General features: G+C 38.5%; 91 protein-coding genes, 1 other RNA gene, 1 pseudogene and 1 other annotated feature (1 of these 94 running past the window's edge). Of the genes and pseudogenes, 30 read left to right on the plus strand and 63 right to left on the minus strand.

The features are described 5' to 3' along the window. Positions 1-786: 786 nt before the first annotated feature. The 8 genes from BAU15_RS06645 to dnaE all read right to left on the minus strand — a co-directional run bounded on the left by BAU15_RS06645 (position 787) and on the right by dnaE (position 12150). Positions 787-2289, minus strand: a complete 1503-nt coding sequence (locus tag BAU15_RS06645; protein WP_161841957.1) for a HAMP domain-containing sensor histidine kinase — start codon at positions 2287-2289, stop codon at positions 787-789. Further along, a complete protein-coding gene (locus BAU15_RS06650) occupies positions 2286-2972 on the minus strand; it encodes a response regulator transcription factor (protein WP_161841958.1) in 687 nt (228 codons plus the stop codon). The genes BAU15_RS06645 and BAU15_RS06650 overlap by 4 nt, the downstream gene beginning before the upstream one ends. A gap of 179 nt (positions 2973-3151) precedes the next feature. Then, positions 3152-4570 (minus strand): NADP-dependent phosphogluconate dehydrogenase, encoded by a 1419-nt coding sequence (gene gndA, locus BAU15_RS06655; RefSeq protein ID WP_161841959.1) that lies wholly within the window; start codon positions 4568-4570, stop codon positions 3152-3154. Positions 4571-4749: 179 nt separating this feature from the next. Next, positions 4750-4929, minus strand: a complete 180-nt coding sequence (gene rpmF / locus BAU15_RS06660) for a 50S ribosomal protein L32 (protein ID WP_161841960.1) — start codon at positions 4927-4929, stop codon at positions 4750-4752. A gap of 60 nt (positions 4930-4989) precedes the next feature. After that, positions 4990-5544 (minus strand): YceD family protein, encoded by a 555-nt coding sequence (locus tag BAU15_RS06665; protein WP_161841961.1) that lies wholly within the window; start codon positions 5542-5544, stop codon positions 4990-4992. Between the two features lie 311 nt (positions 5545-5855). Continuing rightward, a complete protein-coding gene (gene pyk, locus BAU15_RS06670; RefSeq protein WP_161841962.1) occupies positions 5856-7622 on the minus strand; it encodes a pyruvate kinase in 1767 nt (588 codons plus the stop codon). Between the two features lie 74 nt (positions 7623-7696). Then, positions 7697-8659 (minus strand): 6-phosphofructokinase, encoded by a 963-nt coding sequence (gene pfkA / locus BAU15_RS06675; protein WP_161842123.1) that lies wholly within the window; start codon positions 8657-8659, stop codon positions 7697-7699. 170 nt (positions 8660-8829) lie between these two features. Beyond that, positions 8830-12150 (minus strand): DNA polymerase III subunit alpha, encoded by a 3321-nt coding sequence (dnaE, locus tag BAU15_RS06680; RefSeq protein WP_161841963.1) that lies wholly within the window; start codon positions 12148-12150, stop codon positions 8830-8832. 164 nt (positions 12151-12314) lie between these two features. Between dnaE and BAU15_RS06685 the strand changes: the two genes are divergently transcribed. Next, entirely contained in the window at positions 12315-12500 is a 186-nt protein-coding gene (locus BAU15_RS06685; protein ID WP_161841964.1) for a YjzD family protein, read from the plus strand. A gap of 65 nt (positions 12501-12565) precedes the next feature. Here BAU15_RS06685 and BAU15_RS06690 read toward each other — a convergent pair whose 3' ends face one another. Continuing rightward, the gene (locus tag BAU15_RS06690; protein WP_161841965.1) at positions 12566-13762 is read right to left on the minus strand and encodes a multidrug efflux MFS transporter; all 1197 of its coding nucleotides are present in this window, start codon (positions 13760-13762) and stop codon (positions 12566-12568) included. Positions 13763-14051: 289 nt separating this feature from the next. Beyond that, positions 14052-15488: an NCS2 family permease gene (locus tag BAU15_RS06695; protein WP_161841966.1), complete on the minus strand. Its 1437-nt coding sequence runs from the start codon at positions 15486-15488 to the stop codon at positions 14052-14054. A 321-nt stretch (positions 15489-15809) separates the two neighbouring features. On the opposite strand from BAU15_RS06695, the gene BAU15_RS06700 reads away from it, so the two are divergent. After that, the gene (locus BAU15_RS06700; protein ID WP_161841967.1) at positions 15810-16616 is read left to right on the plus strand and encodes a Cof-type HAD-IIB family hydrolase; all 807 of its coding nucleotides are present in this window, start codon (positions 15810-15812) and stop codon (positions 16614-16616) included. Positions 16617-17604: 988 nt separating this feature from the next. Here the strand turns inward: BAU15_RS06700 and asnB are convergent. Both asnB and BAU15_RS06710 read right to left on the minus strand, forming a co-directional pair. Continuing rightward, positions 17605-19500, minus strand: a complete 1896-nt coding sequence (gene asnB / locus BAU15_RS06705) for an asparagine synthase (glutamine-hydrolyzing) (protein WP_161841968.1) — start codon at positions 19498-19500, stop codon at positions 17605-17607. A 403-nt stretch (positions 19501-19903) separates the two neighbouring features. Beyond that, a complete protein-coding gene (locus BAU15_RS06710) occupies positions 19904-20464 on the minus strand; it encodes a TetR/AcrR family transcriptional regulator (RefSeq protein WP_161841969.1) in 561 nt (186 codons plus the stop codon). A gap of 194 nt (positions 20465-20658) precedes the next feature. Here BAU15_RS06710 and BAU15_RS06715 point away from each other — a divergent pair, with 194 nt between their 5' ends. Together BAU15_RS06715 and BAU15_RS06720 are read left to right on the plus strand one after the other, a co-directional pair. Then, entirely contained in the window at positions 20659-21414 is a 756-nt protein-coding gene (locus tag BAU15_RS06715) for a threonine/serine exporter family protein (protein ID WP_161841970.1), read from the plus strand. 11 nt (positions 21415-21425) lie between these two features. Further along, positions 21426-21875: a threonine/serine exporter family protein gene (locus tag BAU15_RS06720; protein ID WP_161841971.1), complete on the plus strand. Its 450-nt coding sequence runs from the start codon at positions 21426-21428 to the stop codon at positions 21873-21875. Positions 21876-22013: 138 nt separating this feature from the next. On the opposite strand, the gene BAU15_RS06725 is transcribed toward BAU15_RS06720, so the two are convergent. Continuing rightward, a complete protein-coding gene (locus BAU15_RS06725; RefSeq protein WP_161841972.1) occupies positions 22014-23366 on the minus strand; it encodes an Nramp family divalent metal transporter in 1353 nt (450 codons plus the stop codon). Positions 23367-23691: 325 nt separating this feature from the next. Here BAU15_RS06725 and BAU15_RS06730 point away from each other — a divergent pair, with 325 nt between their 5' ends. From BAU15_RS06730 to BAU15_RS15565, 3 genes are all read left to right on the plus strand, one after another. Then, a complete protein-coding gene (locus BAU15_RS06730) occupies positions 23692-24288 on the plus strand; it encodes a TVP38/TMEM64 family protein (RefSeq protein ID WP_161841973.1) in 597 nt (198 codons plus the stop codon). Between the two features lie 136 nt (positions 24289-24424). Next, positions 24425-26221 (plus strand): glycerophosphoryl diester phosphodiesterase membrane domain-containing protein, encoded by a 1797-nt coding sequence (locus BAU15_RS06735; RefSeq protein WP_161841974.1) that lies wholly within the window; start codon positions 24425-24427, stop codon positions 26219-26221. Positions 26222-26735: 514 nt separating this feature from the next. Further along, positions 26736-26885 (plus strand): hypothetical protein, encoded by a 150-nt coding sequence (locus BAU15_RS15565; RefSeq protein ID WP_202622718.1) that lies wholly within the window; start codon positions 26736-26738, stop codon positions 26883-26885. A 222-nt stretch (positions 26886-27107) separates the two neighbouring features. Here the strand turns inward: BAU15_RS15565 and fucO are convergent, their stop codons facing one another. The 10 genes from fucO to bglB form a co-directional block, all read right to left on the minus strand. Continuing rightward, positions 27108-28259 carry a lactaldehyde reductase gene (gene fucO / locus BAU15_RS06740; protein WP_161841975.1) on the minus strand — a complete coding sequence of 384 codons (1152 nt, stop codon included), beginning with the start codon at positions 28257-28259 and terminating at the stop codon, positions 27108-27110. 186 nt (positions 28260-28445) lie between these two features. Continuing rightward, positions 28446-28757: an L-rhamnose mutarotase gene (gene rhaM / locus BAU15_RS06745; protein ID WP_161841976.1), complete on the minus strand. Its 312-nt coding sequence runs from the start codon at positions 28755-28757 to the stop codon at positions 28446-28448. Positions 28758-28770: 13 nt separating this feature from the next. Beyond that, positions 28771-29598 (minus strand): rhamnulose-1-phosphate aldolase, encoded by an 828-nt coding sequence (rhaD, locus tag BAU15_RS06750; protein WP_161841977.1) that lies wholly within the window; start codon positions 29596-29598, stop codon positions 28771-28773. 49 nt (positions 29599-29647) lie between these two features. Next, a complete protein-coding gene (gene rhaA, locus BAU15_RS06755; RefSeq protein WP_161841978.1) occupies positions 29648-30931 on the minus strand; it encodes an L-rhamnose isomerase in 1284 nt (427 codons plus the stop codon). Further along, complete coding sequence (rhaB, locus tag BAU15_RS06760) at positions 30932-32398, minus strand: rhamnulokinase (RefSeq protein ID WP_161841979.1); 1467 nt, start codon at positions 32396-32398, stop codon at positions 30932-30934. Between the two features lie 337 nt (positions 32399-32735). Beyond that, positions 32736-33572 carry a sugar phosphate isomerase/epimerase family protein gene (locus tag BAU15_RS06765; RefSeq protein WP_161841980.1) on the minus strand — a complete coding sequence of 279 codons (837 nt, stop codon included), beginning with the start codon at positions 33570-33572 and terminating at the stop codon, positions 32736-32738. A gap of 215 nt (positions 33573-33787) precedes the next feature. Beyond that, a complete protein-coding gene (locus tag BAU15_RS06770) occupies positions 33788-35083 on the minus strand; it encodes a TRAP transporter large permease (RefSeq protein WP_161841981.1) in 1296 nt (431 codons plus the stop codon). A gap of 2 nt (positions 35084-35085) precedes the next feature. Further along, positions 35086-35571, minus strand: coding sequence for a TRAP transporter small permease (locus BAU15_RS06775; RefSeq protein WP_161841982.1), 486 nt, complete (start codon positions 35569-35571; stop codon positions 35086-35088). An 11-nt stretch (positions 35572-35582) separates the two neighbouring features. Beyond that, entirely contained in the window at positions 35583-36605 is a 1023-nt protein-coding gene (locus BAU15_RS06780; RefSeq protein WP_161841983.1) for a TRAP transporter substrate-binding protein, read from the minus strand. Between the two features lie 168 nt (positions 36606-36773). Next, entirely contained in the window at positions 36774-37880 is a 1107-nt protein-coding gene (gene bglB, locus BAU15_RS06785) for a beta-galactosidase BglB (RefSeq protein ID WP_161841984.1), read from the minus strand. Positions 37881-38093: 213 nt separating this feature from the next. Between bglB and BAU15_RS06790 the strand changes: the two genes are divergently transcribed. Then, positions 38094-38984 (plus strand): AraC family transcriptional regulator, encoded by an 891-nt coding sequence (locus BAU15_RS06790; RefSeq protein WP_420022122.1) that lies wholly within the window; start codon positions 38094-38096, stop codon positions 38982-38984. A 193-nt stretch (positions 38985-39177) separates the two neighbouring features. On the opposite strand, the gene BAU15_RS06795 is transcribed toward BAU15_RS06790, so the two are convergent. Continuing rightward, on the minus strand, positions 39178-40524 hold the full coding sequence (locus BAU15_RS06795) for a glucose-6-phosphate isomerase (RefSeq protein WP_161841985.1): 1347 nt from the start codon (positions 40522-40524) through the stop codon (positions 39178-39180). 127 nt (positions 40525-40651) lie between these two features. Next, entirely contained in the window at positions 40652-42001 is a 1350-nt protein-coding gene (gene gdhA / locus BAU15_RS06800) for an NADP-specific glutamate dehydrogenase (RefSeq protein WP_161841986.1), read from the minus strand. Positions 42002-42130: 129 nt separating this feature from the next. Between gdhA and BAU15_RS06805 the strand changes: the two genes are divergently transcribed. After that, positions 42131-43405, plus strand: a complete 1275-nt coding sequence (locus BAU15_RS06805; protein WP_161841987.1) for a BaiN/RdsA family NAD(P)/FAD-dependent oxidoreductase — start codon at positions 42131-42133, stop codon at positions 43403-43405. Between the two features lie 169 nt (positions 43406-43574). On the opposite strand, the gene ybaK is transcribed toward BAU15_RS06805, so the two are convergent. Beyond that, positions 43575-44066 (minus strand): Cys-tRNA(Pro) deacylase, encoded by a 492-nt coding sequence (gene ybaK, locus BAU15_RS06810; protein WP_161841988.1) that lies wholly within the window; start codon positions 44064-44066, stop codon positions 43575-43577. A 130-nt stretch (positions 44067-44196) separates the two neighbouring features. Here ybaK and BAU15_RS06815 point away from each other — a divergent pair, with 130 nt between their 5' ends. Beyond that, positions 44197-45237 carry a tagatose 1,6-diphosphate aldolase gene (locus BAU15_RS06815; RefSeq protein ID WP_161841989.1) on the plus strand — a complete coding sequence of 347 codons (1041 nt, stop codon included), beginning with the start codon at positions 44197-44199 and terminating at the stop codon, positions 45235-45237. Between the two features lie 159 nt (positions 45238-45396). On the opposite strand, the gene BAU15_RS06820 is transcribed toward BAU15_RS06815, so the two are convergent. Then, complete coding sequence (locus BAU15_RS06820; RefSeq protein WP_161841990.1) at positions 45397-46569, minus strand: class I SAM-dependent rRNA methyltransferase; 1173 nt, start codon at positions 46567-46569, stop codon at positions 45397-45399. 253 nt (positions 46570-46822) lie between these two features. Between BAU15_RS06820 and BAU15_RS06825 the strand changes: the two genes are divergently transcribed. The 4 genes from BAU15_RS06825 to BAU15_RS06840 all read left to right on the plus strand — a co-directional run bounded on the left by BAU15_RS06825 (position 46823) and on the right by BAU15_RS06840 (position 51678). Next, entirely contained in the window at positions 46823-48970 is a 2148-nt protein-coding gene (locus tag BAU15_RS06825; protein WP_161841991.1) for an LTA synthase family protein, read from the plus strand. A 188-nt stretch (positions 48971-49158) separates the two neighbouring features. Beyond that, positions 49159-49908, plus strand: a complete 750-nt coding sequence (locus BAU15_RS06830) for a hypothetical protein (protein ID WP_161841992.1) — start codon at positions 49159-49161, stop codon at positions 49906-49908. Continuing rightward, positions 49905-50432, plus strand: coding sequence for an ATP-binding cassette domain-containing protein (locus BAU15_RS06835; protein WP_161841993.1), 528 nt, complete (start codon positions 49905-49907; stop codon positions 50430-50432). The genes BAU15_RS06830 and BAU15_RS06835 overlap by 4 nt, the downstream gene beginning before the upstream one ends. 355 nt (positions 50433-50787) lie before the next feature. After that, positions 50788-51678 (plus strand): helix-turn-helix domain-containing protein, encoded by an 891-nt coding sequence (locus BAU15_RS06840; protein ID WP_161841994.1) that lies wholly within the window; start codon positions 50788-50790, stop codon positions 51676-51678. A 168-nt stretch (positions 51679-51846) separates the two neighbouring features. On the opposite strand, the gene BAU15_RS06845 is transcribed toward BAU15_RS06840, so the two are convergent. The 3 genes and pseudogenes from BAU15_RS06845 to BAU15_RS06855 all read right to left on the minus strand — a co-directional run bounded on the left by BAU15_RS06845 (position 51847) and on the right by BAU15_RS06855 (position 54328). Then, positions 51847-53268, minus strand: a complete 1422-nt coding sequence (locus BAU15_RS06845; RefSeq protein ID WP_161841995.1) for a sensor histidine kinase — start codon at positions 53266-53268, stop codon at positions 51847-51849. Beyond that, positions 53268-53990, minus strand: coding sequence for a response regulator transcription factor (locus BAU15_RS06850; protein WP_161841996.1), 723 nt, complete (start codon positions 53988-53990; stop codon positions 53268-53270). Before BAU15_RS06850 ends, BAU15_RS06845 begins: the two co-directional genes overlap by 1 nt. Next, positions 53971-54328: pseudogene (locus tag BAU15_RS06855) on the minus strand (SdpI family protein). Before BAU15_RS06855 ends, BAU15_RS06850 begins: the two are co-directional and overlap by 20 nt. Before the next feature lie 202 nt (positions 54329-54530). On the opposite strand from BAU15_RS06855, the gene BAU15_RS06860 reads away from it, so the two are divergent. Both BAU15_RS06860 and BAU15_RS06865 read left to right on the plus strand, forming a co-directional pair. Next, on the plus strand, positions 54531-55304 hold the full coding sequence (locus BAU15_RS06860) for a Cof-type HAD-IIB family hydrolase (protein ID WP_161841998.1): 774 nt from the start codon (positions 54531-54533) through the stop codon (positions 55302-55304). 296 nt (positions 55305-55600) lie between these two features. Beyond that, complete coding sequence (locus BAU15_RS06865; protein WP_161841999.1) at positions 55601-55768, plus strand: hypothetical protein; 168 nt, start codon at positions 55601-55603, stop codon at positions 55766-55768. Between the two features lie 153 nt (positions 55769-55921). Here the strand turns inward: BAU15_RS06865 and BAU15_RS06870 are convergent, their stop codons facing one another. Both BAU15_RS06870 and BAU15_RS06875 read right to left on the minus strand, forming a co-directional pair. Then, the gene (locus BAU15_RS06870) at positions 55922-56785 is read right to left on the minus strand and encodes an AraC family transcriptional regulator (RefSeq protein WP_161842000.1); all 864 of its coding nucleotides are present in this window, start codon (positions 56783-56785) and stop codon (positions 55922-55924) included. A 323-nt stretch (positions 56786-57108) separates the two neighbouring features. Next, positions 57109-58032, minus strand: a complete 924-nt coding sequence (locus BAU15_RS06875; RefSeq protein ID WP_161842001.1) for an NADP-dependent oxidoreductase — start codon at positions 58030-58032, stop codon at positions 57109-57111. Positions 58033-58180: 148 nt separating this feature from the next. On the opposite strand from BAU15_RS06875, the gene BAU15_RS06880 reads away from it, so the two are divergent. From BAU15_RS06880 to BAU15_RS06920, 9 genes are all read left to right on the plus strand, one after another. Then, a complete protein-coding gene (locus BAU15_RS06880; protein ID WP_161842002.1) occupies positions 58181-59011 on the plus strand; it encodes a helix-turn-helix domain-containing protein in 831 nt (276 codons plus the stop codon). Positions 59012-59081: 70 nt separating this feature from the next. Continuing rightward, positions 59082-59498, plus strand: a complete 417-nt coding sequence (locus tag BAU15_RS06885) for an SRPBCC family protein (protein ID WP_161842003.1) — start codon at positions 59082-59084, stop codon at positions 59496-59498. Between the two features lie 792 nt (positions 59499-60290). Beyond that, positions 60291-60657: a transfer-messenger RNA gene (gene ssrA, locus BAU15_RS06890) on the plus strand. Between the two features lie 540 nt (positions 60658-61197). Beyond that, complete coding sequence (locus BAU15_RS06895; RefSeq protein WP_161842004.1) at positions 61198-61536, plus strand: iron chaperone; 339 nt, start codon at positions 61198-61200, stop codon at positions 61534-61536. A 749-nt stretch (positions 61537-62285) separates the two neighbouring features. Beyond that, positions 62286-63671 carry a Y-family DNA polymerase gene (locus BAU15_RS06900; protein WP_161842005.1) on the plus strand — a complete coding sequence of 462 codons (1386 nt, stop codon included), beginning with the start codon at positions 62286-62288 and terminating at the stop codon, positions 63669-63671. Next, positions 63637-64098 (plus strand): hypothetical protein, encoded by a 462-nt coding sequence (locus tag BAU15_RS06905; RefSeq protein ID WP_161842006.1) that lies wholly within the window; start codon positions 63637-63639, stop codon positions 64096-64098. The genes BAU15_RS06900 and BAU15_RS06905 overlap by 35 nt, the downstream gene beginning before the upstream one ends. A 2-nt stretch (positions 64099-64100) precedes the next feature. Then, complete coding sequence (locus BAU15_RS06910; protein WP_161842007.1) at positions 64101-64388, plus strand: hypothetical protein; 288 nt, start codon at positions 64101-64103, stop codon at positions 64386-64388. A 220-nt stretch (positions 64389-64608) separates the two neighbouring features. Beyond that, positions 64609-64989: a PH domain-containing protein gene (locus tag BAU15_RS06915; protein WP_161842008.1), complete on the plus strand. Its 381-nt coding sequence runs from the start codon at positions 64609-64611 to the stop codon at positions 64987-64989. Between the two features lie 303 nt (positions 64990-65292). After that, entirely contained in the window at positions 65293-65577 is a 285-nt protein-coding gene (locus tag BAU15_RS06920) for a hypothetical protein (protein WP_161842009.1), read from the plus strand. A 162-nt stretch (positions 65578-65739) separates the two neighbouring features. Here BAU15_RS06920 and BAU15_RS06925 read toward each other — a convergent pair whose 3' ends face one another. From BAU15_RS06925 to BAU15_RS06935, 3 genes are all read right to left on the minus strand, one after another. After that, a complete protein-coding gene (locus BAU15_RS06925; protein WP_161842010.1) occupies positions 65740-66210 on the minus strand; it encodes a GAF domain-containing protein in 471 nt (156 codons plus the stop codon). Between the two features lie 65 nt (positions 66211-66275). Beyond that, the gene (locus BAU15_RS06930; protein WP_161842011.1) at positions 66276-66947 is read right to left on the minus strand and encodes a response regulator transcription factor; all 672 of its coding nucleotides are present in this window, start codon (positions 66945-66947) and stop codon (positions 66276-66278) included. A 252-nt stretch (positions 66948-67199) separates the two neighbouring features. Further along, complete coding sequence (locus tag BAU15_RS06935; protein ID WP_161842012.1) at positions 67200-67631, minus strand: helix-turn-helix domain-containing protein; 432 nt, start codon at positions 67629-67631, stop codon at positions 67200-67202. 168 nt (positions 67632-67799) lie between these two features. Between BAU15_RS06935 and BAU15_RS06940 the strand changes: the two genes are divergently transcribed. After that, entirely contained in the window at positions 67800-67985 is a 186-nt protein-coding gene (locus BAU15_RS06940) for a hypothetical protein (RefSeq protein WP_161842013.1), read from the plus strand. A 161-nt stretch (positions 67986-68146) separates the two neighbouring features. Here the strand turns inward: BAU15_RS06940 and budA are convergent, their stop codons facing one another. From budA to BAU15_RS06955, 3 genes are all read right to left on the minus strand, one after another. Further along, on the minus strand, positions 68147-68866 hold the full coding sequence (budA, locus tag BAU15_RS06945) for an acetolactate decarboxylase (RefSeq protein WP_161842014.1): 720 nt from the start codon (positions 68864-68866) through the stop codon (positions 68147-68149). A gap of 17 nt (positions 68867-68883) precedes the next feature. After that, positions 68884-70548, minus strand: coding sequence for an acetolactate synthase AlsS (gene alsS, locus BAU15_RS06950; protein WP_161842015.1), 1665 nt, complete (start codon positions 70546-70548; stop codon positions 68884-68886). Positions 70549-70899: 351 nt separating this feature from the next. Then, positions 70900-72399: a replication initiation protein gene (locus BAU15_RS06955; RefSeq protein ID WP_161842016.1), complete on the minus strand. Its 1500-nt coding sequence runs from the start codon at positions 72397-72399 to the stop codon at positions 70900-70902. Positions 72400-73814: 1415 nt separating this feature from the next. On the opposite strand from BAU15_RS06955, the gene BAU15_RS06960 reads away from it, so the two are divergent. Next, entirely contained in the window at positions 73815-74681 is an 867-nt protein-coding gene (locus tag BAU15_RS06960) for an aldo/keto reductase (protein WP_161842017.1), read from the plus strand. 93 nt (positions 74682-74774) lie between these two features. Here the strand turns inward: BAU15_RS06960 and BAU15_RS06965 are convergent, their stop codons facing one another. The 12 genes from BAU15_RS06965 to BAU15_RS07020 all read right to left on the minus strand — a co-directional run bounded on the left by BAU15_RS06965 (position 74775) and on the right by BAU15_RS07020 (position 90348). After that, positions 74775-75737, minus strand: coding sequence for a LacI family DNA-binding transcriptional regulator (locus BAU15_RS06965; protein WP_161842018.1), 963 nt, complete (start codon positions 75735-75737; stop codon positions 74775-74777). A 13-nt stretch (positions 75738-75750) separates the two neighbouring features. Then, positions 75751-79038 carry a GH36-type glycosyl hydrolase domain-containing protein gene (locus BAU15_RS06970; protein ID WP_161842019.1) on the minus strand — a complete coding sequence of 1096 codons (3288 nt, stop codon included), beginning with the start codon at positions 79036-79038 and terminating at the stop codon, positions 75751-75753. A gap of 12 nt (positions 79039-79050) precedes the next feature. Next, positions 79051-81198 (minus strand): glycoside hydrolase family 3 N-terminal domain-containing protein, encoded by a 2148-nt coding sequence (locus BAU15_RS06975; RefSeq protein ID WP_161842020.1) that lies wholly within the window; start codon positions 81196-81198, stop codon positions 79051-79053. Beyond that, a complete protein-coding gene (locus BAU15_RS06980) occupies positions 81195-81971 on the minus strand; it encodes an endonuclease/exonuclease/phosphatase family protein (protein WP_161842021.1) in 777 nt (258 codons plus the stop codon). The genes BAU15_RS06975 and BAU15_RS06980 overlap by 4 nt, the downstream gene beginning before the upstream one ends. Continuing rightward, positions 81952-82872 carry an acetylxylan esterase gene (locus tag BAU15_RS06985; RefSeq protein ID WP_161842022.1) on the minus strand — a complete coding sequence of 307 codons (921 nt, stop codon included), beginning with the start codon at positions 82870-82872 and terminating at the stop codon, positions 81952-81954. Before BAU15_RS06985 ends, BAU15_RS06980 begins: the two co-directional genes overlap by 20 nt. Beyond that, positions 82859-83458: a DUF624 domain-containing protein gene (locus BAU15_RS06990; RefSeq protein WP_161842023.1), complete on the minus strand. Its 600-nt coding sequence runs from the start codon at positions 83456-83458 to the stop codon at positions 82859-82861. Before BAU15_RS06990 ends, BAU15_RS06985 begins: the two co-directional genes overlap by 14 nt. A 60-nt stretch (positions 83459-83518) precedes the next feature. Next, positions 83519-85117, minus strand: a complete 1599-nt coding sequence (locus tag BAU15_RS06995) for a type 2 periplasmic-binding domain-containing protein (protein WP_161842024.1) — start codon at positions 85115-85117, stop codon at positions 83519-83521. A gap of 22 nt (positions 85118-85139) precedes the next feature. Further along, the gene (locus tag BAU15_RS07000) at positions 85140-86021 is read right to left on the minus strand and encodes a carbohydrate ABC transporter permease (RefSeq protein ID WP_161842025.1); all 882 of its coding nucleotides are present in this window, start codon (positions 86019-86021) and stop codon (positions 85140-85142) included. Positions 86022-86037: 16 nt separating this feature from the next. After that, positions 86038-86949, minus strand: coding sequence for an ABC transporter permease (locus BAU15_RS07005; RefSeq protein WP_161842026.1), 912 nt, complete (start codon positions 86947-86949; stop codon positions 86038-86040). 1147 nt (positions 86950-88096) lie between these two features. After that, positions 88097-88393, minus strand: a complete 297-nt coding sequence (locus BAU15_RS07010) for a rhodanese-like domain-containing protein (protein ID WP_161842027.1) — start codon at positions 88391-88393, stop codon at positions 88097-88099. Further along, a complete protein-coding gene (locus BAU15_RS07015) occupies positions 88386-90035 on the minus strand; it encodes an FAD-dependent oxidoreductase (protein ID WP_161842028.1) in 1650 nt (549 codons plus the stop codon). The genes BAU15_RS07010 and BAU15_RS07015 overlap by 8 nt, the downstream gene beginning before the upstream one ends. A gap of 1 nt (position 90036) precedes the next feature. Next, positions 90037-90348, minus strand: coding sequence for a rhodanese-like domain-containing protein (locus BAU15_RS07020; protein WP_161842029.1), 312 nt, complete (start codon positions 90346-90348; stop codon positions 90037-90039). A 276-nt stretch (positions 90349-90624) separates the two neighbouring features. Between BAU15_RS07020 and BAU15_RS07025 the strand changes: the two genes are divergently transcribed. Continuing rightward, a complete protein-coding gene (locus tag BAU15_RS07025) occupies positions 90625-90891 on the plus strand; it encodes a metal-sensitive transcriptional regulator (protein ID WP_161842030.1) in 267 nt (88 codons plus the stop codon). An 89-nt stretch (positions 90892-90980) separates the two neighbouring features. Here BAU15_RS07025 and BAU15_RS07030 read toward each other — a convergent pair whose 3' ends face one another. Genes BAU15_RS07030 through BAU15_RS07040 form a run of 3 tightly spaced genes read right to left on the minus strand, consistent with a single transcriptional unit; the run spans position 90981 to position 95604 of the window. Then, on the minus strand, positions 90981-91973 hold the full coding sequence (locus BAU15_RS07030; RefSeq protein WP_161842031.1) for a LacI family DNA-binding transcriptional regulator: 993 nt from the start codon (positions 91971-91973) through the stop codon (positions 90981-90983). Positions 91974-91985: 12 nt separating this feature from the next. Then, positions 91986-94280 (minus strand): glycoside hydrolase family 3 N-terminal domain-containing protein, encoded by a 2295-nt coding sequence (locus BAU15_RS07035; RefSeq protein ID WP_161842032.1) that lies wholly within the window; start codon positions 94278-94280, stop codon positions 91986-91988. Further along, on the minus strand, positions 94273-95604 hold the full coding sequence (locus BAU15_RS07040) for a PTS sugar transporter subunit IIC (protein ID WP_161842033.1): 1332 nt from the start codon (positions 95602-95604) through the stop codon (positions 94273-94275). The genes BAU15_RS07035 and BAU15_RS07040 overlap by 8 nt, the downstream gene beginning before the upstream one ends. A gap of 401 nt (positions 95605-96005) precedes the next feature. Between BAU15_RS07040 and BAU15_RS07045 the strand changes: the two genes are divergently transcribed. Further along, positions 96006-96422, plus strand: coding sequence for an Hsp20/alpha crystallin family protein (locus BAU15_RS07045; protein ID WP_161842034.1), 417 nt, complete (start codon positions 96006-96008; stop codon positions 96420-96422). Positions 96423-96517: 95 nt separating this feature from the next. Here BAU15_RS07045 and pcp read toward each other — a convergent pair whose 3' ends face one another. The 5 genes from pcp to tyrS all read right to left on the minus strand — a co-directional run bounded on the left by pcp (position 96518) and on the right by tyrS (position 103925). After that, positions 96518-97165 carry a pyroglutamyl-peptidase I gene (pcp, locus tag BAU15_RS07050; protein ID WP_161842125.1) on the minus strand — a complete coding sequence of 216 codons (648 nt, stop codon included), beginning with the start codon at positions 97163-97165 and terminating at the stop codon, positions 96518-96520. A 214-nt stretch (positions 97166-97379) separates the two neighbouring features. Further along, entirely contained in the window at positions 97380-98768 is a 1389-nt protein-coding gene (gene nhaC / locus BAU15_RS07055; RefSeq protein WP_161842035.1) for a Na+/H+ antiporter NhaC, read from the minus strand. Positions 98769-98877: 109 nt separating this feature from the next. Beyond that, positions 98878-100311 (minus strand): tyrosine-tyramine antiporter, encoded by a 1434-nt coding sequence (tyrP, locus tag BAU15_RS07060; RefSeq protein WP_161842036.1) that lies wholly within the window; start codon positions 100309-100311, stop codon positions 98878-98880. Between the two features lie 204 nt (positions 100312-100515). After that, complete coding sequence (gene tdc / locus BAU15_RS07065; protein ID WP_161842037.1) at positions 100516-102381, minus strand: tyrosine decarboxylase; 1866 nt, start codon at positions 102379-102381, stop codon at positions 100516-100518. A 287-nt stretch (positions 102382-102668) separates the two neighbouring features. Continuing rightward, a complete protein-coding gene (tyrS, locus tag BAU15_RS07070; protein WP_161842038.1) occupies positions 102669-103925 on the minus strand; it encodes a tyrosine--tRNA ligase in 1257 nt (418 codons plus the stop codon). Positions 103926-104033: 108 nt separating this feature from the next. After that, positions 104034-104249, minus strand: a binding site (T-box leader). An 842-nt stretch (positions 104250-105091) separates the two neighbouring features. Here tyrS and BAU15_RS07075 point away from each other — a divergent pair. Further along, complete coding sequence (locus tag BAU15_RS07075; protein WP_161842039.1) at positions 105092-105259, plus strand: hypothetical protein; 168 nt, start codon at positions 105092-105094, stop codon at positions 105257-105259. A gap of 273 nt (positions 105260-105532) precedes the next feature. On the opposite strand, the gene BAU15_RS07080 is transcribed toward BAU15_RS07075, so the two are convergent. From BAU15_RS07080 to BAU15_RS07100, 5 genes are all read right to left on the minus strand, one after another. Further along, on the minus strand, positions 105533-106504 hold the full coding sequence (locus tag BAU15_RS07080; RefSeq protein WP_161842040.1) for a diaminopimelate dehydrogenase: 972 nt from the start codon (positions 106502-106504) through the stop codon (positions 105533-105535). 318 nt (positions 106505-106822) lie between these two features. Next, complete coding sequence (locus tag BAU15_RS07085) at positions 106823-108250, minus strand: glycoside hydrolase family 1 protein (protein ID WP_161842041.1); 1428 nt, start codon at positions 108248-108250, stop codon at positions 106823-106825. A gap of 11 nt (positions 108251-108261) precedes the next feature. Next, positions 108262-110121 (minus strand): beta-glucoside-specific PTS transporter subunit IIABC, encoded by a 1860-nt coding sequence (locus tag BAU15_RS07090; RefSeq protein WP_161842042.1) that lies wholly within the window; start codon positions 110119-110121, stop codon positions 108262-108264. Then, entirely contained in the window at positions 110111-110962 is an 852-nt protein-coding gene (locus tag BAU15_RS07095) for a PRD domain-containing protein (RefSeq protein ID WP_161842043.1), read from the minus strand. Before BAU15_RS07095 ends, BAU15_RS07090 begins: the two co-directional genes overlap by 11 nt. Before the next feature lie 418 nt (positions 110963-111380). Further along, a protein-coding gene (locus BAU15_RS07100) for a Spy0128 family protein (RefSeq protein WP_161842044.1) crosses the window boundary here: on the minus strand, positions 111381-115343 show its final stretch. 6024 nt of this gene lie beyond the right edge of the window; the window shows 3963 of its 9987 coding nt (coding positions 6025-9987); the start codon falls outside the window, past its right edge; it ends in the stop codon at positions 111381-111383.

The following is a 115343-nucleotide window of genomic DNA, read 5'->3' on the forward strand; positions in this document are numbered from 1 at the left end:
TTTCTTTCGGTGGAGCAAGCTCCGGTGAAAGAAAAAGCGTTCGACTTGCATGTATTAGGCACGCCGCCAGCGTTCGTCCTGAGCCAGGATCAAACTCTCATAATAAAAGTTAGAACAATCTTGCGATTGTTAAGCTCAATTTGTTTGCTAGCATATTGCTTGCTTTGTTAAATGTTTGTGACTTGAACGAATCAAGTACACACTACACATTTGGTTTGTCTTACTTTGTTCAGTTTTCAAAGGTCTACCATTGCTGTTTCAGCAACTTTTATATCTTATCAGTTAATCAAGTGAATGTCAACATCTTTTTTATAAAAGTTTTTTTCAACTTCTTTTTCAGAAAGTTGTTTGCTTGTTTCAGCAACTTAATTAGAATAACAGTTTCGTTGTTATCTGTCAACAACTTTTTTCAATAAATTTTATTGATTTATCAACTGTTTTCTTGCCATCTCTCTCGAGCGACTTTGTTATTCTATCATTATATTTTAGACAAGTCAACAAAACATTTAAAAACTTTTTTTGTGACATTTAATAAAACAAATAACGACTCGAACAAATACTAATATAGCAATACCTGTAAAAAAAATCAACTAAAAATAATAAGTTTTTTAAACTTTTCTCAAACACGAATTTTATATAGAATTCCAATGATTTCGCTCGTTTTTTTCTGCATTTTCCTATCTATTCTTTTTATCTATCTATCGATTGTTCGTTGTCAATTCTATGCAAACGGCTCACCCAACCTTAAATGGTCAGATGAGCCGTTTATTTTTGACTATAGTCACCTTATTTTTTCTTAATTGGAATAAAAATCCGGAAAATTGTCCCTTGATTTACCGCACTCTCTGCAGCAACTGTTCCTTTATAACTTTCAATAAGCTGCTTCGCTATCGAAAGACCTAAACCATTTCCACCTTTGTTTCTAGCTCTCGCCTTATCCACTCGGTAGAATCGATTAAAGATTTTTTTCAAGTCATCCTCAGAGATTCCTTCGCCAAAGTCTTGAATGGCGATTTCGAATTCATTCCGCGATGTAGAAATAGAAATGTGCACTTCTTTTCTCAAAGTCGAGTATTTAATCGCATTATCTAAAATAATAATGATGATCTGTTCAAAATGATTTCTGAAAATCCCTAATTGGATTTCTTCTGGGATATCATCGTCTAGCGTTAAAACAAAATCAGGATGCAAAATTTTGAAGTTGTTATAGACCTGATAGACAACTTCTTTCGCATTCGTCACTTCGTTAGCATAATGTATATCGACTTGTTCTGCTCTAGATAGATCAAGCATTTCCTGAACTAAGCTTTTCATACGACTAATTTCTTGCATGCTGGCATTCAAAGATTCTTCCAACACTTCAGGATCATCTTTGCCCCATCGGTTAAGCAAGCTCAAATGACCTTCAATAATTGCTACTGGTGTTCTCAGTTCGTGAGACACATCTTCGACAAACTGCTCTTGTTGCTCAATATATAGCCGCATACGATCTAGCATTTCATTAAATATCTCTGATAAGTCAGCCAATTCGTCATTTGTTTTAATGTCCTTCATATGAATATCAGATTGCGGATCTTTTCTGATGGTATCCATTGTATCTCTTAATTCCTTTAACGGTTTTAAAAAGTACGAAGACAAGAAGAAGCCTAGCACACTGCTAAGAATTAGAGAAACCACCTCTAAGACGATTAAAGTTAGCAACAGTTTATTTTTTATCTCATAAAAAGAAGACAATTCATAGAAGGTTTGAGCATAGCCTATCTTTTCTCTCGTGCCTTTCGAATAAATGACTTCGATTGATAGAAAGCCAATTTTACTATCTAAAGTGATAATCGTTGGTGATTTACGTGTTTCTTGAAAAAGTTTTTGTTTTCGATTTTGTGTTTCAAATACTAGTTCTTTATCGAGATTGTATACATATAAACTCAAGCCTTCTTGGCCTAATTCGGAAATAAACGGATCTATTTGCATTAATGTACCTTCAATAGTCGTCGTTTTCTCAAATTGTTGTCCATCTGAAAATATTGAATTCGATAAATTTTTATAAGTATCAGTAATCGTCAATTCTTTCTCTGAATTAGCCAATCGTGAAACCACTTCTGCGGTCGTCTTCTCCAGATTCCCTCGTTCTTTGGCGACAATTAAGTTGACTGATGATTTATAAGTAATAACGGCAAAAATGGTAAAAACCACAAATATAAAGAAAGAACTAGCCAAGGCCCACTTGATAGTCAAGGAAGGCCCCTTTAGTTCTCTTTTTTCCGCTCTTTTTATTTTGCTTTGTTTCACGAGCGCATCACATAACCTGTTCCACGGACAGTTTGAATATAGCTCTCTTCTCCAGGAACATCGGTTTTATTACGCAAGTAACGAATGTACACATCAACAACGTTTGTTTCTACCTCTGTCTCATAACCCCAAACTTTGTTAAGTAGAACATCTCTAGCTAATACAACATTGACATTTTCCATCAACGTTAATAGTAGCTCATATTCACGTTTAGTTAACTCGATTACTTCACTATCTCTTCTCACGACACGATTTTCTTTTTCAATTGTTAAATCGCGGTACGTAATCGTTGTTTGTTTCGCAACATTTTTGTCGCCTTCAATATCAATTCGACGTAGTAACGCACGCAAACGAGCAAGTAATTCTTCAATCGCAAAAGGTTTCACGATATAGTCATCGGCTCCATGATCCAAACCAGACACCCGGTCAATAACAGAATCTCTAGCAGTCATCATAATAATCGGCGTATTTTTTACTTGGCGTATACGACGGCAAACCTCCAAGCCATTTAGCTCTGGCAACATTAAATCTAAAAGAATTGCATCCCATTCACTATTCAGCGCAGCTTCCAGCCCTGTACGTCCATTGTAATGAACTTCTGTATTGTACCCTTCATGCTTCAACTCTAATTCGACAAAACGGGCCAAGTTCTTTTCATCCTCAATGATTAGAATATTACTCATGTATGCTTTATCCTTTCTCTTCCTAAGCTTTTTCGAAACCACATCATTATAACGGTTATTCCAAAAAAAATCTACTGTGTTTGTATTCCATCGCTTTCATAAAATAAAGACTGGGATATAACTGAAAGAGTTTTGTCCCAGCCTTTCAATTTTACCTACTCAAAATCGTTATTGACTGATTATTCTTCGTTATACCAAGAATAATGGAAGATGCCTTCTTTGTCGACGCGTTCATACGTATGAGCACCGAAGTAATCACGTTGCGCTTGGATTAAGTTCGCTGGCAATCTTTCTGAACGGTAAGAGTCGAAGTACGCAATGGCAGATGAGAAAGTCGGTACAGGTACACCAGCTTGAACAGCTAACGCTACTACTTCACGTACTGCTTGTTGGTATTTTCTAGTAATCTCCATGAAATACTCATCTAATAATAGATTTTCAATATCTGGTTCTTTTTCATAGGCATCAGTAATTTTTTGTAAGAAGCCTGCACGGATAATACAGCCCGCACGCCAAATCTTAGCAATCTCGCCAAATGGTAAATCCCATTCGTACTCTTTAGAAGCCACACGTAATTGCGCAAAGCCTTGAGCATAGCTCATGATTTTACTGAAATAAAGAGCTTCACGGATTTTTTCGATGAATTCTTCTTTGTCACCGTTGAAAGTAAAAGTTGGTTTTGGTAAAACTTTACTTGCAGCGACACGTTCTTCTTTATAAGCTGAGATATAACGAGCAAAGACTGATTCTGTAATCAATGGTAATGGTACACCTAGATCAAGCGCACTTTGGCTTGTCCATTTACCTGTTCCTTTGTTACCTGCAGCATCTAAAATAACATCAACGATTGGTTTACCTGTTCCTTCGTCATCTTTACGTGTTAAAATGTCTGCTGTAATTTCGATTAGGTAGCTATCTAATTCGCCTTCGTTCCACTCTTTAAAGATGTCTGCCATCTCATCCACTGAAACACCTAATATGTTTTGCATTAAGTCATATGACTCAGCAATTAGCTGCATATCGCCATATTCGATTCCGTTGTGAACCATTTTTACATAGTGACCTGCCCCGTTAGGACCAATATATGTAACACATGGCTCACCATCTTCAGCTTTTGCAGAGATTTGCTCTAAAATAGGGGCCACAAGCTCATAGGCTTCCTTTTGACCACCAGGCATGATAGAAGGACCTTTTAAGGCGCCCTCTTCCCCACCTGAAACACCAGTACCAATAAAGTTAATACCAGAGTCAGCTAACATTTCATTTCTACGGATAGTATCTTGGAAGAAGGTATTTCCACCATCAATTAAGATATCACCTTTATCTAAATGAGGAAGCAATTCTTGAATCGTCGCATCTGTTGCCGCGCCTGCTTTAACCATTAATAAAATGCGGCGTGGTGTTTCGATAGAAGCTACAAACTCTTCAATTGTATAAGTTGCTTTAAAATTCTTCGTTGGGTGCTCATTAACGACTTCTTCTGTTTTTGAACCCGTACGATTAAATAGGGCTACTGAATACCCACGGCTTTCAATATTTAAAGCTAAGTTTTTTCCCATGACGGCCATACCGACAACGCCAATTTGTTGTTTTGTCATTTGATTTCCTCCTGCATCTTTAAAATTCCTTTATAATCTCTCTCATTATATCCTAATAGAAAGAGATTGAAAACAAAAGAGTCTATTTTTAAGCGCTTCAACGCGATTTTTTTACAAAATAAACCCCAAGGCTCCATGGTTAGCCTTGGGGTTTTACATTTTTCTATGCTAAAAATGTACTATGCTTCTTTAGACGCAACGTCTTTCCCATCATAGTAACCGCAGCTTGCGCATACGTGATGGCTTTTTTTCATTTCACCACAGTTTGGACATTCGTTCAAACCATTAATAGTTAATTTGTAGTGAGTACGACGTTTTGCTTTTTTTGCTTTTGATGTTTTTCTAGCTGGTACTGCCATATCGTTGTTACACCTCCTTGTAAAAGACTTGTATCACGAGGATACAATTATATTCCAATCTTACTCGTTATCATCTGCTGAAAATAGCTCAGATAATTTTGCAAGACGAGGATCTACTTCACTGCTGACTGCTTCTTTTCTCTGCACATACTCTTCTTCAGAAATCACTTCCCAACTCTCTCCCTTAGGAAAGTCTTCGGACTTCATCTCCTCTTCAGTTAATACGCGCATCGGAATCATCAACAACAGGTTGTCTTCGATGGACTGCTTGAGATCTAGCTGAGCTGTCTCCAACAAAAGAATTTCTTCTTCTGGAATCAGTTCATCGCGACTTTGATACTGCTCTTCGGTCATAAAGACTTCATCGACTTCAAAATTCATCGGCAAAGCAACTGGTTCAAGTGAACGAGTTGACGGAACAGTGATCGTTGTTTGGATGTTGTAATGAACAAGATAGTCTTTTTTCGTTACCGTAATCAGACCCTCTACCTGAACTGGAGCAACATCCAATATTAAATTATCTCTTTTAATTAGATCACTTTTCAAGTCAAGTGTCTCACTAAAATTCAGGGGCGCCTCTTGGTATTTTCTTAATTCCAATAAAGACCATTTCATGTTTTCATCACCTCTACACAACAAAAGCTATTATACAGGGCTAAGAAAAGTTTGTCAATGAAATTTTCTTGACACCTTTTCATAGGCTCCTAGCGCTTTATTCATGTTATTCGATTGATCGATATAAATTATATTCTTTTGAATCAACGACTCACCTATTCACACCTCGAGGGCGTCCATTTACGTCATCAATCAAAAGAAGAAAAAACGAGAGCGGAACCTACGTTCCGCTCTATAGTTATGATTCAAGCAAATAAATCTATTCACCATTCCTCAATATCGATTTAATTAAATCAGTCGTTCAACTTAGCTTAGATAGCTGTTGTTTGACCACGGTAGACAATCCCACGACGAGGATCTACTGTGATTAATTCGCCATCAGCGATAGTTGAAGTTGCTTCAGAAGCGCCAACGATTACAGGAATATCTTTAGCAATCCCAACAACAGCTGCGTGAGAAGTTAAACCACCTTCTTCAACGATAAGTGCTGAAGCTTTTTCGATTGCTGGCATATATTCTTTGTCAGTTGTAGGAACAACTAGAACCATACCGTCTTTTGCATTTTTCACAGCTTCTGCTGCTGATGATGCAACGACTGCATTAGCAACGACTGTTTCAGAACCCACACCTTGTGCTTCTAAAAGTTTTGAACCAATCATTTGAATTTTCATTACGTTAGTTGTACCACGTTCGCCAACTGGAACACCGGCAGTGATTAAGATTAAATCTCCTTCAGAAGCGAAGCCTAATTCAACTGCTTTGTTAGCTGCTAATTCGAACATTTCGTCAGTTGTTGTTGGTTTTTCAGTAACTGTTGGATAAACACCCCAGTTTAACATTAAACCACGACGAGTACGTTCATCAAAAGTAACTGCTAAGATGTCAGCTTCTGGACGGTATTTAGAAATCATTTTTGCAGTGTAACCAGATTCAGTTGCTGCAACGATTGTTTTCACGCCTAAGTTTTTAGCTGCACGAGCAACAGATAAACCGATTGTTTCTGTTACGTCAGTTTTATCAAATTGGTTAACTTGGAAAGTACCTAATTCTGATAAAGCTTGTTCTGATTCTTCATCAATACGAGCCATTGTTGCAACAGATTGAACTGGGTAAGCACCATTTGCAGACTCACCAGAAAGCATAGTAGCATCTGTTCCATCAAACACAGCATTGGCAACGTCAGAAGCTTCCGCACGTGTTGGACGAGGATTTTGTTGCATTGTTTCTAACATTTGAGTCGCTGTAATAACTGATTTACCAGCTAAGTTACATTTTTTGATGATACGTTTTTGAGCTAATGGTACTAACTCAGCAGCGATTTCAACACCCATGTCTCCACGAGCAACCATGATACCATCAGAAACTTTGATGATTTCATCAATGTTATCGATTCCTTCTTGTGATTCAATTTTAGAAATGATTTGAACGTGGTTCATATCTTTTTCTTCTAAAATTTCACGAATATCAAGAACGTCTTGTGCTTTACGAACAAAACTTGCAGCGATAAAGTCGATATCGTTGTCTAAACCGAAACGGATATCATCTGCATCTTTTTCTGTAATCCCTGGTAAGCTGATTGAAACGCCTGGTGCGTTAACCCCTTTACGAGAGCCTAAGATTCCAGCATTTTGAACTTCAGTAACTAATTCGTTCGTTGCTTCATCTTTTTCGATGATTCTCATATCGATTAAGCCATCATCAAACAGTACGTGTCCGCCCACGTGAACATCATTGAATAAACCTGGATAAGTGACAGCAATTTTCTCTTTAGAGCCTTCTAAAGTGTCGTCCATAGAAATACGAACTACATCGCCAATTGAAAATTCAATTTTACCAGTTTCAGTGCCTTGAACAGTCGTACGAATTTCTGCTCCTTTTGTATCTAACAGGATAGCTACGCCTTGTCCAACTTGTTTTTCAGCTTCACGAACCATTGTCATACGAGACAATTGTTCTTCATGGTCACCATGTGAGAAGTTAAAACGGAAAACATTTGCTCCAGCTTTGATTAATTCTGCAATCAGTTCAACGCTGTTACTGGCTGGTCCTAATGTACTTACGATTTTGGTTTTTTTCATTACTAAACGCTCCTACTGTTTTATTTGTTTATTAATAGCCGTTAAGCTTAATAATCATGTGCTAGTTTTGCCTTTTAAAATGAAAGATGTTGATTTAACTCATATAAAGATAAATCAGGTTTGTGACGATTTTTTTCTAATGTTTCAATAATATCTGCAGCGACGACTTTGTTCTCTTCCATACCGATACATAGTCCGCCTTTACCCTGCATTAATAATTCAACTGCATGTGAACCAAATTTGCTAGCTAATACACGATCGCGAGCGCTTGGTGATCCACCACGAACCACGTGTCCTAAGATTGACACACGTGTATGGAAATCGCCATATTCAGATAATTGATCAGCGAAGTCATTTCCGCCCATCACACCTTCAGCTAAAATAATTAGACAATGTTTCTTGCCACGGTCACGACCTTCTTGGATACGTTTGGCAACGACAGCCATATCAAAGTCATGTTCGGGAATAATAATCTCATCCGCGCCACCTGCTACACCTGACCACAAAGCGATATCGCCTGCGCCACGTCCCATTACTTCAATAACGAATGTACGGACGTGAGAAGTTGCTGTGTCACGAATACGGTCAATCGATTCCAATACTGTGTTAATCGCTGTATCAAAGCCGATTGTAAAATCTGTTCCAGGAATATCATTATCAATCGTTCCAGGAACGCCGACAGCTGGAAATCCTCGTTTTGTTAAAGCCATCGCACCATGGTAAGAACCATCTCCACCAATCACGACTAAGCCTTCAATACCGAATTTTTTCAATTGTTCGATGCCTTTAAGTTGGCCTTCTTCTGTTGCAAATTCTGGGTAACGAGCAGAGTACAAGAATGTTCCTCCACGTTGAATCTTATCGCCCACATCTGCTACATCAAGACGACGAATATCTCCGGCAACCAATCCTGCAAATCCATAATTGATTCCGTATACTTCTAAACCTTCATAAATACCTTTGCGAACCACTGCACGAATGGCTGCATTCATACCAGGTGCGTCTCCGCCACTAGTTAAAATACCGATGCGCTTCATCTCAATCATTCACCTCATTAATATACTTTTTTTCTAAGTTAAGCACTTAGATAAAACCTTATTTTAACACTAACCACGTCCTATATTTTACCATTAAAACGTCGATATGTCTTGGGAAATAAACAAAAAAATGAAAAATGTTGAAAACGTGTGGTAAAATTTACCGTAAATTATTTGAAAACCACATTTCCTTCACCTAATATATAGCTTAATTGATTTTTCACCTCTTGGCTATCTTCTAGCCAATTTTCGGCACTTAACCCAATTTTTTTCCCACTTTGTTCAAAGAAGATAATGATTGGGACACTTCCTCTATTTTTTCTGAAAACTTGCTTCAGTTGATTCATCACCTCCGGCTGATCTTTTTCAGCTACGACACGTAAGAAACAAGTGGCTTTACTGATTGCTTGTTCAGCTTCGTCTGCACGTTGAATCGTCTCTGCTAAGACCTGCAGCTCCTGATTATAATTGCTTTTTTCAACCTTTCCAGAAACCAAAATCACTTGATTCTCTTCTAAAAAAGTCCGACTGCTTCGGTAAGTTTTTGGAAAAACAGTTAATGAAACTTCGCCACTCACATCATTGCCATCTATAAAAGCCATCTGCTCACCTTTTTTTGTCCGAATCTCACGAATACTTCGTACGTAGACGAGTAAATTGACTGTTTGTCCTGGCAAAATATCAGAAATTGCCGTAACTTTTTTCGCTAGACGGATACGCTCATAGTTTTCGGTTGGATGACCAGAAAGATAGGTGCCTAAATATTTTTCTTCAAACTCTAGCTTCTCCTCAAGTGAATAGTCCGCTATTTCTTCTTCTTTTAGCGACAAAATATCTAGCAAGCTTTCACTCCCACTACTAAAGACGACATTTTGAATTTTCCCTTCTAATTCTTTCAAAAGTTGACGACGATTAGGTTTCAGCTGATCAAAGGCTCCAATCAAAATTAGGGGTTCTAAATAATCAACTTTTAACCATTTTTTATCCAATCTAAGCAAAAATTGATCAAAACTCTTATAGCTCCCCGCTGCTTTTCGCTCCTCGATAATGGCCTGAATGAAATCTCTGCGGACTCCTTTAATTCCACTAAAACCAAATGCTAACTGATTTTTCGAATGAACCGTAAAACTATAGTTACTTTGATTAATCGTTGGTGGAACGATGTCTAACTTGTGTTTTCTCGCTTCATTAAGGTACTCTTTCATTTTTGTCGAATGGTGTCTCACAGAATGCAGTAACGCTCCGTAAAATGGCGCTGGATAATGAACCTTCAAATAAGCCATTTGAAAACCAACAAACGAATAGGCAAACGCGTGAGATCGATTAAAGCCATAGTCGGCAAAACGTTCGATATAATCATAAATCTCATTGGCTTTTTCTTTCGAGTGACCTTGCGCAACAGAACCTGTAACGAAGTTTCGCCGTTGCTCATCTAGGACTTCTTTTTTCTTTTTACTAATTGCTCGTCTCAGAATATCGGCTTGTCCTAGACTAAAGCCGGCCATTTTTGAAGCAACTTGCATAATTTGCTCCTGATACACGATAATTCCATAAGTGTTTGACAGGATTTCTTTTAAGCTATCATCTGGAAAATTAATTGGTTCTTGGCCTTTTTTACGCCGCACAAAGGTATCGATATTTTGCATCGGTCCTGGTCTGTAGAGCGCATTGACCGCTGCAATATCTTCAATCGATGTCGGTCCCAGCTTGCGTAACACATTTCTAATCCCAGCTGATTCAAATTGAAAGACACCAGAAGTCTCGCCTCTTTGAAAGAGCGCCAATGTCTCAGGATCGTCTAAAGGAATTTTCTTTAACTCGACCTCTTCTTTATACACGCGCTTGATGGACTTCAGCGCGTGATCAATGATAGACAGGTTCCGTAGGCCTAAGAAATCCATCTTTAGTAAGCCGACTGTTTCCACATCCGTCATCGTATACTGCGTCAAAAAGATTCCTTCCGTTCCTTCTTGTAAGGGCACTAGCTCCAATAGATTTTGGTCGCTAATCACAACCCCTGCCGCATGGGTCGAAACGTGGCGCGGAAGTCCTTCTAGTTGCAGAGCAGTTTTGTAAAGTAACTGATTTTGCTGATTGGCATTCACTAGTTCAACAAAACGTTGAGATTCTTCGTAAGCTTTTGCTAAGGTCATCTTCAGCGCATTTGGCACCGCCTGTGACCAACGATTGGCTTCACTTTGTGACAGTCCAAAGACTCGAGAGACATCTCGTAAGACCATCTTAGCTGCCATCGTACCAAACGTCGCAATCTGTGCAACATGGTACTGACCGTATTTTTCTTTGACATAATGGAGCACTTCTTCGCGCCGATTATCAGGAATATCCAAATCAAAATCGGGCATTGTATAACGCTCAGGATTCAGAAATCGTTCGAACAATAAATTATATTGCAATGGATCAACGTCGGTAATCGACAAGACATAGGCCACAAGAGAACCCGCACCTGATCCACGCCCCGCACCAGTCACAATCTGACTTTTATGGGCAAAGTCCATGACATCCCAAACGATGAGGAAATAGTCATCAAAGCCCATTTGATGAATAATACCAAGCTCATAGTCTAACCGTTGGTAATAGTCATCTGTTAGAGATTCAATACGTTGTTCAATCCGCTCCAGACACAATTGTCTCAAGTACAGATGCGGTTCTTGGTCTTCTGGCACCGGATAATGGGGTAGCAATTTTTGATGCAACGGCAAGACGACTTCGCAGGCATCGGCCATTTTTTCCGCATTCCTAACAGCCACTTCCAGTCCATTTTCCACAAATAATTGTTTAATCTGCACTTCAGTCATTAAATAATCCGGTCCCTCGATGAGCGCACGCTTGGATTTGCCACTTTCTAATTGCGTACCGGCTTGAATATGCTGCATCACTTCAATGGCAAAAGCCTCCGAAGCTTCTAAATAGCGCACACTGTGCAGCGCCAGTGGTTTTAGCAAATACTCTGCTTGTAACAGCTCCCACTCTGGATTCTGCTCAATAGAACCTATCGTAACCGCGACATAGACACTCTCCTCTTGAAAGAGTGAGAGCACTGTTTGTACTCGCTCATCAGTCCCAGGATGCTGTTCTAATGCTAACTCCGCGAACTCATTTGCCTCTGGGAGGACTGCAAAAAGGTCTGAAAACAGGTCTTTGTGCTCTTCTAAATAAAGTGTCCCCTCAATCATTCTCTTACTAGATAAGTACATTAATTGTTGGTAGCCTGTGTAATTCTTTGCGTAAAGTATCACGGCATGCGTCCGTTGTGTGACTGATGATTCATACTCAAGCGATAAACCAAATACGGGTTTAATGCCGGCTTTCTGACAGGCTTGAAAAAATTCTACCGCACCATGCATCGTGTTCTTATCAGTCACCGCAAGGGTTTTATAGCCTCGTTCTTTTGCCACATCCACATATTGGGCAATTTTCACCGTACTTTGTAATAAGGAATATGAGGTCACTGTATATAATTGTGGAAACAAATCCTACCGCCTCCTTTCGCTTGTTTTATTCATTTACTCTTCTATTATTTCCTCTACTTATCGGTTCAGCTTACCCGTTCAGCTATCGTGAGAAAATCTCACTCACATTTCTTTACATTTTCAGAAAATGTGCTACACTCATAAGTAGAAAAGAGGTGTTCTTCATGCGTTATATCGTGACTTTAATCTGGGCTTTTATGTTAGGTCAAGTTGTTAGTTATATCGGTGGGGCTTTAACACATGGCACTTATAATTTTGTACTCACAACGGTCATTTCACTTATTGCTGGTCTATTCGTTATTCTTATTGGAATGATTTCTCAGCCAAAAAAAGAAGCTGTACACAAATAATAAAATTTTAAATAGGAAAACCAGTTACTTTTTATTGTAACTGGTTTTTTTTTCTTTTCAACTGTTTAAAATTTACTGCTCATCATTTTTCTAAAATTAAAGGATGATAGAATGATATTTGCTAACACAAAACAGCTCGTCACAAGGAAAACAGAGCTATAGCCCATTGAATGAGCGACTGTAGAGCCGACCATCGGCCCTAGAACTTGACCAAAGTTACTAAACATTTGATTATAACTATAAATCCGACTGACCCCATGCTCTGGTGTAATCTTTCCTATTAGCGTATTAATTGATGGCATCAAAGCACCAGTTGAAAAGCCTAGTATAAATCGTAGAATCCCTAGTTGTAATGGCGTTTTTACAAAAGCCATCGGGATAAAACAGAAAAATGACAAGACGAGTCCAGCTAGTAAAACTTTATGATTGCCGATTCGATCGCCTAGTTTCCCTAAAGTTGGTGAAGAAATCACGGCAGAAACCCCGGCTACTGAGACAATTAACCCACTAATAAAGAGAATATTACCCGAATCACCACTAAGAGAACGAATATATAAGGTTAAGATTGGACTAATACTGGTGACACCTAATTGAAGGATCAGTGTCGTAATAAATAGACCAATTAAGATAGAGACGTTGTTCATACTTGAAAAGAGCTCTTTGGTACTGACCATATTCTTTTTTTCCACCGGATGAAAATCTTCTTTTACCATAAAAATAGTCAGTAAAGTCGCAATCAATAACACAGCTCCGGTAATAATAAAGACATTTTCCATCCCAAACCATTGGGCTAACGCACCACCCATTGATGGGCCAATCAAGTTCCCAGCAATTGCCCCTGTCGAGAGCGTTCCTAGTGCCCAACCACTCTTTTCTTTGGGTGCCTGAGAAGCAATCATCGCAGTCGCATTCGGTATGTACCCAGATAAAACGCCATTAAAAAAACGCATAATTAACAACCAGTACACATTAGGAACAAAAGCCAATGAACCCATGGTAATTGTCATCCCTGCTGCTGCACGAATCATCATAATTTTGCGTCCTTTTCGATCAGCAAGGTTTCCCCAAATGGGTGCAACAATCGCAGCGGCAAAGGCCGTCACAGAAATAGCTAATCCTGAAAATAATTCCACTTGATCTGCGGGCGTACCTAACTGTTCAACATATACTGGAATAAAAGGCATGACTAAACTAATACTAGCTCCAGTAAAAAAACAACCCAACCACGCAACCATTAAATTCTTTTTCCATTCTATTTTCATAGTTTCATCCCTCTCACCTCTTAACTATACCCTATTTTTAAAAAGAGTTAAATTCAAAACGGTCAAAGATCAGAAAAATTTTGAAAAATAAAAAAAAAGTGCTTTTTGATTGATTTTTTCGTATATAAGCTGTTTTGGATAAGTAAAAATTGAGGCTTTAATCTTCCATTCATATTATAGAAAAATACCTGTGAAGAGCTCTCGTGACAATTCTTTCTTTAATGGTAAAAAAACACCTCCTCATTCATTAAAGAACAAGGAAGTGCACGTGTATGTGTCTTAATTTTTATTACAGTCTTGCTAAAATAATGAAGTTAATAATAAATAGAATATTAACAATCCAAATCACTGGTGAAACTTCTTTAATTTTACCTTTAGAAACTTTTACTACTGCGTAGAATAAGAAACCTGCGGCAATCCCGTAAGAAATGCTGTAGCAAAGACCCATGAAGATTGAAGCAAAGAAAGCTGGAACGGCTTCTTCTAAGTCAGTCCACTCGATATCTTTGAATGATGATAACATCATGACACCGACAAGAATCAAGGCAGGAGCTGTTGCTTGGGCAGGAACTACCGCGATAAGTGGAGAGAATAAACTACTTAAAGCAAACAATGCTGCTACGACAACAGAAGTCAAACCTGTACGTCCACCTGCACCGATACCGGCTGCAGATTCTACATAAGTAGTCGTGTTAGAAGTCCCAACAATCGCACCAACTGAAGTTGCAATGGCATCTGCGAATAACGCTTTATCCATTTTTGTTGTGAAACCTTTGCTGTCTTCTAAAGCAAGCTCATCTTCTTTAGAGAAGATTCCTGTCCGACGTCCTGTACCGATAAATGTTCCGATTGTATCGAAAGTATCTGATAAACTAAAGGCAATAATTGTCATAAGGACTTGTGGAATTTTAGACGAATCACTGAATAATGATTGCATGCCGTCTGGTCCAAAAGCAGCACCGAAAGTCGTGCCTAATTCTTTAATTGAGCTACCTAGAGAATTTTCTTGCCACTGAATCGCGCCCAAATCAACGACACCCATTAAGATACCGATAATTGTTGTAGCGACAATCCCGATTAAGATCGCGCCACGGACGTTCATCACGACTAAGACAGTCATTAATACTAAACCGATAACCGCTAGAATGATTGGTGCATTATCAAAGTTAGCTAAAGCTGGGACAATCCCACTGTTGGTTGTTACATTGACTGCTTTGTCACCATCAACGATTGAATTTGTAATAGATGCTTGATCAGCTGAGAATGAAAGTAAACCAGCATTTTTAATTCCGACATAAGCAACGAAAATCCCAATCCCGCCACCGATCGCATGTTGCAAGCTTTCTGGAATGGCTTTGATAATCATTTTACGTACTTTTGTGACCGTAATTAAAATATTAATTAGTCCACAAATGAATACCATTGCTAGGGCCTGTTGCCAAGTATAGCCAAGAACCGTCACTACCGTGAAAGTGAAGAAGGCGTTCAATCCCATACCTGGTGCTTGTGCATAAGGTACGTTGGCGAATAATCCCATTACTAAGGTACCGATAACAGAAGCAATAATTGTTGCTAAGAACACTGCTTGAAATGGCATTCCTGAAGCTGATAAAATAGACGGATTAACGAATAAGATATAACTCATCGCGAAGAAGGTTGTGACCCCCGCCATTACTTCGGTTGAAACTTTAGTGCCATTTTCTTTCAATTTGAAAAAATTTTCCATGAAAATTTTCCACTCCTCAATTTTTTTTGATGGAAGAACGAAGGGTAAAAATAAAATAAGTGCAAATTTCGTTATTCCATCGGACAAGTACAAATTATAGTAGGTATTTTTCATAAATTCAACGTTTTCTTAAACAAAAATAGATTATTTTCTTCTAATGTTCGTGTTTTAAGGGTATCCACTTTATTCATCCCTTCCATTTTTATGAAAACAAATGAAAGAAAGAGACCTTTTTGGGCACATAAACTTGCCAAATTAGCCAAATATGCTAGACTTAAACAACACTCTTTGATAGTAGTTATAAATTAAAGGAGGACAACTATGAATCAAAAATTAATCGCCATCGATTTGGATGGTACAACACTAAATAATGACTCACTAATTTCAACAAAAACAGCAGCCACCTTAAAAAAAGCGATGGACGCTGGACATTACGTCAGCATCGCCACTGGTAGACCCTATCGTATGAGTCACCATCTGTATAAAGAACTGAACTTAAAAACACCGATGGTTAACTTCAACGGCGCTCTCGTCCATTTGCCTGAAAAACAATGGGCTGGCGAACGTGAAACCCTGATTAAACGGGAAATTGCTTTCGATATCCTTTCTCAGAAAGAAGCGTTGAATTTAGACTTTATTGCCGCTGAAAATAAAGAAACATTCTTCATTGACAGCTTAGATTTTTATGACGAAAAATTATTCGCATCAATGGCAACAAATAGTAACCTACTCTCAGCAACAAATATGACCACTGATCCAGCATCTCTACTCGTGCGGACGCAAAAACAATATGCCCAACAAGTTTCTGATTCATTGATGAACCAATACGGCGAATTTGTCGATGTGCGGACTTGGGGTGGCCCGACAGCAATTTTAGAAATCGTTGCTAAAGGCATCCAAAAAGCCAAAGGTGTGCATGAGATTGCCAACTACCTGAATATTTCTCAAGAAAATGTTCTGGCTTTTGGGGATGAACACAACGATTTGGAGCTCCTTGACTACGCAGGTTGGGGTGTTGCCATGTCAAATGGGACAGATGAGTTAAAAAAAGTGGCTAATGATGTCACAGAAAAAAGTAATCAAGAAGATGGTTTAGCCGATTACTTAGAGAAATACCTGTCTTTATAATAAAGTGATTGACTCACTAATGTTTACGCAATGCTAGCAAGCCTCGACAATGTCGAGGCTTTTTTGTACCTATTAAATAGATGAGCTATTTAATGACTACAAACTAGCTTATTTCTTCCACTTGTGGTTAGACGACATCTTTTGAGCTAAAAAGTGACGCGAAAACGATAAATTTATCGAAAAAATCCACTAGACAATGAATTTGCCAGTTCCGTTCACCAAGTTTCACAGTAGCGGAATGTTATGCGTAGGCCGATAAAAAGAAAATGTCTGTTGATTCCCCTCTTTTCATATTATCCTCTATCTTTTATAGATTGCAATCCGAGCCTTTATTGGGTTGTAAATGTCTGAATTTCCCCACTAGTCTTCATTCGCACACTTTTGAAGGTGGCAAGCATGGGTATTTATGGGCAAAACTTACTAGGCAATGAGTTCTTGCCATTTTTCGCGTTTCAAAATACCCGAAATCTGTGCGAATAGACACTAGTGGGATTTCAAAAGATTACTTGAGAAATAGGACCGAATCTAGTCTCTACTTTAGACAGTTTTCATAAAAATAATCGATAGAACCCTTTATTGATAGGATTCTCTAACTCTGAAAAATTTCAATTCTGACCTTAAGTAAGCTGTAAATATCAGAATTCTCCTCACTAGTCTTCATTCGCACACTTTTTACAGTGAAAAGTGCTCGGAAAAAGATGTTTTTAAAAGAAAAACCCACTAAACAGTGGATTCTTGGCATTTGACGCGCTATAAAAAGACGCGAAATCTGTGCGAATAGGCACTAGTGGGAAAAATTACCAATGATTCGAATTAGCAAGTAAATCAGGGTGGTGAACAAGTAGGATTGCAATATGGAACACCTTTCCAGACAAATACAAAATACTAAAAAAGCTAGTCTAAGAGACTGCCAAGCACGTAAGATAGTTAGACTTTCTTTCAAAAACAAAAATGACTGCCGAATTTGGCAGTCATTTTTGTCTTTGAATTACACGATATCGTAAACAATTTCTTCAGTTGTTGGAATCTTTTCATCGATGAAAAAGACTTTGTACCAAGTTAGGAAGCTAAAGATTGTCCAAATTTTTCTTTGGACTTCTTTTTTCCCTTCTCGATGATCATTTAGTAATTGCATAATCTTCGCTTGATCAAAGAATTCTTTGGCGAAGTCTGCTTCAAATAAATCACGAACTTGTTGATAGCCATGGTCTTCTTTTAGCCAAACTTTGATTGGCACTGGGAAACCAAGCTTCACGCGGTTTGACCATTCTTCTGGCAAATGGCGATTCGCTGCTTGGCGGAAGATATCTTTTGTATTATTTTGATTTAATAAATATTTACTTGGAATTTGTTGTGCTAATTTCATCAATTCAATATCTAGCAGTGGCACGCGTAATTCTAAAGAGCTGGCCATTGATAATTTGTCTGCCTTCAGCAAGATATCTTTTGGCATCCATTGATGTACATCAACATACTGCATTTTATTGACTTCATCTTTAATGTTGTCTGTTTTGGCAAAATGTGGCGCCATAATCTCAGCGACAGACGGTCCTTTTGCATAGTCAGGTTGTAAGAAATCTGTCGATTCACTTTCCTCAAAAACTTTCGCATGGCCAATAAAGTACTCTTTAGCAGGCGCTAATGATTCATACAAATGAATTCTACCGTGGAAGTTTTTCATCTTGCCGATTTTCCGACCTAAGCTATAACGAGTGCCTTTCGGTAATTTCTTCAAACCTTGAGCAAGTACACGAATCACTTTTGAGTTGGTATGGAATCCATAAGATTGATAGCCAGCAAACAATTCATCGGCTCCTTCACCTGATTGAACCACACGGACACTTTGAGCTGCCAAGTTAGCTAAGAAATACAACGGAACACAAGATGGATTAGAATCTGGCTCGTCTAAATGGTACTGAATCAAAGGAAAAGCTTTGAATGACATATCACCATCAATCACGGCTGCCGTGTTATCGAGCTTTAATAGCTTAGTTAATTTGCGTGCTTCAATCGCTTCGTTATAAGTTTTATCGTCAAATCCGATAGAGAACGAGTGATCAGGCTTCAACACTGAAGCAACATAACTAGAATCCACCCCACTCGATAGGAATGAACCGACTTCAACGTCACTAATCTTATGGGCAGCAATCGATCCTTGAACTGCTTCATCAATCGCTTGAATCCATTCTTCTTTGGTTTTCGATTCTTTTTGTTCAAAGTTGGCATCCCAGTATTCTTTAATCGTCATTTTACCATCTTTATATAGGAAGTAATGTCCCTCTTGCAGACGATGGACGCCTTTAAAGAACGTCTCTCCATTCAATGGTGAATATTGGAAAGTCATATAAGGTTTTAAGGCTGCTTTATTTAATTGTTTGTCAAAATCAGGATGCGCTAAGAAGCTCTTAATCTCTGAACCAAACATAAACGTGCCATTCATTTCCGCATAATAAAATGGTTTGATACCGAAAAAGTCGCGCGCACCAAAGAGTTCTTGTTTTTCATTATCCCAAATCACAAAGGCAAACATACCGCGAACTTTTTGTAGCAAATCAGTGCCCCACTCTTCATAGCCGTGTAGCAATACTTCAGTATCAGCCTGAGTAGTAAAAACGTGCCCCGCTTGAATGAGTTCTTCACGCAATGGCTGATAATTATAAATTTCTCCATTAAAAATAATGATTTTTGAGCGATCTTCATTATAGATAGGTTGTGTTCCACCTTCTAAATCAATGATACTTAGGCGACGAAAGCCTAAGGCAACCTGTTTATCTACATAGCTACCTGAACTATTTGGTCCACGATGGACGATGCGATCCATCATATCAGTCACTATTTCTTCTTTACGATCCTTGGTATTTACAAAACCTACGATTCCACACATTACTTCTGTTCACTTCCTATTCTCTTTTCCAATATTTCCACAAAATGAGGCAATATATATAATTAATTTTGTCAAAAAAGCTCACGCATACGCAAGTTTCTTTCCTGTTTACTTCATAAACTAAATCCTCTTACTAAAGTACCACCTTTCACTTAAATTTTCTACCATTCTCAGACTTTTTTTAGGTAAATAAAAAACTTTCCAGTCTTCACTGGAAAGTTTTTCGGTCTATAGTAAGGAAAAATCTAAAAATTATTTAGTCTCGCTCATTTTTTATGGACAGGACAGAAAAGAAATAGAAAAGCATCCTGTTGATGTGCGTACGACTAAACTAATTTTTTCTTCTTATATAGTGACTCATTTTTTAGTTAGTGTCTAGCTATGATACCTATCGTTAGAAGTGCTATTTAGCAGCTTCTCTCATTTCAACAATATTATTGACTGTCCGTTTAATTAAAGAAACAATCTGTTCTTGCGTTGGGTTGATACTTCCTGAAGAAGATAACGAAGCGAGTCCCGTTACAACCACCCAAGTTCCTGTATGCAACATTTCGATTTGTTCCTGTGTAAGATTTGCATATTGCGGATCATTTTCAATTAAGGAAGAGAAATAATTGAAAGAAAAGTCGTGCATTTTTTTGCCGCCACCCTCTTCATCAACGAAAAGCGCCAAATAAAGATTGTGATCTTTTTTTGCAAAATCGATATAATTTAAACCTAAATCTATGACTTTATCACCGGTCCGTTGTACTGGAAAAATCTCATCTTTGAGTTCTAAAAAGATCATATCTAACAGTTCGTTTTTCAGATCCTCCATATTTTTAAATTCTAAGTAGATAGGCTGAGTAGAAATACCCATTCTTTTGGCAATATTTCTAGCTGTAAATCCGGCAAATCCCTCAGTAGAAACAACATCATAAGCAGCTTTCAATATTTGTTCTTTCGTATAGATTTTCCGACGCATGCGGATTCTCCTCTCTTTCGAAAAATAATAATCATTATTCTTTTTCGTTTTTTTATTCTAACTGAATCCTTGCCTGTTTTGCAAACGAAATACACTTTTTGTTATTTTTTATTTCTCGGAATAAATTAGTTGGCTCCTGATTAATTCACATGCTACACTACGTCTATATCGCTTAGCAAAGGAGATGCACTTTTTTGAGTTCGACTACCCACCAAGAATTAGTTTTAGATACCTGCTTACTCGCTGGAAAAATCATGACGGAAGCAGGCTCAGAAGTCTATCGTGTTGAAGATACGATGAATCGGATTGCCGCAAATGCTGGTGAAGCAGACAGCGTTAGCTATGTCACGGCTACTGGGATTTTTGTTGGCTTACGTTCTAGCCACTCGAGTCAACTCGAAAATATCACTGAACGTTCGATTAACTTAGAGAAGGTTGCTGCCGTCAATAACCTGTCTCGCAAATTTGCTAGTCAGGAAATTTCTCTGGCAGAGCTCTATCATCGACTTTTACACATAGAGGATGAAGCACCTGAATTCTCACTGATGCTACAAATTTTGGCAGCCGGCATCGTCAGCTGCACACTCATGTACATTTTTGGCGGTACTTGGCTAGATTTTCTTCCTACCTTTATAGTAGGCAGTCTAGGTTATCTAGTCTCTATCTTCTCCAAGAAATGGCTGGAAGTGCGCTTTCTGAATGATTTTCTGGCCGCTTTTGTGATTGGTATATCGGCCTTCTTGTTTGTCCATTTTCGTTTGGCCCATAGTATGGATAATATTATTATTGGTGCGGTGATGCCACTTGTGCCTGGGGTGGCTATCACCAATGCCTTCAGAGATATTTTAGCTGGTCACCTAATTAGCGGGATGGCTCGAGCCACTGAAGCCCTCTTCATAGCTAGTGGGATTGGCGTGGGCATCGCACTTGTTTTCAAACTATTTATCTAAGGAGGTCTCGCATGACACTTATTTTGCATATTGTATTTAGCTTTTTTAGCACGGTTGCCTTCGGTATTCTAACAAATATTCCTCGTCGAGCCCTCCTATTATGTGGCTTAACAGGAACTGCTGGTTGGCTGGCCTTTTATCTGAGCCAACCATTGGGTGCGGGGGTTGGTTTAGCCAATTTTCTAGGTGCACTGACCGTTGGCCTTATGAGTCTCTTCTTTTCACGCATGAAAAAAATGCCGATGATTATTTTTAATATTCCCAGCCTCGTTCCTTTAGTGCCTGGTGGGCCCGCCTATAAAGCCATTCGCGAATTCGTACTGGGTAATGTGCAAGCTGGTACTGAAAATAGTTGGCTCGTGATTGTTACAGCCGGTTCTATTGCTGGCGGCTTTGTGATTATTAGTCTACTAGAAAATTTATATAGTAAATGGTTGCGACGGCATGCAACCACCAAATAACCATCTACACTTATTACGTCATTCACAGATTAGATAAGCCTTTTGTCCCCACAAAGAAGTTTCATATATCCATAAAAAGGAGCAACTTTGATTATCCAGCTAAGATGATCAAAGCCGCCCCTTTTTTAGGCTCTCGAATTATTCTAGACCCACTAATGTTCCATATATTAAGAATAAATTGAGTAACGTTAAAGCAACCGCAACAATCCAAGCAATAATTTTAACCCAGGTTGGATTTGCAAATTTCCCCATCAATTTTTTATCACTCGTGTAAATCGTTAAAGGGATGATTGATATAGGTAAAGCAATGCTGAGAAAAACTTGTGTATAGAGCAGTAAATCCTCCACTGCCGTCTCACTACCGCCATATAGAATAACGCAGATAATGACCGGGACAATCGCCAACAAACGAGTCACCACTCGGCGCATCCACAAAGGCATTTTCAAATGAATAAAGCCTTCCATCACAATTTGACCCGATAAAGTCCCTGTAATTGTTGAATTTTGACCAGAGGCAAGTAAAGCAATCGCGAACAAAATACTCAACACTGGACTAGCAATTTTACCAACAATGTCGGGATTCTTCAACGCTTCAAACAAATCAACAAATTTCCCCAAATCACTAGACGTCCCATAGAACAGCGCCCCACCTAAAACTAAGAGCAAACAATTGACGATAAAAGCCACTGTCAACTGAATATTCGAATCCCACGTTGTAAACCGAATGGCCTTCGCGACTTCCTTCTCATCCCTCCGATCAAGCTTGCGGGCTTGGGCAATCGATGAATGCAAATACAAATTGTGCGGCATAACCGTTGCCCCCACAATCCCTAACGCCAAGAAAAGCATCGATTTATCTGAGGTAATCTGTGGATCAGGAATAAATCCCTGCAACACTTCGCCAATATTTGGAGTAGCCAACGCGACTTCATAAGCAAAGACGAAGAAAATAATAGAAATCAAGACAGCAACAATTGCTTCAATTTTACGAAAACCTAATTTGGTCAATAATAATAGAAGCAAAACATCAAAGGTTGTAATCAAAACGCCGACTAATAAAGGAATGCCAAACAAGAGCTGTAAGGCCACCGCCCCTCCTATAACTTCGGCAATATCGGTGGCCATGATCGCAAGCTCCGTAATGACCCACAAGACAACCCCGGTTTTTTTACTAGTATGTTCACGCGTTGCTTGGGCCAAATCTCGACCCGTCACAATTCCTAGCTTAGCTGCCATACTTTGTAGAAGCATCGCAATCAGACTAGACAACAAAATAACACTAAGTAGCGCATATTTGTATTCCGCTCCTCCAGCGATCGAAGTAATCCAATTCCCTGGATCCATGTATCCTACGGCCACCAGCGCTCCGGGACCGCTGTATGCCATCAGCGTCCGAGCAAAGCTAGCATTTTTTGGAACCTCGACGGTATTATTAATTTCTTCTAGGCTGGGCCCATTCGCGTAGGCCATTAATTTTTTCTCTTCTTTCATTTTTCCAATCCTCATTTCTAAAGGAAACGGTTAGGTTAATTATTTTTTTAGGCTAACCGAAATATTCTAAAGACAGTATAGTCCTAAAATGACGTTCTGTAAAATTTTTTTCCTTAAAAATTCATAAATACGACTAAAGTTTGATGAGTATTTCTTAGAAATAGCCTATACTCTTCATATAGAGAAATGTACGAACAGCTATAATTGCTAATGTGACAGCTATCTTACAAAATTGTTCCTAGACGAACAAGCCATTCCGTGGCAAAATGAGTATAATGAAAATAAAAAAATTAAATGTATCGAACTAGACAAAGGAGATGAAGAAATGAGTATCGCTGCTTCTCGAAAAATAATAAATATCATATCTATTATTGGGATAGGTATTTCAATTGCTTTAACGATTTATTTTATTAATTTAGGCGTCTTTAAGGATATCAATGCGCTACGAGGATTAGTGGGCGACTCAGTCATCTTAGGTCCGATTGTTTTTGTTTTAATCCAAGTATTGCAAGTTGTGATTCCAATTATCCCCGGTGGTATTAGTAGTGCTGCTGGTGTGTTAATCTTTGGTCCCATGGCTGGCTTTATCTATAACTATATTGGCATCTGTATTGGTTCGATCATCATCTTCTTGCTTGGTCGTCGCTTCGGTAAGCCATTTATTCTTAGCATGATTAGTGAAAAAACTTATAATAAATACATCGGTTGGTTAGATAATCAAAATCGTTTTGAAAAGTTATTCGCTTTAGCTATCTTCCTTCCAGTTGCCCCAGATGATGCGCTTTGTTTGATGGCAGGATTAACAAATATATCTGTTAAAAAATATGCGTTAATTATTCTTTTAGCAAAACCTGCTTCTATTTTCTTATACAGTCTGGCCTTAATTTATGGTGGAACGTTCTTAGCAGGATTTCTAGGTTAACTCTGAATGAACTTATCTGAAACAAAGCCCACAAGCTTTTGTTTCAGATTTTTTTTTGCCAAATATAAAAATGAATATAGCTTTAAACGATATTTTTTCAATAAAATACGCTAAAATGAACTTGTAGGTGATAAAAATGAATTATTTAAAAAATAGCTTAATTAATACACGTGACTTCTTGAAAAGTACCCAAGCGTATTTTCGTGATGTTTTATTGATGCACGGCTTTATTTTGTTTATTGCCCTGCCTCTTTTGGGGAGCAGTACGCGTTTTATTCTGAGAAAAGGGGCAATTGATTACCTTTCATACGATAATTTAAGCAGTATCTTGACCCAGCATCCAGGTGTCCTTGTTGCCTTATTTTTCGTGTTACTCTCTGTCCTAATCCTGGTCTTCTTCGAATTTACTTTCTTACTCCTAAGTGTTTATTTTATCAAGAAAAAACAACCAGTGAGTCTGCAGCAACTCCTACGAATGACCCTCTTACAGATGAAAAAAATTCGCCCAATAACCGTCCTATTCTTCCTATTTTATTTTCTACTAATTCTGCCAATTGGTGGGTTAAGTTTTAATTCAGATTTACTCTCAAAAATTAAAATTCCTGCCTTTATTATGGATTTCATCTTCCAAAACCGAGTGATTGTCATCGCCGGCTTTGCCATTGGCTACCTACTGTTAATCTATCTAGGTATTCGGGTCATCTTTGCTTTACCGGAAATGATTTTACGAGATAGAAGATTTAGGGAATCAATTAAAGAAAGTTGGCGTGTGACACGACGACGATTTTTAGCGATTATTGGTCAATTTGTCTTTATCGGCGGTATTATTGTCTTACTGACCTCTGCCGTCTTTGTGATAGTGATTGTCGCTCAAGGACTATTTGAAGTTTATTTGCCAGAATATGCCCTACCAAGCGCTGTCTTTGCCATGACTTTATTGCAAGCCGCGCTACTCCTAAATATTATCTTATCCACCGTCGGAATTTTCTATATTATTGTAGATTTCATGGATGATGAAGGCTTTTTACCTGCCATCCCTGAATGGTTCTATTTGGAACCCGTTCGCAGTAAAAAGCATTCGACTATCAAGATAGGATTCGTGCTAGCTTTAACAATCTTTTTTGGCATTGGTGTCGGCTTATACAATACCGTCTACTTAACCAATGCTGCCAACACTCGACCCGTTACCATCTCTCATCGTGGGGTCAGTGATAAAAATGGGGTTCAAAACACTCTGACCGCCTTACAAAAAACAGTTAAGCTAGCCCCTGACTATGTCGAAATGGATGTCCAAGAGACCAAAGACCATCAGTTTGTGGTGTACCATGATCCCAATTTGAAGGCTCTCGCAGGTATCAACAAGGCCCCACAAGAGCTGACTTTGAAAGAATTACAAGAAATTCAACTGACCGAAAATGGCACAAAAGATTTCATCAGCTCTTTTGATGACTATTTAGCAGAAGCCAATCGCTTGAATCAAAAATTACTGATAGAAATCAAAACCAGTCCTTTAGATAGCCCTCAGCTAGTCGAGAACTTTATTGAAAAATATCAAGAAGATATACTCACGCATCATCACATGCTCCAAAGCTTAACTTACCAAACCGTAACAGATCTAAAAACAGCTGTGCCGGACTTTACGGTTGGCTATATCCTACCCTTCAACATTGTCGGTCCACCGGTCACACCAGCCGATTTTTTAACTATGGAATATAGCACCATTAATCGTAACTTTATTGACTCTGCACATGCTGATGGGAAAAAAGTCTATGTGTGGACGGTGAATGAAGAAGATGACATGAGCCGTATGATGTTCTACGGTGCCGATGGGATGGTAACCGACCAAATGGATTTACTTACCACCACCAGTCGCTCCTCAGAAGATATAACCTACTCAGATAAATTGTTAAACTTTGTATTAGGCGTCGGATAAGGCATTAGCAAACTTCGGAGCTATGGGCACTGGACTCAATATCCAGCGCGTTTTTGCCTATCTCTTACTAAAAAAAACACCAAGCAAGGCTCAATGAGGCGCCTAATGCTTGGTGTATTTTTTAATTGTTGATTTACTTATTGGGTTACTTGTGGCGTTCACTGGTTACCTTTCAATCCCTTCATTTATATGACAAATTTGTTGTCAAAACGTAAGCCCAACGTTCGTGATTCTTCGCCTCTCTTCCTTTAAGATAAAGAAAGAGTAAGTATAAGGAGGGAAATGACATGGTAGTTATTCAAACAGTTCTATTTTTTATACTAGCCATTGGCTTACTTGTGGGCCTAAAAGACACAAATTAAATTTGACGAAAGCAATACCATGAAAAGAAAAAGTGAATATTTTCAGAAAACTACGAATACTGGAGTCACTTTCTTTGCCAGGTCCTAGCCCACGTGCTATAGTAATCAACGGAGAAGCGATTCTATCAAAGAAAATAAAGGAGGGATAAAAGATGACTTTCACACAAACAAATATGGCTTATCGAGTTGCTTTTGACACTGTCGAAAACAAATTCATGGCAATTGATGCCAATGATGAAGCAAAGGTTGCGTATGGCGTAACTATTGAAGAAGCGATTAAAGAATTGAAGAAAAACATTTAAGGAGCGAACCCATAAAATGAATGATTCCAGTTCGAATAATCAGTAAAAGACGTCTGTAGATTCCACTACACGACGTCTTTTTTGTATGCTCAAAATTGGCTAAGTAAAAAGTGCTAAAAAGCTCAATGTGACAAGCCTCTTAGCACCTTTATTGAATTCTATTAGCATGCTTTTAGAATAAGTCTAAACTTACGCAAGGACCTATCCTAAGCACTAAATTTCTTACATCAAGCTTTGGTATAAAGCAATGATTTCTTCCACAGAAGCCTCTCTCGGATTCCCTGGTGTACATACGTCATTAAATGCATCCTGAGCGATTTGAGGAATATCTTCCGCTTTAACGCCTAATTCTGAGATAGTTGCTGGGATGCCAACATCTTTACTCAATTGATCGATTGCTTCACATGCCGCATCACGAACTGCTTCAATGCTTAATGTTTCGGCTCCTTCTAAGCCTAAGACAATTGCAATTTCACGATACTTTTCATCAGTAAAATCTTTATTAAATTTCATAACTGTCGGTAAAAGTGATGCACAAGCTACACCATGAGGAATGTTATACCAAGCAGACAACGGATGTGCCATACCGTGCACAAGACCCAAGCCCACATTTGAAAAGCCCATACCAGCAATATATTGCCCTAAAGCCATTTCTTCACGACCGGCTTGATCGCCTTCCACTGAAGCTCTCAACGAACGACCAATAATCTCAATCGCTTTTATGTGTAACATGTCGCTCATTTCCCAAGCACCTTTTGTAATAAATCCTTCGATTGCATGTGTCATGGCATCCATACCTGTTGCAGCTGCTAAAGCTTTAGGCATTCCCATCATCATATCACTATCAACAAAGGCAACAATCGGAATATCATGAGGATCCACACAGACGAATTTACGATGATTTTCTTCATCAGTAATAACATAATTAATAGTTACCTCAGCAGCAGTTCCAGAAGTTGTAGGAACAGCGAAAATCGGCAAGCTAGGATTTTTCGTGTCTGCCACGCCTTCTAAGCTACGCACATCAGCAAATTCAGGATTAGTCACGATAATCCCAATTGCTTTTGCTGTATCGATAGGTGATCCCCCACCAATAGCAACGATACAGTCAGCAGCTGCTGCTTTAACTGCAGCTACACCATCAGTTACATTTTTGATTGTTGGATTTGGGACAATACCATCATACGTATCGTAAGAAATACCCGATTCATCCAATAATGCTGTTACTTTAGTCGCCACGTCAAACTTAATTAAATCCTTGTCAGTAATGACTAAGACTTTCTTAAATCCACGTTTCTTCACTTCACCTGCAATTTCTGTGATAGCTCCTTTACCAAAATACGATGTTTCATTTAAGACCATTCTGTTTACCATTCTGTCTTTTCCTCCTTATGTGTATGTGTGTGTTTTCACAAATGTCGTGGCGATTAAACAGCGAAAGCTCTCACTCAGCAGTAATTCTGACTGAATGAGAAATTCAGCTGTTTTGGATAGTGCCCAACTAGCTAGATTCTTTGTCTATCTAGCTGGACACCCTCACAAACATTTGTTAATGCTCTTTTATAATTCAAAAACAGGTAATAAATCGGTTGCTACGGGAGAATTATCAGGATTTGTTTCCATGATATCCGCCATGTAGTCCCACCATTTCTGATTGATGGCTGTTTGCGCAGTCAAAGACCAGCGCTCCTCATCCTGAATCTCAAGATAACCAAATAGTGTACTTGTCTCAGGGTCAAGGAAAATCGCGTAACTTAAGGCGCCATATTCCTTTAACATCTGTTCCATTTCAGGCCATAATTCATCATGACGTCTTTTATATTCCTCATGCTTGTCAGGATAGACCTTCATTTTCACTGCTTTTTTTATCATCCGGCTTAGGCTCCTATCTTGCTTCTAGATAGCCAGCTTTAGGTTCTACACCAAATGCATCTGCCAGTGCCCATAGATTTTCATCAGAAATTGTTTGTTTTACGCCGCCTTGTGCGCAAACATAAGTGTAAACTTCTGCTGCTTTTTCAGCAGTTTCAATTAGACCAAACACTTCATCCATGTCTTTTCCTGCCCCATAAATACCATGTTGTGGCCATAAAACTAAGCGAGATTCTTTCATTTTAGCAGCTGTTGCTTCCCCAATTTCATTTGTTCCAGGAACCAACCACGGAATGATAGATACGCCATCTGGGAAGACAACTAAACATTCAGTACACATTTGCCATAAAGTCCGAGTAAATTCTTTTTCAGATAATTCATGAGTAAAACTCATAGCTAATAAATGGCTAGCATGATTATGCATCACGATGCGGTTCTCAGGATCTGCTTCTAGACGCGCAATATGACTCATAAAGTGGCTAGGCAATTCACTTGTTGGTACAGCACCAAACTCTAAGCCCCATAATAATTCAACAGCTTTCCCATCTTGACTGACACGTACGACACCTAAATTTTCTGATGGTGCATCACAAACATTTTTAAAGTATTTACCAGAGCCGGTAACGATAAAGTATTTGCCAGCTAATTTACTGCCATCAAAAATCATAGGAATGGTTCTGATAACTTTTTCTGGGTCAAGGAAAGGCGTAATTTCTTCTTCTTTTAATAGGTAAGAAATGTTTCCACCATTACGTTCATCCCAACCTAAACGGTAAAGATTTGCTGTTGTTTTCACCATTTCTTGTACAAAAGGTGCGTTTAAAATATCTAATTTTTTCATTATATGCTCACTCTCTCCTTCATTCTCTGTGTTTCGCTATTGCTTACTATTATGAAAAACGGCAGCTTTCTTTTTCTGTTGCAAGGCTACGTTGACTTAAAACATTTTTTTCATATTCTTTAACTTGTGGTAACCAATCTAGACCAACTGGTACACCTTTTGACTCACAGTAGTAATTCCAAACATCGCCAAATGGGAAATCTTTCAATTCTTCCACCATAGCAAGACGTGTTGTGAAATCTCCTGATAACTCGATTTCTTTTAAAGAATCAATCGGTTCAAGCATCGCTTTCATCAATGCTTTTTGAGTATTACGTGTACCGATAACCCAAGCAGCTACACGGTTAATTGTCGCATCAAAGAAGTCTAAGCCGATATTTGTAATTGGTAATAAGTCATTACGAACTAATTCTCTACCAATCTCTTGAAGTTCATCATCCATGATAACTACGTGGTCACTATCCCAACGAACTGGACGGCTCACATGCAGTAAAATTCCTTCGCTGAATAGAGAAAGTGAAGACAATTTATTAGAAATAACTTCAGTTGGATGGAAGTGTCCAGCATCTAAACAAACTAATTTCTTACGTGTTAAACCATAACCCATGTAAAACTCGTGAGAACCTACTGTATAGGCTTCTGCACCTAGTCCAAATAGCTTACTTTCGACAGCATCTAATGTATATCTTTCATCCAAGTCTTCAGCAAAAACTTCATCTAATGCTTCCATTAATCTCTTACGAGGTGCTAAGCGGTCAATTGGATTGTCTTTAAAGCCATCTGGTACCCAAAAGTTGTTTACGCAGACTTGGCCTAATTCTTTACCAAAGTACTCGGCTATTTTTCTTGAACGTTTACCATGTTCAATCCAGAAATCACGAACTTCTTTATCTGCTGAAGCAAGTGTAAAACCATCTTTATACATTGGGTGTGAGAAGAAAGTTGGATTAAAGTCTAAACCTAACTTTTGCTCTTTTGCCCAAGAAACCCATTTTTCAAAATGTTTTGGTTCAATTTCATTCAAATCAACAGATTCATCTGTATCAAGATAAATCGCATGTAAATTTAATTTATGGTTCCCCGGAATCATTGCATAAGCTTTTTCTAGATCACTTCTTAATTCATCTGGTGTGCGAGCAGCTCCTGGATAATTTCCGGTTACTGAAATACCACCAGATAATTCAGCATCACTCAAGAATCCTTTCACATCATCGCCTTGCCAAACGTGCATTGAGATTTTAATCTCATCCATTTTTTTCATTACTGCATCTGTATCTACGCCAAGTGTCGCATATTTCTTTTTGGCTTCTTCATATCTTTGTTTGATTGTCATTTAGTTTGTCGCTCCTTTTAAAAATTTTTTATACTTTTCTATAATGGTTCGATCGAATGCTTCTGGTTGATGAATAGAAAGGTCGAAAGATTGCTTGATAGCCTTTCTTGCTTCCTTAACATTTGCAAAAACACCCGTCGTAATCATTTGCACTAAAATATTACCAATCGCTGTCGCCTCACCTGGCCCCGCCTCAATAGTTACCCCTGTGACGTTAGCTGTTAGCTGATTTAAGAAGCGATTGTTTGAGCCTCCACCGACAATATGAAGCTTATCAATTTTGGCATTTTCGCCCATTAATTGTTCGGTTTTTTCAAGCTCTACTGCATAACACAACGCAAGATTATCATAGATACAACGGGCAATCTCACCTGCTGTTTTTGGAACCTTTTGCTGTGTTCTCTCACAATATTGTTGAAGAGCTTCAATCATATTGTCTGGATTGAGGAAACACTCCTCATTCACATCGATAAACTGTTGGAACGCTGGTGTAGCAGCTGCCATATCCGCCAATTCTGCATAGCTGTAGCGGTATTCTTGCTGGCGGGCTACTTCTTGAATTAACCACATACCCATGATATTTTTGAGGAAGCGAATCGTCTTATACGCGCCCCATTCATTTGTATAATTAGCTGAAAAAGCGTCTTTTGAGCCGTTAAACACTGGCGTTTCAATACCCAATAAGGACCAAGTTCCACTACTGATATAGGCCCAATCGTCTCCTTCACCTGGTGTACCAATGACCGCAGATGCTGTATCGTGTGTCGCTACCGTTATAAACGTCGCTTCTGGCAAATCGAAGTTTGGAAATTTCTCTCTCTGTAGCTCGCCTAGTAAAGTACCTGCATCAGTCAACGGCGCCAACTGCTCTGCCGTTATCCCAACTACTGCTAGTAATTCTTCATCCCACGTCTGAGTGTGTGGATTAAGTAGTTGCATAGTTGAAGCATTCGTCTTTTCTGTGACGGCTTTTCCTGTAAATACATATCCTAGATAATCTGGAATAAGTAACAGCTTATCTGCTGCAGCTAATGTTTCGTTATTTTCGACAAACAATTGGAAAATCGTATTAAACGGTTGAATTTGGATCCCCGTTTTCTCATATAATTTGTCCAATGAATAGGTTGTAGAAAATTGCTTCACGGCTTGTTCCGTTCGGCTGTCTCGGTAGGAAATAGGTTCTTCTATCAATTCTCCTGCTTGATCTAGCAAACAATAATCAACCGCCCAGGTATCAATTCCGACGTAGCAATTCGTTACCCCTGACTTTTTTAATTTCTCTAAGCCTAGTAAGATTTCATTGGTTAACTGACGAATTTCCCAACGATCATGGCCATCTTTCAGGTGAAAACCATTTTTAAAGCGATGAATCTCTTCTAAAGTCACTTGGCCATTCGGCTGACGCTCACTTTTCATTAAGCGCCCACTAGAAGCACCAATATCTACTGCAATATAGGTTTCTGTCATCTTCCCATCCTCTATTTCACTTTTTTGATATAAATGAAGCGATACCATTTTTAGTAAAAAATCGCTCGTTACAATTGCTTATACAGTAATAATAGTCGCATTTTGGTTTGATTACATCACACATTTTTGATATATAATTGCACTATATTGGTATTTCCTTTCAGCTAGCTATCTGACTCACTCGATTCAGCGCCATTTGGGCAGTTATTTAGCCAACAAAACATTGCTCCTACCTTACTCCATAAAAAAAAGACAGTTCAAACCTAGACATTATTTGAGGAATCAAATAGGCTAGTTTCCTGTCTTTTCTTATAAAATTTACACTTTCTAACAATGATTATAGAGAAGCAATATACTGCTTAGCTTGCGCGATCTTTTCGTCCTTGGTTTCTTCCAAGACAATATTGATCAATGGTTTGTTCTGATTGATGACTTCAAGCATTCCTTTGACGTCCATCAAGCCCTCACCTACCGCTGTCGGCACCACTTTTCCATCTTCTATCACAAAATCTTTCAAATGAATCGCCACAATTTTTTCACCAAACAGCGTAAATGCTTGTTGCAAAATACTCACTTGATCGGCGTAGTTTTCTGCTGTAATTAGATTCGTCGCATCTAAGATAACTCCTAAATATTCAGAATCTATCCGTTGAACGACTTCATTCATTTTCTCTACTGAATAGACCGGATGATTTAAACCCGGTTCAATGCCGACCATCATTCCGACTTTTTCGCCATAGGCCACCAAACGCTGAATCGATGTGACCGCCTGCTCAAAAGCTTCTGACGTAAAGTTTTTTTCGGTATAAACAATCTCCTCTAAAACATTGCCTGTTTCTGAGGCAACCATTGAGGCACCGAAATATTTCGCATATTTTAAGTAGCTCTCGAATTTTTGCAAGACCTCTTCCCGTACTTCTTCGTTAGGATGGATCATGTTGATGTAGCAACTCAAAATAGCAATTTGGACCTCTTCTTGCATAAAACTATTTTTTATATAGGTACCAAAACCTGGTGACAGATGTTCTTTGCCGCTAGGTATTTCAGGAAAAGACATCGCCAATGCTAATTGAACATTATGAATGCCAACTTTTCGTATTTTTGCAGGTAAATCCATTCTATTGTGTGATTGAAGACCAGATAAATCATGACCTCTAACTGTTAAATTATACACTTGGATAGCTCCTTTTTTCTTAGTATGTCTGTATTATAAACAGGAAACAGGCTGCTGACAATCCTTAGATTATCGGCAGCCTTCCTGCGTTCATTTGTATGAACTTACTACAAAATCTCCTCCTTTTATCTATAAAAAGCTGCCTTGTCTAGTTAATTTGTACACTTTCATAAAAATTGGGGTGATTATGAAAAGTGACGTCTATCTATATCTGATTAAGAAGCGAGATTTGGCAGCCACATAACAACTTGTGGGAAGTACGTAATTAATAATAGAACAGCTAGGATAGCTATATAGAATGGCACCAGGGGCTTCAACATTTTCTCTGCCTTGACCCCACCGACACTGGCACCAACGTATAACCCGGAACCAACAGGTGGTGTAATTGAACCCACACATAAATTCATAATAGCGAACAAGCCGAAGTGGACTGGATCAACACCGACACTTGTGACAACTGGTAAGAAGATTGGCGTAAAGATCATAATAGCTGGTCCAACATCCATGAACATACCAACGATTAATAACACGATGTTAACAAGTAACAAGATAATAATACGGTTATCTGTCAGACCTAAGATTGCCGCACTGATTGCTTGCGGAATCCCTGTAAAGGCCATCGCAAATGACATCATAGAAGATGTTGCTAACAAGAAAGCAATCGTTCCGGTTGTTAATACCGCATCACGTAACATTTTAGGAATGTCTTTAACTGTTACTGTTTTGTAGAAAAACATAGCAATTAATAGTGAGTAAGCTACAGCAATCGCTGATGCTTCAATGGCTGTAAACAAGCCAGATAGAATACCACCAATAATGATGACAATCAACATAACACTTGGCAAAGCTTCTTTTAAAACAGTTCCTACTGAACCTAATTCTGAACGACTAATTGTTTTATATTTATGCTTTTTAGCATGTAAGAATGCCACAATCATGATACTTAATGCCCATAATGCACCAACTAAATAACCACCTAAGAATAAAGATGAAATTGAAGCACCACTTGCAACCAACGAATACATGATAAACGCTGTACTTGGAGGAATAACCATTCCTGTTGGTGCAGAAGCAATGTTAGCAGCTGTCGCAAATTTACGATCATAGCCAGCTTTAACCTGTTGAGGAATCAATACGCCACCAATCGCAGTCGATGCTGCAATAGCTGAACTAGACATTGAACCAAACAATGCATTACCTAGAATATTCGTATGTGCTAAACCACCCGGCACACGACCAACAAACAACATAGCAAAATTAACGAGTTTCTCCGCTATCCCACCACCATTCATTATAATCCCCGAGAGGACAAAGAACGGAATGGCAACTAAAGAAAAACTATTTAAACTGGACACCATTTTCTGAGCCGAAGTAAAGACGGCAATATCAAATGGAACAACTAACAACAATGTTGCGATTGAGGAAACTGCGACACTAATCGCAATTGGCATCCCTAAAATCAACAATATAGCAAAAACAATGAATAAAATCAGACCTGCTTGTAACGCCATAATTACCCCTCCTGTTGACTTTCTTCTTTGACTGGTTGCTCAAATAAATTCAGCAAACTGTAGATAAACATAATCACTCCTGATACTGGTACTGCTAAGTACACATAGCCCATTGAAAGAGACAGAGACGGCGAAATTTGCCCCATTGTTACAGTGACTGCTTTCCAACCACCGAAAATCATGATAACTGCCGCAAAGACTAAAAATAAAATTTGGATAATAATTTCCAACAAACGTTTGTTTTTACCACTAAGATTATCGCTTAACATTGTTACGGCTAAATGACTTCTCTTACCTACAACATAAGCCGATGCCAACATAGATAACCAAACTAACCCAAAACGAACCAGTTCTTCAGTGATTGTATTAGGACTATTCAATACCGTTCGAGTAAATACTTGATAAAGAACGGTTAGAATCATTACTGCTAAAAGAACGGAACCAAAAATTTCTAATACTTTATCTAAAGTATTTCTAATTGCTTTCATGCTAACTCCTCCTACTTCATTTCATCCGCTACAGCTCGAATTTGTTCATAAAGTTCTTTGTAATCTGCATCTTTTTTGAACTGATCATGTAAAGGCTGTACTGCTTTTTGGAAAGGTGCGTTGTCCACGTCATTGTACTCCACACCGTACTCTTCAGTTGCAACTGCTTTCTCTTCTTCGACTGCTTGTTTGAATACTGCTTTTTCAAACTCTGTCGATTCTTTTGCTGCTTCAAGAACTGCTTCATATTGTTCATCAGAAAGACGCTCTTTCACACTATCGTTCATAATCACAATATCCGGTACACGAGTATGCTCATCGTAAGAATAATATTTAGCCACGCCACCATGTCCTGCTGTATGAAGAACAAATTCGTTGTTTTCTGCCCCATTAATTAATTTAGATTGTAATGAAGTATAAACTTCTGAACTTCCCATAGGAACTGGTGAGCCACCAAGTAATTCAACCATTTTAATAGCCGTTTCACTCTGCATTACACGAATTTTCTTCCCTTTCAAATCATCCGGTGTCTTCACTGGACCATCTGTCATGTAAAAGCTACGTTGACCAGAGTCATAATAAGTTACACCAATAAAGCCAAGTTCTTCTGTCGAACGATAAATCCCATCCATAATGTCTTTATCTTCCATTACTTTAAAGAAGTGTTCTTCGTTATCAAAGATATAAGGGACTGAGAAAATAGAATAGTCTTTAGAAAAACTTTCTAATGCTGAACCACTTACCTTGGTGAAATCTATCCCACCTGTTTGTGTCAACTCAATCAATTCTGTTTCTCCACCCAACTGACCATCAGGGAAATACTCAATTTTAACATCGCCATCTGTTTTTTCCTCAACTAGTCTGCCGAATTCATTCATTGAATCGATAACCGGTTGACTATTACTGGAATACGCATAACGCAGAATAACCTGATCATTTGAATCCGCTTTCGCACTACCGCTACCGCAACCACTCAATAAAGTCAGTCCAGCTAGCGAAAACATCAATCCAGAAATAACATGTCGTTTCTTCATTCTTCTTCCTCCTAATTCTCCATGCTCCACTATGTGAGCCATTTTCCACTCCCAGAACACAGATTATAAATAACTATTGTTTTCTAAAATTTAAGCACGAACTCTGGTCACTACTATCTATTCATTTATAAATCATAGTGACCTGTAGTCCACACTTTAGTTATTCTCTTAACAATAAGAAACCAATAATTCTGTTAAGCACAGAATCGTTAATGATTGTCCGTATGGCATAGCTGTCATACCGATATTCTTATAAAAGTCTAAATCATCGCCCATACCTGTTCCGATTGAAACATGTTGTACTTCACCTTTATCATCAATCTCTTCTAACAAACCAGCCATCGCTTTGTAAGCAACTTCTTCATACTCACTGCTGATATATTTTTTGTGAACAGCTTTCAATATGCCGTAAGCAAAGCCAGCAGTTGCTGAAGATTCTAAATATGAACTCGAATCATTTAACAATGTATGCCACAAACCTGACTCATGCTGATATTTCGCTAGAGAAGCAACCTGTGCATTCAACGTGCTGATCAAGAAATCTCTCAGTCCATCGCCTTTAGGTAATTCTAAAATTTCAATAATTTCTGGAATCGCGATTGTAATCCAGCAGTTTCCACGTGCCCATAAAGCTTCAGCGTAGTTATGGTTTCCTTCAAATGTCCACCCGTGATACCACAAGCCTGTTTTCTTATCCATCAAATATTTGATATGGATCATGAATTGATGTTTCGCCTCTTCCAGATACTCCGGACGATTCAACAATTTACCAATCTTAGCTAACGGTAAAACCGTCATCATCAATGTGTCATCCCACAGCTGATTTGTATTGGCTGGTCCATAAGTCGCATGCTGCAAGCCATTTTCATTCGTTCTAGGCATATCGTGCATTACCCATTCAGCCCATTGCTCTAAATAAGGTATGTATTTTGAATCTCTTGTATCTTCATAAAGATAAGCCATCGTTAACAATGGAGCCATTGTGTTAACATTTTTCGGCGGCGCGCCTTCTTTCATGCGGCCATCAAACCAATCATTGACAACTTTTAAAGCTTTCTCATTCTTAGTAATTTGGAAATTTTTATAAATGCCATACAAACCAACACCTTGTGGCCAATTCCAAATCGTCCAGCTTTTATCGTCAACTTTTAGTCCATCAAAATCTAAAAGAAACTCTCCGCTGTTATCTTTGATAGTTGTTAAATTTTCAATCATTAAATCAATTTTTGCTTCTACGGTTTCTTTTGGTACAAATAATTCTTGTTTTATAATCATGGTATAATTAGTCCCCTTCAAGTTTTTTTCTCTGAAAACATTTCTGCAAAGCGCTTTCAGTTCCTGAACATGTTTTCAGTTTAACAAGTTATCAAAAATGAATATATAGCAAAAATTGCCTAATTACTGCCAAAAATTGCACATAAAGCCTTTTCATTTGTTTTTTGTTGTATAATAAAACACAGGAAAAAGAAAAAACAGGAGGAATTTTTAATGAATGAGCCCCCATTGATCAATACTTCACTAGTGAACACGATGCTATCAAATGACTATGAACTCTTCCATGTCAAGGATCTGGTAGTTCAAGAGAAAACGCTCTATCATTATCATGACTTTTATGAAATTCATTGCACATTATCCGGCACAGCCAACTTCTACTTGGATGGAAAACAGTACTTATTGAAACCTGGCTCTGTTATTTTTATCCATAGTTTAGATTTACATCGCATCGTCAAGCAAGATTCTGAAGTATATGAACGTGTCTATATGTTTATTACGCCTAACTTTTTACGTAATCATTCTAGCAAATATACCAATTTAGAGCGCTGCTTTCATGCAACTGGGACTACGAAAAGTAAAATCGTTCAAACTACCCCTGAACAGCTTACCTACTACCTCTCTTCACTTGAAGAGCCGATTAATAAAAAAACCTATGGTATGGACTTGAAATATACTCAGAAATTTATCGACTTTTTAGTTTACTTAAATAAATTAGTTATGAGTGAAGAAAACGACGTTCAACCCAAAGAGGTCTTGGAAAATAGTATGATCGAAGAGTTGATGGTGTATGTTTCGGAGAACTTAGAAGCTTCATTGACACTTGAAGACGTCGCAAAGAAGTTTTTTGTCAGCAAATATTACATTGCCCGCATGTTTAAAAAGACGACTGGTTTTACCTTTCACAGTTATGTTTTAAAAAAGCGGCTACTCTATGCAAAGCAGCTATTAGTGACCTATAAGAATTCCAATGAAATCTATCTTCAATGTGGATTCAAGTCCTATTCTCATTTCCTAAAAAGCTTCAAGAAAGAATTTGGACTTACCCCGAAAGAGTATTTAAAGAAACACCAAAATCAAGAAATCATCTTTTTCGATCACCATTAATTAGTCTCACAAAAATGATTTTAAAAATCTTTTATTTTTCGCGAAAAGGTAAGCGATTGCATATATTGAGAATACTCCTTCCTTGCCTCATCAAAGATAGAACCAAAAAACGGAGAATCCCGCAGGACTCTCCGTTTTTTTATACATATACTCGACTTATCGAGCTAGATTTTCTTTAGTAATGAACGACTGATTATAGACGTGCGTTCAATTCTTTGGCTAAATCTTCAAAGCCTGGTTTGCCTAAAAGGGCAAACATATTTTTCTTGTAAGCTTCCACACCTGGTTGGTCAAATGGATTTACGCCATTTAAGTAGCCAGAGATACCCACAGCGATTTCGAAGAAGTACATAGTGTACCCTAATGTGTAAGCATCCATTGCTGGAATTTTAACTAATAAGTTTGGTACATCACCATCTGTATGTGCAAGTAAAGTTCCTTCGAAAGCTTTTGTATTAACGAAGTCAACTTCTTTTCCTTGCAAGTAGCCTAAGCCATCTAGGTCTGCTTCTTGTGTTGGAATTGCCACAGATTTGCGAGGGTTTTCAACTTTAACGACTGTCTCAAAAATGTTACGACGACCTTCTTGGATATATTGTCCTAGAGAGTGTAAATCAGTTGAGAAGTTCGCGCTTGAAGGGTAAATCCCTTTTTGGTCTTTTCCTTCTGACTCACCGAATAATTGTTTCCACCATTCAGAAAAATATTGCATTCCTGGTTCGTAGTTAATCAATAATTCAGTTACTTTGCCTTTACGGTATAAAATGTTACGCATCGCTGCATATTGATACGCTTCATTTTCTGATAATTTATCACTTGAGTAAGCATCGCTCGCATCTGCAGCACCTTGCATTAAGGCATCTACATCCGCACCACTTGCTGCAATCGGTAGTAAACCAACTGCTGTCAATACAGAAAAACGTCCGCCGACATCATCAGGAATCACAAATGTTTCCCATTTTTCAGCATCTGCTTCAACTTTTACCGCCCCTTTGGCTTTATCAGTTGTTGCGTAGATACGTTTGTTTGCTTCTTCTTGACCATATTTTTTCACAAGTAATTCTTTGAAAACACGGAAAGCAATTGCTGGTTCAGTAGTAGTACCAGATTTTGAAATGACATTCACTGAGAAATCACGTTCACCAATCACTTCGATTAAATCTGCTAAATACGTTGAGCTGATAGAATTTCCAGCGTAGAAGATTTGTGGTGCTTTACGATCTGCTTTATCTAACATGTTAAAGAAGCTGTGATTTAAGAAATCAATCGCCGCACGGGCACCTAGATAAGAGCCACCGATACCGATAACGACTAATACTTCAGAGTCAGATTGAATTTTTTCCGCTGCTTTTTTAATGCGAGCAAATTCTTCCTTATCATATGCTTTTGGTAGATCAATCCAGCCACGAAAATCGCTTCCCGCTCCTGTTCCTTCGCGCAAAGTATTATGAGCAGCAGTTACTGCACTTTGCATATAGTCCAATTCATGGGCATTAACAAATGGCGCTACTTTTGAATAATCAAATTGAATGTGTGACATGTTTTTTTAGTCCTCCTTGAAAGTAAACTTCATACATATATTACTTTACGTTTTTTTCGCATTTATTTCAAGTAAATAAGTAAAGCGTCTTACTTTTTTCTCATAAATTAAAGTTCTAGCTACGAATCTATACCAATCCTTGAGCTAACATCGCTTTGGCTACTTTTCCAAAACCAGCGACATTTGCACCCATCATTAGATTTTTTTCATCGCCATAAGCTTTGGCTGTATCGCGGCAAGTTTCGTAAATATTTAGCATAATATCATCTAATCGTTGATCAACATCTTCTTTTGTCCAAGATAAACGTTGTGAGTTTTGGCTCATTTCTAGCGCTGAAACAGCTACCCCACCAGCATTCGCTGCTTTTCCTGGGCAATAGTACACGCCATTTTCCAATAACACGCCAACCGCATCAAGTGAACAAGGCATATTAGCCCCTTCGCCAACGATTTTCACGCCATTTTTCACTAAGTTTTTCGCCTGTTCACCACTAACTTCATTTTGAGTGGCACATGGCAAGGCAATATCAACTGGTTTGTCTAATGACCAAACCGATTCGCCTGCAAAATATTCCGCTGATGGACGTTTTTCAGCATAGGCTGTTAAACGTTCACGCTTCACTTCTTTGATTTCTTTTAGTAAGTCTAAATCAATACCTTCTGCATCGTAAATATATCCACTAGAATCAGAACAAGTCGTCACTTTAGCACCTAATTCTTGGGCTTTTTCGATGGCATAAATTGCCACATTTCCGCTACCAGAAACGAAGACATTTTTGCCTTTAAAGGAATCTTTATCATTTGCAAGTAAATGTTTCACATAATAAACCAAGCCATAACCGGTTGCTTCTGTCCGACCTTTGCTACCCCAAAAGTCTAGTGGTTTACCAGTTAAAATTCCGGCATCATATTGTTTCAAACGCTTGTATGCGCCGAATAAGTAGCCGATTTCCCGTCCGCCTACACCAATATCACCTGCTGGCACATCTGTATCTGGTCCAATATGTTTCGATAGTTCTGTCATGAAACTTTGACAAAAACGCATCACTTCTGCATCTGATTTTCCTTTAGGATCAAAATCACTGCCACCTTTACCGCCACCAATTGGTAAGCCAGTTAAGCTGTTTTTGAAGATTTGCTCGAAAGCCAAGAACTTCAAAATACTTAGATTAACACTCGGGTGGAAACGTAAGCCACCTTTATAAGGGCCTAACGCAGAATTGTATTGGATGCGATAGCCGCGATTTACTTGCCAGTTCCCTTGGTCATCTTGCCACGGCACACGAAATTGAATAATGCGTTCTGGTTCAATCAAGACACCTAAAATATTTTGTTCGATGTACTCTGGATGATCTTCCAAAAAAGCAGTAACCGTTGGTAAAAGTTCATCTACCGCCTGAATAAATTCAGTTTGCCCGGCATCTTTCTCCCGAATTTTTTGTTGAATTGACGCGACATATTGCTTTGCTTCTGTCATAGTTTCACTCTCCTTCATTCTTTGTAGCTCTTATTGTATCGCACTTTTTCCATCTTCGCATCATCTATGCATGAATTTTTTCTGAATTTTTCCACAATTTATGCTAGACTCTTGATTGAGGTGAAAAAAATGACGACAAAATATGATGTAATCGTTGTTGGTGCAGGAACCAGTGGCATGATGGCCGCTATTTCAGCCGCTGAAAATGGCGCAAACGTTTTATTAATAGAAAAGAACAAAAAAGCCGGAAAAAAACTATTGATGACCGGCGGTGGACGTTGTAATGTGACGAACAATCGCCCAGTGGAAGATTTAATCGCACATATCCCAGGCAACGGGAAATTTCTATACAGTGCCTTCTCTCAGTGGACAAATTTCGATATCATGAACTTTTTTGAAAGTAACGGGGTTCACTTAAAAGAAGAGGATCATGGGCGAATGTTTCCAATCACCAATAAATCAAAAACAATTATCGAGACACTTCTTCAACGGTTAACAGATTTCGGCGTAACTCTGCATTTTGGTTCAAAAGTTGAAAAGTTAATTCATAAAGACGGTCAAATCTATGGTTTGCGCACAGAATTAGAAGAATTTCGGGCGCCTTGTGTCATTCTGACAACTGGTGGTCGGACCTATCCTTCCACCGGTGCCACTGGTGATGGCTACAAAATTGCTAAGAAAGTGGGTCACACTATCACGCGGCTCTATGCGACTGAATCACCTATGATTTCAGATGAAACATTTATTGAAAAGAGAACTTTACAAGGCCTTTCCTTAGATGACATTTCTTTACAAGTCCTGAATCAAAAAGGAAAAGTTGTCACTGAGCACATTATGGACCTCCTTTTTACCCACTTTGGTGTTTCAGGACCAGCAGCTTTACGGTGCTCTAGCTTCGTCAATCAAGAATTGGAAGAAACAAACGGTCAACCCGTTACGCTTCGCCTAGACTGTTTCCCAGAAATTTCAGCCCAAGAATTAACCAAACAAGCGAGCGCACTGTTAAAAGACTCTAAAAAGTCTCTTGCCAACGCATTGAAAGGCTTCTTACCTGAACGGTTATTAGACTTCTACCTTGAAAAGTGTCACCTACACGAATTAAGTGCGCCACAGGTCACAGACGCCCAACTAGAAGAATTTATTCATCTATGTAAAAGTTTTGAGTTTACCATTTCTAAAACTTTCCCAATCGAAAAATCATTTGTAACTGGCGGGGGCATTTCATTAAAGGAAATCCAACCGAAAACGATGGAAAGTAAGTTAGTTCAAGGATTATTTTTTGCAGGAGAACTGTTAGATATTAACGGTTATACCGGCGGTTTCAACATTACTGCAGCTTTCGTAACCGGACATGTTGCTGGCCAACACGCCGCGGAAGTTGCTGCCTACACTTACCTAGAGTAGCCTACCCTAACGAACAAATAAGCCCGCAGCATTGTGGAAAGACTTTTAAAAGCTTCCCACAATGCTGCGGGCTATTATTCTGAAGTAACCTATCTAGCTACCCTATTTTCTTCCTATTCTTCATTCCGTTCATTTCTAATATCACCGACTCAATGATTAGCACCAGTTATTACAACAATTGTAAATCTGTAAAGACTGCTTTAGTCAATTGCTGGATGCCGCTAGCGGCTAATTCCATCTGCAATCCTCGTTTTCCTGCGGAAATAATGATGGTTTCAAATGATTGCGCCGAAGCATCGATAAACGTCGGAAATAATTTTTTCATGCCGATGGGCGAACAGCCACCTCGAATGTAACCAGTGGTAGCCTCCAAATCCTTCAAATGTAACATTTCAACTTTCTTATTACCACTGACCTTAGCCAGCTTTTTTAAATCAAGTTCTTGATTCCCTGGAATAACCGCTACGATTGGTCCGGTTTTGTTGCCTGTTGCGACTAATGTTTTAAATATCTGACTTTTATCTTGGTGTAACTGTTCAGCAACATCACTTGCCCCTACATGCTCTTCAGACCATGCGTATTCATGCTCTATATAAGGAATCTTTTTTTGCTCGACTAAACGAATTGCATTGGTTTTTGTAGGCGTCTTTTTCTTTGCCATCCTCTTCACCTCAGACTTAGTCTACCAAAATTAGCTAAACATGCAACTAAAAAATAGCCAACCTTATCATTTGGTTGATTGACAAACTAGGCGTACACTTAGTTTATAAAACTACGAGGAGGACACAGAAATGAAAACAAGAATTTCTAGAGGTAAATTTGAAAAAATGCAACAACTTTCAAACGATCAAGGAGTCATCGCCGCTTTAGCTATTGATCAACGAGGCTCTATGAAAAAAATGATGGAAGCTGCTGTCGGGCCTGAAAAGTTTACAATGGACCATGTGTACGAATTCAAAGAACTCGTGTCACAAGAATTGACTAAATATGTTAGTGCCATCTTATTGGATGAAGAATATGGCTTCAAAGGGATTGCTGCGAAAAATCCTCAAGCTGGCTTGATTATGTCGTACGAAAAAACCGGCTATGATGTCTCCACACCAGGCCGCTTACCTGAATTATTGCCCAATGAATCGTTAGACCGTTTACTAGAAAAAGGCGCCGACGCAGCCAAAGTATTGGTCTATTACAATCCTGACGATCCACAAGAAATATTGGACGTTAAACACGCGTTTCTTGAACGCTTAGGAACGGAAGCTTTAGCAGCCGACATTCCCGTCTTTGTCGAACCGATCGTCTACGACAACGAAATCTCAGATGACCATTCTCCTGAGTTCGCGAAGATAAAACCTAAAAAAGTTATTGATACGATTAAAGAATTCACCAAAGATAAATACCATATTGATATCTTAAAAGTCGAAGTCCCTGTCCTCTTTAACCTAGTAGAAGGCTATACTGCTGAAGGCATTTCTCCTGTCTATACACAAGCCGAAGCCGCTGCCTACTTCAAAGAAGCCAGTGACGCAGCCACTCGCCCATTCATTTATTTAAGCGCTGGTGTTCCTGCAGAAATTTTCCGCGAAGAACTCATCTTTGCCGGCAAACACGGCGCTACTTACTCAGGTATTCTAGGCGGTCGTGCCACTTGGCGTGATGGTGTTGAAATCTACGGAAAACAAGGTAAAGAGGCTCTAATCAATTGGTTAGATACCCAAGGCAAAGAAAATGTGGACGAACTAAATCAAATCCTCGCCGACTATGCAAAACCTTGGTACGAAATCTATGGTGGCCTAGATAATATCGAAGTGTTTGATATTGATGTAATGAACTAAACAATCAAAAAAACTTCTTCCGGTGTGCTGGAAGAAGTTTTTTTGAAGTTTTTATAAAACTATTGATGCCACCTATATCTATTGACGAAATGCCAGAATCGAATGCTGTCTGTTAGTTATTAAACATTTCCTACTATTATATAAGTATTTTTCAACTCCCTATTTTGTAATTTTATAGAAGAAAACTTTTAAATAATTTCCTTCTTCAAATTCAGGAATCGTTTTGAAATCTGCTGGCAGCTGATATTCGTTGACTTTTTTAAAGCGGACTTGCTTGTTCTTCAGACTTTCTTCGATCATCTTCTGGAATTTTTCTCTTGAAACATTTGCTGCATTAGTAGAAGCCACTAGCAACCCTTCTGCACTGAGGATATCGACGCTGTCTTCCACCAAATCCCCATAGTTTTTGGCAACACTGAAGACCTTCTTCTTATTTCTTGCAAAGCTTGGTGGGTCCAACACAATCACATCAAAATGCAGATCTTTTCTAGCTGCATATTTAAAATACTCAAAGACATCCATTACGACAATTTTATTTTCTTCTAATCCTAAGCCATTGACTTCAAATTGTTCCCTAGTCTTTGGCAAACTGCGCTTGGCTAAATCAACGCTTGTAGTCTGACTTGCACCGCCCATCTTAGCTGCGACCGAGAAGGCCCCTGTATAGCTGAACATGTTCAAAAGGCTTTTTCCTGCAACCAATCCCATAGATAATGCTTCGCGAACTTCCTTTTGATCTAAGAAAATCCCCGTCATTAATCCTTCATTTAAATAGGTAGCATAAGTAATATTGTTTTCTTTTACCAACAAAGGTTCTGGTGCTTCTTTTCCGTACAACCATTGGCTTTCAGGTAATTTCCCATCAGAAAATCGAATCTTTTCGTAGGCCCCCACAACTTCTGGAAAAACCTGCTTAAAGGCTGCAACAATCTCCTCTTTATTTTGGAAAAGCGTCTGATTATACCAGGAAAAAACCGCGTAGGACTCATATAAATCAATAATTAATCCTCCTAGACCATCACCTTCTCCATTGAAAATGCGAAAAGCTGTCGTCGTCTCATCTAAGAAATAACGTTCACGAGCTTTCTTAGCTGTCGTGAAAAGTTTTGCAAAAAAAGCTAGCTGTATGGGTTCATCTTTGTTACTTAAGACCCAACCTATTCCTTTATTCTGTTCTCCTAGATAGCCCTTTGCGAGAAATCGTCCCGCTTCATTTACAAATGAAACCCATTGTTTCGTAGGTTTTACTTCCCTCACTAAATCCTCTTTTTGCAAAAGTGGATAACCTCGGCGCAGTTTTTTCTCGGCCTGTTTTGTTACTCTAATTTCCATATGCTCACCTGCTCTTATAATCTATTTGTTTAGTATAGCAAAAAAAGGACTGACTGTCTGAAGCAATCTTGAGAAAGCACTGGAAAATAAATTCTGAAAGAGCAGACCTAAAGAAATACTTAAAGTGGAGCTCAAAGTATGTGTGACGCTTGATTTCAATTGACACCAAAGCCTGTTGCGAGTAAAATGTAAAGAAGTTATGGCAATCATTGACGTGTTTTCAGTGTGCCTTGAACGGAAAGGAAGGTTAAAATTGAAAAAATTAAAAACTCCCGCCTTTTTAAATACGCGGCTTGGCTTTTTTTCATTAGCAGCCTTATTATTTTGGTTAAAAAATCTATTTGCTTATCATTTTGACTTTAATTTGGGTATAGAAAACTCATTCCAGTATTTTATTTTACTAATAAATCCGATTGCAACGACCCTCTTCTTGCTAGGAATTGCCTTGTATATAAGGAGAACAAAACCTTCTTACATAACAATGATGGTGATTTATTTCTTAATGACAGTCTTGCTATTCTCAAATGTGACCTACTATCGTGAATTCACCGATTTCATTACTGTGAATACGATGCTGGGTGCTGGGAAAGTAGCCAGTGGCTTAGGTGAAAGTGCTCTTCGCCTGTTACGTCCTTATGATATCGTGTATTTCTTAGATATCATTGTGATGGCCGTATTACTGATCTTCAAGAAAATCAAGATGGACACACGTCCTGTAAGAATTCCTATGGCAGTCGCTATTTCAGCCTTTGCCTTGATGATTTTCTCAGGAAACTTAACCCTTGCTGAAGCGTCTCGTCCCGAATTACTGACGCGGACCTTTTCACGTGATTACATTGTAAAATATCTGGGCATCAACGCGTTTACCGTCTATGACGGAGTAACTACCTATAAGACGACGCAAGTGCGTGCGCAAGCCAGTGCCAATGATATGAAAACAGCTGAAGAATATGTCAAAAATCATTACGCTGCACCAAATGATGAAATGTTTGGCATCGCCAAAGGAAAAAATGTCATTTATATCCATTTGGAAAGCTTCCAACAATTCTTGTTAGATTATAAGTTAACAGATGAGAGTGGCGTTGAGCATGAAGTGACACCTTTCTTAAACAACCTGTACCATAGTAATAGCACATTTGCCTTTGACAACTTTTTCCATCAAGTCTCAGCCGGTAAAACAAGTGATGCTGAAACTTTAATGGAGAACTCATTGTTTGGCTTAAATCAAGGCTCACTATTTACTCAATTAGGCGATAAGAACACATTTGAAGCAGCTCCAGCAATTCTCGATCAAACGCAAGGCTATTCAAGTGCTGTCTTTCACGGAAATGCCGGAAACTTTTGGAACCGAAATGAAACATACAAACATCTAGGATATGAAAATTTCTTTGACGCCTCTTATTACGATGTCAATGATGAAAATTCATTCCAGTATGGCTTGCATGACAAACCATTCTTCCAACAATCCGTACAATACTTGGAACATTTACAACAACCTTTTTACTCAAAATTTATTACTGTTTCTAATCACTACCCTTATTCACAATTTACCAATGATGAAGGTGGTTTCCCACTAGCAACTACCTCAGACGAAACAATCAATGGCTACTTTGCTACAGCGAACTATCTTGATAAAGCAGTCGAAGAATTCTTTAATTATTTAAAGGCCTCTGGCTTATATGAGAACTCTGTTGTTGTGCTTTACGGCGACCATTATGGAGTTTCTGAATCTCGGAATAAAAACTTAGCTGAGTTGATTGGCAAAGATAGTGAATCTTGGACTGATTTTGACAATGCTCAAATGCAACGTGTCCCTTATATGATTCACGTTCCTGGTCAAGAAAATGGTGGTATTAATCATACCTATGGTGGCCAAGTCGATGCATTACCAACGCTACTCCATTTATTAGGTGTAGATACGAGCAACTATATTCAGTTAGGACAGGACTTGTTCTCGAAAGATCATGACCAGCTAGTCGCTTTCAGAAATGGCGATTTTGTTACACCTAACTACACTTACCGTGGTGGTACAGTCTATGAAAATAAAACAGGTGAAGCAATTCCGACTCTCTCTAACTCGTTAACAGAGCAAGTTGAGACTTGGAAAGATGAAGTCGATAATCAATTAAGTATTTCCGATCAAATCAACAATGGTGACCTCCTTCGTTTCTACACGGAAAGTGGTTTAACCGCAGTGGATCCAACTGATTATGACTACAAAGATTCGCTTGATCGTCTACTTGATAAAGAACACACGCTAGGCAAGAAATCAACGAGTGTTTACAGTCAAAATAATAATCAATCAACTGTTGATCTGTATCAGACTGAAACCTACAAACAGTACAACGGAGACACTACTGTCTCTGATGCACAAACTGAAAATGCTGAGACAAACAAATAGCATACAAAAAGGACGAACGCTTTGGTGTTCGTCCTTTTTGTATGCACAGTTAAATTCGCGATTTCCTCTAGGAAAATCATAAAAATCAGTGATTTACCAAGTATACAAGCTCATCTTTCACTTTTTTTATTGCAGTTCTTCATACTTTATTCATAATCATTGCCTATACTGATAGTGAGGTGAACAGCATGAAGACACTCTACTATGCCCTAGCAAGTATCCGCTACCACAAAAAGTTATCTCTCATCTATGGTTTATTTTTTGGCCTCTTCTTGTTTTTATTTACTTTTTTACTCAATTTAAAGGAGACAGTTCTTCTTTTACATAGTCAAGTATCCACTCGAATGGCGCTGATGGAGGCTCAAGTTAAAGAAGCCCCTCCTTCAATGCCTTTAGACAATCAGCAAGTCACACAAGTCACTCAGCTCTATCAAATGGTGCTCTATGGCTGCATCGGTGTTTTTCTCTTAATCACGCTTGTCATGCTGTCTTTCTTCTTTCGCTACAAGAAAAAAGAGCTCCTTCAATGGCGAATAGTTGGCTTACGCTATCGTGAAATTCTTCGATTATTAATCGTCGAATCTATGTTGCCAGCAGTCGCTGTAGCATTCCTTGTCACGACAAGTTTGTTTGTTTTTCAGAACACCTATGAAACTCTTTTACAAACAGCCAATCTACAAATCTTAAATAGCTTGAATTTAGATCACTACCCAGCGGTTAATCTGGCCACCGATAGTCAAGCCTTCATCATCGGTCTCCCCTTTGACCAAGTCAGTTTGTTTCAAGTTGATTTTACCAATCATTTTTGGTCTTCCGCTGTTTTTGTAACCGCGCTAAAAGTTTGTGGTGTGATGATTCTTTCCATTAGTTTTTTAGTTAGCTGTGTGAGTCTCTCTCTAATCAAGCATTGGACAAAAAAAGGACGGTGGACCGTATGAGCTTTCAAAAATTAGTAAGTTTTTTTGAAGAAACGCATATAACAGCCATATTAGAAGCCTCAGAGCGTTTAGATGAAGAGGTCGCCTACTTTATCGAGTATAGTTTTCAAACGGTAAATTCGCCATTTGGACTCCTTCATCGCGAATGGCTTCCCGTCCCTTATTTATCAATTATCGATAATCTACTGCTAGGTACTTCTTTGAAAAAAAAGGAAGCAAAACCTGCCGTCTTAGAGACTCTCGCCGCAGTCAATTTAGAAGAGCAGATACTAACCAAATCGCTTACGGAACTCTCTAGTTTTGAAGAAATAAAACTACAACTAGTGCATTATTTATTACTAGAAAAACGAGCAATTCTTATTGGGGACATCTTTACCTATCTGTCTGTCCAACAAATTCAAGAATTACTGCCACTCTTACGCCACCTAGCCAAACATTCACACCTAGCAATTGTGATCTTGACGGCCGATACATCAATCGCCCACAGCCCTTACATGGATAAATTAATTTGTCCTTTAGATTGAACCAACAGCAAACGCTCTTTGGAGGATAGTACTACATCCTTTAAAGAGCGTTTTGTTTTTTTATCCATTCTACTCTCCTACCTTTTTCTAGCCTTAATCTAGTTGTATTAGGTTTCTTCATCTTTTTCAAAACAACGCTTGCACATAACATCCGTTATCCTTTATCCTATTATTAATAGTAAAACTTTTAATTTTACTGGAAAAATGCCTCATTTATTAAAAAAAGTGCTTATCTTTTCTAATATTTAGCAGAAAATAATGATTTAGAAGAGAAAGGAAACTATAGTTTCCTTTTTTACCCACATTACAGATAAAATACTCAAAGAATAACTGAACTTTCGAAAGGTTGAACAATATGCAAAATTTTGGCCCAGTGTACGGCAAATTAAGAGAGCAAAAAGGCTTCTCAATCCGTGAATCAGCCACAGGTACTATCTCCCCTCAATTTTTGAGAAAATTTGAAAAGGGAACCAGCGACATTCGTCTATCCAATTTTATTCAACTCTTATATAAATCAAACATTTCCATTGTCGAATTCGTCAATGAATTTGAGGACGAATCCATCGATTACTTAATTGACGATTTGGAAGACAGACTAGACCAAATATTTACGACGAATAACCTAATGCAGATTAAAGACTTACATAAACAGTACAAAGAATTAAAAGAGCAATCCGATGACCGTAAATATGAACATCTCTATCAACTGATTACCTATCATTACCAGCGCATTTCAGGTATCCCCACTGATAGAGAAAAAATGTTTGAAGAAGGCACCAATTATTTGCGTAATGTCTATCAGTGGGGCCGCTATGAATTTTTCTTAGCAAGCTACATGGTGATGCCTTTTTCCGATGAAGAGCTCTACTCAATCACCGCTCAAATTATTCGTCGGCAGCATAAACATGACGCCAATAAGCGCCACCTACTAGATTTTTGGCTCCAAGTAGTCAATGAATTCATCAGACGTGAAAACACGAAAGCCGCTGAACACTTTTTGGATCTCTATTTCCAGCAAATCAGTAGTGGCCGCTTAATCAAATATATGACCTACGATACGTTCGCTAATTTTCTAAAAGGCACGATCCTAGTCAGCAAAGACGACCCTTCTGGCGTGACTATTTGTAAACAGATCATTGATTTTTATCATGACGTACTAGACAATACATCTTACGCAAATATGCTCCATAAACACTTACTGAGACACATCGAAGACTCTAATCTTGAGCTAGATGAACATCTCTAACACAAAACCCGTGGCCCCTAATTTTAGCTATCGATCAACGATTCTATAGCTAAATCAAGCACCACGGGTTTATTTTTTTAGATGATCCGACTACAGCTAAGCCGCACACACTGACATTTACTATTTACTTGTCTTTAAGCGGATAAGCCTTCCTTTATTTTGACGCGCCTACGCTTCATCCTCTAATTCTACATCAGGAAAACTAATCATGAAGACCGTCCCTTTTCCTAGCTCACTCTCTACCGCTAATTTTCCTTTATGCAAACGAACTAGCTGCTGAACGATAGGCAGCCCCAAACCAGATTCACCATATTTTGTATTTTTTCTTGATGGATCCACTTTATAATAGCGATCCCAAATACTTCTTTGCTGCTCCTCGCTCATACCAATACCAGTATCTGCTATTTTAACAATCGTCTCTAAATAGCCTTTCTCGATACTCACGCGAATCTCGCCGTCTTGTGTAAATTGAATGGCATTTTGCAAAATATTGACCATGATTTGCACAAATCGGTCATAATCGGCATAGACTTCAATCGATTCTGTGGTTTCTAGAATCAACTGATCATTAGCTGCCTCAGCCTTTTTCTCCAGCTGAGTCAAGAGGTTTGCCAAAGTTTCTGTCCCATCAAATTTTTTGATCACCATGCTAATTTGATTGGTCCGAATTTTTTCATAATCAAGATTTTCATTCACCAGTCGAATCAAACGTTCTGTCTCATTTTTCATTAAGCGAACAGCATTCTCTTTTTGACTCTCAGGAATCGCATTGTACTCCAAGCCCTCTAACAATCCATTAATCGTCGTCAACGGCGTCCTCATCTCGTGAGATGCATCTGCCATAAACTGTCTTCGTCTTTCCTCTTGTTGCTCAATTTCTTCCTGCGACGCCTTCAACGAACTGGCCATCTTATTGAAATCCTCTGCCAAATCGTCAAACTCATCCTTGTCATGAACTGGTAAGACGATATCAAAATTACCATTCGTGATTTCCTTCGTTGCTGCACGCATCCGTGTAATTCGTTTGACCTGGAAGGCTGCAAATACATAACTAACAATCAGCGCAATAATACTAGAAATGATGAACCCTTTAAACAAATTATACGTAAATGCCCGAACGCTATCCTCGATATTTTTCGCTGGCTGACTCAAAATAAGCACACCAAAAAATTCACCTTGCGAATTAACCGGAACCATCATATAGGAAGTCGACTGATCTTCTCCATAAATATTCTTTTTGTCCGTCACTTTCTTGCGCTCACCACGAGCAAAGGATTGCCATTGCTCGTCAGAAATCTTGACTACAGGTTTTTTCTCTTTATCTAAAGGGTAAATCACCCGATTATCCTTATCGATAAATAGAAAGTTAACCGATTGTTGGCTAAGAACCGTTTCTGTGTAATTTAAAGCTAATTCAAATGTATTATTTTCAGCTAACTTCTGCACAGACTCCGCATAATCCGATAGTTGCTTATAGTTATTATCTTCAATTGTTTGTTTCGTTAACTGCGTAAAAGACACCCCAACAATCAGCAGTATCAGTGCAATAACGCCCCAGAACGCGAGCAATTGTTGATAAAGATATCTCATTAGGCCACACCCGAATCATCAAATTTATAACCAATACCCCAGACTGTTTGAATGATTTGTGGCCCTACTTTTTCAATTTTTTGACGTAATTTTTTGATATGCGCATCGACTGTCCGCTCATCGCCAAAATACTGATAATCCCAGACTAACTCTAGTAACTGCTCACGAGAAAATACTTGGCGTGGTTTTTTTGCCAACGTATACAGTAAATCAAATTCTTTTGGCGTTAACCCATCAATCGGTTTTCCAGCTAAATAAGCTTCACGTGTTTTTGTATTCATCCGAAAATGTGCAGTCTGAACATCAAATGTTTGATCATCATTCACTGGATGGGTCGCTCCAGTTGTTTCAGCAAGCTCGCTGCGTCTATGTAACGCCTTCATACGTGCAATCAAAGTCAATGGACTAAACGGTTTAGTCACGTAGTCATCCGCGCCCATTTCTAGACCAATTACTTGATCACTCTCTGAATCGCGGGCAGTCAACATAATAATCGGTACCGTACTAGATACTTTTCGAATCTCACGTCCGACTAGCATGCCGTCCATACTTGGTAAATTCAGATCCAAGGTCACCATATCCCATTTGCCTGGTTCTGCTAAGAAAGCCTCTAATCCTTCTTTCCCATCATATTTGAACGTGGCTTCCCAACCTTCGTTTAAAAAGAACATTTGCATCATCTCTGAAACAGATTCATTGTCTTCAATCATTAAGATATTCATTTTTATTCACTCTCCTGTACAAATTCTTTATCAAATTTCTCTAATTTTTTTTCAGTTAGTATAAAAATCGGCATAATTGGGAAGACTAACACAAGCATTTCAACAAGAAAAAAATTCGTATGCCCTGTCGTCTTTAAGACCCAGCCAATCAGCGCCATTAGTCCGCCAAAAAGAAGGAAATTCCAGCTGCTAACCTTTTGCGCATAGCGAAAATGTGCGTCACTCTTTTCAGCCAATGGCGAATGATAACCAAACAAACGCGCCTCACGTTTTGCCGGGATAAATTTCATTAGAAGTCCTAAAATAATTAAGAAACTTCCTACATATAAAAAGATCATTCTTCTCTCCCCTACCTTCTTCTAATAGTATACTCTAAAAGAACCGCAACACCAATTATCTTCAACATTTCTTCATGAAAGCTTTTGGTTTTGGTCAATTTTTGATATGATAAATAGGCAACGAACGAAAAGAACAGTCATCAAATCACAGATACCCATTTATAGAAGACGAACAAACTATTTTATACAAGGAGCTTTTATTATGTCAAACTACCGCGCTGTCGCTTTTTTCGATTTAGATGGAACCTTGCTCGATGCTCAGTCAAATGTTACTACTGAAGTGGCCTCTGCCATGAGTCAACTCAAAAAAAATCAAGTACTCCCTGTTATCGCAACTGGCCGAACAGAGATTGAAATATTGAAAATTAAGCAACAAACGGGGATTACTTCCAATATTGTTATGAATGGTTCGTTCATTCGTGTCGATGGTGAACCCGTCTATTCTAGTTATTTTACCGAAGAAGAATGCCAACGTATGTATGATTTGACCACAGAACAAGGCCATCTTTTATCCTATTATAATGAAGAACATATCTGGTGCACGGGGCACAATCAAACATTAGTAGATGCCTATAACTTCATTCATTCAGAAGTTCCACCAATTCAACCACTTGGCTTCAAAGAACAACCAGTAAAAATGCTGCTAGTGCTCAGTCAGTCCGGTGATGAAGTCTACCATGAGGCGTTTCCTGAAATGACCTTCTATCGAAATGGTCCCTATTCAATTGATATTGTAAAAAAAGGAATCTCAAAAGGAACCGGCGTCTCAACACTAATGGATGTCATGAATCTAACGGGTATCCCTACCTATGGCTTTGGCGACGGCCCTAACGACTTCGCTTTATTAGAAGCTTGCGATCATAAGATTGCGATGGGTAATGCCGTACCTGAACTAAAAGAAATTTCGACTTTTGTCTCTAAGAAAAATACGGAAGGCGGCATTGTTCACGCCCTCAAACATTTCGACCTACTCTAATTTATTCTGACAATATAACGTTCAGATTTCATTAATCACTTTCAATATAAATCAATCATACACAAAATATAAGCAACCAGACTATCTATATCACAGACTACTCATTTGGGTAGTCTTTTTTTATTAAGAAATACTCAAGCTAGTTGATTCTTTAGAAATAATGGCATAGAATAAATAAGTCGTTTTTTATATACAATAAAAAAATAGTCAGATGACCGCTATGCTCAATCAGGGCTGTCATAACGTAAAACAACCAAAATTTCATAACTAATTGATATAAAGGAGTTGCCCCACTTATGGGATTTTCAATCATCTTGCTGATTCTTTTTCTGCTCAGCTTCGCAAGTACAGTCTATGGTGCTATGAAAAAAAATAAATCGCTGCTACTAGGAAGTTTCATCATGCTATTAGCGCTCTTCACGATTATTCTCTACTTTGTCTGTGCCATGCCAGAAACACTCTAGCTCACCTAAATACACGAAATTAGCAAAAATAATCAGTAATAACAGCTAGTAACGCTGCCCTTTTCTAGCTTACTTAACCCAAAAACAAAAGAGTCTGAGGTCCTCGTCAAAGCTTGACGTAAACCTCAGACTCTTTCTATTTGTTAACTCACTTTAAACACTTTTTTTCACGGCAATCCAGACTTCACTATAAACCTCTTCTTGCTTCTCAGAATACTCCGTAAACGAAATCTCTGGTGCCTCCACTAATTCATAGCCTGACGAAGGCAGCCATTCAGAAAAGATCCGCGCCATGGTCTCCTGCAATGTTTGAGGAAACAAGCCCTTATTAGGAAAAATCGCCCAGGTATGTGCTGGCACCGTCAACTGCTCTAAATCTGTATATGGATTTTCCTGTGTTGAAAGAAAGCCAATCATGTGTGTCAGTTCACCGGTTTCTTCCATCCTTGTTTCATCAAAATTATACGACACGTTGACGACTTGATTCGGGTACAAATCGCCCACCTCATGCATCTCAGCTCTTTGCTCTGGCGTGATAGATTGTGCTAACTCAATAATTGACTGATTGACCCCTTCAAATTGAATAGGCACTTTTTTGGCAACCCCAATAATGTTAAATTGTTCTTTGTTTTCTAGTTTTAGTTCCATAGAAATTCCTCCCTTAACGTTGATATAAAAGGTGAGTTTGGGAAATGTCTTTTGAAAATTTAGCTTCTTAATTTCTGAAGGTAGATACCCACTCCACTCACGAAACGCGCGCGAAAAGCCATCGAGTGATTGATAGCCATACTTAAAAGCCACTTCCGTCACTGGCATCCCCTGTAATAAATCGACATTTGCTAAAGAAAGTTTTCGATTCTTAACATATTCAGCAATCGAGACCCCCGCAATAAAAGAAAATGTTCGCTTCAAATGATAATCCGAAATTCCCATCTTCAGCGAAAGATCCTTCAAAGACAACTCCTCAAGCAAGTGCTCCTCGAGATAATCAACTAATTGATTTAAATTTTTCAGCATGCACATTCCTCCTCCTCACAAAAACTATCATACAAGGAACTAAACTCAGATACTCGACTATTCTTAGACAACAATTGTCGTATCGATTTACCTTCCAGATGGATACAATTAAGAACAGCCACCACTTCCATGGATACTCTGCAACTAGCCATCATTCACTATTCTAATCCCTATACTGGAAAATAAACAAGTAACTTTATCAGTCTAACCCTTGAAAAGCTTAGTCAACACTTAAGTCAAATAATAAACTTTTTGAAAAAAAGAAAAGTATTTTCGTTTCATTTCATTATAAAACCCGCCTCCACTATCAAGAAAGATACCTATTAAATAAATTCTAATAAAATTCTGCCGTGAGAGCTACTATTTACTGATTCATGTTGTGCCTTATAAACCTCAGAATAATGATAGATACTCTGAATTTGGGCTTTCAATTTCCCACTTTTCAATAACGCCAATATCTCTTTATACTCATTTGGCATGATGGAACCATTTGCAAAAGAAAAGTGTTGTCCCCTTTCTTCAATTGGAAAATCGGATGTTGAAAGTGAAAGTAATTCAAACTTATCATAAACTGCTGCAATCAATTCAATTAATCTATTACTACCAACGGTATCAATAATTTTGTTAGGTTGTGATGCATTGCGCAAATCACTCATTAATTGTGATGAAGTATAATCAATCACTTCATCAGCACCGAGACCGTGAACAAATTCAATATTCCCGCTTGAAGCTAGTCCGATAATACTTGCTCCTAAAAGTCGAAGCATTTGAACTAAATATGTCCCTACCCCTCCTGAAGCACCCGTGACCAAGACTCTATCGCCATGCACGATTTTTAAATGTTTTATGGCCATCCAAGCTGCATCGGCACCTCCGATAATTGTCCCTGCTTCTTGTAATGAGAGACCTTTGGGAACTTTTATTACAGCTGGGGGAATATTAGAAATACTTATCTCTTGGGCAGCTCCAGTAGGCGTTACACCTATTACCGATTGACCAATTAATGATTTTTTTCGCAAATATCCAGTTTCTACCACTTTTCCAGCAAATGCATATCCAATTGTCATAGGTAGCTTGACTGGACGTAATCTCTTTAATTTACCTTCTTCAGTCAAAATATCATAAGGTAATACGGGCACATAATGTGTCTGGATCTTTAAAGATTGTGGCAACATGATGGAAGTAGTCTTGTCTACAATTTTTAATGCATCGATACCGTCGTAGTTAATTTGTTGAATAGCTTTCATTGTAATCACTCACTCCTTTTTTATCATTCTATTTTGTTCAAAGACAAAAATATAATAAGCGTTCTTATTTTTTTTAATTTGAATGAGCATTATTTTGAGAGTATAATACAGTCTATTGAATTTGTATTTATTTTGGGAGGTAGTTGCAATGGATAAACAGACTTTTGGCATTACATTGAAAAAAATTAGAAAAAGTAAAAATATCTCCCAAAAAGCATTAAGTGAAGGTTTATGTTCACAGCCAATGCTTTCATCAATTGAAAATGGTAAGTATATTCCTAACAGCAAATTATTGATTGGCCTTTGTCAAAAATTAGGAATTCAGGCGGATACATTAGTACTACAAGATCATTATAAAATAAGCAGTTCTTTTGAATTTAGTAAACACGCTGAAGATTTGTGTGATCAACATAAATACCAAGAATTAAAAGATTTTCTAACAAGTGATAATGTTTTACAATCGATTGATACCTCCAGTGAATACCAAGCATACTATTACTATTTAGGCTGTAGTGAGTACCATCTTGATCCTACGTTAACTGCAAGTGAAAGCGACTTTCAGTTAGTACTAGCCGAAAATCAATCAAATGGCGTGCCCAATACTTTATCTAGATTAGCACTAGGAGGGTTAGGGTTAGTTTACGCTCGAAAGCAGCAAACAGCTCTTAGTAAAAAATTTTCTGATTTGAGTTTAGAGCAAATTTCTAATACACTTTACGAAGAAAATTTAAATATTCTATTCTATTTAAAAGCCTACGGTGATTTTCTAAATGGTCGTTTTTCATCAGCTGCCACAACAATTGACGAAGGTATTTCATTCATTACTCAGCATCAATCAATTTACATGCTGGCTAATTTATATTTTTTATTAGCTACAGTCACCGATAAATCTATCTCCGAAGAGGGATTAGCAGAAGCCAGACACCGAAGTAATATTTTTGAGGAATTATACCACGAGAAAATTTTTAAAAATATATAAGAATTCTTATTATCCCAGAAAGTAAATATTGTCTACCATAGGATTATCAAATGAAAGAAGGATGATCTAAATGATGACAAAAATGTTTACTAATGTACTAACTAGTGAGGCTCCTGTTACAAAGTACGAAAAGTTTCTAAAGAATCCAATGAATTTATTAAAATGGGATCCAGAAATTATCAATATCGTATCAAATACTGGAGGTTATTCAATTGAAAGGAACAAAAATGCACTCAATAAATCTGAATTGCTCACACTTTTAGAAGAAGATTCGGCTATTGTTTACAAAGTGGCTGGAGATCGTATCTCTTATAAAGTGATGTTCGCACTTGTGACAAGCAATCAGGAAACGGAAATCCGACAAACTCTTTATCTAGATGATGATAATTCTCTACATTTGCCATTTGTATTGTTAAAACCAATTGCCAAACATGCTTTTTTAGAAAACTTAATTAGAATGGGTGCAATTGTTGAGAATGCTATTTAATTTTTTTTATAACTCTTAAAATACTAGCCAGACTAATCCATCTGCAATAAGGCCTAAATGAATCAAAGTTATTTAGTTTTCAGTTCCATTAAATTCATTTTTAGAGTCGCATCTAAATAAATACAAAGTTTATAATGAAACATGAGACTGATAAAAAACTACTTTTATGCCGTAGTTTCTTATCAGTCTCACTTTGTATTCTGAAAAAATCTTATAACCATGACTTAAAAATCAAATAACTAACAATAATTTCACTCAATTTAATCTACAATTATTTGCTAGTACTACTCTCATTCATCAACAAGGACTTCGGCAGCCAACCTTTAGATAAACTTAGGGAAATCATTAATAAAAGACAATAATTTCCGTGTAGACTATCTAATATGGAGGGAATTCATATGAAAAGAATCGAATTAAAATCTTATCAAATTTGGCGACTACTCTTTGTTTTCCTCATGCTATTTTGGGGAACTGTTTTATCTTTCTTACTGTAGAAAAAAAGACAAAAAAACACCTTGCGTGGTCACAAGGTGCGGTATGTAAATTGTAGTGCCCATAGGAGTATCGTTCCTCATACCGTTAACCACAGTGTAGCATATGAAGATTGGACTAGACACTAGAACGCACTTTTTTTTAGAACAACTTCATTTACTTTAATCGAATACTAATCTGTAGCGTGCAGAGTCCCAGATCAATCAATCCTTTTCACATCTGCGACGCTTTCACTACACATATTTTACTATTTGTGTTACAATAATTTAGCAACAATTATGAAGTAACCCCCTTATATACGGGGACGTTACGGATTCGACAGGCATAGTTGAGCTTGAATTGCGCTTCGTAGGTTACGTCTACGCTAAAACGTTACAGTTAAATATAACTGCTAAAAACAATAATAACACTTACGCTTTAGCTGCCTAAAAACAGTTAGCGTAGATCCTCTCGGTATCGCCCATGTGCTCGAGTAAGGGTCTCAAACTTAAGTGGGATACGCTAAATTTTTCCGTCTGTAAAATTTAGAAGAGCTCATCAGACTAGCGATGTTTGACGCCTGTCATGCGGCAGACAACCGAGCGAAACTTTAATAGTATGACTATGAGCGTAGAAGTTGAAGTGGCAATATGTTTGGACGCGGGTTCGACTCCCGCCGTCTCCATTGAGAGTTTGAAGTCGTTTGAAATCACTGGTTACAGTGGTTTGAGATGGCTTCTTTTTTTTTCGAAAATACAGTGACTGAAAGGACAATGAATACGCTATAAACGTTGTTATATTAACGTTTCTGATAGTTTTTCTGATTTTTATCATTTTAAAAAAACAGAAATGGAAGGTAAAATTATATGATTTCGACATTTCTTAGTATCCAAAAGTTTACACTGATTTGCACTACTTTGAAGAGAAATTTAAGCCACTTTGGTAGCCACCTGTTAAGCCACTTTTAATTCCCCAAAATATACATTCTATTTATACAATACTAATACAAAATCTTGTAAGATCAACTCTGATTGAGCACACTTTGGTATATCCAAAAGAGCTCTTTTTCTATTCACACTCATTCTCTTTTTTCAAACTATGACAACAGCCATAGATACAAATCACTCAAACAGTTGACGTAGCTTCTTTACCTACGTATACTTCAAGCTGAACAATCGAATTCATTTTAATCAAATCATTACGCACTGCACATTAGGAGGGATTTCCATTGACTATCATCACAGACTACATCAAATCAGCGCCTGCTGAACAACAAGAATATCTAGAAATTATCTATCAAATCGCCAAAGAGACGTTACCTGACGCAACAGAAAAAATGAGCTACGGGATGCCCACCTTTCATCAAGGAGAAAATATCGTGCATTTTGCTGGCATGAAAAAACATCTCGGCTTTTACCCTACTCCGTCTGCCATCTCAGCTTTTTCAGAGGCCCTTTCGCCTTATAAGACGAGTAAAGGCGCGGTACAGTTTCCTTACACAAAACCATTGCCTCGCACCTTAATCCAAGAAATGATTGCCTTCAGAAAAAATGAGTTACACTTATAACATTGACTCGACAGTAGTATAGGACTGCTTTAACTAGTAGTAAGACTTCACAAACGGCGTACCTGTCTTTTGTGGAGTCTTTTATTCTCTCTTTCCTCATCGCCTTTTTCTCTGTTCATTTTACATGACTTTTCTGCAATTTCTTCTTATTTACTTCACACACTCTTAGGATTTTCTTTAGCCTTTTTTACAGTTGATTTAAGTTTCATCCGTTAAGCTATACCTACATTAGATAAGAAATTATTCACTCTGATAAATCGGTATTCGATTATTATCGGAAGAGTAATTATCTAACGTATTTAGGTGGGAGTGGCTCATTCGCTGTCTCTCACTCTTTCGTGAATGAACGTGGTGTTATCACTCTTTATTGAGAACTAACGACGGTTTATTCTCAGCTGTTTGAGGTGTAGGTTCGAATCCTACCATTCACGTTGTGGCTCATCAATACCTCTACTTTATGACTAAGATTTTTGTGACCGTTAATCTATCACTATTACTTTATGACTAAGAATTTGTGACTGCGGATCTAACTAAGAATCCTCGTAAGAAATACTTCTCGCAACTGGTGAGTGGTCTTTCTTACGAGGATTTTTATCTGTTGATACTCCTGTCTATGCCTATCTGCCTCGTTTATTCAGCGATAAGTTCACGACTCCGTTTCTGCTTGCTTTAAAAAAATAAAATTTTTAGGGTTTGTTCGCTTTACAAATCGAACAAACGTTCGTATAATTTCATTGAGGTGATTTGATATGTATAACACAGATCTGCTTTTCGATTATTCAAAAGAACCGAGCAGAGATATTCTGTGCATTGATTGTAGAAGTTTCTATGCCTCTGTGGAGTGTGCTGCACGTAATTTAGATCCACTAACTGCCAAACTCGTCGTGATGTCTTATCCCAGTGACAGTCCAACTGAACGCGGAAGTGGTTTAATTTTAGCTTCTTCCCCTATGGCAAAAAAAGCCTATAATATCACGAATGTCAGTCGTGCTCGTGATCTCCCTTATCCTTATCCTAGTGACTTAGTGATTGCTGCCCCTCGTATGAAGCTCTACATGCAAAAGAATCGAGACATCAACAATATTTACAAAAGCTATACCGATGAAGAAAATCATCATGTCTACTCAGTTGACGAATCTTTTCTAGACATTACGAACTCACTTCAACTTTTTGGCTGTCAGACGGCTTATGAGTTAGCTAAAAAAATCCAAATTGATGTGTATAAAAAAACTGGAATTTACACATCCATTGGAATTGGCGACAATCCTTTACTAGCAAAGTTAGCCTTAGATAATGAAGCCAAGCATACAAAAAGAATGAAGGCTGAATGGCGCTACGAAGATGTGCCGAAAAAACTTTGGAAAATCCAAAAATTGACTGATTTTTGGGGAATTGGTCACCGTACAGCCAAGTCACTCAATCGTATGGGGATACGCACGATTGATGAGTTAGCTCATACAAACTATTACGATTTAAAAGAAAAATTTGGCGTGCTAGGCGCTCAACTCTATGCCCATGCTTGGGGGATTGACCGCAGCTTTTTAGGCAAGAAAATCAAGTCCAAAGAACAATCAATTGGTAACTCTCAGGTCTTACACAAAGACTATACAAGAAAAAATGAAATTGAATTGGTTATTAAAGAAATGGCGGATCAAGTGGCGACACGGTTACGCCGCATTCATGCGCAAACACAAGCTATTTCCCTCTGGATAGGCTTTTCTTTAGGCTATGTTGATGCCTCCGGCAAGAGCGGTTTTCATCATCAAATGAAAATTCCGCCCACTGCGAGTAGTAAACAATTAGCCGATAACCTACTACTTATTTTTCGACGCTATTATAAAAATCAAGATGTCCGAAACATTTCTGTCGGTTGTTCGAAGCTCATTTTTACAGATAGCATTCAACTCGATTTATTTTCTGAACCTGAAGAACAAGTCAAACAGATTACAACAGATCGAGCGGTAGATACTATTCGACGTCGTTACGGTTTTAAAAGTTTAATTCATGCCAATAGTTTGCTGGACGGTGGGCGAGCAATTGCTAGAAGTAGTTTGGTCGGTGGACATGCGGGCGGAATGGCTGGAATAGAAGGTGAAGACAGTGACAAGAAATCGAACGAAAAAAGAATTTTCTGAGTACAATGACTATCACGACCGTGGCTTTTTAAAATGGGTCACAGCTTTCGCGTTAGATGAGCTAGCTTCAAGTATTGAGAAGAATCACGCAGAGGCAACAAAAAACATCCCTCTACTCCCACGAATGAGTTTAGAGGAAATTAATGATGTGCTGACCCTAGCATTTTTAAAAACAAAAGCAGTCAGTATCCAATTAAACAAACGAGATGAATTTGGGCGCCCACTTGAGTCTATCGAAGGATTTTTTTCAGGGCAGTTTCAAGAAGAAAGCCTACTCATCGATGAAACAGCCATTTTTTGGGAAGATATTCGTCATATTCAATTAATAGAAACCAAAAAATGGTCAGACTTTGACGTATTCGAATCAGATGAAGCAAACAATTATCAAGAGCCAGATGTTGACCAAGAATGGCTAGAGGAGGGCTAATAATGACCTATTTGACCGGAACCGTAAGCAAAATTAAAATCCTTAGCTACGCGCAACAACCACTTGTTCGCTTCACTCTTCAAACAAATACGCAAAAGATTAACTGCCTGATTGCTGTCCATTCCTTGACTTTTTTAGCTGAAGTGGCAGAACAAATGTCGATTACCGTTATCGGCAAGCCCAATACAAAAGGACAGCTTGTTGTTCGGAATTATCGAGTGGCAGGAAAAACAAAAATTATGTATGAGTTCGAACAAAGTCGTTACCCAAAGAGTAAACAATTGCTGTAAGCCTGTTTGAAAAAAAGCAAACAGGCTAAATCCTTAAAACCCAAAGCCTAATTAACTAGGAAATGCACGGATTCAGTTTTTTTAAACAATTTTTTCGAAACCCTCATATTCCTTTGACAAAAAAAGTGTTTGCTTGCCCAATTAATCTAAAAATAAGCCTTTTCAATTCTCATCTCTTCCCCTACACTAAGAGTACAAACAGAAATAGGAGGTAAGTAATATGGGTCTATTCAATGGTTTAATGGAAAATGCGTCTAGTCTTAAACAAGAGAAAGCTGAAAAGCAACTTGAAAATGTCTTGATGCCTGGCGAAAGAGTTGATTTAGCCTACAAATTCGTCCGCGATCTAATTGTTTTTACAGAGTATCGTCTGATTATCGTCGATAAACAAGGAATTACCGGGAAAAAGGTCAGCTACAAATCAATTCCTTACAAGAGTATCTCTCGATTTAGTATCGAGACCTCTGGACATTTTGATTTAGATGCTGAACTGAAACTATGGATTTCTGGCGGTGTTGAACCTGCGGAATCTCTTCAGTTTAGTAAAGATAAAAATGTTAATGAAATTCAAAAAGCCCTTGCTCTAGCGGTCCTAAAATAAAAAAATCAAGAGACAAGAATTTGCCTAATCAAACTGGCACTCTTGTCTCTTTCGTGTCATTTTCTGTAACGGTTCCTTCTCTAACACGGGCCTCCACCACTCTACTTATCTCTTGTCTATTTCTTCCAATTTTATCAAAAATACAAAAATTCCCAGTTGTTTTTTGCCAGTCACTCCGATTATTTGAATGGCTTCATTTGAAACCAGGCTTCAATCTACTTAGGCCAATTCTCTCTGATAAATCGTAGTCGTTTCTGGTCCTCTCTGATATACTGATTTCAGAGAAAAAAGAGGAGGATTTTTATGCGTGCAAATGATTTTTTGACAGCCATCGTTATTCCAACTATCTCCGATAATTACGAAGGAGTCTTTCTTCAAAAAAAAGAAACCTTCATTCCCTTAGCAGCCATCGAGGTTCAGGAAACACGCTTAATTTTTAACTTTCAGCAGGCTGCAACGCCCCTCCCTATGAAGGAAGTCTATACAAAACTGATGCTTTACAAAACATTTCAACTCATGTATTCCTATGAAAATACTTTGACGCCTATCTACGGGTTTCATCAATTAGATAATAAGCTAATCCTCTAATTGTAATCCAAACATGGTTGATGGTTTCTGTTTTCTTCATATTAATTGAAACCCAGCTTATTTCTAGGCAAAAAAAAGGAGGTCTGGCAAAAATTCTTGTCATCCCCCTTTTTTTATATAAATGATGTTCATAGCATACTACTTAGTTTCCCCTCACCTTTATCAATGATTCAACAAAAGCTTGACATAGGCTTCCAAAAATTCTTTATCGACTTCATCATAACTTCCGACAACACCGCTATCAATATCCAGCACCCCGACCAACTGATCCTCATGAATCATAGGCACGACAATCTCAGACATGGCTGCAGAGTCACAGGAAATATAGTTCTCGTGCTCTTTCACATTTGCCACAATCATAGTTTCTCTTTTTTCAGCGGACTCTCCACAAACTCCTTTACCTAGCTTAATTCTTGTACAAGAAACTCGCCCTTGAAAAGGACCCAAGATCAGTTCTCCCTCATCAAAAAGATAGTATCCAGCAAAAACTGTTTCTGGTAACGTCTCGTTTAATAACGCGGAAGAATTGCTTAAATTTGCTAACCAGTTCGATTCAATCTCCAGTAATCCTTCTTGTTGTTGCAACAAAATTTCATATGCTTTTATCTTCTGCTCTTGATTTTTCCAGGCCATTACTCCACCACTTCTTTCTATTTTTATTGTCTCATCTATCTGAAGCTCGCGTATCTACGCATCACTCATCCTTCAGTTCTCTTAATCCCAAAGCGATACCCTCGGCCATGAACCGTTTGAATATATCTAGGATTTCTAGGATCAATCTCCATCTTTTTTCTCAGGTTTTTAATATGCGTATCAACTACCCGATTCATGCCAGAATCATTGCCAATTAATAACAATAAATCATCTCTGGAATAAATTCGAAATGGATGCTCAGCCAATCGTAATAAAATTTGGAATTCCGATGAAGTCAGATTTATTTCGCTATCCCGGAAAAAGACTTGTTTGGTTTCATTCAAGATAACTAATTCACCGGCATTGAACACAAATTTTCGATCGACATCGTCTCGCTTCTTCCAAAGCTGTAAAACAGCAATTCGCCTGATCAATTCTTCTAAATTAGCTGGCCACACCCAGACAAAATCCGCCCCTTGCTCTAAATAATCGACAATACTTGCCGCGTCTTCTTTTTCAACTAAGGCAATTTGTAGATAATCTCTCTGTGTCAGCCACTCGGCAGAATACATCAACCAATTTTCCGTCAGTAAATCCTGCATGACCAATAATAATTCGCAGCGATCAGTTTGTTGGCTATTCGAGAAAAAACACTCCGCATCAGGAATCACCTCATTAATTTGATTCCTCAGCTCCTGATATGTTTGCTCTTGATTTGTTTTAATCGCAATTTTCATTGTTTCCTCCATTTCAAACAGCAAAAAATCACTCATCAGTCTATCTAAATTTCTTAATCCCTATCTTCAAGTATAGTTGACTCATCAGAAAATCAACAGCACTATACTTTTTCACTCTATGCTCAGATTATCTTACTTATTTCATCCATCATTGAGCTAGCCTTAAGAGCCAAACTGATTCTATCTGCGTCCAATTTGTCCCTATCTTTAATTTTACAAATACTCTTTCTGATAAGGAGAAACAGTCATCCTTTATTCCCGAGATAAATAATTCTTTATAATATAATAAATGAGTAAACAAGAAACAAAAAAGATTACAATTATCGACCCAAAAAATAATATGGGCACCCCTACCTTAGATGGCAATAATACAATCATCGTTATGATAACAGTTAATACAATTATGTAGGGTGTTGCCTCTTCAATTGCTCTATCCCGAATATTTTTTTCTCCAACCTCTTTGTCTGATTCCTCTGATCGTTCTATACTACTATCTTCCGTAAAATGATCTAACGTGAGGTCAAAATACTTAGCAATTAAAAATAAGGTATTCAGGTCTGGTAAAGAGATATCATTTTCCCATCTCGAAACAGCTTGTCTTGAAATATTTAGATAATCAGCAAGTTGCTGCTGTGAAATATTCCGCTTCTTTCTCTCTGTCTTTATTCGATTACCAATTTTCAAAATAAAATCTCCTTAAACACATATATTCACTTTAGTTATATAATACGGTGTTTGAATTCGTTTAGCAACGGAAAATTTCCTTGTTGCAATTGATAATTGCTAGTGTTTCAACGGTGATAAAGAGTAGTATAAACATGTACCAAACAAAAAAAGAAAGAAGGAATTAAAATGAACTATAAGAAAATTGGGCTCTTACTAATTGTTGTTCTTTTAATAGGAATTGCATTTGTCTATTATTTTTCAAAACAAGAAATGCGAGCTAACCTACTATTTTTTGGCTCAATTGTATTCGTATTATTAGTTGCTGGTCTATTAATTGCATCTGGTATCAACTATTTTCTGTCGAACAAATAATATCGAATACATACGAACCTTACCGTTAGCCTCGTTTTTTTGCTACTTACTTACGCACTATATTGAATTTTTTTATTCCCTATCCTTATCTGTAGATGACAATAAAAAAAGTCCTTCTATCAAATCTAACTTCTTTTGATAGAAGGAACTTTCATCCCCAATTATTTCGAACCTTCCGCACGTTCAATTTCTTGTGCTAAGTCGGCGTAATCAATCTCTGTTTCTAGAAATGTTCGATCCGCTGTTGGAAAGTGTTGAGCCAAGACATCCATCCCTGAAACTTCTATCTCACCTTTGAGCATATCAAAGTCTAAAATATGGCCGCCGAAAGTCTGTGCCTCATCTAAGAAATGTAGATGGAATCCGGCAGCTGCCACGCCTTGAAATAATTCTGGTGTGTAAAAACCGACGATTGTTCCCTCGATATTTTCTTTCGTAAATTCAGGTTGATTCGCCGAAACTTCCACTAAACGTTTATAAGGTTTTTCTTGTTTTGGCATAATCCGAATATGCATACGTGAAAATTCACCGGAAATTTTTATCGCACTGAAAATATTTTGACTCTTCATCAGATGAATCAGCTTTTCTTTCACTGCTGTACTTGAAAGCTTCTCTTCAACAGAAATTGTTTCTTCCGCTTCAAATTGTGTCACAGCCGCATACGGAACAAGCTCTTCTCCTGTCAATTCAACGAGTGTGCCATCCGCTTTCCCTTGATAGCCCTTGTCACCTAGAATAATTAATTCTCCATCCAGTCCGTGCAACGTGCCGATTCCTAAATCCCCCAGCTTCAGCACATTCGCTAACTCCTCTGTGCCATCCATCAAGCCCGCCATTAGGGCGCCCAATGTGCCATGTTGATATAAAGTAGTCTTGCTCATGACTTATCCCTCGCTTTTTAATAAAATTGGTCTGGTAAAATTGTTTCTCCTAATTTTTCATTGTCACGATAATCAATCGGGATATCAATAATTACAGGCCCTTGAGTCTCAATTCCTTCTTGAATGGCTTTTGATAACTCAGCTGCTGAAGTTACTCGAATTCCTTTTGCACCGAAAGCCTCTGCGTATTTCACAAAATCAACGGGGCCAAAATCGACACCTGATGATTGGTTATACTTCATTTTTTCCTGAAACTCGACCATATTATAATGCCCATCATTCCAGATTAAATGAACAATATTCAAATTCTTTCTCACCGCAGTTTCCAAATCCTGTGCTGAAAATAGGAAGCCCCCATCGCCAGATACAGAAATAATTTGCGTATTCGGACGAACCAATGCGGCTGCGATCGCCCACGGTAAAGCGACACCTAAAGTCTGCATACCATTACTAAATAACAAATGACGAGGTTCGTAGCTTCTAAAATGACGGGCCATCCAAATATAATGGCTGCCGACATCCACTGTGACCGTCATCTCGTCGGTTACTTTTTCTTGTAGCGTCCGAATGACTTCTAATGGATGTAGCTCCCCGGTTTCTTCTTTTGGTTCGAAGAAATCTCTTTCTGTTAATTTTTCCTGTAAAGTTGCTAGGTAAGCTAGCGAATCTTCCGCTAATTGATACGTCCCAATTTCTGCCGTTAAAGAATGCAATGTCGCTGCGATATTTCCAATAAGTTCCGATTCAGGCTGCAGATATTGATCAATTTCTGCTGGGATTTCATCGATTACAACGATATGAGCATCCTTCTCTTTATTCCAGTTACGCGCTTCATATTCAATCGGATCATAGCCTACCGCAATCACCAAATCACTTCGTTTTAATAACATATCCCCTGGTTGATTTCTAAACAAACCAACTCGTCCAAAGAAGTGATCTTCTAATTTTCTAGAAATAACTCCAGCAGCTTGGAATGTCTCAACAACTGGGAGTTGCGTTTGACTAACTAATTCACGGATAGCGACTGATTCGTTAACACTGGAAGCACGCATTCCGACTAACAACACTGGCAATTTTGCTTCTTTTATCTTCTCTGCGAGTTCTTGGATTGTTTCTACTGAAGCAGAACCTAATTTAGGCTCGCTCAATGGTTTTATGGCAGCACTTGTAACCGGTGCATCGACAACATCTTGAGGAATACTAATAAAGCTTGCCCCTTTTTTTGAAGCTTTCGCTATTCGGTAGGCATTTGCAAAAATTTCAGAAAGATTCTCTGGGTCTTGGACTTCCACACTATATTTAGTAATAGGCGCAAACAAAGCCGCATTGTTCATACTTTGATGGGTTAATTTTGATAAATCGCCACGCTTCACTTGACCCCCAATGGCTAGCACTGGATCCCCTTCGGCAGTAGCTGTGACTAAGCCCGTTGCTAAATTACTAGCGCCCGGTCCACTTGTTGCAATAACCAGCCCAGGTTCCCCAGTAATCCGGCCTACAGCCTGAGCCATAAATGCCGCATTTTGTTCATGTCGTGTGACAATCAACTCTGGTCCATCATCCTTCAATGCGTTAAAAACACCATCAATTTTAGCACCTGGAATCCCAAAAATATAAGGAACCGCATGATTTTTCAAACTGTCAACGATTTGGTCTGATCCCTGTTTTATCATTTTACTCATCTGTATTACTTCTTTCTTTACAGCTAATTTACTAGCCTTCTTTTTTTAAAAGTACAAATATATCCATTTTTATTGATACAGTTTTATAAGTTGTAACAAACGAAGTATAACACACTTCAAAAATTTTGTTTAGCGAAATGATTTCATAAAAATTTAGATTTTCATTTATGTTTTCTCAACATTATAAGCACATTCATGAAAATTCATTTTATTTTCAATTTTAATCATTTTCGAAGAAGTGGATAAAACAAACCCGACAATTTTTATTGTCGGGTTTATGGATTTATTAATTAATACAGTTTTCCAATACAATGAACACAGAACTATTTCTTCCTCTTGCGTTATAAGAAATCAAAGCTTTCTCAGAATTTTTTCTTCCCATTCTTTCTGTTCTTTGACTCTCTGAGCACAAGCTTCATCGAATGTTGTCGTCGGCAATTTCTGATTCAATCGCTGAATCTGCTCATTTTTCCATTCTTCTTCTGTTAACTCATGAGGTCTGCTCGGTAAATCATCATAAAACCAAGAAGGTAAATTCTCTTTTTGGCCTTTAACTTTCCACTTACTCAAGTATTCTCTTTTTTCCAAAAATACCTTGAAGTCCAACACAGTACCCAGATTTTTTTTCTCTTGATTTACAAATCGACGGTAGCGAAACACGCCATTTCTGATTAAACTATATTCATCTAAATGCTCAATCATCAACTTGTCAAACGCCATAAAGGCTTTTTCTTTGTCCGCCTTTTTCGGATAAATGGTCCATAACTCCTCAAAGTCAGGCGAAAAAATTGCCGTTTCCTCTACCTCTACATGATTAATTGGCCATTCATCTTCCCAGCGTTTATTTTTGAAAAAGTTGCCGCCAGAAAGAACATATTTAAAATCAATCTCATTTTCTTCGACATACTGAGAATAATTCAAAATACCTGTTTTGATTACTTCAATATCTATTCCTTCATCAATCGCTTGAAGGAAATATTTTTCCCCAGAAACTTTATTGGTCTTCTTCGGATAATTACGCCAAATTTTTTCGAACTCGGCTTTTATCAACCCTTTATTATTTTCAATCGACGCAGGCTCTTCTTCATTGATGACTTTCGTTTCTTTCAATTCCAAAAAGAAGACAAGCGCAGTTGTTTTCCGTCCCGATTTTTTTGCAATATAATCAACCTTTAGCAGCGTCTTTTTATTGATCACTTCAATCGCTTTTTTGATATCACGATTAACCGTTGCCCAACGAATCTCATTTCCTGTAGCATCCACATGTTTATCTAAAAGCTCACGCAAAATTTCCACAGTGATTTCAACCTCACCCTGGAATGCATAGGAGCGCAAATACCCATATAGTTGCAATGCAGCTTTACTCTCGGTACCCAAATTCACTACATCATAAAGTTGATACTGGGTATAATTCCCTTGGTTTTTCAACTGAATGAGATAAGGAGTTAGTACTTCTGATAATTTTAGATGATACGTATTATTATCAATCAACTCTGCCTTATCGAGCCACCGCATCAAAGATTCTTTCTTCTTAGGTTTAATGCCCTTTGTATTCTTTTTTTCATCGTATTCCACCCACCACCAGGCTTTTGATCCCAATTCAAGAATCGCCTCTTTGGTGTTTTGGATTGCTTTTCCGCCTTCATTAGGAAAACCCAGAATTTCATTCAATTCATTCACGCTAACTTCAACTGTACTAAATCCAGTATCTTCAGGCTTGATATTTGAAATTAAGAACTCACTAATGATAAATGCTTTTTTACTCAGATCATTCCGACCCTCTCGTAAAAGCTTATTCGACTTAGCAATGTGGAAATTATGTTGTTTATGTGGAAAACTTAACTTATTCATATTGCCCCTCCAGACACAAATACAATTGTACCTAACAACTTCCAAAATTTCTATAGATACACTTGTTGGATATTTTTGTACTTTTGATGGGAATTTCTGTACATTCTGCTGATTTATCTAAAAGTACAAAAAATCCCACACATTTTACGGGATTTTTTGTACCTTTGATGGGAAAATCTGTATTTTATTCTGGGAATTTTTGTACCTTTTCTCAAAAATCCGATATTTTATTCGCTAAATCCAGGGGATTTTTTGTACTTTTAACGTAAAAAATGGATGAACATCCCCTATTTAAGCCAATTTGTCCTAAATCCGCTCTATCACGATACGGGATTTTTTGTATTTTTGATAAGCTGCCTGTTCTGCATTATGATGGGAATTTTTGTACCAAACAGATCAGCTACCTAAGCAACCTATGGGAATTTCTGTACACTAGGGAATTTTTGTACCTTTCTGGGAATTCTTGTACTTTTACTGGGAATTCTTGATTCTTTAGCGGGAATTTTTGTATTTTAATTGAACTTTTTTGTTCTTAAACGGGATATTTTTGTACCTTTACACTTTTCAACATGTCACTATTTATTCCCTTAAAATCCTTGTAAATCAAGTGTTTCACAGGTTTCCGATAATAAATTATCAATTTTATCTCCTATAGAATAAAGTATTAAGTACCAACTATCTAAATTGTTAAAGTAAATAAACTAAATTAATATTTGGGAATTTCTGTACCTTTCTTTTTTTCAACACCAATATAATAAAAATCAAAAGAATTAAACCCTTAGTTATCCACAACTCTAAAAACAGGAGAAAAAATTTTTAAACACTCAATTAAAGTTTTTTCACGAAATTGTGGATAACTCTTTTTCTATTTTTCGACATTTATTTTTATTTTTCTGTTATTTTATAATCTATAACATCAAAAAAATCGAAAATCAACTCACTTGAAAAATCTTATGAAAACTTGTTTAATATATTTTTATATCTACATTTGTTTATTAAAAACTATTAAAAAACTTCAAAAAGACTTATTTTGCTTGTTTTTTTATTTTCACTTCTTCCTCTATAATAACTGAAATGAATTTGAGAAAAATAAAAAAACAGTTGTCCGTTCCACTGTATGTGAAACAAAATGATTCTTTTGATTGACAAACAGACAGCTAACACTTTTAGATAAATACTTATCCTCCATTCAAGAATACCTCTAATAAATAAGAAAAAGCCGACAATTGAAACATTGGAGGAAACAAATAGTTGCTGCTTTTCCCTCTTTCCACTTGATCAGAATAAATTAGAATTCATTTTCGTTGACTTAAAGTGGACTTCAGGCTGTAAGATAGGTTTTAGAAACAAAAAAATATGTCTAGAAATGAAATTTTTATCTCATTTCTACTATTAATAAGAAAGAAGGAAATTGTATGTTAACAGAAACATATACACTATCAAATGGTGTGAAAGTCCCGAAAATTGGTTATGGCACTTGGATGATTCCTGATGATCAGGCAGCTAAAGCAGTCAAAGAAGCGATTCAATTAGGTTATCGACACATCGATACTGCGCAAGCTTATGAAAATGAAGCGGGTGTTGGGCAAGGCATGCGGGAATCTGGTGTAGCACGTGAAGAGCTTTTCCTGACTACAAAGCTTGCGGCTGAAATTAAAGATTATCCAGGTGCGGTACAAGCTATCGAGACTTCATTAAAAACCCTTGATTTAGAGTATATTGATTTGATGATTATCCATAGTCCAAAACCATGGGCTGAATTTCAAAATGAAGAAGATCATTATTTTGAAGGCAATCTAGCTGCTTGGAAAGCACTAACAGAAGCCTATGCAGCTGGTAAAATTCGAGCAATCGGTGTATCTAATTTTGAGCAAGTCGATTTAGAAAACTTACTAGAAAATGCCCAAACACCGCCAATGGTCAATCAAATCTTGGCCCATATCGGACAAATGCCAACAGAGGTCATTGATTATTCACAAGCACACGACATTTTAGTCGAAGCCTATTCACCAATCGCTCACGGCGAGATGATGAAGCATCCAGAAATTGCCAAAATGGCTGAAAAATATGCAGTTTCTATCCCACAATTGGCGATTCGCTTTTTATTACAATTAGACTTGCTTCCTTTACCAAAAGCTTCAAGTAAAGCGCATATGGAAAACAATGCAGCCGTTGATTTCACGATTTCTGATGAAGATATGACTGCTCTTAAAGCAATTAAATCATTAGATTATGGGTCAAATAGTGAGATTCCAGTCTTCAAGAAAGTCTCAAAAAAATAGACGTTCGTCCTGCTAAGCAGAACGGTTGTAACAGCTATCTCACGAATAAGAAAAGAGTTCTTCCAATCATCTGGAAGAACTCTTTTTACATTATTATTTAGTAAATGAACCACCTGAAATAAACGAAGTATAGATGTGTTCATGCTCGGTTGCTTGGCCTTGGATCAACTTAATGATGGTTTCGGCTGCGACAATCCCCCAGCGATGTTTCGAATAAGAAATCGTCGCTAGCCTTGGTTGGATAAAGGCGCCTAATTCTGAATTATCAAAGCCGATAATCCGGATATCGGTACCAATTTCATAAGGCGTTTCCTTAATATATTTATAGACACCAATCGCCATTTCGTCATTTAAAGCAAAGATGTCGATAGGTTTTTGCGGCGACTCTTCCAAAATCGTTTGAATCGCTTTGTAGCCAGAAGGTTCCGTGAAGTCCCCTTCAATAATCTCGTAAGGAATCGCAAAACGATCTAATTCACGCCGACTGGTTTCTAGTCGTTGATTGCTGTCATAGCCTTTTTCAGGACCAGATATTAAGTACATCTTCTTAGTCCCTGCAGAGGCAAATTGTTCAACAGCTAGCGTGGCGCCACCCTTATTGTCTAGGATTACTTGTCGAATATTTTCATGTGTCAGCTGTCGGTCAAGCACGACAATCGAATGACCGCGATCAGCAAATTGTTCGATTTCTTTGGTCTTAAAGGTCCAATCTAAGATGAGGGCTCCATCAATCATTCGTTCAGGGATGAATAAATGAGATTTCACTCCACTACACACGATCATTTCATAGTTATAATGAGCCAAGCCTTTCTTAATGCCATCCAGCAGTTCGCCGTAAAAGCTACCACCATAATCAGCTAAATACACACCAATAATTTTGGTTTGTCGACTTTTTAAAGTCCGAGCTGCCATGTTCGGAACATAGTTCAGCTCATCAGCAATTGCTTGAATACGCGCCCGGGTTTCTTCCGTTACTTTGGGACTGCCATTTAAAGCATAAGAAACGGTCGAGATTGAAACGCCAGCTTTTTTCGCGATGTCTTTTATTCCTACCATGGGTGCTCCTCTCCTATCGATAAATATCGATATGTTGTTCTTTTTTGTCAGTGAATTCGGTTCTTGAGACACAAAGTCCACCGGTTCGATAAGGGTTCTCTTCTCGGGTAAATGTTACAGGTTTGCCATCAATTTCGACAGCAGCTTGTCTATTTAAATGGAAAGTAATCGTTACAGGCTTGCCAAATAGTTGATAGTTTAATGAAAGGCCGTCTAATTCTTTGGGTAATATTGGATCGAACACGACCTGTTCCGTTTGCTCGCGAATCCCCAAAACAGCCGTTAAGAGTTGATTCAAATAAATTCCGGGGCCGCTTGAATAGATCCGCCAGCCACCTTTGACACCCACTGTTCCATCTTTTAGTTTACCAAAATTCTCCTGTGCTTCAAGCCTTGTTTTGAAATCGCCATCAGAACTACTAAAATAGACGTTCGCTTGGCGCATCTCAGCATTTGGCACATAGTCGGCAATTGAGATGGGATTAATAATTTCCAGCGCATGCCAGGCTTCTTCGGTTTCCCCAATTTTGGCCATGGCTTCGGCAAAACGAATATGGGCGTGAACGTATTGTAAGCCAATCTCACGACCGAAGTTGGCGGATTGTTCAGCACGTTTGAAATGAGTACTAACCCCGCCGTTGTAGCTTGCTGGGCGATTCATCAAACGAACACCATCAGGAAACTGCAGATGTTTTCGAATCAACTTCAGATGATGACTAACTTGTTGTGGTGTCAGAAGTTCTGCAATCATACTTCTAGTCATCGGTAACAATCGGTAATGAATATGGGTTTTATTATCTCCTGGATACACCATTTGTTCAAATTCATGTTCAGCTGTTTGATATAAAAAGCCCGGAATCGTTTCGCTTGCTAGGACATATTTTTCAAAATCGGCCTTAATTGACTGACTGAGCTGCGTGAGTTTTTGACTATAGGCAGCATCAAATGTCGCAAGTAGTGCGCCTAATTTTTTAATTACTTGATAGGTTAAGGCGACAGTCCAGCTACTAGCCATGCTTTTTTTCAAGCGACTATCGTAAGGCTGTAGCGTGTCATCCCAGTCCCCATCTCCATAACAAGAGAGGAAGGTTCCTTCTAAAAAGTTTGCTTCAATATAGGCAATTTCTTTTTGAATGTGCTGATACAAAGGAATTGTTTTCTTCGTCTTTTGGAAGCTACTACGTAAAGTATACGGGATTTCTTCGTTTAAGATAGAGAAATCGTTTGTTTTTTCTAAATAATCAGCGACAATCTTCATCGGCCAGACAATAATATCGCCATGACTTTCGTCAGCTTTTTGTTCTTGGTAGCGGTCAAACATGAACCACTGCGGCCAATTGCCATCCTCTTCAAATTGATTGGCGTAAACATTTTTAATAATTGATTGCACAATTTCTGGTCGATTCACCGCTAAGAAAAATTCAGTCGGACCCTGCGAAACGTCTCTAGTTCCCCAGGCAGCTCCGCCATATTGCTCTAAGCCATGAGGTGACAGATAATGGACGAGCATATTGTGCGTATACCAACGAGTCAGCAGATTCATTCGATTGACGTTGACTGTCTCGTGGCTCAATGAAAATTGGTGCAGTAGGCCATCGATAAATGAGCGATAAGTTGTCTCTTCTTGTGAGAAATCAGTCTGTGTTTCTGTATATGGTTGTCCGGTTAATGTTCCTTGAATAGTCACGTTAAATTGCGCTGTATCTGCCAATTTTAAGACAAGTAGCTGGTCATCTGTATGATTCGTAAACAAACTGCCATCGGTCATTTCAAAAGGCTGACTGCTGGTGACATAATAGGTCAGTCCAGGATATTTTTCCTGAACAGCTGGGTGAGTACTGCGAATGGTCAACTGCTCATTAGTCTCATCGATTTGATAATGAGGCGTATCATCAGGACCCATCAATAGTTGGTTAGATAACGCCCAAGTATAAACTTTTCCTAGGCGACTCGCGACTTCAAGACGAACTTCTCTCGTCTCAGATACGGTATACGTTCTGATGGTCAGTAAATCATCGGCTAGTTTGTAAGTCCAGGTAGCCGAGTTTAAGCCCATCTCAAAGGCAGTCGGCATCGTTAAAAGTCGCCAAGTGCCGGCTTCCAAAATATACAAGCGTTGGCCGGTAAGTTTTGATAAGTTAAGTGAATTCCGACTATTGCCTAGCAATTTGTGCATGTTGGTGTTGCCTAAAACAATCTGCGAATTAAACAGTCCAGGCATGTAGACCGTGGTACTGAGTAAAGGTTTCGAAATATCTAAGTCGGTTCCGCTAAGCAAAATATGCCCGTGCGTCCGCTCCATGGCGACTTCCTTTTTAGGTAAGACAACATGGTGGTAGTCTTTCGTGAAGAATGAATAAGGCGTGTTTTGCCCATCTTCTTCGACCTCTGTTTGCTCAGGATAGAGTGATTGCAGCTCCTCTTTGGAGAATTCTTCGCCAACAATCGGCGCGCCTAATTGTTTTGTAAAGGTAACGCCGTTGTTGTCTGGATGGGTAAAGGTTAATTCATGATACCAGCTGCTGATTGTTTCAATCGCAAAGAGCGGTGCGTTCACAGCTTCTTCTTGAGATTCTTTGGTAGCCGCGTAAAAGACCAATTCCTGCGGTTGATTTGTTAAATCCACTGTTTCTGACTGTAAGGCAATATAAGCAAATTCGTATTGATAGACTTCATTGTCCAAGGTTCCTTGTAAGAGCGCTTGGGGCTGATTGGTCTTTTTGTAGGCTCGCTTGAAAAATTGATAGCCATCCGTTGAGAAAGCCCGCAGTGTTTGCAAACTTCCCTGTTCGACTGCTGGGAATTTGCCATCCTGTGGTTGATTTTGTCTAGATGTCACGACTGTCTGCTTGTGAGAATTTGGATAAGAAATATGGTGATCAATATATTGGGAAACGTAGGCTTCATTGGATTGAACGGCCCCTTTGGTCGCATTCCCCAAATCTTGTCCGTAGATGACATCGACTGTTCCTTCACCAACTAAAGTGACTTGCCAGAACCAACAATTATGCTCAGATAGTTGGATTGCGACTTGGTAATCAATTCCGTTTGCCATTCCTTGCCAAGTGAGTTGTGTTTCATCGGCAAAAAATTGACTGTCTGTATTTGAACCAATCAGCGGTGTCACTGTGTAACTGTCAGCGTTCTTTTGACGCAGATAAATCTGATTGAGGCTACCATCTAGAGGATTTCCTAGGATTTGATTGATCATCATGCCGTGGCTTTCAATCTCGTATAGATCGCCGGTCTCTAGAAAAGTTAGACGTGTGTCCCCTTTTTGTAGTTGTCGTAGGTTCTTCATATGGACCCTCCTCTATTCTATCAATTGAAATGTGGTCGTGAGTAAGTCGCGACTATTTGGCCCAACCATTAATTGGAAGTCACCAGTATCGCTACGCCACTGATTATCGATGTGCACATAACGTAAGTCCGCTTCATTCAATTCACAGGAAACGGTCTTCTCTTCACCGGGAGCTAAGCTGACTTTTTCGAATGCTTTCAGTTCTTTGATTGGCCGTACGCGTTCAGCGACTAAGTCACGAATATAAAATTGAACCGTCTCTACGACCGGCAGTGAAGATGTATTTTTGACTTTCACTGAGGCTGTTAATGGTGTCGCAGACGTGAGCGATTGGTTAATGACTAGCTCTGTATAGTCGACCTGACTGTAGGTTAAGCCAAAACCAAATGGATATTTAGCATAGTTTGATGTATCTAAATATTTTGAAACATATTTTTCATCGGGGGCTGATTCGTAAGGACGACCAGTATTTTCGACATTATAATAGATCGGCACTTGCCCGACGGTCTCAGGAAATGACATGCTAAGTCGACCGCTTGGATTACTGTTTCCCCATAGAATTTCAGCTAAGGCATGTCCCCCTTGTGAACCAGGGAACCAAGCTTCGACAATCGCTTTTGCTTGATTAAAGTCTGACAAATCTAGCGGACGACCATTATAAACAGTCACAATAATTTCTTTGTTGACTTGTTGTAGCGCTTGGAAAAGCTGGATTTGTGCTTCAGGCAATCGAATATCACTGCGACTCGCGGCCTCACCACTCATCTCAGATGTCTCACCCAAAGCTAAGATCACTTTATCGGCTTTTTCAGCTAGCGCAAGTGCTTCTTTGATGGCTGCTTCAGAAGGGGCAAAATAATCAAACGGTTCTTTGCCTAGTAAGAGTGATGAAGAAAGGTTTTTCGCGCCTTCTGCTAATGAGATGGCTTCAGTTTTTTGACCTTGCCACGACCACGCGCCTAAAATATCTTGAGAGGCAGCTGCTGGGCCGATAAGCGCCACGTTTTCTTCACTTTTGAGTGGCAGAATCGCTTCATTTTTTAATAAGACAATCGCTTTTGTCGCAAGGTCTTTGGCTGCTTGTTGATGTTCCTCAGAAAAAATCACGCGCGCTTCTTCTTCAACATTTGCGCCACGATGTGGATTTTCAAACAAACCTAAATCATTTTTCAAAGTCAGAATTCTTAGGACGGCTTCATCTAGAAGCTGTTCATCGACGGTGCCTTCTTGAATCAATTCTGCCAAATAATCCGTGTAGCAAGTGGTCATCATCTCAATATCGACGCCTGCTTCAATAGCTAATTGGGCGGCTTGTTTCTTATCTTTTGCAACCCCGTGAGCGATTAATTCTTGGATTGCGCCCCAGTCGGAAATCACGACGCCATCAAAACCGAATTCTTTACGTAAAATGTCACGGAACAACCATTTATTTCCAGTTGCTGGCACGCCATTCAGTGAATTGAAAGAGGTCATGACTAATTTTGCTCCTGCTTCAAGAGCCGCGCGATAACCAGGTAAATATTGTTCTCTTAATTGCTGTTCAGAAAGATCAACACTGTTATAATCACGGCCAGAAAGAGCAGCACCGTAAGCCGCGAAATGCTTCACACAAGCGGCGACCCGCGACAAATCGTTTTTCAAATCCGTTCCTTGGTAGCCTAAGACCATTGCTTGTGCTAGCTGACTATTAAGAAACGGATCTTCTCCGGTTGATTCCATGACTCTTCCCCACCGTGGATCTCTGACTAAATCGACCATCGGTGAAAAAGTCACGTGTAATCCTGAAACAGCCGCTTCTTTCGCCGAAACAGCTGCCATTTTTTCAACAGCTGCTGCATCCCAGGTACAGCCTAACGCCAACGGAATTGGGAAAATTGTCCGAAAGCCATGAATAATGTCGGCCATTAAAATAGTTGGAATATGCAAGCGATTATTTGCCATATATTCTTTTTGGACACGAATAGCTTCTTTTGCGCCGGAAACGCCTAAGGTTGTGCCGGCTTGATTAATCGTTTCTTGGGTCAAGCCTAAGTCAGACATCGGGCCAGTTTTTTCTTCTGCTTTATCTGAATAGAAAGCCGCTGCCAATTGTAATAATTGATCTATTTTTTCTTCTAACGTCATTTGTTCGACTAAATTTTGTAGCTGTTCTTGTTTCATTTCCTCAACTCCTCGTTAATAGTTGCTTCCAGTGGAAAATGATCAGAAGGATAGCGATTATCACAAGAATCTGTCAGGGTACCACTAGTTTTGACACTGCCGTTTAGTAGATAGATATAATCAATTTCTTCTAACTCATTCCACGGCTTGGTGTACTTGAAATCTTGAAAGGAACCAAACGGTCCATAGTGCGGGTGCTTGGTTGCTGTTTTTGTATTGACAAAGCCTTGAGAAAGAACCAATTCATGGACTGCTTCCGTCGGTTCAGCATTAAAATCGCCCAGTAAAATAGTCGGATAAGTTTGGATTTTATCTTGCATCCGCGTAAGAATGACCTGCATACCGGCATATCTAGCGGCTTCAGAGATGTGATCCAGGTGTGTATTTAGCACAAGGAATTCATTTCCGGAAGCTTTTTCTTGTAGAATACTCCAGAGACAGATTCGTTTGCAGCCAGCGCCTTCGTGAATGCTAGCTATTTCAGGTGTATCAGATAACCAAAAATGCCCCTTTTCCAGTAAGTCGAAGGCCTCTTCTTTATAACAGATGGCTAATCCCTCACCGTTCTCGTCGCCGTCACGTTCTGCTGAAACGATGGCGTAATCATTTAATTGTGCCAGGTCAGCGACTTGATTCGGGCGTAATTCTTGTAGGCCAACAATCGCCCACTGATGGTAGTTGATCAGTGCTAACACATAGTCTTTTCGATAAGACCATTGCCATTCTTGATCATAATCAGTATCGACACGAACGTTATAAGTTGCGATTTTCATAAGCGAATTTCCCCTTTAGTAATTCTTTTAGTGTCCGGATTTCTTTTTCTAATTGGCGCCGTCCCCCGCCATCATGTCCCTTATTCCAATAAACAATTAATTCTTTTGGTGCTTGTAGCTTATGATAGGTAGGAAAGAAATTTTTCATGGGACAAATTGGGTCTGCACTGCCGACAGATGTATAAACGGGATTTTGAATGGATTCGACTAAATGCAGTGTATCGAAGGGCACCAGCGCATCTTTAATCTGTTGTTCCATTTCTGGATGTTGTTGAATATAGTCATGAATAATTCCATAAGAACCAGTTCCTTCATCTATTCGACTCGCAATACTCGAGTGACTAGGCACATTGGCAAAGGTTGCTTGAATTGTTTGCTCGGTTAAGGCATTGATGATCAGTGCTAGACCACCGCCTTGTGAACCGCCATGTAAAAAGAGTTTTTCTGAATCAATCTCTGGTAGTTGCGCACACAGTGTGACCGCCCGCAAGTGATCGGCAATGACTCTGCGCATATAGAAATCCTGACTAGTCAAAAAGCCTCTGCCCATCGGCGGGTCTAAAGTCACCGTTTGATAACTGGCAGAGTCCAACGTCTTGCCTCCCTGATCACGATTATCAATCACTAGACAAGCACAGCCTATCTCCAGCCAATGTGCAAAATATTCAGGCTCTTGAATATGATTCATATAGCCCAGAAAATCAATCACCACTGGACTTGGTTTCTCGGCTACTGGCACCAATAGTACGCCATAAATTGTCTCATTCAGTAAACTTTGAAATGAAATATCATAAACGACGGTATTGGCTAAGGAAGTCGCTCGCGGTTCTCTGTTAAATTGACTTGGAATCTGGTTGAGTTCAGCGATTGTTTGCGCCCAAAAATGCTTAATTTCCTTCATCGTTTTCCTCCAATACTTTGATAAAAAAGAACAGTTGCAAGCAGGCACTTACGGCAACGCCTAGTGCAATAAATAAAAAGAAGCCCCATTTTATCATGAACCAGCTGGTAAGAGCGGGAATCACTAATAAAATAATACTGTTTGCGCTACTGCTTAAAACAACATAGAAGGTCTCATGAACAGCTTTTTTCAAAGGCCAAGAATAGACACTGTAGATAATTAAAAATGTGCAGATAAAGAGCAGTGAAAGTCCGAAGAAAACAATCGCTAGAAAGCCCAGATAGTTAGTGATGTTAAAGAGCACGAAGGTGCCGGCCCCAATCCCCACCAGTAGCAACGGAATAAAAACTGTCAAAACCAAGCCACGTTTAAAATTATCTCTCAGGTTTTGGATAAAGGTGATACTGACCGCTGACTCGTGTTCTTTGATCATCTGATAAATCGTACGATACAGTGCGATGAGTGCTGGTCCAATCAAAATAATCGTCAGACTGCTGAGCCAGAACAAGAGATTGACCAGTATTAAGTTGGCGATGAATGAAAAGATTCGATAGTACAATCCTTCATATGAAAAAAGTTTATTCATAAGTAACAGAGAGGAAAGTTCGTCTAACAGCTGATCTTTCCTCTCCTCCATCCCTTCTTATTAGTTTAGTTTTTCTTTATTTTCGGCCATTTTTTCAGATTTAATGTCTTTAATGGCTTCCCATTTATTATTTTCTAGGAAGTCTTTAAAATTGTTGAGTGTTGTATCAAACGCTTTTTCATCTTTTGAACGAATCAATGAAACGATGGTCGTATTTAGCTTGGTTTCAATCGCTTCATTTGAACGCGCTTCGGCTGTACCGGCATCAGGATTCGTGTTTTCAATCACGAAATGCGGCGTTAATTTGCCGACACCCCATTCTTGCATTTGTGTCAAGGCACTAACTTGTTTGACTTTTAATGAATTCACACGGTCATTGTTGAAGTATAAGAAACGGCTAATCCCATATTTCTTGTTGTAAGCTTCGTTGTCGGTTTTTTCCATCTCTTTGACTTCATCTAGGTAATCAATCTTGCCTTCGTCGTTGTAAGCATAAGTAACGCCTTCAACCCCGTATTTTGTCAAAATTTGACCAGGTTCATCGATCAAATAAGTGAACAGTTGCGTTACTTTTGCCGGATCCTTAGCATCTTTGGTAATGTAGTTGCTCAGCCAGCCAGAAATCCCTGTTTGGTTAAGCGTTGGTTTTCTGCCTGAGGTACTTGAAGGACCATCAATCGCAATATATTGAGTGCCAGAATTCTTCATGAATTCAGTGAAGTTACCGCCTTGGCCACTGGTACCAGCCACAAGCATCGTTGCGTATTTCCCTTGTTTGACTTTTTCATCAAAGGTTGCACCATCATCGGTAAAGCTGTCATCACTGATATTGCCGTCGCGATAGACTTGGTTGATGGTTTTTAGCCATTCTAGATATTCTTCATCCATACTACGGTCGTAGAATTTGCCGTCTTCATCTTCAAGTGGCACCCCTAAGAAATCTTGCAATTTGTCTGAGAATGGACCCGCTGCTTCGCCAATCGTTGTGAAGCCCATCGGTGTGTAGTCTGGATATTTTTCGCTAATTTCTTTCATGACTTTGACAAAGTTTTCTGGTGTCGAAACATCTGGTTTACCTAATGCATTGTAGACATCTTCACGGATCACAAAATTATCATTGACCGGCACGTTGCCTGCTTCATAATCGGCTTCAGTATTTGAATAGTTAGGATAGCCGTAAGTTTTGCCATTATCTAAAGCGTACCATTTAAAGGTGTCTTCATTCACAACACTCATCAGATAAGGGTCATATTTTTTAGCTAAATCATTTAAAGGTAAGGCCCACGAATCAGCTTTTTTGGCTGCTTGACCGGTCATATCGGTTAAGGTCACGATATCCGGCATGTCGCCGCCTGAAATCATCGCGTTTAATTTGGAATCATCGCCTGAGATAAATTCGATATCAATATTCAAATCTTTTTTGATTTGCGCAGTCGTTACGTCTTCGCCAAAGGGTAAGGAAGTCCAGTCAGAGTTAATGTACCATCTGATTTTTGTGGTTTCTTCTTTTTTATCTTGTTTCCAAGCAGGCGTCGTTTCATCTAAGGTATAGCGATCTTTAATCGAAAAATCATCCGCTGCTTTCTCTTCTTTCCCACCACAAGCAGCTAAACTTAGTAATACAGAGACGGCCAACAAACTACCAAACAATTTTTTCATGTCTATTCCCTCTTTCTAATTTTTATTCTTTCACTGCACCGGCCATCATACCGCCGATGAAATGTTTTTGAAGTAATGGATAAATCACTAAGATTGGGACAGTTGTAATGACAATGGTGGCTAATTGAACCCCACGAGTTGTCGCTTGGAAAACAACGTCGGTACTGCCACTTTCTGTCATAGTACTCAAATTTGACTGAACGATAATTTCATAAATCTTCATCTGTAACGGGTAGAGATATTCTTTTGTAATGTATAATTTGGTGGTCATAAAGTCATTCCATTGCCCCACTCCATTAAACAAGATAATTGTAGCTAAGGCTGGTTTCGTAAGCGGTAGGAATATTTTAAGGAAAATCTGCATTTCAGTGGCTCCGTCAATTTTCGCCGATTCTTCCAAAGAAGCTGGAATCTCACGGAAAAAGTTCATCAAGATGACCACATCGTAGTAGCTAAACAAGGCTGGGATGATGTACACCCAAAACGTATCTAATAAGCCCAATGACTTAATTAATAGATAAGTCGGGATCATCCCACCACCAAAGTACATGGTAATGACACCCATCGTGGTATAAATGCTGCGTCCCATCAGACGTGATTTACTCAAGCCGTAAGCGACGACTGCACAGAACAAGGTATGTGAAGCTGCCCCAATCACCGTTTTGAGGACGGAAATACCAAAGGCTCTCGGAATACTGGCATCTGATAATACGCGTCGGTAATTTTCTAGCGTAAAGCCCTTTGGCCACAGAACCAAACCATTTTCAGCCAACCCGGAGCTGGATGAAACAGATGAAACGAGGATGTTCCAGACGGGAACAATAATCAGTAGTGAAAATAAAACAAGGATAATTGTATTAAAGAAATAAAATTTTCCATTCTCTTTTGATGTTCGTTTAAGCATAAGTTTCTCCCTCCTTTTATAAGATGACTGAGTTGCCATTATTCATTTTTCTAGTGACACGGTCTGTAATGATGAGTAGGATTACCGAAATGATGGAAATTCCTAAACCAACGGCAGTGGCGTATGAGAAATCGCCTTGCGTCAGCCCCATGCGGTAGACAAATGAATTAATAACTTCCGACTTGTTTTGGTTTTGCGCATTCATTAAGACCAACGTTTGATCAAGGTTAGAGCCTAAAATCCCACTGACATTTAAAATTAGGTTCAAGGAAATAATCGGTGTCAATAAAGGTAAGGTTATCGCTCTAATTTGAGTCAACTTAGTCGCTCCATCGATCCGAGCTGCCTCATAAAAGGTTGGGTCAATCCGCGACATACCAGCTAGATAAAGAATTGTGCCCCAGCCAACCTCTTTCCATAAATCTGAGAGAACGGCAATCCACCAATACTTATCAGGATCGAGTAAATGATTGACCCCTTTGTCCATTAAACCCACGGACATTAATAGTTGGTTGAAGAATCCGCCAGTGGAAAGCCAAGAAATGAGCATCCCGCCTAAGACAATCCATGAGAAGAAATGCGGGATATAAGAGACGGTTTGAATGAATTTCTTCAAGCGGCCATCTTGCATTTCAAAAATCATAATCGCTAGGACGATGGGAATGGCAAATCCTAGGAATAATTTCATTAAACTAATGGCCAGAGTATTACCCACAGCCTCCCAAAAAAAGGTATCTTCTAAAATAATTTTGAAATTTTCCAAGCCTACCCATTGTGCCGTAGAGATTGTATCAATAATGGTGTAGTTCTTGAATGCGATGATAATGCCATAAATAGGAATGTAGTTGAATACAATCATAAAAGCTACGCCAGGCAGAACCATCCAATGCAGTTGCCGTTGTCTATAGAGTTTCTTCAGCTTATTCATATATGATTTTCCTTTCTATTTTAATTAACTATTAGCCTACCTTTCTTAAATTTGGTGAAACGTTTCTACGAGAAGAAGTATAAACCTGCTGATTTCAAAATGCAAGCCCTTACAACTATAAATTTCTGATTTTATTATAAAACCCTAATTTAACAGCGTTTTACTTGATTTTTAGGTAAATTCGACTAATTTTGTTCTAGAACAAATCCTGATTATGAAAATAAATCCACTAAAGCAGGCGATTAAAGTGAAACGTTTCACTTCAATCGCCTGCTATTTTTATTACTGTCAAAGAAAGTCTAGCTATATGCCCTGATAATTCTCAATTCGTTATTTAAAACAGGATAAAATCCATAAAAACAGTCATTTTTTTAATACTTGTGGCTAGTTGCGCATTAATTGTTGTAAAATTCAAGGTGAAAAAGGCATTTTTAAAGGGAAAAACCACTAACAAGGGGATTCTTGCGATTTTGTGCCTTGTAAAAATGTGTAAAAACATCGCAACTAGCCACAACTTTGAGAAAAGCACTAAAGTCTATAATTTCCAGCTAAATGTGAATTTAATTGAGATTATTTTTATAAAAATTTTCCGTAGAATCCCGAATGTCCAAGGTTTATAGGTCGTCTACTCTTTATTATCCATTGTTTAATGGGTAGTAAATTAACCACTTTTTAAATACTTGTGGCTAGTTGCGTTCTTTGTGAAGTAAGAAACAAAACTATAAAGGGATTTTAAAGATAAAGCGTACTATTCAATTGATCTGTCCCCTAGCACCAGACGTATTTATACTTGAGCCTATTGGAGAACTATCAAAATAATATATAGTTTCGGATAAGTAAAAAGTGCTAGGAATCCTCTCAAGAACGATTCCTAGCACTTGCGATGGTTCTACACCTTTTAACGGTAGAAAAGTGTAGAGTCAACAACGCTTATTGTTATTAATTTTGATTCTTACCTGGATGCTAGGTGTTTTGCCGGTGATAAAAAATCCAAAAATTTACTAGCATAGTTAAAATATACAAGATCAAGCAAATGTACGCTTCAATTTATAAAGTTACCTAACCTATCTGAAGCTAGGTTTGAATTCAGAAAGCTGGGTTATTTACTGACAGCAGACTAAAAATATCGTTCCTGAGGTTTTCTTACTCAGACTAATTCTCCTAGCCAGCCTGCTGTGCCGCCTAAAACATTGGTCACTTGATAGCCATGACTTGCTAAAAAATCGCAGGCTCCAGCAGACCGCCCACCGGAATGACAGATGACATAGTAGTGATCGTCTTTTTGTAAGGTCACGAATGACGTAGCTAATTGACTGAGAGGATAATTTTCAGCAGTAGGCAAGTGACCGGCTGCATATTCATCTTCTTCTCGAACATCAATGATTTTCACGTCTTTTTGCTTCGTCAGTTGATAAAATTCAGGCATCATAATCGTTTCAAGCATAAATAATTCCCTCCGGTCGGACAGTTTGATAGAGTTGGAATGCGCCATCCAAATTCGCAACAGTAAAGCCAGATTGTTTCAAAATTCTTTCGGCAATATAACTGCGTAAGCCGCTATGACAGCTGACAATATACTCTTTTGTTTGGTCCAATTTGTCTAATCGCTCTCTTAATTCATTCAGTGGAATATTGATGGCTTGCGGGAATTTTCCTTGTAACAATTCCTCTGGTGTTCGGACATCAAGGAGAATTTTCCCACTGTCCAATGCATCAGGTAATTCAGACCACTGGATAGACTGACTGATTCCTTCAATTAGATTCAGCGCCGCATAACCCAACATATTGACTGGATCTTTGGCTGAGCCAAATGGAGGTGCATAAGTAAATTCTAATTCGGGCAAATCAAAAACGGTCAAACCACCTTTAATTGCGGTCGCTAGAATATCGATCCGTTTATCAAGGCCCTTCTCACCTACGCCTTGTGCACCATAAATTTTGCCTGTTTTAGCATCAAAGATTAGTTTTAGGACAAGATCAGTTGCGCCAGGATAATAACTGGCGTGATCTTTGCCGCTAACATGGACAACGGAAACAGGAAGCTTCGCATTTCTCGCTACTCGCTCGCTAAGTCCAGCGGAAGCGGCACTCATAGAAAAGGTTCGCACGATGGCGGTTCCGATACTGCCTTTATTTGTTCGTTCAAGTCCGGCGATGACATCGGCAACCTGTCTACCTTGACGATTCGCTGGTGAAGCCAAAGAAATTAGCGCATCTTCGTTGGTGATTTGTTGTTTGACAACAATCGCATCCCCCACCGCATAAATGTCCGGTTGACTGGTCTGATAGTGTTCATCAACTAAAATTCCTCCGCGCAGCCCCGTTTTGATACCGGCTTGGACTGCAAGCGAGCTTTCAGGCTGGACCCCTACTGAAAGAATCGTGACATCTGATGTTAATTGTGTGCCATCTTCTAAAATGAGTTCCTTGCCTTCTGCTCGAAATTCGACAGCTGATTGACCAGTGATTACTTGAATATCATTTTTTCGTAACTCTTTTTCGACAAAAGCCGACATCTCTTCATCCAATTGTGAAAGCACTTGAGGGGCTTTTTCAACAATTGTCACAGCAAGTCCCCGCTTCTTAAGATTTTCTGCCATCTCTAGACCAATAAAGCCCGCACCAATCACAACGGCTTGTCGCGCGCCGTTCTGCAGTCTATCGATAATTTGGTCAAGGTCAGGAATACTTCGTAAACTAAAAGCATTTTTCGCTTCGCTCAGGCCTTTAATTGGTGGAATAAATGGTTTCGCACCTGGCGAAAGAATTAATTTGTCATAAGTTTCAGTAACTGTTTGACCGTTTGATTGAACGGTCACAGAATGATTTTTTGAATCAATCGCCAGGACTTCGTGATGGGGTCGAACATCTAACTGGAAACGCGCTGCTAAAGCTTCAGGCGTTTGAACGATTAGACTATCTCGTGTTTTAATTTCCTCTGAAACAAAATAAGGTAAGCCGCAGTTGGCAAAAGAAACGTACGGTCCCTTCTCAAAAACAATAATTTCAGCATCCTCCATCAATCGACGTAAACGGGTCGCGGCTGACATACCGCCTGCGACACCACCAATAATTACAATTTTCATCTTATTTTCCTCCTACTTTCTTGCCTGTCCACTGGTTCATTCCACCACGAATATTGATGACCTCGTAGCCCTTTTTCTTTAAGTATTTGGCCGCTTTTTTACTACGGATACCTGATTGACAAATCAGGTAATGCGGGACCTTTTTACCCCTATAGGTATCTATCTTTTGTGAAGGAACATTAATCGCTTGTTGAATATGACCTGAACGGTACTCCTGTGGTGAACGAACATCTAGCAATTGAATGTTCTTATCGGTTATTTGTGTGAATTGATCGGTTGAAATAGATTTTATTGATTGGAAAATGGCGAACATAGACGAGCTCCTTTCAATTAACTTAATATACCCTGTACGGTATATTAAACGCTTGTAGTCAAAGTTTGTCAATCTATTTATTTTGAAAATTTGTCAACAGTCGCATGAAATTACTCAATAAATTTGACAACGATACCCCTAGTAGGTATGATAAGTTTGTAAAAAAGGAACCTGAAAACGGATGGATAACGTGTTAACCCACTGTGTTTCATATAATTTAACGTAAATAAATGATAGGATGACCCAAAGTCATTTTTTTAGAAAGTAGGAAATAGCATGGTAGAAACTGATTCACGAAAACAAGTGCTCAATCGCCTAAAACGAACCGAAGGCCAAATTCGCGGCGTTCAAAAAATGATTGAAGAAGAAAAAGAATGTATGGATGTTGTCACACAGCTCAGCGCCATTCGTTCGAGTATTGATCGTGTCATGGGAATTATCGTTGCCAACAATCTGCAAAATTGCTTTGAAGATCCAGATAGCGATGCCCAGGCACAAGCCCAAAAATTAGAAAAAGCGATTCAGATGATTATAAAAAAATAGCCAGCAAAAAATCCCCTTCCATACACGGAAATTTCGTGCACGGAAGGGGATTTTGTATGAAGAGCTAATTTCGGATAAAGAAATCGCGTTTAATCGAGACCCAATATCTGATTGTTCATTAAAAGATTCTTTTTCTCATGAGGCTCTGTTTGTTTAATACGTTCTAGCATGATAGTTGCTGCTGTCTCACCAATCTTTTCAGTTGGCGGATTAATGGTTATTTGTGGCAAGATACTTTGCTCCCCTTGCGCCAAATAATCGTAATGGCCGAATGCAATATCTTTGCCGATGACTATTCCGGCTTGATTAAAGCATTCTAAAGCACCGATAGACATGTTGTAGTTGCTGACAAATAAGGCAGTGACGCCGCGTTTTAGTAATTGCTCCGTTCCTAAAAAGCCACTTTTTCTGGTATAGTCCCCTTCATAGGTTTCTAAAATTACTTGAGGATTTTCAGGGTCGCAAGCAACAGCTGTTTCGATGGCTTCCCTAGCGCCTAATAAACGTTCTTTTGCTGGATAGTCATCTTGTGGTGCTGAGAGATAGCCAATTTTTTTATGTCCCTGTTGGATATAATGGGCGATAACTTCTCGCACACTTTGTCGGTCATTGACTAAGATGGCGTCTGCGTGTTGCGCTGTTCCAGGATAGTTCAATGAGACAAGAGGTACTTGAATTCTTTCTAACTTTTTCAAATCAATCCATTCTTCTTCTGATAAAAAGACAATCAATCCATCAATCGAATGTTTCATTAAATAGTCAATTTTTTCATCAATTTGTTTATTCTCAGCAGAAAAGCCACTCAATAACAAGCTATAGCCATTTTCCTCGGCTACTTTTTCGATACCAGACACAACTTCAGAACCAAATCGACTAGAAATACTATTCATTAATAAGCCGATAGAGAAACTCCGATTGTTTTTCAACCCTTTGGCAATAATATTTTCTTTGTAATCTAATTCTTTGATTGCCTGAGCAATTTTTTCCATATTCGCTGGCTTTAATTGTTGTCCATTCAGATATCTCGAAACGCTACCTAAGGAAACGCCGGCCAGTTTTGCAACATCTCGAATCGATGCCATAGTTATACACTCCTACCAATCACATTGGAATTCGTATGATAAATCTCCAATCATGATTTTCGCTTTTTTCGCGAAGTGCCAATGGTTATTCACGTTCATATAACGGAAATCGTTTGGCGTTAGTGTGAATGTAAGCTCGATTGTTTCATTTGGTTCAAGAAAATCTTTACGGAAATCCTTTAAGAATTTCTTCCGCTGAATCACGGCTCCTCCGTAAAGCTTCACGAATACAAGTGAGCTTACTTTTCCAGCAACACTTCCTGTATTCTTAACTTTAACGGATACTTCTAGATTGTCAATATTCATTTTTACTTGAAGCGCTTCATAGGCAAAATTTGTATAGCTCAAGCCTTCCCCAAATTGGTGCAAAGGCTGGCCACTCAAATCATAATAATCTTCTTGTTTAGAAGCGTCGCGCTGATAATAATAGACCGGCAGTTGTTGGCTATTGCGTGGATAGCTAACACTTAGACGCCCACTAGGATTATTCTCGCCACTCAAGGTTTTGGCGATGGCCTTGCCCCCCTCTTGTCCGGGGAACCAAGCAACTAATACAGCATCTGATAAGCGTTCAACCGCGGTTAAATCATAGGGTCTGCCCTGCACCAAGATTGTCAGTAGCGGTTTGCCTAAATTAGCCAGTTCAGTCAGTAGCTGCTCTTGTTTTCCACCTAATGATAATGAAGCAACATCGACGTTTTCGCCCGAATCCATATTAATCCCTTTTGAAGTAACGGCTCCGTTTCGTAAAAATTCCATGTCGAAGTTTCTAGCACTGGACCCACCTAAGACGGCGATAAGATAGTCGGCATCTTTAGCCACAGTCAGTGCCTCAGCGAGCTTCTCTTGCTGATTTTCTTCATTACGAATTTCACAGCCTTCTGCATAAACAACTTCGGCTGTAGCAAACTCGTTTTTGATTTCACGGTAAATAGTTTTTTCTTGTTGTTTTTCAGATTGAGGAGCCGAATAGTCACCGAGTAAATGGTAGATGTCATCCGCATTTGGACCAATGACCGCTATTTTTTTCTTGTCTGCTTGTAAAGGAAGCATGTCATTATTTTTCAGAAGCGTCAGGCTTTCTTTAGCAATTTCTTCGTTTAATAACTCTGATTCAGCCTGCAAAGTGGCCCATTTTTCGCTAGGATCTTCAACATAAGGTTGTTCAAATAATCCAAGTAAGAATTTAATCGCCAAGACTCTTCGTACAGCGGCATCTAGATCTGCTTCATTGACAATTCCGGCTGTAACGCCGTCTTCTATTTTTGTATACGTCTCATCCCATAAGCTTAAATCGACGCCTGCGGCTAGCGCATCTGCGGCAGCTTCTGTTTGTTCTTCATAGACATCCTGTAAACGGTCTAAGGCAATCCCATCTGCCATCACGATTCCTTGAAATCCTTGCTGATCTCGTAATTGCGTTTCAAAGAGTGCGCGGTTTGTATGACACGGAACGCCATCAATGTCATTGTAAGCCGCCATCACCCCAACGGCATTTCTGGTGCTGGCTAATAATGGCGTGTAAACATCAGCGAATTCGCGATTTCCAATCGGTACTGTGCCTGAATTATGGCCACCTTGCGCTTCCCCTTGCGCGATACAGTGTTTTAAAATGACGCCAATTTGTTGAGGCGTTTTGTTAATCTCTAAGACTGAATAATCAATAAAACGGGACTGGTCATCGATTAAATTGCCTTGAAATCCCGCGACAACGGCTTCCGTCATCTTCGCGCTGACGATTGGATCTTCGCCAAAGCATTCCTCGGCACGTCCCCAACGCGGATCTTTCATTAAATCCAGCGTGGACACTAAAGCTAAATGAACCCCTTTTGCCGCCAGCTCCTGAGCCATTAGCTGACTTGTCTTTTGTAATAATTCTGGATTGAAAGTACTCCCTCGGCCGATATTAGTCGGATAAGAAATACTATCTAATGCCTGGTGACCATGTGGACATTCTTCAGCAATCAAAGCTGGGATTCCCCAGCGAGAATGCGTGATGATATATTCTTGAATCTTATTTGTGACTTTCCAACTATCCTTGGCTTCTATCCCATTTGAATAATCAACCTTTGACCAAGGATCTGAACGAAATAACCCATACAAAGCACCAATTCCGCCACCCCAAGCGACATGCTCTGTAAAATTTTCAGTTAATGTAATGCCATCATCGGCCTTTTTATAACATTCCCAACCATATAAATGTTGATTTACCTGACCAACTTTTTCTTGTAAACTCATTCTGCTGATTAGGTCTTCAACGCGTTGACGAATGGACAATTCTGGATTTTGATAGGGGTATTTAGACAAGATCTGCCACTCCTTCTTGTGTTGCTTTGTTCGCGGCTATGACAAATGGTAAGAATAAGAAGATATCTAAGATAATCAGTAAGACTGTTAAAATAGAAGCCATAATATCTCCTCCAGTTGCGATAAATGTTTGGAATACGGGTGGTGTAATCCACGGTGCCGCTGCGACAGTTTTCGCAATTAAACCAGTACTTGTTGCAAAATAAGCAATAATCAAATTGATTGAAGGAATAATCGCACAAGGAATCATGAAGATTGGATTCATTACGACTGGTAAACCGAACATGACAGGTTCTGTAATGTTAAAGATAGATGTAGTCAAACCAAATTTTGCAATCTGACGTTGGTCTTTACGTTTTGATGCCCATAGGATGGCGATGATTAACGGCAAGATACAGCCTCCCCCACCAATTAAACCAAAGGCATTTGTAAATGGTTCTGTAATAATGTTAGGAATGTCTTTGCCTGCTGAGAAAGCATCCATATTTTCTTGAATCGATTGTAACAAGGGTGCTTGGCGAATAGGTGCCAGAATACTTGATCCGTGCATACCAAAAACCCAAAGGAAATCTGAGAAAAATTGAAGGAATAAAATTCCAGGTACAGATAAAACAAAAGATTTTAAAGGTGTTTGGATGACTAATTCGATAAGCTCAGGGAAATTCAAGCCCGTCGTTTTATCTAAAGCAAATACGAAAATTGCAAAAATTAGAATCACTAAAATTTCAGGAACAAGCGAATTAAAAGATGTAGCTACTGCTGGTGGCACGCCATCCGGCATTTTAATTTTCAATTTCTTAAATTTAGCAAGACGAACAAATAGCTCTGTGCCAAGTAAAGAAGCAATCATAGCAGTTGCTAGACCTGAAGATGACGTTAAACTTTGTAAAAAGACGCCACCGACTTCTGCTGTACTTCCGTCCGCTAGAGTAACCACGCTTTGGACAGGCATCAGAATAAACATCACGGCAATACTCAAGATACCCGCGTGGACCGCATTAAAGGCTGGATCATCGATTTTGCCAGAACGAACATAATGGTTGGCTAAATTCCAACCGATATTATAACAAACAACAATAGCGAGAATACTCATCGTTCCATTGTTTACGATCATGGCCAAGTCTGCTAAGAAACTCAAGTCGATCACTTTTTGAACAGAAGCATTTGAAAAAATAAGGGCATTCAATAAAACCATAACAGATGCCGCCATTACTAAAGGCATCGTGAAAATAAAGCTATCTCTGATGGCCAATAAATGGCGTTGGCTGTTCATCTTCGACACAATAGGTAACAATTTTTCTGACAGTTTGTCTACAAATTTCATAGTGCTCATCTCCTAAATAAGTAAAATTGAACCGGTTCATTTTTATCATAGCATAATTTTTTCGTTTTGCAACAACAAGTTGAATGCGGATACAAATAACTGATTAGCTGACAGTCATTTTTCTACAAAAAATTGCTGAAAATGACCTCCCTTGACTCACGCGATCAAGCAAAAAATTGAGCGCTGTTTTTCGTTTTCGCTAATGGATTTTTTCTAAGGAAGACGCTACCCTCTTCTATTTTACGGCAGCTATTTTTCTTATTTTGTAAGAATTTTACTAGAGAATTTGACCCTATTTAGCGGTTTTGTTTTGGGAAATTCTTTTTTCTTGCAATTTTTTTAATTTGGGTTTATTACAGAATTGTAGGAACGCAAAAACTAATTTGAAAGGATGATTTATGATGGCTAATGTTCCAAGTATTCGTGATATGTTTCCAGATTTTAGTGATGTGTTTAGTCCCAATTTCAGTGATTTTTTAGGTGTCGCAAGTGCTCCTAAAGTTGACTTGAAAGAATCGGACAAAGAGTATGAGTTAACAGCAGATATGCCGGGTTGCGATAAGGAAGATACGGTTGTCGAATATGCCAATGATACCTTGACGATTTCGGCCAAACATGAAAATAAAGTCGAAGAAAAAGAGGACGAAAAGAATTATCTGCGCAAAGAACGTAGCGTCGTGTCTTATAATCGTTCGTTCTATATGCCAAATGTTGACGAAGATAAAATCACCGGTAAATTTGAAAAAGGTGTCTTACATTTAACGTTGCCTAAATCAGAAAACCATAAGAAAGATGCGAAACGAATTGAATTGAAGTAAGCTTCTGTGAAAGTGAAGCGTTTGAAGCGAAAAATAGCCAAAACTTTATCTGTTCGATAAGGTTTTGGCTGTTTTTGATTTGTCTTACTTTTAGTCTAATGCGTGGTCCCTTCGATCGTTTTCACATCTTCTTTTCCATCAAATGTGACAATCGCTTCGATGGCTTTTTCTAAGGAAGCGATAATATCGGTTAAGCTCATAAATGGGCTGCTTGGTTTATCGACAACTTGCGAGGCGATAAAAGGCACATGGATGAAGCCACCTTTCATTTCGGGAAATTCGTTAGCAATCATATATTGAACTTGATACATGATGTGGTTGCAGACAAAGGTTCCGGCAGAATTAGATAAGGCTGCTGGTAAGCCAGCTTCTTTAATCGCTTGAACCATGGCTTTGACAGGTAATTGAGTGAAGTAAGCTGCGGCACCGTCTATTTGAATCGGTTGGTCAATTGGCTGATTGCCTTCGTTATCGGCAATTCTGGCATCATCGAGATTGATGGCAACCCGTTCAGGTGTCACAGTAAAACGTCCACCTGCTTGGCCAATACTTAAGACGACATCTGGATTGTGTGCTAAGATGGCCTTTTTTGTAACCTCAGCAGATTTATTGAAAACGGTCGGGATTTCTAGCTTAATAATTTCTGCGCCATTAATTGTTGTGGGCAAGCCTTTGACAGCTTCCAAGGCTGGATTAGTAGTCTCTCCTCCAAATGGATCAAAACCAGTAACTAAAATTTTGATGATCGTTCCCCTCTTTTCTACGATGTTTGATGACTTTCCTATTCTAGAAACAAAGTCAATTATAGAGCCATTATAGACCAATTGGCTAAGCTACGCAAAAAGACCTGAAAGTAGCATTAACTACTTGAACTAATTGCCCCCTATTTTAAACGAGTTACATAAAAACTATTCGGATTTCATTTAACCTATTACCTAAAATAAACATGTGTAGAATTTATTGAGGGATTGGTTTCTTTGCCTGTTTGCGATTGAGCTGAAGTCCTAAGAAAATCGTGATTATTGGGCAGAGTATCGGAAAAAAGGCATAGGGTAAGTAAGACAAGGCGCTGACTTTTAAGGTACCCATAATGAAGGTTCCGCTGACGCCCCAAGGAATAATCGAATTGACGGCTGCTCCAGCATCGGCCAAGGTTCGCGTGAGGTATTTGTTATCAACTTTTAAGCGAGCAAAGGAAGATTTGAAGGTTTCGCCTGGCAAAATAATCGATAAATATTGCTCCCCTACCAAGACGTTAATCATCAGTGAGCTGAGCGCGGTTAGTCCGACAAGTTTTGCTGGACTATCGACATAATCCTTGCTCTTCTCGATTAAGTTTGCGATAATCTCAAATTTAATCAACAAACCGCCGACAGCTAAGGCCAAAATAATTAAAGCGGCCGAGTTTAACATACTCTCTATCCCACCCCGAGATAAAAGAACATCCATCCGTTTGTCCCCTGTTGTCGAGACGTAACCACTCATTAATAGCGTGGAAATTTTTTGCAACGTTAAGGTTGGCTGGTGGATAAACGCCAACACTATAGCTATCGTTGAACCGACTAATAAGGTCGGAATTGCGGGCACTTTTTTCCAAGCAAATAGGAATAAAATAGCGACTGGAATCAGTGTAATCGGTGAAATAAAGAAGCCATTGCGTAAAGTTGTAACCATCGTATCAACCGATTTTAAATCAGTTACCCCAGATGAATGACCTAAGAAAATATAGCCAATCATTGAAACAATAAAGGCTGGCGCAACGGTCCACAGCATGTTTTTAATGTGCTCAAACAGCTCGACTTCCCCAATGCCGGCTGCAAGATTGGTGGTGTCTGAGAGCGGCGACAGATTATTCCCTAAAAAAGCACCGGAGATGATCGCGCCCGTGGTCATGGCATTGTTGAAACCTAAAATATGACCAATTCCGAGAAAGGCGATGCCCATGGTCGAGATTGTGGTAAATGAGCTACCAACAGTGATGCCAACTAGACTGCAGACGATAAAGACAGTCGGTAAAAAGAAATTAACTGAGATAATTTTAAAACCATAAACCATAATTGTTGGAATCGTGCCTGATAAAATCCAAGTGGCTACCAACACGCCAATCAGTAGGAAAATAATAATCGGAACAATGCCCGGTGTAATGCCCACCGTTATCCCATTATGAATCTCTTCCCAAGAGATACCCTTCCAGCGACCATAGAACAGTAATAACATGAAAACAAAGAGCAGCGGAATATGTGGGGATAATTTTTGACCAATAATTAAAAACCCTAAAATGGCTAACAGCAACAGTAAAATAACTAAACTTTCAATAAATGAAAGAGTTGGTTTTTCTGATTTCACGATAAAAACCTCCTATAAAAAAAACAGAAACTGAGTTAGCTCGCAAGACATCTGAAGCTTTCCCAGTTTCTTTAACAGCAATAATAATCATTAATAAAGTGAAGGGTTCTTAAGCTAACGTATCCTGCTTATCTTCTTCTTTTTGAACCTCAGTTAACCAGTCATCGTGCTTAAAGTGATGAATAATCAAAGGAATCACAAACATAGCAATCGTAATCAAGCTGACCAACACGGCATCAATGATTGAGGTTGTCCCAAGTGTCGCAAAGACGACTACGGCAATCCCAATAATTAACATAACAGAGACTGCGTAAGCTAAGCCGTTACCTGATTTACCAATACGATATGGACGCAATGTATCTGGTTGAGACTTGCGGAGCTTGATAATGGCTACAGCGATTAAGATATAGACGATGCTGTAAATAATTGTGGTGGCATTTGTCAGCGTTAAGAAGACGGCATTGACATCATCCATGACGCCATATAATAACGCAAAGAGTGAAATGACGATGGTTTGTGTCAACACAACATTGCGAGAAACGCCGTATTTATTTTCGCGATGGAAACCGAATTTTGGCGGCAATAAACCATCACGAGCGACTTGAATAATCGTTTTAGAAGGCCCAGTAACCCAAGCAGATAGCTGCAAAAGAACGCCAATAAAGACCATAAAGCTAAAGATATTGCCGATAATTGAAGGTAAACCTAGAATATCGCAATAGATCAAGATTGGTTGCGTGATATTCGACAGCTCCATTTTATGATCAGGCACGACATTTGCGACAAACAGAGCATTAATCACATTTAATAACACTAAACCAATCAGTGAAATGAAGACGCCTTTTGTATAATTTTTCGTAGCATCTTTCAAACGAGGGATATAGACCGACGACATCTCGATGCCGACAAAGATAAAGGTAATCCCGGCTAAATATTTGAAAGAATCCATATTTTCAAGATTTGGCATGACTTTTGACCAAGAAAATGTTCCTAAATAGTCTGTGGTAACGAGGCCGACTTTAAAGAATGAAAGCAAGCCCAAAATCACCATTACCAACACGGGAATATAGACGCCCAGCCAAACGCCGATGTTGCCACCGACTTTTGCCATATCAAATTTTAGATTGAGAATCGTGATGATCCAATAAATGACCAAAATACAGCCGAGAACGAACCAGTGATTATTGCCAAGTTCGACATTGCCGAAGGTATTTCCTAATAGTGGGCCCAAAGTTGAAGCGACCATCACCATACCAGGAAACATTTGAACCCAAAGTAGCCAAGCGACAACAAAGCCCCACTTGCTACCTAACGCAGTTTTGACCCATAATTGTGGTCCACCTTCTTGAGGTAACATGGTAGACAATTCACCAGAAATTAAGGCGATTGGTCCCGCAAAAAAGATCACAGCGAAGATTGTATAGGAAATTAACGTCCAGCCGACAGCGGCTAGTGTTGGGATACTTCGAACCGTGGCACACAGCGCCATTGTCAGTCCGATGAAGGTCCCTAATTCTATTTTTTTAACTTGTTTTTTATCCAATTTTTACACTCCTTATCAAAACGCTAGATAAAGAGGCATGGACGCGCAGTGCATGAGTTGGCAAAGGGCAGACCATGCCTTTTACCTGAAAGACGAGAAAGGTTGTACCAGAAGCTACTTCTGGCGCACCGTTTATCTAAAGAGTACGGCTATGATAAGATTCTGGCAGAGCCCTTTCCAGTCGTTAACTTCCAGTTTTGTTAATTATTTACTGACGTTATAGATTTGTTCTAACTTTTCTTGTAACGCAGCAACAATTTTAGGAGCGTATACGTCGAATTCTTCTTTTTTGTTCATGTAAGGGGTCATTACAGCAGCCCGTAAGACAGTGACTTTCCCTGCACGAGCCCATTCTTCGTTGCTAAATCCAAGATTGTTGACAAATTGTAATGGACTATTGCCATAATCTGGAATTGCAAAATCGGTGTGAGAGGTAATGAATTCATTGTTGTAGATGTTCCCTTTCACGTAAGAAGCATGGTCATAGACGTCATGGTTCAACTTGTTCATAGCAACCAAATCGTCGTTGCCTTTTTCTTTAAAGACATAATCCACCATATTAAAGTCTGGGTGCGTTAAGGTATGCACTTCGATTTCTTTGTCCCCCACGGTAAATGATAAATCATTCAAGAAGTGGTAGAAATTGTGTGAGCCTTCGATTGAGGCACCGATTAATTTTCCGTACCCTGCGACATTTAAAGGCAATACATGGTGAGCCGCCCAGACAGAGGCAGCTGTTGCGCCCGCTTTTGAGCCTTCCAAAATGTAAGCTCCTAATAACGCTGGAATATCTGCGCCTTTTTCAAAAACGTAGGTTGCAAAGTAAGAAATCACGTCGCGCATACGGATATCTTGTATCACAATTCCGCCGGCAGAATAAGGAATGTAGCCCATTTTATGTGGGTCAATCGTGACAGACTCTGCACGTTCAATTGCTTTATAAGCTTCATAAACATCTCGTGAGATGTGTTCTTTTTGTTCAGTGAAGACACCATACTCAGCGTGTACTTCTTGTAATTTTTCATAAGGAATGAACTGATTGTCTTCGTCTAGGAAGATTGCTCGGCCATAGCCACCATACGCTGCATCCACATGCACGTAGTAATAGATACCATCAGCTGCTAGTTCATCGCGAAGGTCAATAATTTTATCAATACTGTCGATTGCGCCCTCTTCTGTGGAACCAACCACGCCGACTACGCCTAAAATAGGTGTCTTTTCAGCTGCTAATTGACGGACAATTTTTTCTAATTCGTTGATGTCCATCCGATAATTATGGTCCACCGGTACAGGAATCACTTGATCCAAACCAATCCCAATAATATCGGCTGCTTTTAGCCAAGAGTAATGTTTGGTTTGTGGCACTAACCATTTACCCAATTCTTGCAGATGTTTTCCGCTACGTGCAGAGTGAGCTTTGATTTCATCGATGTCATCTTCTGCATCTGTCAACAAGTCCATAATTTCTTTAGTTGACATGTTTAATAAGGCCCAATCAGATTTACCTGCAACTAGCTCAGGTTTAACTTCTTTAATGGCAAATGGCAATGATTTAATATTGCGGGCATACCATAATCCTTCTAAGTTAGCTAAAGAACCGTCAGCGACAATATGTCCCCAACCGTCTTGGTAGCTCATCAATTGAGCAAATTCGTGGCCGACTTCTTCTTCCATCTGAGAAGTTGCTGGAGAAGATTCATAGGCTACGTTGTTTCCATTCCATAGCATCGCAAAGTTATACGCTAATAGAGAAGGCATTAGCGTTTCGGCATTCATGTGGCCCCAATATCTACCCGCTGTATGCCATGGAACTGAATGTGTACGCATCCGAGAAGAAATTTCATTCAGAACATCTTTCATGTGATTGACTGTATTTCTGTAACTTTCTGATGTTCGCTCTTGAGAAGAGATGACTGGCATATCTTGTGGCATATAATTTTGACGCCAACCAAGATGTTCATCTACTAGATCAACTAACAAATCCTTGTATAATTGACCGTTCTCTGCTTTGTCCCCTATAAACAAAGCATTCAAGTTCATTTCGCCTTTTGGCATTTTTTCGTTATTCATACGAAAAATTCCTCCTTACAAATTTTTGTTGATTTAGATTTTGCTCTCAAAACGTACACCTAAAAAAACATTCTGTAAAGGGTTATAGATAACAAGCCTGCTCATTCTCTTCTCATTTTCTCATTTTATAACGTGCGTCTTATCATAAAAAAAGAAGAGGAAACCTGTAAAGACAGATTTCCTCTTTCCTATCACATTAACGGTTCACGTAGCCCCCAGAAGGAGAAGTGAATTTTAACTAGGCTCAAATAATCTCAAGTCTTCTCTTCATGAGATTATTAGAAACTTTATTTCACTACTTTTGCCAAAAAGTATTTTTTCTTCCCTTTTCGTACAACAACGAATTTTCCATCGAATTGTTGTGACGGATCGATTGCAAAATCTAAATCGGTGATACGATCACCGTTAATGCTAATAGCTCCATTGCTTACATCTTCGCGGGCTTGACGTTTTGATGGCTCGATTTTTGTATCCACTAACCACTCAACAATGTTCTTCGTTTCAGCAGAAACTTCGACTGTTGGCATGTGTTCAAACCCTTGCTCAATCTCTTCTATCGTTAACTCTTTGATGTTGCCTGAGAATAGTGCTTCCGTAATTTTTTGGGCTTCTCTTAACGCTTCTTCGCTATGAACAAACGTTGTCACTTCTTCCGCTAAACGGCGTTGTGCTTCACGTTTACCAGGATCTGTTTCGACTTTTTTAGCTAAAGCATCGATTTCTTCTTTATCTAAGAACGTGAAGAATTTAAGGTATCTAACTACATCACGGTCATCTTGGTTTAACCAGAATTGGTAGAATTCGAATGGTGATGTTTTGTTTGGATCCAACCAAATTGCGCCACCAGCTGTTTTCCCAAATTTAGTTCCATCCGCTTTAAGCATTAATGGAATTGTTAGTCCGAAGGCTTTTGCTTCAGCGCCCTCTTTTTTACGAATTAAGTCTAATCCAGCAGTAATGTTGCCCCACTGATCCGCGCCACCAATTTGTAATTGCACGTTATGATCTTTGTACAATTGCAAGAAGTCAACGGATTGTAAGATTTGGTAAGTAAACTCTGTAAATGAAATACCCACGTCTAAACGGCTCGCCACAATATCTTTTGCTAACATCGTATTGACGTTAAAGTTTTTACCGAAATCTCTTAAGAAATCTAGTAATGACAGCTGTGACAACCAGTCGTAGTTGTTCACCATGGTAACATTGGCGTCTTTACCGAATAGTTTTTTCATTTGGTTAGAAAGGCTGTCGACGTTGTGCTGAACAGTCTCCATTGTTTGTAAAACACGTTCTGTTGTACGACCACTTGGATCGCCGATTGTTCCAGTTCCGCCACCAATCAAAATGTAAGGATGGTGCCCTGCTAATTGAAATCTCTTCATCATCATGAAAGGAATTAAGTGGCCAATGTGCATACTATCGCCTGTTGGATCAACGCCACAATAGAGTGAAATACTTGTGCTTTCTGTCAGTTCACGAAGACCCTCTTCGTTTGTTTGTTGGTTGATGGCATCGCGCCATGTTAACTCATCAATAATGTTCATGTACTCACCCTCCGGTTATTTTTTATTGAAAGCTTGTTGATGGTGAATCAACAAAGCTCTTACACGTATTTTAGGATGGAAAATAAAAAAAGTCCCTAAGTCGTTAGACTTAGGGACGATAATTATCGTGGTACCACCCAAATTTGTCTACAGAATAGCTAGACGCTGCTTCTATAAACCTCGAAACGAGTATCGCCGTTACACGTGCCTTAAAGGCAAAAGCTCCAGAATGTAATTCGATCCATAACTTGTACTAGTTCACACCACCACTAGCTCTCTTAGACAGAGGTCATTTCTCTACTGCTTTTCTTTCATTGCTTTGTTATTAACTTACCCGTAGCATAGTACGTTTCTATTTCTTTGTCAACCATAAAATGACCGTTTTTATTTATCCGCGAAAAAAATAGTAGAAATTGGATTTTAATGAGAGGATTTTAATAATAACTAGCGAATAAAATAACATAAAATGTAACCATAAAAATAACAAAAAAATAGCATTTAAAAGCTTCAGACAATTCAGAATGCTTTTGAAATTGTGTCAAAAAACCGAATTGTTTTAATTTTTTGTTCTTTTTTGAAAAATCAGAGCGAATTCTTTCTATTAAAGGCTTTATTTACTTTAAATTTTCTCAAGTCGATTAAAAGGAATAAAAGAATAGATAACGTTTGAGCAGCTAGTTTCAACAGAGTGCTAGATAAACACGAGCTTGTTTTAGTTTCTTATTCACGTTCTAGATGAAACTTTCATGATAAGCTTGCTTAAACTACTGTCTCACGAAATATTTGTACGATTAATCTATCCAACAGGACTTTTGTAATCACCTTCTCTTTATAAAGAAGGAACGAAAATAAGAAGGTACAGTGTCTGGATGAGCACAATAATCATCCGGATTTTCAGATAATGGATAGGTGTTTCTTCTATTATATAAGGTTTGCTATTGGTACATGAGTTAAATTGGGTTTTGTGGATGTCAGTGGTTGCTTTTTACTATTAATTTAAGAAGGAAGTTATTCGCAGAAGGAGCGTAAAAATCGCAGTAAGGAGAATCGAGGCTTCAATGATAGACTGCTTTAGATTTTACTCTTAATAAAGTTGCTGTTACAATGAAACGTAGAAAAGTGAACTTCATCTTATGGTTCGACGTGTTTACAGGGAGAGATTAAAAATGGTTATTTTTGTGGTACCGTTTATATTATACTTTTTGAGTATGATTTTGATCATTATTGCGATGGCTAAAAAATTGAGTATTTTGCAGTACAGTGGCGTATCATTACTGATTGGAGACATTTTTTTATTTTTCTTTATGGCTTATACCTTCTTTTACTATACGTAAAATATAGAATGGATAAGTTCAAATTGATATACTTTTTAAACAAAAAAACAATCTTGGTAGAGAACGAAGCTCTCACGCAAGATTGTTTTTTTGTCTACAGATGTATGAAAAAGTCGTTGATTATAGTTCTCCTTTTTCAAAAGTATTGCTCTAAAAGAATCACTAGCTTCTATGTCTGAGACACGCTCGGGCTGAAGGGTCTCCATCCTTAAAGGTGAAACATCTTAAGCACTGGCGGACGTGATAGAACTACTTCCTTTATAACTATAACTTCTATAACAACTCTTTTCTTAACGTTTCTGCGTCGATTGGTGATAAATATTTCGGTGCAATATCCAGGACAGTATAGGCACCAAACTGTTTTTCTGCAGCTAGACGGGCACCCGCTCTCGCATAAGCAACTAAGACACTAGCAGTAAATTCCGGGTTGCTATCTAACGCAAGATTGTATTCAATAACTTGTTTTGTTTGTTCAGAAGTCTCACCGATATGAAGGACTGTTCCACCATGAGGCATATCTTTATGATTTTTATTTAACTCTTCTTGGGAGATAAAATGAACCTCGGTATCGTAGTCAGAAAAATAATTCGGCATAGTCACAATCTCTTCTTTGATTGCGGCAGCATCAGCACCTGCTTCGAGCACCACAAAACATTCTCTGAAATGTTTGTCACGGGTACTCAATTCTAGTTTCTCACCAGCTTTTAGGCGGTTAATAATCTCTTCATTAGGAATCGTATATTGTGTCGCATCTGCCACGCCAGTAATTCTTCTAAGCGCATCAGAATGCCCTTGACTGACCCCTTTTCCCCAGAATGTATAAGTATTTCCATTCGGTAAAATACTTTGTGCATATAAACGATTTAAGCTGAATAAACCTGGATCCCAACCTGTCGAGATGATTGAAACGGTTTGATTCTCTTTGGCTACTTGATCGACCGCGGCAAAGTGTTCAGGAATCTTTGCATGCGTATCAAAGCTATCGATAGTGTTGAATAATTTAGTGATTTCAGGCGTTTGGACCGGTAAATCAGTCGCTGAACCACCACATAAAATACATACATCAATCTCGCCTTGTTTTGCCAATAAATCATCCATGTGATAAGCTTTTGCGCCATAAGTATTAACTGTTTCCGGCGCTCTACGGGTAAATACACCAACCAAATCCATATCAGGAGTAAGTGCTAACGCACGCTCGACACCGCGTCCCAAATTTCCATACCCAATAATTGCAATTTTTGTCATTAACTTCACTCCTAAAATTTTGTTGTTTCAATTATACTACACAATGTGACGAAAATGAGAAAAAACTCATTTAGATTTTAAAAAATAATCATTATTCAAGATATTAGTGATTGCCCATCAACTTTTGGGATATTTCGATAAATTAGCAGTTGTGTTTTTTGTATGTGGGATGAATTAATTAGTGGATTATATCTCGAAGACATTTTAAAGGTTTTTGGCGTAAGTCGTTTGAATAAATGGTGGTATAAAAAAGTAAGAAGAAGGTGACATTTCTCTGCCACTTTCTTCTTACTTTTATTAGTTATTTGTAATGCAATATTATAAGTGTTCACCATTTGATTCGATGACTTGTTTGTACCAGTCAAACGATTTTTTCTTTGAGCGATTGAGAGTGCCCTGCCCATCGTCATCCAAATCAACGTGAATAAAGCCGTATCGTTTACTCATTTGTCCAGTTGTAGCACTAACTAAATCAATAGGTCCCCAGGTTAAATATCCGAAACAGTCAACTTGGTCTAACTCGATGGCTTTTCTCATTTCTTGTATATGCTGCGACAAATACTCAATTCGATAGTCATCAGAAATTTTATTATCTGAGGTCAATTCGTCGACGGCACCCAAACCATTTTCAGTAATAATAATTGGTAATCCGTATTTACGATACGTATAGTTCAACAGATATCGTAAGCCAGTAGGATCGATTGCCCAGCCCCATTTGCTAGTTGGTAAAAATGGATTTTGTAAACCACCAAACAACGCACTTTTTCCTTCATCTGCTCCTTCATATTCTGCAACTGAAGAAGCGTAGTAGTTCATGCCAATGAAATCTAGTTTACCTTTGGCAAAAGCCTCAATATCTTCATCTGTTATTGAAATAGTCAGCCCTTGATCCTCATACTCATGTAATTTGTAGGCTGGGAACTGGCCGGTACACATGGCATCGATTTGGTAAAAGTCTCGGTCCATCTGCTTAAAGGCATTCATCACATTTATCGGATTGCAATCTACTGGGTATACAGGCTCAATACCAAAGACACAACCTATTTGATTTGTATCATCAATTTTATGCCCTAATTCAACAGCTAAACAACTTGCTAATGTCATGTTATAGCCAATTGTAGCTAAAGTTTGTTCTTTATTCTCTAATTCGGAGTACTTCAGTCCGGCAATGATGTAAGTAAAAATATCACTTGCTTCAGTTTGAGGATCAATATGATTCATTTCATTAAAAGTAACCCAGTACTTTACTTTCCCTTTTAGAGCTTCAAACATTGTTTGACAAAATTTCAAATAAAAATCAATTACTTTTCGATTTGTCCAAGAACCATATTCTGTAACCAAATAAATCGGCATCTCGAAGTGATACAACGTGACAATTGGTTCGATTCCATTTTTCAACAATTCGTTTACAACATTTTTATAAAATTCGATTCCTGCTTGATTAGGAGTTTCCTCATCTCCATTTGGAAATATTCTAGACCAATCAATAGAAATCCGTAGGGCTTTAAATCCCATTTCTGCAAATAATTCGATGTCTTCTTTGTAACGATGATAAAAATCGATTCCATCGTGGGACGGATATCTATCTTTAGAAGAAAGCTGTTTGTGGATTTCTCGTGGTTGACCATAAGCACCAACCGTCACTAAATCCATAATACCTAGGCCTTTATTGTCTTCATCGAAAGCTCCTTCACATTGGTGAGCAGCAATGCTCCCACCCCATAAAAAATCGTTAGCTATTTTCACTTGTGTTCCCTCTATTCCAGTATAATATTTAGTGATTCATCTAAGGTTTGCACCTTTTTGTTGCTCATTGGAATGACATCTAAGTAATCCCCTGTATTGGTGATAACGACCATGATAGTGGAATCAAAACCAGCTGCTTGAACTTGTTCAAAATCAACTTGTCCGATTTTTTGGCCTTTTTTGACAGTATCACCTTGTTTTACAGAGACATCAAAAAATTGTCCTTCTAGAGAAACTGTATCAATACCGATATGAATTAATACTTCTTCGCCGTGCAATCCTTTAATTCCTATGGCATGTTTTGTCGGAAATACAACGGTAATTTCACCATCAATTGGTGAGTATATCTCATCTTTTTCAGGTATTATACCAATTCCTTTGCCAAGAGCTCCTGTTGAGAAAGCTTGGTCAGCGACTTCTGATAATTGAACTAGGGATCCTTGAGCGACACTAGATAACGCAGTTGAACGTAAGCTTACAGCAGAATCGGCTTCACTTACAATTGTTTCAGTATTTTTGTCGTCGGCGGTTGCCTCATCTGCCGGAATACCTAGCAGATAAGCAGCAATTGCTGCACCAACAAAGCTGATAACGACTGCGCTAACCATTAGCCATAAATTTTTGAAATCCCCTTGACCAATATAAGATGGCAAGCCCAGTAAGCCCCAAGCAACAGAATACGCTTTGACTCCTGTAATTCCTGCAAATAGCCCACCTAAGCCACCACCAATCATTACAGCGATGAATGGACGACGGAATTTGACAAATACCCCGTAAATTGCTGGTTCAGTCACTCCTAAAATAGCTGATAACGTAACTGTCCCAAAAAGTTGCTTTTGCTTACTATTTCTTGTTCTGATAAAGTAACCTAACATAGCGCCACCTACAGCAATATCTGAAATAGTTGCCGAAGAAATAAATGCTGGATCATAGCCGTTTGAAGCAATTAATGAAGCGACGACAGGCATGATGAAATTCCCTGCACCTAACATGATAATGAATGGTTGAAGCCCTGAATAGAGCATCATCACGAACCAACTGCCGACATATTTCATCAATAGATTGAAGAAGGCAATGATTCCTTCACCTAAATAATAACCCAAAGGACCAAAGAATAGCAAAGTCGCTGGAAGCATAATTGCCATAATTAATAGAGGGGTTAAGAAATATTGGAGAGAATTTGGTACTATTTTTTTCACAAATTTAGTTACGTACCCCATAAACCAAATTGCAAGTAAAATTGGAATAAAACTATTTGCATAAGTTATTTGTGGCAAAGGAATACCGAACAAATTAAGTCCAGCCACGTCATTTATCGGTTCAGACAGGATAGTAGCCGCTAAAGCAACTGCCAAGTAAGGACTAACACCTAGTCGCTTCGCACTGCTCATTGCCATAAAGATAGGTAAGAAATAAAATACAGCACTTCTTAAAGCATCAAAAATTTGATAAGTTGAGCTGTCTGGTGAAATAATACCTGTTAAAGAAACAATTGAGAGTAAAGCAGCTAATAATCCAGCACAGATAATTGGTTCTAGAATTGGGTTCATTGATTCTGAAACGACATCTAAAATAGCTTTTACAATATTTTTTTTCTCTGTCGATGAGACTTCTTTGGAAGGCTGAAGACCTAACAAATCAATCAATTCTTTATAAACATCATTTACGTGAGTGCCGACAATGATTTGGTAAGCAACATTATTACTCACCACATCGATGACCCCATCCATGTTCTTAATAGCCTCTGTTTGTGCACGATTTACGTCTTTTAATGTAAAGCGTAGGCGAGTCATACAGTGAACAACCGCCTTGACATTGTCTTTTCCACCTACTAATTCGATAATCTGTTCATTAAATTCTTTATACTTCATCTTTATTTTCCTTTCTCTCAGTAACTCTGTTGATATGAACGATTAAATATGTGTATTCTTCTTGAGATAGTGTTTGTTTGAATTTCTCGGTAACATATATTTCAATCTTCTGAACTACAGCATAAGATTCTAGATAAATTTCTTTGACTTGCTGAAATAACACAGATTCTTCATCTGCGTATATCCGTTTGTTTCTCAGTCGCTCGATAAAATACTGTAGATGAGTCACTAAACGCATATAGTTTATAGAAGATTCATCAAAGGTTATATTGAAATTGTATTTAATGATGCTTAGTATATCTCTCAAAGTTTCCATATCTTCAATTCTTTCATTCAAAAAAGATTTGTCTTCTTGGATATTTACAAAGTGTAAAGCAATGGAAACGGCTTCGTCTTCTGGGAAATCAATATGATAGCATTCCTGCATCTTTTTAATCGCATATAGACCGATTTCATAATATGTAGGATAAAATTTCTTAACCTCCCATGAAAGGGGACTACGAATAAATTGTCCTTTCTCTCCTCGTTTCCATGCAAAAGAGATATGATCCAGTAAAGCTAAATATAAATAATCACTAGCTTCTCTCTCCAATAGTTTTTCGCCGTAAGTGACTAAATCATTTAATAGCTGAATGGTCTTTTCATCAGATTTTGCTAACAAGTAGCTAAAATGTTCCAAGCGGTCAGCAGAATCTAAGACATACGTTTTCGTAATATCTTGTTCACTAATTCGCTGTCCCTTCTTAAATCTAAATGCCACTCCTGGCGCGTAAATAATTGATTCATGACCCCCTTTTTCAATAATTGCTATGTTATTATTTATTATTTTTTTTACCTTCATCATTTACTCCTTTCCAGAAAAAAAACTCAGACCATACATCAAACAAACCACCATTCATAGGGGGTCGCCGATATATAATCTGAGTTCTGCCTGCTTACCAGTCACATCACTCTAAAAATAACTACCATCGTTATTTTCAGTTTTTTTCTTATTTACAAAAGGATTCTATCATCAAAATGTATAGTTGTCAACGCTTTCTCATTTTCGAACGTCTTTTTTTCGAAACGTTTTTCCGAAATTAAAATAATCATCAGTTTTTTTTGTCGAGGTGGAAGAAATAAGTGCTGCATAAAACTCAGCGAAAATACAGGACTGGGCATGTGACACTGTGTTTAACTGCTCTATCGATACTACCTGCTTAAATAAAAACGTAGCCTATCCACACGTTTACGGTGAATAGGCTACATTTATTTGTTCTTTACCACTCTATTTCATCTTCTTTTTGAGGCTTTTTCTTTCGACTAAAAATCATGAAAATTGTTAAGAGTAGATAACCGATAACAATCAGCAGGATAGATAAATTAGCATTAAAACCAGTTTTCGGTAAAGATTTCTCTGTAGTTTTTCGTTCAGTTTTCGTGATAGTCTCGGTGGTATTTGCCGGGAGCTTCTCATCGTTAACTGCTAAATTGTGGTTTTCAACAATATCAAAATGAATCGGTGTTGGGTCTAACACATAGCCATCAGGTGCTTGTGTTTCGATTAAATGATATTCACCTGCAGAAAGTCCACTGATTAGAACCTCACCATTCTTATCTGTCACCAATTCTTTCATAATAACTTTTGAATCAGCATTTCTAAGCTCAAACTTAGCCCCAGGCAATTTCTTACCAGAAGATTTATCGATTTTTTTGAGAGTGACGCTACCGGTTAAACCTTCAGAAACTCCAGAATCAGCCCTTCCAATTTCTATCGATGTGTAACTATTTTTGAAAATGATTTTACTGTCAGAGGCTAGCGTCGGTGTGAGCTGTCCATCCTGTTGTTCAACACTAACAGTGACTTTGTGAGTCTTACGATCGTAGGTAATCGTCTGATCATTACCAAACTTTTCGCGGATTGTGTAGCTATATTCCCCCAATTTATCGTATTCAATCTCTTCAAAATAAATCGATCCAGCAGCATTATTGGTAGTTGTTTGAAGAACTTTTCCATTTTTATCAATCAACTCAAATTGGAATTCATCTCTACGCAATGAACGTCCCTCCAACACTACGCTTGCTTCCAATACGATACTGCCTTTTTTCGGCGTATAGGTATTTTTGAATGTTGGCGTGTCACTGTAAGTCGGAGTGGCAACAAGTTTCCCTCGGTTATTCACTACATTGACTGATACTGAGAATTCGTTTTTATCGTAAGTAATGTGTTCATCGTTCCCTACTTTTTCACGAATTGAGTAGCTGTATTTTCCAGCTTTATCGTACTCAATCTCTTTGAAATAAATCGATCCAGCAGCATCATTGGTAGTTGTCTGAATGACTTTTCCATCTTTATCCACCAACTCAAATTCAAATTCTCCATTACTCATCTGACGGCCATCTAAAACTTTGTTCGCTTCTAAAACTATGCTGTCTTTTTTCGGAGTGTAAGTATTCTTGAATTCAGGGTTGTTAGAATAGCTAGCTGTGGCAATCAGTTTTCCATTCTGTTCTTCAACCTTAACAGTAACTGGATACGTACTATTGTCGTAAGTGATTGTCGCGTCGTTCCCCGCTTTTTCGCGAATCGTGTAGCTATATTCGCCATCTTTATCATACTCGATTGCCTTAAAGAAGATTTTTCCAGCAGCATCATTGGTAGTTGTCTGAATGACTTTTCCATCTTTATCAACTAATTCAAATTGGAATTCACCATTACTTAGTTGACGTCCATCTAGAATTTTATTCGCTTCTAAAATGAGACTGCCTTTTTTCAGTGTATAAGTATTCTTAAACTCTAGATTTCCACTGTAAGTTGGAGTCGCAATCAGTTGTCCGTCGATATCTTTAACGTTTACGGTGACTTGATACGAACTAGAATCGTAAGTAATGGTCGCATCGTTTCCAGCTTTTTCGCGAATTGTATAGCTATATTCACCAGCTTTATCATAATCAATTGCACTGAAGAAAATCTTTCCTTCAGAATTATTGGTAGCTGATTGAAGAACTTTTCCATCTTTATCCACCAATTCAAATTGGAATTCGCTGTTATTTAACGAACGTCCTTCAAGAACTTTACTCGCTTCTAAAACAAGACTCCCTTTTTTTGTTGTATAAATATTTTTGAATTCAGGATTTCCACTGTAAGTTGGAGTCGCAATCAGTTGTCCGTCGATATCTTTTACATTAACAGTTACAGAATAAGTTCGATTATCGTAAGTAATCGTCGAATCGTTCCCAGATTTTTCGCGAATCGTGTATTGATATTCGCCAGCTTTATCATACTCGATTGCCTCAAAGAAAATTTTTCCGTCAGAATTATTTGTAGTTGTCTGAAGAACTTTTCCGTCCTTATTAACTAACTCAAATTGGAACTCACCGTTACTTAATGAACGACCTTCCAAAATTTTAGCTGCTTCTAAAACGAGACTACCTTTTTTCGGTGTGTAAGTGTTTTTGAACTCAGGATTACCACTATAAGTCGGAGTCACAATCAGTTGACCATCGATATCTTCAACATTCACCGTAACTTGGTACATACTATTGTCGTAAGAAATCGTCGCATCATTTCCAGCTTTCTCGCGGATTGTGTATTGATATTCGCCAGCTTTATCATACTCGATTGCCTCAAAGAAAATTTTTCCGTCAGAATTATTTGTAGTTGTTTGAAGAACTTTTCCATCCTTATTAACTAATTCAAATTGGAACTCGCCATTACTTAATGAGCGACCTTCTAATATTTTGCTTGCTTCTAAAATAAGACTGCCATTCTCAGGCGTATAAATATTTTTGAACTCAGGGTTACCTTTGTAACTAGCTGTAGCATTTAGTTTCCCGTTTTGTTCTTTAACTGAGACGACAACTTGATACGTACTATTATCGTAAGAAATTGTCTCATCGGTTCCAGACTTTTCACGAATCGTGTAGCTGTATTCACCAGCTTTATTGTATTCGATTGCTGTAAAGAATATTTTTCCATCAGGATTATTGGTAGTTGTCTGAACGATTTTTCCATCTTTGTCGATCAATTCAAACTGGAATTCACCGTTACTTAGTTGGCGTCCTTCTAACACTTTGCTTGCTTCTAAAATAAGACTGCTATTCTCAGGCGTATAAATATTTTTGAACTCAGGATTTCCACTGTAGGTTGATGTAGCTGTCAGTTGTCCATCGATATCTTCAACACTCACAGTAACTTGATATGAACTATTATCGTATGAAATCGTCTCATCGTTCCCAGATTTTTCGCGGATTGTGTAACTGTATTCGCCAGCTTTGTCATACTCAATTGTGTCGAAATAGATTTTTCCGACAACATCGTTGGAAGCCGTTTGAAGAACTTTCCCATTTTTATCCAGTAATTCAAATTGGAATTCGCCACTACTTAACGAGCGACCTTCCAAGACTTTACTTGCCTCTAAAACAAGACTGCCATTCTTTGGCGTGTAAATATTTTTAAATTCAGGATTTCCACTGTAAGCCGGAGTCGCAGTCAGTTTTCCATCAACATCTTTCACATTAACAGTTACTGAATACGTTCGATCATCATAAGAAATAGTTTCATCATTCCCAGATTTTTCGCGAATCATGTATTGATATTCGCCGGCTTTATCGTATTCGATTGGAGCGAAGTAAATCTTCCCATCAGAATTATTGGTAGCTGTTTGAATAACTTTTCTATTTTTATCTAGCAATTCAAACTGGAACTCGCCACTGCTTAATGAGCGACCTTCCAATACTTTGCTTGCCTCTAAAATAAGACTGCCATTCTCAGGCGTGTAAATATTTTTAAATTCAGGATTTCCACTGTAGGTTGATGTAGCTGTCAGTTGCCCATCGATATCTTCCACACTCACAGTAACTTGATACGAACTATTATCGTATGAAATAGTCTCGTCGTTCCCCGCTTTTTCCCGAATCGTGTAACTATACTCACCAGCTTTATCATATTCAATCGTGTCGAAGAAAATCTTTCCATCAGAATTATTGGTAGCTGTTTGAATAACTTTTCCGTCTTTATCAATCAACTCAAATTGGAACTCACTATTAGTTAGTTGTCGTCCGTCCAAGACTGTACTTGCCTCTATCGCAAGACCACCTTTTTTCGGTGTATAAGTATTTTTAAACTCAGGATTTTCACTGTAAGTCGGAGTCACAGTCAGTTGCCCATCGATATCTTCAACATTCACCGTCACTTGATATGAACTAGAATCGTAAGAAATTGTCTCATCGTTCCCAGTTTT

Source organism: Candidatus Enterococcus huntleyi (genome assembly GCF_009933175.1).
GTDB lineage: Bacteria > Bacillota > Bacilli > Lactobacillales > Enterococcaceae > Enterococcus_K > Enterococcus_K huntleyi.

Excerpts from the sequence above, each read along its gene's own strand:
- BAU15_RS06690 (WP_161841965.1), bottom strand. The coding sequence starts at position 13,762 with ATGAAAATAGAATGGAAAAAGAATTTAATGGTTGCGTGGTTGGGTTGT.
- rhaM (WP_161841976.1), bottom strand. The coding sequence starts at position 28,757 with ATGATAAAAAAAGCAGTGAAAATGAAGGTCTATCCTGACAAGCATGAG.
- BAU15_RS06870 (WP_161842000.1), bottom strand. The coding sequence starts at position 56,785 with ATGCTGAAAAATTTAAATCAATTAGTTGATTATCTCGAGGAGCACTTG.
- alsS (WP_161842015.1), bottom strand. The coding sequence starts at position 70,548 with ATGAGTAAAATGATAAAACAGGGATCAGACCAAATCGTTGACAGTTTG.
- pfkA (WP_161842123.1), bottom strand. The coding sequence starts at position 8,659 with ATGAAGCGCATCGGTATTTTAACTAGTGGCGGAGACGCACCTGGTATG.
- BAU15_RS06845 (WP_161841995.1), bottom strand. The coding sequence starts at position 53,268 with ATGAGATATCTTTATCAACAATTGCTCGCGTTCTGGGGCGTTATTGCA.
- BAU15_RS06795 (WP_161841985.1), bottom strand. The coding sequence starts at position 40,524 with ATGTCACACATTCAATTTGATTATTCAAAAGTAGCGCCATTTGTTAAT.
- BAU15_RS06775 (WP_161841982.1), bottom strand. The coding sequence starts at position 35,571 with ATGAAAGCAATTAGAAATACTTTAGATAAAGTATTAGAAATTTTTGGT.
- BAU15_RS07010 (WP_161842027.1), bottom strand. The coding sequence starts at position 88,393 with ATGCTTGAAACGATTATGATGCCTGAATTTTATCAACTGACGAAGCAA.
- BAU15_RS06965 (WP_161842018.1), bottom strand. The coding sequence starts at position 75,737 with ATGGTAGGAATAAAAGACATCGCGAAAAAAGCTGGCGTTTCAATCTCG.
- BAU15_RS06920 (WP_161842009.1), top strand. The coding sequence starts at position 65,293 with ATGCGTGCAAATGATTTTTTGACAGCCATCGTTATTCCAACTATCTCC.
- BAU15_RS06725 (WP_161841972.1), bottom strand. The coding sequence starts at position 23,366 with ATGAAAGAAGAGAAAAAATTAATGGCCTACGCGAATGGGCCCAGCCTA.
- BAU15_RS07025 (WP_161842030.1), top strand. The coding sequence starts at position 90,625 with ATGGTAGAAACTGATTCACGAAAACAAGTGCTCAATCGCCTAAAACGA.
- BAU15_RS06770 (WP_161841981.1), bottom strand. The coding sequence starts at position 35,083 with ATGGCGTTACAAGCAGGTCTGATTTTATTCATTGTTTTTGCTATATTG.
- BAU15_RS07095 (WP_161842043.1), bottom strand. The coding sequence starts at position 110,962 with ATGAAGGTAAAAAAAATAATAAATAATAACATAGCAATTATTGAAAAA.
- fucO (WP_161841975.1), bottom strand. The coding sequence starts at position 28,259 with ATGGTAAACAGAATGGTCTTAAATGAAACATCGTATTTTGGTAAAGGA.
- rpmF (WP_161841960.1), bottom strand. The coding sequence starts at position 4,929 with ATGGCAGTACCAGCTAGAAAAACATCAAAAGCAAAAAAAGCAAAACGT.
- BAU15_RS06840 (WP_161841994.1), top strand. The coding sequence starts at position 50,788 with ATGCAAAATTTTGGCCCAGTGTACGGCAAATTAAGAGAGCAAAAAGGC.
- BAU15_RS07000 (WP_161842025.1), bottom strand. The coding sequence starts at position 86,021 with ATGCTTAAACGAACATCAAAAGAGAATGGAAAATTTTATTTCTTTAAT.
- rhaB (WP_161841979.1), bottom strand. The coding sequence starts at position 32,398 with ATGACAGAAACCTATATTGCAGTAGATATTGGTGCTTCTAGTGGGCGC.
- BAU15_RS07075 (WP_161842039.1), top strand. The coding sequence starts at position 105,092 with ATGGTTATTTTTGTGGTACCGTTTATATTATACTTTTTGAGTATGATT.
- gndA (WP_161841959.1), bottom strand. The coding sequence starts at position 4,570 with ATGACAAAACAACAAATTGGCGTTGTCGGTATGGCCGTCATGGGAAAA.
- BAU15_RS06650 (WP_161841958.1), bottom strand. The coding sequence starts at position 2,972 with ATGAGTAATATTCTAATCATTGAGGATGAAAAGAACTTGGCCCGTTTT.
- BAU15_RS06930 (WP_161842011.1), bottom strand. The coding sequence starts at position 66,947 with ATGAAAATTGCGATTAAAACAAATCAAGAGCAAACATATCAGGAGCTG.
- BAU15_RS07030 (WP_161842031.1), bottom strand. The coding sequence starts at position 91,973 with ATGGCATCGATTCGAGATGTTGCAAAACTGGCCGGCGTTTCCTTAGGT.
- BAU15_RS06880 (WP_161842002.1), top strand. The coding sequence starts at position 58,181 with ATGGATAAACAGACTTTTGGCATTACATTGAAAAAAATTAGAAAAAGT.
- BAU15_RS06850 (WP_161841996.1), bottom strand. The coding sequence starts at position 53,990 with ATGAATATCTTAATGATTGAAGACAATGAATCTGTTTCAGAGATGATG.
- BAU15_RS06990 (WP_161842023.1), bottom strand. The coding sequence starts at position 83,458 with ATGAATAAACTTTTTTCATATGAAGGATTGTACTATCGAATCTTTTCA.
- BAU15_RS06815 (WP_161841989.1), top strand. The coding sequence starts at position 44,197 with ATGAAAACAAGAATTTCTAGAGGTAAATTTGAAAAAATGCAACAACTT.
- BAU15_RS06925 (WP_161842010.1), bottom strand. The coding sequence starts at position 66,210 with ATGGCCTGGAAAAATCAAGAGCAGAAGATAAAAGCATATGAAATTTTG.
- BAU15_RS06735 (WP_161841974.1), top strand. The coding sequence starts at position 24,425 with ATGAATTATTTAAAAAATAGCTTAATTAATACACGTGACTTCTTGAAA.
- BAU15_RS06875 (WP_161842001.1), bottom strand. The coding sequence starts at position 58,032 with ATGAAAGCTATTCAACAAATTAACTACGACGGTATCGATGCATTAAAA.
- BAU15_RS06915 (WP_161842008.1), top strand. The coding sequence starts at position 64,609 with ATGGGTCTATTCAATGGTTTAATGGAAAATGCGTCTAGTCTTAAACAA.
- BAU15_RS06885 (WP_161842003.1), top strand. The coding sequence starts at position 59,082 with ATGATGACAAAAATGTTTACTAATGTACTAACTAGTGAGGCTCCTGTT.
- tdc (WP_161842037.1), bottom strand. The coding sequence starts at position 102,381 with ATGAATAACGAAAAAATGCCAAAAGGCGAAATGAACTTGAATGCTTTG.
- BAU15_RS06980 (WP_161842021.1), bottom strand. The coding sequence starts at position 81,971 with ATGAAAATCGCAACTTATAACGTTCGTGTCGATACTGATTATGATCAA.
- BAU15_RS15565 (WP_202622718.1), top strand. The coding sequence starts at position 26,736 with ATGACTTTCACACAAACAAATATGGCTTATCGAGTTGCTTTTGACACT.
- BAU15_RS06835 (WP_161841993.1), top strand. The coding sequence starts at position 49,905 with ATGAGCTTTCAAAAATTAGTAAGTTTTTTTGAAGAAACGCATATAACA.
- bglB (WP_161841984.1), bottom strand. The coding sequence starts at position 37,880 with ATGATTATAAAACAAGAATTATTTGTACCAAAAGAAACCGTAGAAGCA.
- ybaK (WP_161841988.1), bottom strand. The coding sequence starts at position 44,066 with ATGGCAAAGAAAAAGACGCCTACAAAAACCAATGCAATTCGTTTAGTC.
- BAU15_RS06695 (WP_161841966.1), bottom strand. The coding sequence starts at position 15,488 with ATGGAAAATTTTTTCAAATTGAAAGAAAATGGCACTAAAGTTTCAACC.
- BAU15_RS06790 (WP_420022122.1), top strand. The coding sequence starts at position 38,094 with ATGAATGAGCCCCCATTGATCAATACTTCACTAGTGAACACGATGCTA.
- tyrS (WP_161842038.1), bottom strand. The coding sequence starts at position 103,925 with ATGAACATTATTGATGAGTTAACATGGCGCGATGCCATCAACCAACAA.
- BAU15_RS06820 (WP_161841990.1), bottom strand. The coding sequence starts at position 46,569 with ATGGAAATTAGAGTAACAAAACAGGCCGAGAAAAAACTGCGCCGAGGT.
- BAU15_RS06865 (WP_161841999.1), top strand. The coding sequence starts at position 55,601 with ATGGGATTTTCAATCATCTTGCTGATTCTTTTTCTGCTCAGCTTCGCA.
- BAU15_RS07080 (WP_161842040.1), bottom strand. The coding sequence starts at position 106,504 with ATGACAAAAATTGCAATTATTGGGTATGGAAATTTGGGACGCGGTGTC.
- BAU15_RS06975 (WP_161842020.1), bottom strand. The coding sequence starts at position 81,198 with ATGAAACAAGAACAGCTACAAAATTTAGTCGAACAAATGACGTTAGAA.
- BAU15_RS06900 (WP_161842005.1), top strand. The coding sequence starts at position 62,286 with ATGTATAACACAGATCTGCTTTTCGATTATTCAAAAGAACCGAGCAGA.
- gdhA (WP_161841986.1), bottom strand. The coding sequence starts at position 42,001 with ATGACAGAAGCAAAGCAATATGTCGCGTCAATTCAACAAAAAATTCGG.
- BAU15_RS06960 (WP_161842017.1), top strand. The coding sequence starts at position 73,815 with ATGTTAACAGAAACATATACACTATCAAATGGTGTGAAAGTCCCGAAA.
- BAU15_RS07045 (WP_161842034.1), top strand. The coding sequence starts at position 96,006 with ATGGCTAATGTTCCAAGTATTCGTGATATGTTTCCAGATTTTAGTGAT.
- BAU15_RS07005 (WP_161842026.1), bottom strand. The coding sequence starts at position 86,949 with ATGAATAAGCTGAAGAAACTCTATAGACAACGGCAACTGCATTGGATG.
- BAU15_RS06700 (WP_161841967.1), top strand. The coding sequence starts at position 15,810 with ATGAATCAAAAATTAATCGCCATCGATTTGGATGGTACAACACTAAAT.
- BAU15_RS07020 (WP_161842029.1), bottom strand. The coding sequence starts at position 90,348 with ATGTTCGCCATTTTCCAATCAATAAAATCTATTTCAACCGATCAATTC.
- BAU15_RS06970 (WP_161842019.1), bottom strand. The coding sequence starts at position 79,038 with ATGAAGAACCTACGACAACTACAAAAAGGGGACACACGTCTAACTTTT.
- BAU15_RS06805 (WP_161841987.1), top strand. The coding sequence starts at position 42,131 with ATGACGACAAAATATGATGTAATCGTTGTTGGTGCAGGAACCAGTGGC.
- BAU15_RS07015 (WP_161842028.1), bottom strand. The coding sequence starts at position 90,035 with ATGAAAATTGTAATTATTGGTGGTGTCGCAGGCGGTATGTCAGCCGCG.
- BAU15_RS06730 (WP_161841973.1), top strand. The coding sequence starts at position 23,692 with ATGAGTATCGCTGCTTCTCGAAAAATAATAAATATCATATCTATTATT.
- BAU15_RS06830 (WP_161841992.1), top strand. The coding sequence starts at position 49,159 with ATGAAGACACTCTACTATGCCCTAGCAAGTATCCGCTACCACAAAAAG.
- BAU15_RS06955 (WP_161842016.1), bottom strand. The coding sequence starts at position 72,399 with ATGAATAAGTTAAGTTTTCCACATAAACAACATAATTTCCACATTGCT.
- rhaA (WP_161841978.1), bottom strand. The coding sequence starts at position 30,931 with ATGACAATCAAACAAAGATATGAAGAAGCCAAAAAGAAATATGCGACA.
- BAU15_RS06665 (WP_161841961.1), bottom strand. The coding sequence starts at position 5,544 with ATGAAATGGTCTTTATTGGAATTAAGAAAATACCAAGAGGCGCCCCTG.
- asnB (WP_161841968.1), bottom strand. The coding sequence starts at position 19,500 with ATGTGTGGAATCGTAGGTTTTGTAAATACCAAGGATCGTAAAGAAGAA.
- BAU15_RS06780 (WP_161841983.1), bottom strand. The coding sequence starts at position 36,605 with ATGAAGAAACGACATGTTATTTCTGGATTGATGTTTTCGCTAGCTGGA.
- rhaD (WP_161841977.1), bottom strand. The coding sequence starts at position 29,598 with ATGAAAAAATTAGATATTTTAAACGCACCTTTTGTACAAGAAATGGTG.
- BAU15_RS07090 (WP_161842042.1), bottom strand. The coding sequence starts at position 110,121 with ATGAAGTATAAAGAATTTAATGAACAGATTATCGAATTAGTAGGTGGA.
- BAU15_RS06985 (WP_161842022.1), bottom strand. The coding sequence starts at position 82,872 with ATGAAGGAAATTAAGCATTTTTGGGCGCAAACAATCGCTGAACTCAAC.
- BAU15_RS06940 (WP_161842013.1), top strand. The coding sequence starts at position 67,800 with ATGAACTATAAGAAAATTGGGCTCTTACTAATTGTTGTTCTTTTAATA.
- budA (WP_161842014.1), bottom strand. The coding sequence starts at position 68,866 with ATGAGCAAGACTACTTTATATCAACATGGCACATTGGGCGCCCTAATG.
- pyk (WP_161841962.1), bottom strand. The coding sequence starts at position 7,622 with ATGAAAAAAACCAAAATCGTAAGTACATTAGGACCAGCCAGTAACAGC.
- BAU15_RS06685 (WP_161841964.1), top strand. The coding sequence starts at position 12,315 with ATGCGTTATATCGTGACTTTAATCTGGGCTTTTATGTTAGGTCAAGTT.
- BAU15_RS06995 (WP_161842024.1), bottom strand. The coding sequence starts at position 85,117 with ATGAAAAAATTGTTTGGTAGTTTGTTGGCCGTCTCTGTATTACTAAGT.
- BAU15_RS06860 (WP_161841998.1), top strand. The coding sequence starts at position 54,531 with ATGTCAAACTACCGCGCTGTCGCTTTTTTCGATTTAGATGGAACCTTG.
- BAU15_RS07040 (WP_161842033.1), bottom strand. The coding sequence starts at position 95,604 with ATGAAATTTGTAGACAAACTGTCAGAAAAATTGTTACCTATTGTGTCG.
- BAU15_RS06720 (WP_161841971.1), top strand. The coding sequence starts at position 21,426 with ATGACACTTATTTTGCATATTGTATTTAGCTTTTTTAGCACGGTTGCC.
- BAU15_RS06910 (WP_161842007.1), top strand. The coding sequence starts at position 64,101 with ATGACCTATTTGACCGGAACCGTAAGCAAAATTAAAATCCTTAGCTAC.
- BAU15_RS06710 (WP_161841969.1), bottom strand. The coding sequence starts at position 20,464 with ATGCGTCGGAAAATCTATACGAAAGAACAAATATTGAAAGCTGCTTAT.